The sequence below is a fragment of the Herpetosiphonaceae bacterium genome (genome assembly GCA_036374795.1).
Lineage (GTDB): Bacteria > Chloroflexota > Chloroflexia > Chloroflexales > Kallotenuaceae > LB3-1.
This window is the reverse complement of sequence record DASUTC010000347.1, coordinates 1-115,343: the sequence shown is the minus strand read 5'-3', so window position 1 is coordinate 115,343 and position 115,343 is coordinate 1. Positions and strand designations below refer to the sequence as shown.

The window sequence follows — 115,343 nt, the reverse complement described above, 5'->3', positions numbered from 1 at the left end:
ACGAGTCGTCAGCCGCCGCGTGCGCCAACCGGTCGCCGAGATCGTCCCCGCCGAGGCCCCGCGCGCGCAATTCCTCGACCTGGCCCAGCAGCCGCTCGTCGCCGAGTTTCTCGCGGACCATCTGCCGCGTCAGCCGCTGCTGATTGCGCCAGCGTGTGAGCGGATTGGCGGTGCGCTGCCCCCAGGCCGTCTGCGCGTGATCCGCCGCCTGCCAGCGTTCCAGGCCCAGTTCCCGGCCTTCCCGATAGGTGCTGACCGCGTCCTTCGCACCGAGCAGCGCCCCACCCGCGCCGAGTGCCGCCCCGGCCAGCATCCCGGCCGGTCCGAGCATCCCTTTGAGCGCGCCGCCGATCGCCGACGGCGCATGGCTCATCACCCCACTCACGCCCTGCGCCGCGGTCAGAAAGCTCTGCGCCGCGGTTTTCGTCTGCCATCCCGCCACCCCGCAGGCCAGCACGCCCAGGCCCCCGACGATCACCCCGCTGCCGCTCAGCGCCGCCAGATACAGCACGCCCAGCACCAGCGCCATCCAGAACGAGCCCAGCCACGCGGTCTTCCAGGTCGTGATGATCCCCTGGAGATGCGCCTTGAACATCCCCTCGGTCGCCACAAACAGGGCAAACAGCAGCCCGATCAGCAAGCCGATCCAGGTCGAGGCCAGCGCCAGCGCAAACAGCAGGTGCATGATCTGCTCGATCAGGCCGGCGGTCGCCAGCGGCAGCCCCCAGCCCAGGCGCGAGACCCCGTCCCAGGCCAGCTTCATCTTGCGCTGGCGTACTTCCGGCTCCTCGTCGTCGATCTGCATCGGCGGCGGCGCATAGCGGTTGCCGAACTCCACGGGGACATCGGCCCGGCCCTCCGCCTGATCCGGGCAGTGAATGTCCTTCGCGTCGGCCCACAGGTAATTCGCCGCCAGATCGTTGAGATACAGCCCGGGCGTCGACCGCTGGGTCGAGAGGCCGGGACACACATCGCCGCCGTAGATCGTGTGCGGCGCATCCATCGAGCTGTCATCGGCCGCGTAGAAATCGAGATCCTCGGTCACCTGGTTGATGCTCGTCCCGGCAATCTGGGCAAAGCCGCGTCCGGCCGAGACCCGGATCTGCTCCGTGGCGCTGACCGCCTGGCTGCCGACCTGAAACAGGAACAGCGCCAGGCCGCCATACTGGATCAGCCGCTTCAAACTGACCCACTGCAGCCCGTCGACCAGCGCCTGCAGGAAGTAGCCGACGACAAACACCAGCCAGGCGATCGCCGCGGCGATCCAGAACGGAAACTGAATCCCGGCGATGATCGCGTCGAAGGCCGTGCCGAGGACCTCGGCGATGAGCCACTCGCGCAGCGCCTCGACATTGCGCGCGACCAGCAGCAGCGTCTGATTGATGTCCCACAGCAAGGCCATCAACATCAGCTCGCCCTGGTAGAGCGCGTTATCCATGCACGCGCCGGGATCGGTCGCGCCACAGCCGGCCCAGGCCCGCGGCGGGAAGAGCAGCCACCACACGAGGACGAGGCCCGCCAGGCGCAGCACCCAGTGGCGGGGCGTAGCGCGGAGCGAGCGGCTGGCCCGGTGAAGGCTGGCCCGGATCTGCCCCATCATGCTGCCCTCCGGGCGCGCAGAATCCCGACCGCCTGCCAGAGGAGCGCCACCACGGCGATGAGGATCACGACGAGGAGGACGAGGGAGCGAACCCAGGCGTAGCTGCTGCGCGCGGCCCGGTCGGCAGGCGCGGGACCGGAGGGATCGGCGTCGCGCGGATCAGTTGCAGCCGTGGTCGCGCTGGGTGTCGTGATCGCCGGGAGCGGACTCGGCGGCGTTTCCGGCTCGGCAACCGGCTCGACAAAGAGCAGCCCATCGCTCAGGCGGAGATCCAGATCCTGGATCACCCCAGGCTGCAGCGGGATGCGCAGGCCGCCCGCCGGGTCGTTCTCGTCCATCAGCAGCGGCTGACCGTCGGGCGCGGTGGCCCCCAGGATGCGCGCGAAGCCGCCGGGCAGGGGGGTGATCAGGGCCACCCCCTGCGCGTCCGTCCGCGCGTCGTGGCGCTGCTCGGCGGCGTCCACGATCTGGAGCCGCACGTCCGCGACGCCGCGATCGTCAAGGTCGCGCACCCACACGCGCAGGCCACCCTCGGTTGCCTGCTGCGGAACGAGCGTCGTCAGAACGAGGAGCAGGAGGGTCCACAGCGGCATCAGGCACCTCCCCGCGGCGGGCGGGTAATGATCGCCAGCCGCTGCAGATAGTAGCGATTGCCCAGGATGTTCTTGGCGATCACCACGCCGGTCGGGTAGCTGGCCGCGTGGATCATATCGCCCGTGCCGTCGCCGTCGAGGTCACCGGCGTACAGGCCCACATGGGTAATCCGCGCGCCGCGCCCGACCTGATTAATCCCGCCAAAGAGCAGCAGATCGCCGGGTTGAATCTGATCGATGGGGACCGCCGGGTAGTTCTTCTGATTGCTGGTGCCGTGGCCGATGACGATCCCGGCGGCGTTGTACGCGCCCCAGGTGAGGCCACTACAATCCCAGCAGGGATACGACGCGCAGGGCGGCGTGACCTGTCCATCCTGCGGCGTGTAGCCGCTGCAGGGCGACCAGCCTTTGCCGCCCCAGCAGTATTGCCGGCCCAGCTGCTGCCGGGCAAAGGCGATCAGCGTCGCGCTCCCGCCCGGCACGGGTGGCGGCACCGCCTCCCGGCCCTCCTCGTCATACACGGCGGCGACCGTTCCGGCATGCTCACAGTCCGGCTCCTCGGCGGCGGTGAACTGCACGCGGAGACTGCCGGCGCTCGCCTCGGTGGCATCGGGCGGATCGAGCTGCAGATCGAGGACCGCCACGCTTCCCGTCGGCGCCAGGATCGGCACCTGCAGCGTGCTCTCGCCCGTGGGGATCTCCGTATGCAGCGCGGCATCGGTGGGCGTGAGCCAGGCCGCCTCGGCCGCGGCGAGATCCCAGCGCCACGGCCCGGCGAGCAGCCGGCCATCCGGACGCCGGATGCTGCTGATCACCAGCTGCCGGGCCGGGTCGAACGGGAATGGATCGCCCCGATTGTGCCAGGTCGCCCGGACGATGAACAGCTGCACCACCCCGGCATCGCGGATGATCGGCTCACCGCGGGTTTCGACGGTGAGCTGCACATCCAACGCCGGCTGCAGGTTGATGATCTGGCCCAGATAGAAGCTCGTGCCGGTTTTGGTCTGGGGCGTGGGCCGCAGAATCGGCTCGCGTCCGATCTCGTTGTACGGCTCGCGCTCGTAGGGCAGGGTATCGCGATAGTGGGGGACCGGCGTGCCCTCCGGATTCAGGTCGCTGCCGTCCTCCACCTGAATCGGTGGCAGGGCGGTTGGCGTGGGGCAGGCCCAGCGCGGCAGGCCACCGGCCGTCGGGGTCACGTTGGCCGTCCCAATGCACCCCAGCAGGGGCAGCAGGAGGACACTGATCCCCACGGCGGTCCAGATCGTCGTTCGGCGCGGCGGCCGCAAGGATGATGGCAGCATGGATGACTCCTCGTCCCGTGCGCGAGATGGTGCCGGCACCGCTGCGGGCGGCGGATCTGGATGAGCCGTGCGGTCTCACCAGGGGGATCTCCGCGCCCACAACCAGCATGACACGGGCAGCATACCCCAGCCGAGCCGGGTGAGACGGGCGCTTATCTGCCAAGATGAGCCGGTGATGGCCTATCCCAGGAGCGGGACTGTTGGGGGATAGAGCACCCACGGGGCGCATCTGGAGCGCGTGAAGGTGTGGGATGTCGCACGACCTGCGCCTCCTGTCACATGAGCTACGGGTATCGCGCTGTTCCAACATCAGATCCAGTTCACTCATAGCGAGAACCGCTCGGATCGTGCCTGTTGGGCTGCCTCACCGGATGCAGGAATGCGTAGGGACGAGCTTAACCCATCTGGTGTAAGTCGCTCAGTTCGTAGGGGATAGGGCTGGTTTTGAGCAGCGATTGCCGCAATGCGTGTGACATCTCACAAATCCATTGCCAGCGTGGTAATCAGCAGGCAAGATGTATACTGAACGGAAAAGGGTTCGTCCATGCGCGAGGCCGCTTGCGGTTTCGTATCGGGAAGCGTATGTGACAAACAAGCCACCCCTTTTCCAGTGAGTATCGGAGTATCATAGGCGGACAGGTGATCGCCTATGGTATATTGGGGTCGGAAACAGCGGATAGGCACTGGGCTAGATAATGGCTCCATCGACGTATTTAGGAGAGGCAGATCGCCCAGTGCCGTTTAAGAAGCTGGCCGCCTACTGCTCCTATGGTAGGCAACCTGCTTGTGGGAGGTGACCATTATGTCGACACAACCCACTGAAAGTGCCATCACGGCCACGATGCTCGAAGCTTGCTCTCAACAAAGTACATCTATAATCTGCATCACAGAATATGCCGACTCTGCAGCAGCCGTGAGTGCAATCGGAACACAGGAGATGACCCTGTACTATCCGACTGGAGTGTATCACTTTGCATCAGACCTCATTTTCCCGAATAATATAACGTTGTTATTTGCAAAAGGCGCGATGTTTGATGTTATCGAGGGAGTCGAGATTGCGATCAAGGGGTGTATTCTCGCGGGACTTTGGCAGATTTTTTCCGGAAGCGGAGCGGTCAGGGGGACACCCCGTGTGGAATGTTATTATCCACAATGGTTCGGGGCCCAAGGAGATGGGACGACTGATGACAGCGCTGCGATCCGTCGCACTATTAAATCTGCATACTCAAATGCAACCACGCCGACCGTCGTTAAGTTTCCTAAAGGAGTGTATCTAGTCTCGCAGACAATCAATTTGCCTCAAGGTGTGATCATTTATGGCTATGATGCTATTTTAAAGGCTGCGGATGCCAGTCTGAATCCCGTTCTGAGGGTGTTCAACGCGAATCACCCGGAAGCACCAAAGCTCAGGCTATTTCATATCTTTGGTTTGGCAATCGAAGGCGATTGCAATGACTTGAGGAATGTGGAGGTGGGGATAACCATCGACTCTACCTATCAAGGGGGAACCCTCTCTACCCTGAGAGACTGCAGGATCTACTTTTTCAAGGTCGGCGTCGAGTTGAGTCCTGGGAGCAGAATGATCACCTTCGATAACTGCCAGATCACCGCTGGGAAATACGGATTGCACATCAAGGCGTGCAGCAATTTTACTGGCGATTGCTGGATACGATCCTGTCAAATTGAGGTCGAAAGGGGAATTGGCATTTATGTGTCCAGTACCGGAAACGGCGCTACAGTGGCGGGAATTCACGTCTCTGACTGCGTGATTTACGGATTAGGGCTCCACGCGATTTGCGATAATAATCTATCCGTGATAAATGACTTCTTCCTTCATAACGTGGCAGTGGATGGTCCCAACGAAGGATGGTTGATGCATTTTAAAGGATCTCACAATCACGTTGTCGGCTCCGGAGTTATCCAAATATCTAATATATGGCTCAATGCTTGCGATCATGGAATCTATTTTGAGCATGTACACGGTGCCTCGATCACAAACGGAAAGATTTCGAGCGTGAATTATCAAGCAGTTGTCTTCGACAATTCACATCACTGCGCGATGAATTCTGTTACCATGTTCAGCTGCAACAAGACTCGGAATGGAGGCGGGGTCATCAAGTTGACGGGGAAATTGACAGTTAAGACAAAAGTGAGGGGATGTTCGATTTATAATTCGGAGGACGCAAATGACCTCCCAATCGTCATCGAAACAGGAGCGACGAAATGCGTGATTACCGAAAATGTAACTGATACGATCTATCCATATTTCAACCAAGGGACTGGTACCGTGCTACGCGACAATGTCGGTCGTGATTAGGTGCGAGCGAGGAGCAGAAATTCGCATAGGACAAATCATTTTCTGGTTAGTATATAGAAAGGATGAACATGCCCTGGCGGCGGGTCGAGTGGTAATCTCGACCCGCCGCCGCACGCACGGACGTCCCAGTTCATGACCACCACGCTTCGCCGCGTGGAGTTAGCTCCCTGGACTGTACCAGGACACGTGCGGCCTTAAGATTGGCCCGCATCGAGGAGCGCCGACAGACGGAGTGGGCGGACATCCACGCGGTGCTGATCATTGCGCTCATCAACCGTGACGAGCCAGTGCCGCCGGCCACTCGGCATGCCCCACAAGGCTCCGCGCAGGCCCCAGTCGGCCAGCAGCGGCGGCGGCATCTCGGTGGTTCGATCCGGCGTGATCGCGTCCTGCCAGGTCGCATCCGCATCAAGCGGCCGGGATGCCAGAAAGGTCCGCAGATGCGCGCCGTACTGCGCCCCGCGCCGCGCAATGTCTTCTTCGACCCAGCTTGCCACCACCCGATCGGTCGTCGCGTCATAGACCAGCGCCGGCTCGAAGCCGCCCGGCAGCCCGCGCCCATCGTCGTCGAAGAGCCGCCCATCGTCGTAGTGCTGCGCGATGATCTCCTGCCGGCTCCAGGTCGTGCCGCCGTCGGTGCTCAGGACCGCGAACGCCCCACCCCGCGCGTGACCGGGACCGGGCGTCTGGGCCCAGGCCGCCGCAATCAGCCCCGCGCCACGTGGCACCACCAGCAGGCTCGTCGCCACGATCTGCTCGTCGGCGAAGAATCGACCCATCTCCAGCGGCTGGCGCGCCCAGCGCTGCCCATCATCGCTCCACAGGATGCTGAGATGCGTGAAATCATGATCATCTCGCCCATTGAGCAACACGACGCGGCGCAGCGTGCCATCCGGCTGCTCCAGCAGACTCAGCCAGCCGTTGACCTGGCGCATCCCGCCGAGGTACGGCGTGACCTGCCAGTCGTTGTCCAGCGATGGCAGATACGCATACGCCGCGTCGCCGCCGTCGCGCTCGGGCATGACCAGCAGCAGATGCAGGCCGCCGGACTCGTCGCTGGTCAGCGAGCGGACGCTGCCCCGCGTCGGCAGCGCCACCGGCTCGCTCCAGGTCGCGCCCAGATCCGGACTCTGCGCAACGAAGATCTGATCATCGCCTTCCTCGCCGTTGCCGCCACCGCCGTAGATCACGTGGAGCGTCCCATCCGGGGTGAACGCGAGGCCGAGTCCACCATAGAACTTCGCGACGGGTTCACGATTCACGGTCTGCGCGCTGGCCCAGACGCCGCTCGGCTGTTGCACGCGCACCCAGATCTGCCCGTCCAGCGCGTCGGGCGTGCTGCCATAGCTGATCCAGCCGATCGCCGCCGTCGGCTCCTGTGGATGCGCCGCCAGCACGGGATTCCAGATCATCCGGCCCCAGGCGGTCACCAGCCCGCCTACATCGCCAATCTCCTGTGGGCCGCCGATCGCCGCCGGGACCTGGGGCGTGGCCGCGGGAATCGGCGTCGGCGGCAGCGTGGGGACCGGCGTGACCGTCGGCGTGCCGGGAATCGGGAGACACGTCGGATAGATCGCAGCGGTCGGCGTCACGGTGGGCGCGGCGCCTGGCAGGGTCGTCGGGGTGGGAAGGCCGGCCAGCGTCGGCGTGGGCTGGGGCTGCGGCACGCCGTAGGGCCAGCACCCGCTCGCGACGGCGGTGGCGCGGGCCTCGCCTTCCGTGAGTGGGCGTTGACAGCCGGCGAGCAGCCCCGCCAGCAGCAGGAGGAGGGAGATCAAGCGCAGGGACATCGTCAGTACCTCACAGCGTGAACGAAGCGGGGATGGTCAAATCGTCGAGCGGATCGCGGAGGGCGCGGGACTCCGGTGCCCAGGACACCAGGGGGATGGTCAGGTCGTCCGCCGCGGTGGGGGGTGCCACGACCACACCGGACGACCACCCGATCTGGGCGTGCAGCCACCGGCCCGCGAGCAGGCAGGCGACGGCCAGCAGCCACCAGGGGAGCAACCGCCAGGCAAGCGCATCGCCCGGAGCGAAGATCCAGGCGCCCACCACGCCGGCCACAAGCACGCCCAGGTGGAACAGCCAGGGCGTGCTGGGGAACGGATGATCCGGCATCGGGACGCCCCGTTACGCCGTCAGCGCGCGGTCGCGCTCCAGATCGGCCGGCGGCGGCAGCGCGCCCGGCGCCAGCGGCGCGGGCAACGGTGGGCCAAGGTCCGGACCGGGACCAGGCGAACCCTCAGCGCGGAGGGCCAGCACAGTCGGCGCGGGCGCGTCGGTCGCGTGCGGCAGGCCAGCGATCTGGGGGACAATGGTCCGGCGCGGATCACCCCCGCGCCGTCGCCAGACCCATGTGCCGGTGCACGCGAAGACGACGACGGCCAGGAGCGCCCAGGGCGCCACCTGCATCATCCAGGACGGAGCGGCGAGCGGATCGCCGGTTGCCGGCAGCACCGACCGCGGTTCCTGGGGCTGCGTGACCGGCGCGGGCTGGGTCCGCGGCGCTCTGGGCTTGGGTTGCGGCGTCGGCTGCGCCGGGCGCTGCGGCGGCACCTGCGCCGACGCCGGGGGCACAATCTCCGTGCTGACGCTGCTCCGATTATTGCCGCTGTCGCCATCGCCTTCGGAGCTACTCGTCACCAGCGCCACGTTCGTGACCGTGCCGGCGGCCGCCTGCGCGCGGACGCGGGCGGTAATGGTGATCGTAACCGTTTCACCCGGTTCCAGCACCGACGGATAGGCCGTCACGGTCTGCCCGCTGACAACCACCTCGCCCTTGGTGCTGTGGAGATCGATCACCTCCAATGCGTCCGGAACGGTATCGGTCACCATCACATCGCGCGCGACGGCATTCCCGACATTGCGCACCAGCAGCGTATATCGCACCGTCTCGCCGGGCTTCACGCTCGCGCGATCGGCCTGCTTGATGATGGTCACGTCGGCGACGGGCGCCACGGGCGTTGGCGCCGGCGGCACGGGTGTCGGCGCGGGGGGTTCCGGCGTTGGCACGGGCGGCGGATCGCGATCGCGGTCCGCGGGCGGATCGGGGCGGGGCGGCACCGCCGTCGGCACGGGTGGCATGGGTGTCGGCGATGGGTCGGGCGTCGGCGATGGGTCGGGCGTCGGCGTCGGCTCAGGCGTCGGCTCAGGCGTCGGCACCGCCGTCGGCACCGCGGTGGGCGCGGGCGGCGTGGCCGTCGGCGAAATCGACAGCGGCCGGCTTGGCGCTGCTGCCGCGGGTACGCCACTGGTTAATACCGCGAGGACGCCCAGGATCGCAAGCACGCCGCTCACGAGCAGCTGACATGGGACGCCTCGAAACTTCACGATAGACACAATCGGAACTCCTCTGGTCAGGGCAGACGACCCGTGGGGGGTTCACAGCTCGCCCATGGTTGGATGGACCGAACGGGGCACGTTTCCGTACCCCGCCGGCGGGATTGGTTGGGTTAGCGAACGATCGGCAGAAAGACGTGAGTGGTGCCGGCGGTGGCCGGGCCGTAGGGCTGCTCCGCCCCGCTCACTTCCACCTCGACCAGCCAGTAATACAGCAGGCCCACAGCGGGCGCGGTCGTATCCGTCCAGGCATAGTCGCCACCCTGGCTGCCCTGCGCCAGCACCGTGCTGACGACCGTCGCCTGCGTGCGATCGGGGCCGGTGCCGCGCAGAATGCGGAACGCCTGCGTGTCCTGCTCGGCGAGCGTCCCCCAGCGCACCAACACCCCGCCCGCCTGCCGCTCGGCCCGGAAATAGGCGAGCTGCACCGCCGTAGGGCTGCTCACCGTCGTGGTCGCGCTCGATGTGTTATCGCCGGGATCGTCGCCGGGCGTCGTGGTCGAGACGCGAGCGGTATTGGTCACCTGCGTCCCGGTGGGCGTCGCCGGGTCGCTGCGGACGACCAGCGCAATCCGGCCGGAGGCGTTGGCCGGCACATCCCCGATGGCCCAGGTCAGCACCTGGCCCGCTTGACTGGACGGCGCGGGCGTCGCCGAGACGAAGGTCAGGCCGCTTGGCAGTGTATCGCTGACCACCACGCCGGCGGCGTCGACCGCGCTGGTATTGGCATAGTCGAGCGTGTAGCTGAACTGGTCGCCCGCGACCGCCGTCGCCGGACCGGACTTCTGAATCCGCACGTTCACGCGCAGCACCGTCGTGGTCGCGGTCCCGGTGTTATCGCTCGGATCGTCGCCCGATGACGTGGTCGCGATCCGCGCCGTGTTGGTCAGCGTGGCCGGAGCCGTCGCCGCCACCGTCGTCTGCACGGCGATCGTGCCCGACTGCCCCGGCGCCAGCGTGCCGAGATTCCAGCTCAGATTCTGGCCGGTCTGACTGGCTGGGGCCGGCGTCGCCGACACGAAGGTCAGGCCGCTCGGCAGCGTGTCGGTGATGGTGACGCTCTGCGCCAGCCCCGGACCCGTATTGGTGTAGGTCAGCGTGTAGGTCAGCGTCTGGCCGACCACCACGGTTGCCGGCGCGCTCTTCGTCAGTCGCACGTTGACCGGCAGGATCAGGCCCAGGTCGAGCGTCTGGTTGTCGGTGTCGGCGATGACCGTGAAGCTCGCGGTCCGCCAGCTCGTGCCGGCATCCGCGTCGCTGTCCAGATCATCGGGCACGCCGCTCGCATCGCGCGGAGTTGGTTGCGCGCCCGCAGGCGGAACAAACTCGACCACGTAGGTGCCCGGCACGACGTTGGGAAACTGATACACGCCCGAGGCGCTCGTCGTCGTGGTCGCCACCACCGCCCCGGTCGCGGTGTCGATCAGCCGCACCGTGACGCCTTCCACGCCGGGCTCCCCAGTTTCCTGCCGGCCATCGCCGTCGTCGTTCCAGACGTAGTTCCCGACCGTGCCGTTGGCGAACGTCGTCGCCATCAGGCCGACGTCGAAGGTCAGGTTCGATCCGCCCGCCGGCTGGCCCGGCACGCCGATCGAGCGGTTAATCTGATCGGCATCGCTGTCGGTCGCGTCATTACCCCCGCGATTCTGTGGTGACAGGATCAGGTCCGCCAGTGGTCCGCCCGCGGCGAAGTTACCCACAGCCAGGCGCACGGTATAGGTGGTGTTCGGCTGCACGTCGAAGAAATAGAGGCCGCTCGCGTCGGTCGTCGTCGAGCCGACGATCGCGCCACTCGCGGACAGCAGCTCGACGGTCACGCCCGCAATCCCGCTTTCGCCGGCATCCTGGACGCCGTCGCCGTCGGCGTCGCGCCACACCCGGTCGCCGATCAGCGGCACGCTGGTCAGTCCGGCGTCAAAGCTGGTGTTCAGATCGCCGTTCGCGCCGCTCGGAATCGGGATCACCCCCGCGGGCGAGGCATCGCTGTCCAGGCCGTCATTGGCGCCCCGATCCGCGACCGTCAGACGCAGGCCCGCCAGCGGCTGTCCGGGCGCAAACATCTGGGGATCGATCCGCGCCACGTAGCTCTGCCAAGGATCGACGTAGATCCGCCAGTTGCCGGACATCCCTGCGACGCTGCCGGTCGTAATCGTCGCCAGCGGCGTCGCGAACGCTGTGTCGCTCGCGGCGAAGAGCTGGACGCGCACGCCCTGAATGTCCGCCTCGCCCGCGTCCTGGATGCCGTTGGCGTTCGTATCCAGCCAGACCCGGTCGCCCACCGCCCGCCAGGGGCAGAGCAGCTCGACATCGCCGAGGCCCGCCGTTTTCGCAAACGAGGCGTCGTTGGTGGCGTTGTACAGCTCCTCGCGCGCGGTCGGCGCACCCCCCGCGGCGTCATACCAGGCCGCGCCCGCCGCATTGAGTTGATACGGGGTGAGGAAGGTGGTGATTACCTCGCCGCCGTAGCTGCCGTCATGCCGACCCGGCACATAGGCCAGGCCGCCCCAGGTCCGCTCGTTATGGGTCGCCGGATCGTCGTCGGCATACACCTCGGCGCCGGTGGTCGGCGCGCTCCACTGCCCGAAGCCGCTCGGCTCCGCCCGCAGCAGATCGCCAAAGCCGCGCCCTTGCTGGCTCGGAATCAGATACGAGGTCCCGTTATCGCCGTAGCGGTCGCGGAGGCCGATGAGCATGGCGCCGCTTTCGTCGAAGACCAGGTCGGTGAGCAGCGGCAGCGGGTGGACGCTCGCGAACTGCGTGTCCCAGGGCAGCCACGCCAGCGGGAGGCCCGCGAAGCTGCCACGCTGCGCGTCATAGTCGCGCAGGTTGAACGCGACCGCCGGTGCGCCACTCCAGGACCCGGTCGTGAGGTCATACCGCCACACGCCGGCGGACAGGTGGCTGCGATCGCCGCTGCTCTCCGCCGAGCAGGTGTAGCCGAGATAGAGCGAGATCCGGGTCAGGTGCAGCGCGAATGGGCGGAAATCCCCCGCCCCGCTCGCGCAGATCGCCGGGTTCGGGACCTGCGGCAGCACGCTCATGCTGCTTTGCGGACTGGCGCTCCAGGTGTCGAAGCGATAGATCCGCCGGGTGTTGAGGTTGACCGCATACAGAAACCGCTCGTCGGCGTCGATCTCGACATCGCCGAGGCTGGTCTTGCTGGTGTAGGGCAGCACCACCTGATCCTCGAACTGGGTGTGCAGCCCGCCGTTCTGGGGCGTGTAGGCCAGCCCGTTCGGAAAGGTCGCCGCGCTGCCGTCGCCGGGATCGCCCGGCAGCCCATTGGGACCCGGCACCACATCCGGCACCACCACAAACGGCGTGGTCGCGCCACTCGCCCGGTTGACCACAGAGATGCCGCCCGGACCGGATGGGCCGAAGCGCGTGATCCGCTTGGTAAACGCGCCGACAAACAGCCGCGCCTGCCGCGCGGCGCCCGCGGGCGCGGCGGGATTGGTGCCGCTGCTCGACGCAATCCCATAGACCGCGCCGGCCTCGCCGAGCGTGGAGAGCGTGAGATGACCGGGCTCGCCCGGCGCATCCGGTTTCCCGTCGCCGAACTCCAGGATCGCCGGGTCGCCGGGGATCGCGTCGCCCTGGTTCGAGACGCTCGGATCGGTATAGCCGCCGGGCGACCAGCGGGAGCCAAAGCAGGTGGTGGCAAAGCGCGGCGAGGCGTGGGACGCCAGCCCGCGGTCGGCGCCAGCACGGATGCAGTCCACCGTGGACGCATAGGCCAGGGCCGGCTGGTTCGGGTCGAGCTGCGCCTGGACGGCCGTGAGCGGGTAGCCGCTCAGCCCAAGCAGGACCGTTCCCAGGAGCCCCAGCAGGAGCAGCGTGCGGGTGGGGGAACGACGAAGGCGAAAACGTGGCACAAGAGTCTCCTTTTAGGGGGTAACGTCGGCGGTCAGCGGCGCCACCTGGCGGCGCATGACGGCGTGGGCAAACGGGAGCAACAGGACGACCTCGCCGATGTTCCACCAGAAGTGGACACTAATCCGCGGCGCGGTCACGAGCGGCGGCGCGAGCCGGCACAGAAACGCCGTTGGGGCGTATTGCCAGCCGCTGGTCTCCAGCCAGCCGTGGCGTCCCAGGATGCCGGGCAGGCCCTGCGCAAACGCCAGCGACACGTCCTGGGACCATAAGACCAGCACCGCATCCAGATACTTAATGAACAGATAGGTATGCTCCAGCGAGTGGGTCAGCGACCAGGCGGCCAGCAGATAGCCCCACGGATGGCGCAGGCCCTGCTTGAGAATCCACAGCACCGTGAGGCAGACTGCCCAGTTCCACAGGAAGTGAACGGTCTCGACGTTCGCCGCGGCCAGCAAGCCACCGGCGGCTTTGCCGGGCCACTTCAGGTAATGAAACTGCACGTACTGCGCGATATGCTCGAAGGTATGGAAGCCCTGCAGCGCCAGCAAGACCGACAGCGCGGTGAGCGGCGCGCCCCAGCGGGCGAAGTCATCCCGCCACTTCTGGAGCGCGGGGTAGGCCAAGAGCCCCAGCGTGAGCATCGTCGCGCCGGAGAGGGGCATGCCGGCGGTGATCATCAGCACGCCGCCGAGGACGAAGCCCCCCATCAGGGCCAGCAGCAGCGGACGGGTCCGCCGCCGGGGGTGGATCAGCGTGAACAGCGAGGCACGCCGGGCGTGCCCATTCAGCGGGGTCGGGAGCATTGAACGCCTCCAGGATCGGCTACGGGGTATCGTCGGGCACCGCGACGCGGACCCGCCAGCAATGGGGCCGTAGCTCAAGGGTGAGCGCGCCGCCGATCGCGGCCAGCTCCTCGCGGACGCGGGCGACGGTCTCGGCGTGGGCGGGATGGGTCAGGCCGGCCACATCGGCGTCGACAATCAGCTCCAGCGTGGCAGCCGGCTCGCGGGGCAGCGTGACCACGACCTGGAACGCGCCGTCGTTGACGGCGGTCAGCACGACCACCAGCAGCGCCTGGAGCAGCGTCACGGCCGGGCGGTGCGGCAGCCAGCACTGCCGCTGCAGTTGCTTGGCAATCGTGACCACGCCGGCTTCGGGCGGCGCCATCGACTGGAAGGTGGTGGTCAGCGCGTCGAGCAGCCGCGTCGCCTGCTCGGTGAGCGCCACCCGCTGGTCCGGCCCGCGCTCGGCGATGACCCCGGTCAGGATCGTCTCCAGCACCAGCACACTGGCCTCGGCATTGGCGTACAGCTGGGGCCGCAGCCCGTCGGCCTCGTCGACGTCCAGGCTGAGCGCGGTGCGACGAAACTGGGCGGCGCGGCAAAACAGCGCATAGGCGAGAGCGGCGGCGAGCGGCCAGGGTCGCTCGGACGACGGCGGAACCGCGGGGGGATGGGTCATACAGAAACTCCTTGCCAATGCCACCGCTGGACCGGTGCGCTGACGTCGGGCAAAATCAGCGTGCCGGCCGTCATGCGCTGCACCATCGTGAGCAGATCCCCAGCATGCCGCAGGGCCTGCACCGGATCGACAATGGCCGCGAGCCGCGGCACGTGGGGACACAGCGTTTGGGCGGCGGTGATATGGGGGGTGATGAGCACGACCGGCGCAGCCACGTGGCCGAGCCAGAAACCATGCGGCGCGGGCGGGTGCCCAAGATCCAGGACGACCACCAGGGCCGCCAGCGGCACCGCGCGCGGCGGCACCTGCTCCAGGTCCAACGGATAGGGCCGCCAGCCGGCGCCCGCGATCAGCGCAAGCCACTCCGGTTGGACCCTCGGATCGGTCACGGCGATCCCAACATACGACGCGTGCACGTTCGCCCCCTTCGATAGCGCTCTCCTGTCAGGATAGCGAACAAATCGCGGCGTGCGGTGCCGGTTATCTGCCAAGATGAGCCGATGATGGCCTATCCGCTGAGCGGGACTGTTGGGGGATAGGCGCGCGCTGGTGAGGAGCAGCGCGGCGTGACCGCGTGCCGAGGATGCGTCCCAGGCAGGCCGAACGGGAGGGCGCCGGATCACCGGTCGGGGGTGGCACCGATGCCGGGGATCGGGTCCGTTCTGGGACCTACCCGTGCGCCGCTGGCGCTGCCAGGGCGTCCAACAGGGACTGCAGCAGCGCGGACGCCCGGCCCCGATACATCCGGGCCGGCACGTTTACGGTCATCCGCAACTGGCGCAGTTTCCGATAGAACGTGCGCCCCGGCAGCGGTGAGCTCGCGGCCGCCAGCTCAATGCTCGGGGCCTGCGCCAGGGCAACCAGGATCGCCAGGAACCTGGGATCGACCACCGTAAACGACGGGGCGGCCACGCCCACATATGCAGGCCGGACGTGCGGCGCACGGGCGGGACCAACGATGCCACAGTGCTGCAGCCACAGCCCCAACTCTCCCGGACTGACGTGGTCCGATGCCACGGCATAGACTGCCGGACAGCTCGCCGCCAGGCGGTGCAGCAACCAATCGGTTGGCCGGGTCAGGATCAACGTGGGCACGTGCGGATACCGCGTAGTCAGCTCATGGAGCACCGTGATTTGCATGACCGGACGCAAGCCCCGGGTATCCAGGAGCAGCGGCCCCTGGATCGGTGGCAGCACGCGCGTCCCGGGCGGTGGTGGCGCGTCCTCGTGATCGCACTGGAGCAGGAGGACATGGCAGCCAATGCCGCCCTCCGCCAGGCGGCAGATCAGCGAACGACGACAGTCCGTCGTCGAGATCAGCGACACGGAGACGCTGGGTCGGTACTCACGCACCGGCATCTGGTCGCATGCATACAGGGTCATGAGCGCCCCACCAGCGGCACCCAGGCGGTCGAGGTCGGCACAAACGGCAGCGCCACGTCCGGATCGCCCAGAATGCCAAAACTAAACGCCAACTCAACGTGCGTCCCGCTGGCCACCACGCGGCGCAGTCCGGCGAGATGCGCCGCGCCCAGCGTCCGATCGCCATGGGTGGCGAAGAGCGTCGGAAGCACGCCGCGGGCGAGATCGGTATGCGCCGTATTCACCCCTTCGCCGGTGGCCGACAGGCTGGCGATGGCGCCACCCTGCGTGTGCAGAACCATCCGTTCATCCGTGGTCATCAGGGTCGGGTTGGCCCAGTCGCCGCTGAGACAGGTCAGGCTGAGCAGGATCGGCAGACGCGCCCCGTTCGTCCGTGCGTCGGCGTCATAGAGGTACCACAGATAGGGCGTCGGCGAGGTGGGCGTTGTCGCCGCCCACTGCCAGGGTGAGCCGTGCCCGACATAGATCCAGAGCGCCGCGCCGGGCTCGGTGCCAACGGCGAGCGGCGGGCAGGCACGGTCATGCGGCGAACCGCCATCCAGGGCCCGGAACAGGCGGCAGCGCAGCTCCGCGGCCTCCTGGTAGAAGCCCTGCCCAGTTGGGCGATCCGGCGCAAAGTAGAACCGCTCGCCGTGTATCCCGCGCGGCAGCACGGACATCATCGTCTCCGCCGTTGCCACAAAGCTCCCGGCGGGATCGACCCGGCCATCCGGCTCGCGATCGTTGTCGGTCAGCAGCAGCGCGCGGGTCTGCCACGCGCCGCTGGGCGGGGCGGTGAGCGCGGTGACGGTTTTCCGCACCAGGGTCTGGGCTTCGGCGAGCGTGCGCGCCGGAAACCGGCCAATCGGCAGATTGGGCAGCAGATCCTGGAGTGGATCAGCCGCGTCCAGGCGGGTGTAACAGGTATCGCAGGCGATCTCGCCGCGGATCGGGTCGGCCGCAACCAGATACGGGGGGATCAGGGTGGGGTCAGTGGCACCGGGCTCCACCCGCATCCGGACCGTGCCCGCACCAACCAGCAAGATCGCGCGGGGAGCCGGCTGCCACTGCGTGACGGCGGTCCGAATCAGGCTCCGAATCGCCTCAGGAGTGCGATCGCCCCAGGACCAGGCATCATAGGCCGTCTGCACGTCGACCACGCCGACCGTGTCGCCGCGCTGCCGGTGTGCCGCAATCAGCGGATCGAGGGCCGGGCGCAGCGACGCGTGCGTAATGATGAGAAAGGTCGCGCCAGGCTGACCGGGCGCGGGTCCGAAGGTCGGATCGAACCCGGGACCACGCTCGACGCGCGGCGTGGTGGGTGTCGCGGGATAGGCCGGGCGCACGTCCGGCAGCGCCACCCAGTCCAGCAGCACCCGATCTGCCTGGCTACCTGCTAGCGTGACGTCAAGCTGGAGGACACCCGGCAGGACCGTGAACGGGAGGAGTACGCTGCCAAGATACGGCGCGGTGCCGCTCCAACGCAGCGGGTCGAGCGCGCGACCATTTGCGGCCAGGGTCAGCGTATGGGGCTGCGGCGTCGTGCCGACGACGGCCAGCTGCAGGCGCGTGCCAGCCGGCGCGGAGACGGGGAGGGACAGGTCGATCCTGGTCCGATCCCGTTCCGGGACGCTGACCAACTCCCGCCCATACCAGCGGTCGCCGTTCAGCGATGGCCAGCGCGTCTGGTACAGCGCATCCTCTTCCCAGCGGATGGGATCGCCCGGCGCAAGCTGTGGGGTGCCGCGCAGCCCATCTACCGTGTCCGAGGCCAGCCAATACGTGGCGACGGTGCTCCAGCGGCTGGTTGTGCGTGGGCTGACAAACCGGATCGTATCCGACGGATCGAGCCGCCCATCGGCGACTCCGTTCAGATCGATCGGCACCTCCTGGCCCGTCCGCCACAGCTGAATCGTGCGAGGATTAACCGTGCTGAGATCCCATCCAGCCGCCTGCAGCTGCGCGCCATTAAGCTGCTGGAGGCCCGACTGCAGCACCTGGATACGCAGGGCACCGGCACGGTCGATCAGCGGATTCGACGCGAATCCTGCGTCTGCGATCGCCGATGGCGCGAGGCCGGATGTGGCGAGGATGATGAAAAGAAGAATCCAGAAACTCTGCCGCATCTGCACGCTCCTGCTACCGTCCTGACAGCGCGGCACTGGGGATACCCGTGCCGGCGAGATCACGTCCTGCGAGCAGGCGCCGCCGCTCTTCGACACGCCGGCGCACTTCCTGGACTTGGTCTTCGATCGCGAGCAGCTGCTCGTCGAGCGCGGCGAGCGCGGCGTCATCGGTCAAGAGGACGGCGGGCAGCTGGTACCCTGGGTACCGATCCAAGAAGGTTTGGACGGGCCCTGCCAAGTCCGCGACCGCCGTGGTAAGAATCGGTTCGTTACGATCAAGATCATCAATTGGTTGGAGCAGGGCGCGCACCCGGGCGGCGACCGCGTCGACGTCTCCGCTCTCCAGCTGCGTATTCATTTGCCGTAACAGATCCACGATCGCGCTCCCACCACGCGATGCGTGGTCCAACGCGCGCGCAACGAGATCATCGCCGCTTGTGGTGGCGCGTTGTGCCGCCTCGCTATAGACCACCTGATCGGCGTGCGTTAATGGGAGGGCATGATGGGGGGCGGGTAACGTACCGTTCTGATTGGGTGTGCCGCTTAACGTACTCATGGCGTATCCTGGGTTGTGAACTCGATCTGGTTGGACCGAGCCGTGGCATAGGGTCAATAAAACAAGCTTATCTACCCGCTGCGAGGGTAGCGGAAATAGCGTCCTGCAGTGTTCCGTGGGTGGTAATCCCCCGGAACGACACCCCTAGTGTGACCAGCGTTTCCGCGATATTGGGTCGGATGCCGGTGAGTCTGACCTGGGAACCCAACAGCTGTACCGCTTGCGCGGCCTGCACGAGGGCGTTGGCGACTTGCGTGTCAACGATTGCGACGCCGGTGATGTCAAGGATCACGACGCGTGGCCGCCGCTGACTCACGCCTTCGAGGAGCGTTTCGAGGATCTGCTGAGCGCGATTCGTATCAACTGCGCCGATGAGTGGCATCACGAGAACATCATCGGAAATGGGAATAAGCGGCGTTGACAGCTCCGCCAATGCCGCTTGTTGCTGCTGAATAATTTGCGCTTGTTGCTGCCGAAGCCGTTCTGCTGCCTGCTTTTGATGGGTCACATCATAAAAAAACCAGACCCGGTACGGGTCGCCCCGCCCGTCCCTGCTTGGCTGGGAACACCGGGCGATCACGCGACCATCGTTCAGGACAACTTCATCACGAACGATGGTCGTTGGATCGCTGCTGACTGCGTGCAACTGGTGCTCGAACTGATCGGGATCGACCAGCTGGTCGACGATATGCCGCAGCATGGACGGGCAGTTCCCTGCGAGCGCCGGAGGGATGTTCCAGATCTCTAAAAACCGTTTGTTGCACACCGCCTGGCTGCTTGGATCGACAATCAGGAATCCCCCTTCCATCGCGGCAAGAAACGCCTGAAGGAGACCCGGTCTCCACGGTGTTTCCTCGAAGAGGGAGACGGCTGCGTCTGCAGGAAATAGGGTGGTCATGGTCGGCTCCGTCTGATTGAAACTGGTTGCTCGCGCAGCCCATCACCGCGAAAGCAGGCTAATAGCAAAGCTAGAACGATGTCGTATGAGGACCTGCTGCTGCAGGTCGCGCTCGAATACGCTGCTGGTCGTCTGTGTCCAAGGTGCGCTCAGTGGCAGGATCACACCCGCTCAGCCATGCCTCTTAAGAGGGCCAGGCAGGCGCGGGACTGCTTCAATGCTCCTCGTGGAAGCGTGTCAATGCCGAGATTGGCGCAGGCCGTCGTCAGCGAGCACCACTGGGTTCGCTGGGCATAGCGAGCATACAGATCGGCAATCGACAGCCAGTGGCTGTCCCGATAGGGAACTGCGAGTTGGTCTGCACACCGTCGCAGGTCGCGCTGCGACACCACAATCTGGTAGCCGGCGACCGGACGGTCGGTGAGCACGGTCGTAATGGAGGTCCAGACCTGCGCGAGATGGGGCGCATCCTCCACGTCCGCATCCGTCAGACCATGAAGAGCGGTCGCACGCGCTGAGATCGACGACTGAGGCCGGATCAGTGTGTGAAACAGGATGGAACCGTCACTGGCCAGCGCAGCAAACTCAATCAATTCTCCCCGCGGTCCTGACGTCGTGGTGGCAATCACCACGACGTCCTTCAGATCCAAGATTTGTCGAGCGAGGTCCATTGCCGCTCGGGCAGGATCGCGCTCCCGATCGGCGATGATTTCCGCTTGGTCCAGGAGGCTATCGACGGGGAGGGTTAGCATAATGGCACCCCTGAATCAATCACGATGGTGATGTCGGTACAGGTTGGAATGACCGCTGCTGCACACGCGGTCAGGGTCTGCAGCAACTGGGGCGTGCTAAGTAGACCGTCCCGTGCCAACACATGTGGCACGGCAATCACCAGCACCTCATCGCTCATATCGACAAGGTGCGTCGATTGAATCCAGGTTGCATAGTCGCTCGGAGATACCGCGTCCCGAACGCGCATGAGTACATCCCCCCAGAGCCGTGCCCATTCAGACTCGGGCTGAGCATCAGGGATCTGTGCCAGATCGTGCGCAGGTGGGATGCTCACGGGCTGTCCGGGCCGGGGTGGAAGTTGCGGATGCTCATGCGGCCAATAGCCAGAGAGAATACCCCACCGTAGCCAACCAGGTCGCGTTTTGATACCCGACGCTCGATGATCAGCCTCCATGATCCAGGCTCGGATGTACTCCTCCGTGATGTCGTCCGACAGCGCGACACCAGCCAGCCCTTCGGCAGTGAGTAACGCATACCGTGGATCAACCACAACTGGATGCCGCAACTCCTGACTTGATCCAGGTGATAGGATCTGTTCGGCCGCCGCGCGCTGGTTATTGGCGATAGCTCTCCGCAGATATTGGGGCGTAAGTTTCGCTGGCGACTGGGCATGTTGGCAGCGACTCAAGACCTCCCAGCATTCGTCCGGGTTGCGTTCATAGAGGGAACGCAGAACCATATAGTCGGCGTGCCCAACGTCTCGAAGCCGATCAGTGAGGCCAACCGTTCGGTAGGTCCAGAGAAACGATTCCCACGTTGGCGCAACGTGTGGTCGTGCCGGTAGCAAGAGCAATCCTTGCTGAACAGCGCGTTGGAATGTATCGAGCTTGAGGGCCTCCCCGAAGGTACGAGGACGAAGCTCGACCGGGAGCGTCATAACCAGGCGGAGGGCGGCCAGCGCGACACCTGATGGAATGTTGCGCTGCGAAAATTGCCTCTCTGCGGCTTTTTTCTCTCCAGCCGAATGCGGGTAGCGACCCAAGGTACCGTTGAGAATTTGATTAACAGTCGCCCAAAACACCGTATCGAGCTTTGTCGTATGGAGTTCCTCTTGGCGGATGTGGGGCTGAATGTTGAGCGTGCTGTCGCCAGGTGATGTCGCTCCAGAAAAGGAGTCTCTGGAGTCTCTCTTGTTAACAGACAGACTCGTTAACGTTAATTGATCGCGCGCCAGCGACTCCGAGTCGCTATGATCTGATAGCGGATTGATCGTATTGCTATGCGATCCGCGAAGAAGAGTCGCTGAAGCTATGGAAGTGACTTCAACAGCTTCGCGACAATCTAGCGACTCGTCAGCGACACAAGCTATGGAAGTCACTTGATGAGCTTGTGTCGCTGGAATCTGATACGGAACTGATACACGGGACGTGTCAACTGCTGGGCGGGTGGGATGAGCGCCGTGGGGTCCGCGTCGCTGCGCAGCTTGCAGCATGTCGGCCATCGCCTGGTTCTCGTGGGCTAACCGCGCCGCTTTCTGCAGCGCGTACTCCACCCAGCGCCGTGCTTGCTCACGATAGGGACGAATAGCACCAGCTGTGTGCAGTGAGCTGTAGATCGCTTCCCAACGGGGATCGTTGATTAAGGCAGGCAGGAGATGCGGCCAGGCACCAAGTTCCCAGAAGAGATCCCCAGGTTCTCCTTCCTGGAGAAAACCTCCTTGCTTCAGCGCCTGGATTGCCGACTGAGCCTTCTGATCATCAGCGTGACCGGACGATGAATCAAGGCCAATCACCAACGCATCGAGAACGTGACTGAGCATGGCCCAATTAAGGACAGGTTGATCGAGACGACCAATCGTGTAGTAGGCGACTCGCGTTCTCTGGGGATGCGCTGGATCGGAGCTTTGGCCGTAGTCCACGACAACATCTGCCAATCCCGTGACGCGCAGGAGATATTCCGGCCCTTGGATCGCCCACGCTGAGCGTTTCCCCAGCTTTCGCTGCATCTGTTGCTTTGTCGGCCCCTCCGGCTTCACCAGTAACGGGAACATGGCCCGCTGCTGCTCATAGGTATCGCGGAGGTAGGCATACATCGCCACGCCTAGCGGCGTTAATACGAACGGCCAGTCATAGCTGATCGCTCGCCATTCGGCAGAAACCCCGATGTCCCCAGAACGGTACAAGCCAGGAGAAGGAGGCATTACCGCGACTCCTTCCGTGATTGGTTCCTGGGCTGCTGATCATGCTCCGCCCGGCAAGAGAGTACATACAAATACGACATGGAGGATCTCCTCTTGCATTCCCTCCATTGACAGCCCTGGATCGGATTGTTATCATCATGTTGCAGCAACATGATAAGGCCATCATTGGGGGGCAACGGCTCTGTTCTCGCACAGAGCCATTGCTCTATTTTTTACTTGTTAGGCATCCCTGATATTGGGCGAGCTACCAGGGACTTGAAACGCAGCAATAACAGTCTCTATTAAGTCAGGATACGGTCCTTTCACCTCCCCCTCAAAGTTCCAGCGAAAACCCCAATGGTCTGAGCCAGACGGAACGAGGAAGAGTCCAAGACGATTAAGCGCACAAACCAAGTCGTTCAAGCGGGCAGCCGTTTGGGCAAAGGCTTCTTCCAGAACACGTGCTAGCTCCACCTCCATTCGACCCAGGTGGATTGTGGTGTTCAGCTCATCGACGATGCGGAGAACCCTAGCGCAATCATCAAGAGCAGGAGCCGTGACGTTCGCCACATTGCTGCGAAGGCGCGCAACGGCCATTGCATCAGCGACCCGAGTATTAAAAACGTCGTCGTCAGGACCAGCTCGATCCTCAAGCACAACGACCCGGGTCGTTGAATCGGTAGGGTCGTCAACCCTGAGACGCGCGAGTGAGTCAACAATCTGGGCTCCCATGTACTCCCCGTTTCTATATCCTGGCGCGAAGTGCCTGTATGCTGAACAATTCGTGTTGCAATTGTTCATAATTGCCAAGCATGTGGGCGGTTTCTAACACCCACCATACCGGAACAGAATCAGGGGGGAACATCGAGGACGATGTTGCATCTTCCTACAATGCGACTAGGTTAAATCGAAAGGGAGTATCAATGATGGCGCAGATCAAAGAGGAAGAAGATGACATCGCATCTTCAGTAGCTCGGCATCAGTGTAGCAATCAGCACGTCTAGCGAGTATGTCCCGTGTGCTAAGAATAGGAAACGTCTCTATCTACCTTGATACGGCATATCAAAGTAGATAAAAGTCAATATCGTTATGCTACAATGAATCCGCCACCTCTGTTGATTCTTATGCCAGCGGGGGGTGGTGGTGCGCGATTCGCTCCCTAAAACAAATCACGCACCACTGAGCGCCTGCGTTGGTTAAGATCCTATTTATGCGGTAGGAACCATCGCAGGCGCTCGTCTTATATCTGTCAACGGTGGATCAGGCCACTTCTTGTGGCCTGACAGCTCCGGCCAGTGTTCCACCGCCAACTCAAGCATAAACACAATTTGTTTCGTTGGAGATCGACGATCTTGCCGGGCAAGGCGCTCGATCTGTTGGAACTCCTCTTGGCTAAAGTTTAGGCGAACCGGCACTGACTCGATGGCGACTGGAGCAGGTAGCGGCGTTATGACGGCCTGAACCGCCAACTTCCTCCACTGTGCAGCCGCCTTCGACAGCATGGCAACCATCTGTTCGGGAACAGAGCTACGATGGTCATCCCGGCCAATAGCAGCTACGCGATCGTAGAGTTGCCGATCAACCGTCAATTGAAACTCTCTCCGCATACTGTCTGCCCTCGTTAACTGTCTAATCTGTAATCCAGGGCAATCGTGCTGTATTTTACAGTAAGTTCGCTGTAAAATACAGCACATTATATACCAGTGGCGCATGCCACAGTAGTCTAACAGTGCATTCGCCTGATACAGTCTATAAAAGTCCCCTTTTTGTCCCCTATTTAGCTGGAGGATTGTTGCAGGGGACAGGTATAGCGTATCGTGGAGCGTAAGCTCCGTTCAGTCCGAACGGTGCTACGTGCTTACATCTGAGCGGCGATCCATTTACTAATCAATTCTGGCAAGTGCTCGTTGACGCGGTAGAGGTAGCTCTTGGCGTATCCTCGATCAATCAGGATGTGGATCACTCGATTAGTTGGATAGCCCTCCAAATACAGCGCGATCATTCGGCCAGCAGGAGTTTCTCGTGCCATCAGCGCGTATCTTTCGAGTAATTCCCTAGCAAGCTGGGAACCTCCCATCGATCGCACAAGCACGGCTTGCTTGTGCGGATCTAGAGCAAATGCCGCCGTCCGGGGCGGGGAGTACGAGGTCACGGCACATAGGATCTGGAAAATAGCCTCGGCTGTCCAAACCGTTGGAGGGCGATTTTCCCGCAAGCTGCTTAGGACTTTTTCCATAAAGCCGCGTAGGAGTTGGATGCCGTGCGCACGAACTGGATCAACGGTTGGAGTCGTATAGTGCATCGTAAGATCGTAAATCTGGGATGCCTGATCAATACGGAGCGGTTTTGAAAGCACGAGGGTACACCCAGCACTTAACGCCTCGTTGCGTCGTTCATCCGTCATGTCACTCGTAATCGCAATGATTGGTGCTGGACGAATCAATCCGTCCAGCATCCGACCGGCAAGAACAGCCGCAAGTGCAGATCCTTCGATCCGCGAAAGTATCAGGTCGCGGAGCTTAAGATCTGTGACGATGCCGACAGGTTGCGTGTTCGTTGTGGCAAGCATCGCCATTGCCAGGTCCTCGCCTTCCACAACCGACGAGGCGAGGGAGACTCGACAGCCAACTGACCGAAGAATTAGCGTTTGAACTGTAGCGTCCATCGGATCGTCTTCAATCAGCAAAAGATCTAGAGTTCCGTCTATCATGCGGTAGGCTCCCTATGCTTAGACTATAGTATAGTGGGCCGGGACAAAGCGAGGAACTAAGTGAACGCTCGTATTCAGCATCCTGTGGATATGCGGGAACGTTTGTGGTTACTACGCACGGCGGCCTTGATGCTCGGCATCGCATCAATAATCGCGCTGCCAATCGTGTTATTAAATCCACTCATGACTCGTCTTAACCTGGTGAATTGCTGCATCCTCATGATTTTTTCGATCGTTGCCTTTACCGCTCGCAATCAAAAGTCGCTCCTGATAGGAGGGTATGGTCTTGCAGGGGCTTTAATTTATTGCATCTCGACACTCCCAGGCCCCGATCTGATGGATTCCCCGCTCGGCACCACGTATATCATCGCCATTGCAATTGGCGGTATTACGGGCGGCGCGCGAGGTATCTGGATTTTGTTAGGTACTGCGGTCGTGCTGTTTGTGTCACTTGGGATCGCCTATAGTATGTGGACAATCAACTCGTCCACGGCGCTGTTCACCATAGTGATGACGGGGCTGATCGTCGGTATCATTATGCATTCTCTGGAACGTGCCTTGAAAGACGCAAACCGGCTTGTTGATACCGAGCAACAACTACAAATAGAGCGCAATTTTCGTATGCTGATCCGGAGCCTTCAACATGAACTGCAGGCTCAGGCGAACGGGGTCCGTGGCTTGGTCGCCCTCGCTCGGGGTGTCGCCGACGGCTCCGTGAATTTAACGGAATCCTGGGATGGCGTCGTCCTTGGAGGACTCGAAGGCCGAGCGCAACGTCTGGATACGATGATGCAGCATCTGCTAGTTATTGCGCAAGGTAAGTTGCCTGAAGAATTCCAACTTGTTTCACTGCGTGGATTGATTTCTGATCTTGTGAAGGAAAGCAGCGTTTGGCAATATCAAATACCCGTTACGATTCGTGACGAAATCGCTGAAGACGCAGTCATTCGCTGCATACCTGCATATTTGCTCATGGCACTCGACACCGTTGTACGTAATGCGATAGAAGCCGGCAGTCGTAGTGGCAAAGCAAGGGTCGATATATCAATCTCGACCTCCGTAGACGGTCATTCTGTGCTGCTCTGCATCCAGGACGACGGCCCCGGATTTCCGCCCGCCGTTATTCGTCAAATTAATAGTGCTGAACGTGGGGATCTCAGCATGCTTGTGCCAAGTGCCAAAGGGATAGGTGGGCTGGGTCTGAACCTGCTTCGAGCAATCGTACTTTGGCATCATGGCTCGGTTAAAATTGGTAATAATGGGGGTAGTAATAAAGGGGGCGCATGGGTTAATATATTCTTACCATTACCATAGGAAGTACCTGATGTAATGGCGAGATAAACCCATGCTATAAAGCGAGGCCGATCGTGGACACCCCCCTTGTACGGCTGTTATCTGCTCTTACGCAGCTTGGACAGGATGGGGCTATAACCCCATCCATCTATGACACTGCCCAGTGTATTCGTTTTGCCACCTGGCACAATGTCAAGCCCGCAATCTCCTGGCTCCTTGATCAACAGTATGCCGATGGTGGATGGGGAGACCCGCATGAACCGCTCCATCGAATCATCCCGACGCTCTCTGCTATCTTAGCCCTCCAGATAATCAATCCGCACACCCCCGAAATCGCCGCTGCGCTCAAGCTCCTTCAAGAGATCGATCAGCTCTGGCCACGGGAGCTTCCGCCTGATCTTTCGGTTGCAGCCGAGATCATCATTCCGAATCTGGTCGCCGAAGCGCGGGTAGCCCACCTGGACGTTCCCCCGTTTGCCGATCAGGCATTAATGGAGTTTAGTCGGCGGCGAATGGAGAGGCTCAAACAGCAAGCGATCGCCGCAGGTTCGCCTGCGTTGCACTCCTGGGAAATATGGGGTGCAGATGCCGATGAGAACCTGCTGGATGGAGCAGGCAGCATTGGTCACAGTCCCTCAGCGACCGCTTTGTGGCTGCACCGAGCGCAGCATCCCTCATTTGAGCGAGCACGAACCCGAGCCTTGAGATATATACACCAGTCGGCAGCAGCGACTGGTGTGCATATTTATGGGGTTGTCCCAACCGTATGGCCTATCTCTCGGTTTGAACAAACGTTTAGCCTCTACGGTCTCGCGACGCTCGGCTTGCTTCAGCAGCCGGAAATACAGTTGTTCATCGCACCGATTGTCGACGACCTCCTGCAACGACTCCGTACTGCGGGGGGTACTGGTATGAGTGATGCCTTTCAGACCGACGGCGATACGACCGCGGCCGCGGTAGCAATTGTGCGAGCGGCCGGTCGGCAAGGTCCACAAGCCATAGAGATATTTCAGCCGTTTATGTCGAGTGGGTTCACTGCTTATCCAGGGGAGATGCATGGCTCCATTTCGGTGCAAGGTCGTATGCTGCAGCAATTAGCGATTGATGGCTATAACATAGATGTTGAGGTTGGACGGTTGTGTACCCGTCAGCTTCCAGATGGCACCTGGCCGCGCGATAAGTGGAATGTCAGCTGGCTGTATAGTGCCTGGCATGCGATGTTACCCCTGTCCCTCGCACCTCCATCGGAAGCGGTAGAGCAGGCACTCGACTCGACGATGCATGCGCTGCGGAGGCAGCAACACCCCGATGGCGGGTGGGGACCAACATCATCTCAACTACCAGATACCACTTTTGCCATGCTGGCATTATTAGTGCTTCAACCGCGGTTCGATGCTGTGATCCAACCAATGCTTGCCCCAGCTCATCACTGGTTGGATCAACACATTGATGATCCGGTGCCTGATACATGGATCGGAAAACAATTGTATTCGCCCATTTTGGTTGATCGTATCCTGTCCTTAACCGCACTGGTAGCCAGTCGTGCTGTCCTGGGAGCCGAATGACAGATCCACCTGACCTAAAAACCTTTCTGGCCGCCGATCAGGCGACGGTAGCTGCAATCGCACCGCGTACCGTCATTTATATGCCAGGCGGCACACGTCGGGCAGCGGCGCTAGCAGGAATAAGACCCGAAAGCGACGACTATGTTCAGTGGAGTCGCCGCCAATTAATTCAGGCAGTTGAGCAGCTATTCCAGCATGGCATCCAACATGTCTTCACAGCGGCGATTGTCCCAACCAATTGGGCAGAGAATCGCGCGCACCAAGAGATGTTGGCAACATATGCCCACTCCGTGATTGCTGGCGAATCAGCAATGGCCGACTACCGCCAGCTCGGCTGGCGGGTCCGGTTATTGGGCGGTGCTGAGCTTCCTTCCTTGGTCGATACAAATCATTTTCTTCGGGACCGTACAACACAGGACACCCACCATACGCTGTGGTGGATGGTCATGCTTGACGAGGACGCACCCTTTCGCTGGATGTTTGATGCGGTTCTCCGGAGTCAACGTCAAACGCGAGAGGCTGTCATCCAGGAACTCTATGGCGAATCTGTACCGTTAGCGAATCTGTATATTGCTTCGGGCAAGCCTGCGATAACTCCAGCACTGGTCCCACCATTACTGATAGGGGATCTGCAGTGTTACTGGATTCAACGACCTGGCTATTATCTGCCACCGCATCTTCTTCGACGCATTCTCTACGATGCCGCTTATACGCGGAAGACATGGCGTAAAGATAAACAAGGACGTGCCGAAACGGCGATTATGCACCGGGATACGTGGATGCAGGATGTCGTAATAGGCTTAGGCCGTCGCCTGGGCGAGCATTGGTATCCAGCAAGCCATGAGGAAAACGAATAATGACCACACAGTTACCGGGTCCGACTGGATTACCGGGCATTGGCAGCCTCCTTGCGTTTCAACGTCATCCAATCTCGTTCCTCGTCGATCTCGAACATCGCTTTGGCTCACCATGCCAGTTTCGCCTTGGATCGACGCCCGTGGTGTTTGCTGGTGATACTGCCAGCATTCGGACCATTTTGGTGGATCAAGCCAGAATATTCCGACAAGTCTATGGCCCATTAAAACAAGTGATCGGGACAAGCCTGATCACGGTGGACGGCGAAGCACATGGTCAGCAGCGGCGACTGTTACAACCCTTCTTTAGCCGACGGCAGGTGGCGAAATATACGGAGTTGATGCAGCGTGCAACCCACGAAATGATGCAGGACTGGCACAGTGGCCAGCAAATAGAGATCAGTCGAGCGACACATCACCTTGCTCTATACATTATCGGACGCGTTCTGTTTGGCGACATTGATCTGCGTGATCGGCAGCTAGCGCTGAGTCAAGGGCTTGATGGCATTTTCAGCTACATCGCTAATCTAATCGGGGTCCATGCGATCAAGAACCTACCACTCAGGGTGCCGGGTACTCCATACCACCGGCTACAACAAGCTATTCCAACGATTCATCGTGCTGTCGATGAACGGATCGAGTTTCAGCAACGGGCAACGCCAAGCGGCATAGATATGCTGACCCAACTCACACAGGTACTTGATGATCAGAATCAGTCCTTAAGCACGCGTGCTATTCGCGATCAGCTTCTCGGACTCTTGTTAGCCGGCCACGAGACAATTGCTACGGTCCTGACATGGACGCTCTTCCTATTGGCCCGCCATCCGTCGATTCAAGAGGCGCTGCGGAACCAGATCCAGGATGTTGCGGGAACGCAACCGCCCGATCACGATGTCCTCGACCGAATTCCGCTGCTGCAGCATGTTATTAAGGAGTCGCTGCGCCTCTACCCACCAGCGTGGCACATTGCGAAAAGGACATCTGAGACCTTCAGGATCGGAGACTATTTGCTGAATGTTGCTCAGACGAAGATTCTCGTTATGTTGAGCCCATACGTAACACATCGCCTGCCAACCTACTGGACCGAACCTACACGGTTTGATCCCGAACGGTTTTCGCGCGGTGAGCCGTCTCAACCCCTCGCATACTTTCCGTTCGGAGCGGGTGAGCGAATGTGTATCGGAATGACGTTTGCGCTCCTCGAAGTGAGACTGGTTTTAGCGATGCTGCTGCAAAAGTTCCGTTTTCAACTCGTATCGAACCCGTCGTTGGCAATAGCCTACTCGCCGACTCTACACCTTCGACAATTGAAGCTTGTGTTAGAGGCGTAAATCCCGTCGCACATGTATGTCGTCCTTATATTCTGGATTTTCAGGGTCAGGCCACCACACAGGGTTGCTGCCAAAAGCGTTACAAGCCGATCGAGTATGACTTCGGCACGTAGCGGCAAATTACAACCGTACCGGTAGTTCACGCCCTAGCCGAGTACCGCATATCGGCTTGACGGCGTGCCGCTCCATTGCGAAAATACCCCTATGAGCGAACACCCACAACCAACTACCCGCCAGCTCGTCGCGCAGATCGCCGAGGTGCTGGGCGAGACCGCACCACAGGCTGTGGGCCAGATCTGGCGCATCATCCGAATCCTGGGCGCGGACGTCACTCAGGAGTTGCTGCGCGAGACGCAGGCGATTGAAGCCGCAGGCGGGCTGTTCCTGGAACGGGAGAACCGGCGGCGCACGACCGGCGGCGTCTTCTTCCACCTGGCCCGCAACCGGATGACCAAGCAGCAGCGCGGCAAGGTCTTTGGCGGTCCGCAGCAGAGTAAGCAGGCAGCCCCGCCGCCGTTCCAGGCCGAGGAGCTGCCGGACGTCTTGCAATCCCTCTCGCAGCAGTACGGAAAGGCAGCAACCGTGAAAGTGACCGTGATCGGCCGTCCCTCGCAGGTCGTCGAGCGGGGCGACGTGGTAATCTTCGGCCTGCTCAATGACAAACAGCCTGCACTCCCGAAAGGACTGCCCGCGCCGCCGAAGGAGACCAACTATCTCGTGCTGGTGGCAAAGAAGCAGTGGAACAAAGTCGCCGGGGTGGTGAAGGATGCCGAGGACGTGCTGATCATCGAGGGCTACCCCGCCTACGAGCCGCGCCATGCTGGAATCACCGTATACGCTTTGAACGTGACCACAAAGAAGCAGCAGCAGGCCAAGCGCGAAGCACAGCGTACCGAGGCGGCAGGATAATTCTTTAATCATGTACGTTTAGGGTGCCTGGGAATAAGCAATGGAGCTTGCATTAAGGCTCGCAACCTTTATTGCTTGCCATACTCCTGTAGAGCTTGCACTAAAGCTAGCAAGCTTTAGTGCTTATCATACTCCTGTAGAGCTTGCATTAAGACTAGCAAGCTTTAGTGCTTATCATACTCCTATAAAGCTTGCTAGCAAACGTGTCACTATGCTTGCATTCATTCAGACTTGCATATAGACTAGCTGGTATGCCTATCATCGCATTCGCTAATCAAAAAGGCGGCGTTGGCAAAACCACGTCCGTCTTGAACGCTGGCTGGTCGCTGGCGCAACAGCACCGCCGGGTGCTGCTCGTCGATCTCGATCCCCAAGCGAGTCTCACGTCCATGCTGGGCCTCGATGCGTTCGAGGCGAACCTGGCGCATGTCCTCGGAATTACCGAGCGGGGGACGACAGAGATTGCCGCCATCATTCGCCCCATCGGGCAGCGTCTCGATCTGGTGCCGGGCGACATCCTGTTAAGCCGGACGGAGTTGGGTCTGGTCGTCCGCGCATCGCGTGAACACCAGCTCGCCCGTGTGCTGGCACCCCTTCGGGATCGGTATGACCTCATCCTGATTGATGCCCCGCCGTCGCTGGGCATGCTGACGATCAATGCGCTGGTGGCTGCGCAGTGGGTGCTTGTTCCAACGCTGCTCGATGCGCTGGCTCTGCGTGGGCTTGGGTTGTTTGTCGAGACCTTGGCGGAGGTGCAAGCGGAGTACACGCAGGCGGCCCAGATGTTAGGGGTCCTGCCGACACTCGCCGACCTTCGGACCGTCCATGCTCGCGATGTTCTCACGGCGCTCCGCAATCGCCCGGATCTCCGCTTGTTTGACACAATCATTCCCCGCTCCATCCGGTTTTCCGAGGCGGCACTTGCTCAGCAGCCCATTGCGCAATACGATCCGACGAATACCGGCGCAGCGGCCTACGCTGCCTTGGCAGAGGAGATCCTTGCTCGTGCGTAAACGTCCTAGTATGTCAGATGTCGCGAATGTGGTCGGTCAAATTGGTCGATCAACCAATGAGGCTCGCTCAACATCTGCACCAGTCCCTCCCGAAGCAACGGAGGAAGGTGCAGTGACTGCGGAACGTGCGGTACTGGAGCAGGGGCCCTATTGGAAGAAGGCAACCGCGACCTATCGAAGTACCCAACTTGACCAGCTCGACACCATGCTCGCTCGCTGGAACGCGGAGAAGCGAGTCAAGATGAGCGCGGCAGAAGTGCTACGTCTGGCCCTCGATACCATGCTCACACGGATGGAGGAAGATCCAGATCAGGTGATCCTCAATCTCTACGAGCAGGAGCAACGCGAGTTAGAACAAGCGGAGACGCGTAAGTTTGGTCGTAGTCAGGGCGCGCAGGCGTACCTTAAGCGTAAAGGTTTGCTATAATGCTTGCAAGCAAGCAGTATGGTATGCTGTAATGCTTGCAAGCAAGCAGTATGGTATGCTGTAATGCTTGCTCCCTTGCTTGCTGTACCGCTCATCGTGGGTTGCGTGAGGGTCTGGGGCAGTTGGAGACGACGCACCTCCTCTGGAAGATTCAGGTTGTCGCGGGGACGGCGGGTGATCGGCAGCCTGTGCTGGTCGAGTAAGTGATCGGGTGCGTGTGAAGATATGCCGTCCTCAGCATGGCTGCTCCGTGGACGCGGGTGGTAGACAGGCTGGAAGAACGGCGTTCGCGACCCTAGCAGCCGTCGGGTTAGCGTCCTGGTGGGGCGCGCAGCAACGCCTCGATCTGCTGCTCGACCCACGCCTGCGCTGCGGTTAGCGTCGGATAGTCAACCACCGACTGATACACCTGATTCGGCGCTTCGACCCGCGCCGTCCACGCCTGGTCGTCGTCGGTTCGTTCGACCACGCCGCGATACGCACCGAGGTTGTAGCTCACGCGGCTCCCCGTCGTCCGTTCCCACGGCATCAGCCTCTCCTCTCGTTTGTTTGCGCGTGCCGCACGCTGCGAAGCAACCACATCGGGGAGTCGGGACTCCCCCTGGGGTGATCCAGGAGATTCAGGTTCACTGTCGGCTCCGCCGTCGCTACAGACCGCCGATCTCAATCTGCACCTGCACCGGGTACCCCCTGACGGTCGCAAGCGCCTGCGCAATCGGCTCCTGATAGCAGCGCGTCAGCTGCTCCCGCGCAAAGATATTCGGCACGCCCACGATCGCCTGCGCGCCGTCCAGGGCCAGCAGTGTTGCATCCGTGAACCAGGTGGCGATCTCACTCGCAGGAAGGTCCTGCCGTAAGCGTCCGAGGACCTGCCGCCAGGTGTGCTGCACGTCCGGATTCGATGCCTCGGCCTGCGGGACTTCGCTTGATTCAGGTGCGGTGGCATCCACCATGAATGGGCGCTGGCCACCCATGATCAGGGGTGCAAGGGCGCCGGAAATATACGTCAGCGGATCACGTGCGCCCGTTCCCGTGGGTGCTGGTCGTCGTTTCCGATCTGATCCTTGGGGCCGTCGCTCGTTCTGGCCTGCGAGCAGCATCGCCCCGAAGCCGCGCACCGCGAGCGCCGCAAACAGTCGTGCCCGGTCGCGGACGTTGGGCTGGTGATCCAGGTAGCGACTGACCGCGCGCAGCTCCTCGGCGGGTGTCTGGTGGAGCTGTGGGGCCAGGTAGAAGGTGGTCACGCCTTCCCGCTCCAGCAGCAGGCGGATCTCCGGCGTACCCCGACCCTGATTCTGCGGAGATCCCCGACCACCACCAGGGTTTAAGTGTGAACGCTTAATGGGATCACGGGGCAGATCTGCGCCGAACGTGGGGGCAGATCTGCGCCAAAGAGAAACGGCCGCGGGGGCCGTGCCCTGATCCGACTGGCTGTCAATTGGTGCGGCCTCAGCGACCTGGGTGGCGCGGATCGCGTCCTGGGTCTCCCGCAGCTCGATCACGGCGGTGGTGGGCGCGGACGCGGCAGGGTCGGCGTCGATCACCACACTGCTGCGGTCGTAGGCGGTGATATACGTCCGTGAACTGGTGGCGAACTGGCGCTGCCGCCGGATCAGGTTCGCCCGGACCAGCTTGGCGATCCAGCGTTTGATCGTCGAGGCATCCACGCGGAAGGTCTCGGCCAGGGTGTCCTCGCCGATCCAGGTGTACTGGTTGGCACCAACACGCTCCACGAGATGCTCATAGAACAGGTAGAGATCGCCGGAGATGCGGCGCTCGCGCACGGCCAGGCGACCCTCGGACAAGGCGTGCTGCCGGCGTGCACAAAACGCCTCAAAGGTTTCGTGGGGATCGTAGCGGATGTCCGGCAAGAAGATTCTAGCGGTCGACATGGTTCCCTCCCCACACGGTGATGGGCGATCGAAGGGGGTGGGCCGGGATGAATTGAAGAGCAAGCGTGCCGCTCCAGAAGCAGGCTCGCCGCCTAGCGCCTGGCGCTGGAGACGGGTGGACCCCCGGGTGCTTGTCGTCCTGTCGGATGGGGTGAGCGAACATCAGGGTGCGCGGATGCAGATTCCGGACTGTTTTCCAGGTACAACCCAACGGCCGCTGCATCTGCCAGGATGCACGGTGCTTTTTGCGCACAACAACCTCCTACCCCGTTGCCTGGGCTGCGAACGTATTGACATGCCATCCGCACACTTGCTATACTGAGGGTGAGCGTACCCGTACACACGTGTGTCGGATGTCGTCAGCCTCGATCCAGGCTGGCGGCATTTCGTTTAATCTCTATTCAGATGGGATCAATCTCACGTATTAGGTCATCAGCTTCATCCTGCGTTCCCGTGGCGTAGAAGCTCAACTTAATGCGTCAGTGCATCAGAGAGCATCTAGGATGACGACCTTAAGCTTCTGCCCGTATCTCCCTTTCAGCATAAATAATTTACGAAGGTCGATCAATAGGGTATTACGCGAGAATCATGCGAGATTCTGCGTATTGCGCAGCGAAACGGCGAATCTCGCAGGAAATTTCTGAATCACGCACCGAAATTCGAGAATCGCGCGAAAAACCGCCAATTTCGTCGCTCGATTCTGGTGTATCGAGTCCTCAGGGCCAACCACCTCCCTAGCCGCTCAAGGAAGTCACGCAAAACGACAGAATCGCGCTGCGCGATTGTGCTATGGCGTTGCGTAATACCAAAATTCGGCCCCCAAACAGAGAATCGCGCAATGATTTCCAATACGTGAGACCCTCAAGCGCGCCATGCGCTTGAGGGTCTGATCGTGAGAGCACTCATGAGACCGATGCGTGATCTACGACGCACTGTGCCGAAACTCAGGTTGCAGCGTATAGGTGGTTGCGCGCGCCCGCCCCTGCTGAACGACGACCCCCTCCTCGACGAGGAGTTGCAGATCGCTCTGGACGGTGCGCATGCTCTTTGCGTTCGCTGCATCAAGCCTCGCCAGTTCCTCGGTGATTTGGGCCGCTTTCAGCGGCTCCCGTTCCCGTAAGAGGGATACGATTTGTTGCTGGGTCGCTGTGAGCGTAGGCGTAAAATCGTGCCCCTCAAGCGAGATGATAAAGCTATTCGTCGTTTCGCGCATGGCTGGCGCCGGCAGCCCTTGCTCGGAGCATTCCTCGAAGACCGTATTGAGTCCTTGGCCCATTTTCTCAACGTAGTTCCGCTGAAACAGCAACCGCAACAAGCTGCTATTCCGGGCGAACTGGTGGTCGAGGATCGTCTCGATCGTCACGGTGGGGGGCAACAGACCGGGACTACTCCATTCAATGCTGTTGCGCAGCATCGTGACGCGAATCGAGGACTCGGAAATACTGTAGTCACGGTGCGCAATGGCATTCACCGTCAGCTCGCGCAGCGCCAACACCGGATACTGCGTCTTTTCGATCTGTTGGGCGCTTGTTTCTGCGCGCATAATCCGATGGCGCATATGGTCGATCATGTACTCGACGACGTTATCGATCTGCTTGGGGAGGTTCCCGCTATACTCGCGGAGATGTTGGACATCTCCTGAATTGATGCGGTTCCCCCGGTAATGGGCGAGTGAAATCGTCGCGTGCGGCAGAAAGCGTTGCGCGCGCCGCCCAAACATCAGGAGCCCCGCCACGGTTGGGATGGGGCGGGTATCCACCAGCACGACCGAACGGTGTTCCAGCAGAAACTCAATGGGATCATGCGCATCCCCAGTGTATCGCGTGACACGAACCGCATGATCAATATGACTCTCGACCTCATCAAGATCGAGATCATCCAGCGATGCGCCGATCACGGGTGTTTCTTCAAAGCGTAAAGCGCGGAAATCGTGCATACGAGACGGGCACATGCCATCCGGTTAGGAAGACGCCCGGTTCTCCTTTCGTAGCTCGCAGGTGCGTTGTTCCTTGTGCATTGCCAACCCAAGCTGAAGTGCAAGTTTACCAAATTTCTTCCAGGTGACTGGAAGAACGTCCACCGTTAGCATTATACAGCCTAGTTACAATTGCTTGCAAATTGCTTCTCTTTGTAATCATTCTCAGTGATTTTGGTGTGTTTTTCTGCTTGTCAGAAAACAGTTCATCGAATATACTTACAAATCGTATCACTTTGCAAGTATCTGTAAGCAATGGGGGCTTCGGTGGAGACTATCCTACAGCACCTACTCACAGACCAACCGTTTAGGACGGATCGCGGCGTGTTGACAAGTACGATCCATATTGACACGGAGCCAGTTGTCTGTATTGCCGCCGACAACGGCAATACGTTTTTCAAAGGTGCTATCCTCGACTCGCGTGGGCAGCTCAAAACGGTGATCATCCCTACAGCCTACTGTCCGCACATCGACGACAAAGCTGGAACGACCATTGTGCGCTATCGTGTTAAGAGTGGCGATACTGCTGGCGATACGTTTGCGATTGGTCATCCGGCCATTGCTCGTGGCGGTGCGGCACTGATGGTCGGATCAACGGCTGAACGCCTGCCCGATCTACGACAGCGCGAATTTTTGCTCGCGTCGATCATCGAACTGCTGCTGGCCGGTGGTTATACGGCTGGAGCGCATACCCTCCTCTTAGGGTTTGCCATTCCCAACATTGAGGTCGAGCGTGTGTCAGGGCGTGGGATGGGCGCGCGTGAAGACACGCGGACTGCCTTGAAGCACTACCTCAACAAGGCAACGTTTGAGGTAGAACGGATCGATGCCCGTGATGCTCGGTCCACGTGGACCCTTACCATCCAGAGTATTTTGCCACAGGCACAGACACTCGGAACATTTATTGCCTGGAGCCACACGCCGACGGGGAGGCTGGTCACTGATGTCGAGGCCGTGGATGTGCTGGATGGTGGTGGAGGGGATCTGCAACGAGCGCAGATCTTCGTCGATCGTACCGGGCGCACGCCGAGTTTTGCGATGTCGAGTGAGCGACTTGGTGATGGCTCGGTCGTCCTGGCCCAGGCGCTGCGCCGGAAACTCCACGAGCGACATCGCGATATGACGGACATTGCCGCTCATATTGGACTGATGACGGGCAAGGCGACGATCCATGGGAAACCGACGGATATTCGTGCGGAGGTCGCCGATGTCCAGGCGATTCAAGGGCGGGAGCTGCAGGCGAAAATGCTGCCAGTCCTGCGCCAAACCGGGCGGTATGTCGTCGTGAGCGGTGGCCTGGCCGTCCTGCTCCGCGGACCAATCCTCGCAGCTCTGGATGCCTTATCAAAGCGTGAGCCGGACGATGCGTTGGTGATTAACCACGGCCTGGCTCCGATAACCAATGTCGTCGGAACGTTATTTGCGGTGCTCTTTGCCGCTGCGGCACGTCGGCGGTAGGAGGCGACATGCCAGAATCAACGGCGAAGACGGCGGCAAAGACGATCCGGCTGGGCGATGATCTCTTGGAACATATCCAGGCACTGATCGGGCTGTCGCCAGATTTGACCAAAGAAACGGATGTCCTCGTGCGGAGTGTGGAGATCGGACATCTCATTCTGGCAGCCCAGGCTGCCCGACCCTCCATGACACCATATGGCGGGTACGATCCCAAGGATCTCGCGGTATTATTGCGGAACTATCTCCTCCCTGCGTTTGAGTTTCTCGCCCAGCAACAGGCGCTACCGACACTTCTTGTGGGGCATGCTGGGAGCGCGCCGCCCGGACCTTTCCTAGCGAACGATCCGCATCCTTCTCCTACTCCAGCAGACACGAGTGCTGTGCGTGAGTTGAGCAATGTTATCGAACCAGGTGCTGCGACATCCATTGAGGAGAGTACCGGAGGATTTTTAGACTAGGGTTCTGGATTCGGACCTCCCCGGAGAATAAAGGAGATGGCTGAATGCTCTGGGGTCGTCGCTGGAACAAGCGTTATATACGCAGCGAAACCAACAGGGAGGTGCGTTTTCTTTCCTGTTTTGAGGCGTTTTCTCTCCCCAATGAAAACATGCAAAGAAAAAGGGCTAACACACCGTGTTAGCCCTTTCTGATGCCTTAGAAACGATCGAAGGTGTGTTGAAAACACGCCTCGCTTAGGCAGCCAGTTGCACGGAAGTAGTCCCTTCCCCTGGGCCTGTTTCTGTTTCGGAAACACCGTCTCGGGTTGGCAACGGAAGGTCATATGTCGCAAGGATCGGCTTAACAACCTGGGTCCATCGGGTGCTTGTCCACCCGTCATTGCTCCCAGCAACACGCTCGAATACCGCATCCGTGATTTTATGACCGCTTAACTCTTGGAAGCCCAGCCTGGTCTTCAGGTCGTTATAGACCCTGAGAACGGTCTTCACGACGATGGGATGGCTGACGCATTGCTTCAGTGATATTTTATGCGGGCTATCGTCGGCGATTAGATCATAGGGTCGGAGCTGTGGCACCGGCTCTGTGGTATCCTCTGGCCTCGACGTTCCCGCTGGGAGTGCCTGAATGCTCAACAGCCATTGCTGGACTGCTGCGCCGGCGGGCGAGGTCGGATCATTGAGTGCTTGCACGAAATCAGCAGCGGTCATCTTGGTCAGATCAATGGGCGCGGCGCCTTCGACCACCTGTGACGAAGCAGCTAGGACTGGTGCTGGTTGTTCAGTATGCAGCCCAACCTCTGGCGTGGGTCGAGGAAACCGCTCTATTAGGCGCTGGGTCAAGGTGTGTTGGAGATCGTCCGTTATCTCTGGGACGCGACCGAAATGCTCCTGACCATCGAACCGAAGGACGGCGGTTCCTGGCAGGGTATCTGGAATGGCAGATGGATCGTAGAGGCTGTCGCCACCTTGCGCCAGCCCCAGGGCGGCTTCTACGAAATGTCGCCCGCCCTCCACCTTAAAGGCGAGATACGTTGAGTAATTCCCCCTGATGTTGGTGGGGATCACGTTGGCTGGGTGCTGGGTCGTGACGAACACAACTATGCCTGCCGAGAGAGACCGCGACACCAGCGCATGGAGTCGCTCCATCAGGTCTCGCGGCAGATCATGGGCCTCGTCCACCACCACAACCATCGACGGGAGCCGTTGGTCTGGGAACTTCTCATTATATTGCCAGATATTCCGCACGCCTGTCTCGATGAACAGCCGGTTTCGCCGAGCCATCTCTTTGAGTGCAGTGGACAGTCCGTCGGCGAGGTCGCCATCCCCAATGCACGCACCGTCGGTATCTCGTGGCGTGTATAACCTGGCATGGGCCAGCTTCAAAGCAAATCCGAAATCCGCACCCCCTTTGAGGTCGATAATGATGGCTTGAACCTGCTCAGGCGGCAGCATCAGCACGCTTAAGAGTGCGTAGCGGATGAAGTTGCCCTTGCCACGCTGGGACTTGCCCGCGATACTCCAGTGACCGCTGTGAAGGAGGGAGCGGCTGATCCAGGTGAGCTGTGATTCCTGAATTGCCAGGAGGATTGGGAGTGTTCCCTGCGGAAGCATCGCCGTTTGTTGGACTCCAGGAAACGGTACCTGACGCGGGATCGCGGGAATGAGTTGGGTTGTTCGCTCAACGCGCGTGATGTTGGCAGGCGGGCTGGCCGCCCGCTCAGGCTCGCCGATACGTGTTTGAGTTGACGTAATCTCTATCACTCCTGGGTGCCACAGGCCAACAATGCAGAGCGGCTGCGTTCCATCGCCAGACAACACCGCCGGTTGCGGTGAGGCAATCTGCCTGATCCGCTCAAGTGGGAGCGCTACGTTGGGGAACACAACGACCGAGCGGTCAGGAGCGATAATGGCTTCCGTTGCCCGAAACCGCGCCTGGAGTTCCAGAATCCGCCGATCGGGGTCTGGGAGACGCTGGTCGGGTGTTGGTGTCTGGCCGAGCGCCCGCAGCGCCGCTAATGTTTCAGGAGCGGCAAGGAACCGCCAGGGTTGGTGAACAACAGTGCTGGCTGACGGCAGTGCTGGAAGCGCCGGACGAGTTACTTGCGGTGCTGCGGCAGGAGCCTGGTACGGTCGTGGTGTTGGAGCAGGGGATCGGCGATCCTCGACCTCGATCTCAATACCCTCCGGGGTGACGAGCCGTGGGCGACGATGCCGCCATAGGAATATGGCGATGACGCCGACCCCGATACAGAACACGGTGACAGCCAGGAGGATGATCAAGAGCACGATGATTGGGATGCTCGCCCAGGGCGATGGCGGCGCGACCGCCGGCTGTGCAGCCGACAAACTGTCTCCTCCATCCCCGGTACGAGCGATCTGCGATGTTACGCCGACGGCAGGCTCCGCGACCGCGGCAGCATGGCTGGCAGCCGGTTCAATAACCGCGGCTGCCGTGCTGGCGGTCGGCTCGGCGATCGCGACGCTGGTTGGTCCAGGCGCTGGGACAGGATCAGACCTGTTCCAGCCGGGTATCGGGCCGCCGATAAAGACCCAGACACAACCCAGGAAGATGAACCAGCCGATAATTTCTGTTACAACAGGTCGACGCATGGCACTCTGCCTATTGCTCGTTGACGAGTTGGGCTAATAACTCGTCGGTTGATTGCCCTGGTGCAGGATGATCAGCGGTATCCGGTCCTGCCGCCAAGATGTGCTGCTGATAGTTCTGCAACTCCCGTCGCTGGTGCTGGCGCGCGATGCTATTTTCAAGCGCTACATGTTGTTCCTCGTCGCGCCATGCCTCCAAGCGGAGTTTGTTCATCTGCTGCTCATGTGCCACCTGGTGTTGCCAGGCTTCTTCCTGGAGCCTGCGCTGTACGTTGAGTCGCCGCTGGGCAGCACGCGCGTCCACATAGGTATTGCCGATCGTGATCACGGCAACAATGCTCGGCCAAAGGAAACTCAGTGACAGAACTCCAAAGAGCCAAACTGCCATAACGGGAGCGATGGCGGTTACGATCCCCAGAACGACGATTTCTGGCTGTTTCACGATCAGTGGCCCGAGCTGCCGAATGTGGAGTGTTGTCGGTACGAGAGCTGCCGGTGTGTCGTGTGGCGCGGCGGCGGCCTGCGCGGTAGCTCTGTGCGTTGCTGGCTCGGTGGCAGGAGTCGGAACGTATAAATTGGCGTGCAGCACCACATAGGTGGTTAAGATTACTCCAGCCCAGATCCGTCCGTGCCACACGCGATTGAGGAGTGACCCCAGGAGCAAGGCCAGGAGCGGCAGCGCGATGACGGATTCTGGGAGGTCGGAGGGCCAGATCGTCAGCCAGCTCCGACGCCATAACGGCCAGATATAGCTCCTGAATAAGACGAATGAGAGGACCAGGCCGATCGTACTGGTTGCCCAAATGGTCAGCGTCATGCCGACATGACCGTCGACATACTTGTAAATGTCACGAGCGATGCGGATCGGCCAGAGTGGCGGATGGGATGTCGCGCCTGTAGCGGCATCGCCGGTGGGGGGTGCTGGATGGTTGGATGAGCGAGTACCCGCTTGGGTCATACAGCCTCCTGATGTGAGGAGGCGAGAACGGTGCAGTGCGCGGCGGTGTATGTTACAATCGCGATGCACTGGCGCTTGCTCGCCTGTGCCGCCCCCACCTGTGTTTGGTTCCCAAGCCGAACAGGTGGGTTCAGCGTTAATGGTCGTGCGATGTGACCGTTTCACATGTCGGGTTGATGCACGCACGATGACACATACTCCGGCTCGTGCAATGACTCGCGTGCGGTTGTCCTTCCCCTAGCGCTGTTTTATGATCCATTTAAGGACAGTATAGCCTGTGCTGTCAAGATTGCAAGTTGATCAACGTATACGACCGCGCTGGGTGCGGCTGCACCTAAAATCTGTGTCGATAATCTCCAGCTTATTCCCGATCCCAGCGCGTATCTCTTTCTCTGAATTTTGACCGACCTTCTGCTTCGTCTCTCGAATTTAAGATTCGTGCCTCGTTCATCGTTGTTAAGTCCTCGGCGAGCTGTTCGCGTTCAACGACGGCGAGTAGCATAACCCGGCCTCGATGTCTGGATCGGAGCGGCGGGATGTGCTCAGTGCAGCGGCACACGCCGTCACAAATTGACGGCTGGCGGGTGATTGGACGGCCCTGCGTTGCCGTGTGTAGGCCGTGTCATGCACGGCATGGCACGGCCGTGCGGGGAAGGGAGGAAACGCGAGGTCTGATCCTGAGGGGTGGTCGCTCAGGCTGGCTCCCTGGTCCTGGATTGAGGTGACCTACCCTTTGGATCGGCAGGTTGCTAGCGGCCAACGCTGCCAAGCGGCTGCGTTCCATTGCCGGACAAGACCGCCGGTGCCCCTTCGTCACCTGCGGGAGGGGTACGCCACGATCGCGCAGCGCTATACCCACATCCTCTGGGCAAACGCTTGATCGGGACGCATTGATGGCAGCGGTGATGGCATCCTTGCGCAGTGCCGGGAGCGCCGCACGGGGCGGGTAGACCCCACCGGACGCCAGGCACCACGCACGTGCCGGACGGCGCTCCCGGTGGTGGTGCGCTCAGCGATTGCCCACGATCCCCGTCGCCAGCCGCACGCGCCGGTTGCGGCCAGCGCGGCCAGGCCGGTGGACCTCCCCATGCTGCTGACGCTCGTCGATCGCTCCTGCCCGCCGCACCGATCACCGGCAATAGCTCGCTACCAACGTCAGGAGTTCGGGCAAGACAATCGGCTTGGCGAGGGAGCACCCGATCTGCAGGGTGGCGGTCGCTTCGGGCGCGAGACTCCGGGCGGTCAGGACGACGACCGGAATCTGCGCCAAGCGCGGCTCTTGCTGCTGGGCAGTCCGAAAGGCATAGCCGTTCATCACGGGCATCAACAGATCCAGCAGGATCAGGCAGGGGTGGACGGGCGCGGCGTGGAGATAGGCGAGCGCCTCCTGCCCGTGGGCCGTCGCCGCGACCCGATAGCCTTCATCTTCCAGGATCTCGCACAGCACCTGGCGAATCGCAGCATCATCTTCCACAATCAAGATCTCCGCGGTCATCGCGCTCCTCCTGCTCTCGATGGGGCGGTTGGACGCTCCGGCGGTTGGCAGTGATCCGGGGGTCCCAGGTGGCGCATGCCCCCACCGGTTGGCTCCCCACGGCTCCCGGCCAGCGCAGTGGTCCTCGGACCGGGCGGTTCCTGATGGCGCCGTCGGGTCGTCATCGGCCAGACCACGCCCTGGGTGCGCCTGATGGACCATGCGTGCAGGAGCGCCCACGCTGGCCTCCATGCCGCGCCTGGTCCAGACATCCCCGTCTGATGCGGCGCGACCGGCAGCGCATCCCGGCTGGGACTGTCCGCGCAGCCACGCAGGCCAGGTCAGGGTGCTGGTCGAATAAGCTCCGCATTAAAGAATCCTGCCAGAAGGTCGTCTTCCGCGGGATCAGGGCAGATGGTGCGCAATCGTCGTGAGGAGGCGATCCAGCGAAAACGGCTTCTGCAGAAAGGCGCTGTGGGGGACGTCGTGGACCAGCGTGGCCCGTCCGGCGCTCATCAGGATAATCGGGATCGTCCGATAGACCGGATGGGCGTGCATCGCCTGGCACAGCGCCCGTCCATCGAGCTTTGGCATCATGACATCGGACAGGACCAGATCCGGGGGCGAGCGTTCCAACACGGCCAGCGCGTCCAGCCCATTGGCGGCCAGCAGCACCTCGTAGCCCTCGTCCACACACACCTCGCGCACGAGTTCGGCGATCGGCACTTCATCTTCCACCACTAAAATCATTGGCATACCGCGATCCCACGTCTGGCGCATCCGTCCCGTCACTGCTTGTGGGGGAGCTATGCAGGGGGAGCAAGTTTGATGCCCTGCGCCGGGATGACGCAGGGGCGGACCGGTGCGTCCTCCGCGCGGCCCCGGACGGTGACTACCTCTCGCACCCTGCTGCCCGGGTCGGGATCGCCCGAAACCCTGGATCTAATGGGGGTACGAACGGCGCCGAGACGCGGTTCGATCGGATGCCGGTTCCGAGCCGCCTCAGGCACCTGGCGGCGAATCGCCGGACGGGGCCGTCAAGCCACTCGCGTCCGCTGCGTCCGCTAACACCCCGGTGGTTGACTGCGCGGGGGTGAGCACCCGCACGCCCTGGTCGTCAATCACCAGCTCTCGGAGCGTTGCATCGTAGCCACTGTAGCGCATTTTGAGGACCGCCAGCACCCGGCGCAGCACCCCGTCGGCCACCACCTGTTGCACCATCACAATATTGTCGGCCAGGATGGATAATGGCGTGTCCGCCACATCAAAGTCCAGCCCGGCAAACGCTTTGATTTCCACCAGCAGCAGCGTCGTCACCCCCGCCGCATACAGGTGGTTCCCGAGCGCCGTGAGGTAGTCGGCGGTGCGTCCACCGAGGACCTGCACCAGCACCCCGGCATTATCAATCACCACCCGCTGGGTTGTGGGCGTCAGCGCTGCCAGCAGGCGCTCGGCCACCGCGTCGGGATTGAGCAGGACCGGGTTGATCTGGAGAAAGGTGAACGTCTCCGCCGCCAGCGCGGCCGCCAGCGGCAGCCCCAGGAAGTCGGCCTTCACCTGGAGGTCCGGGAGCCGTTCCGCAAAGCTGAGCATGATGCTCGTGCCGGGCGGCTCCGCCGCCAGCGCCCAGGTCAGGCCCAGCGTGGTCTTGCCGACCCCCGGCGCGCCGACCACCAACGTCGTCGTCCCCGCCGTCAGCCCGCCCCCCAGCACGTGGTCCAACTCCGCCACCTGAAACGTCAGCCGACCCGTCGGGCGCGGCTGCATGTCCTGCGGTGCTCGAACCTCTAGTTGCGGGGTAATCGTGACCCCCGTATGCGTGATCGTGTAGGTGTGGGCGCCGGGGAGATGCGCCTGGCCCCGCTGCTTGACCACCTCGATCCGCCGCGTGTGCCGCACCCCGTCCAGGCCATAGTGCAAGCCGAGGACCACATCCGCTGAGGTCAGGCCCATGGTGATCGGTTCCTCCCGCGCCGTGCCGGTCAGGGTCAGCAGCAGCGTCACGTCGAGGTAGGACAGCTGGGTCACCAGTGCGGCCAGGAGCCGCCGCAGCGCCGTCACGTCGTGGAGCTGGTCGGCAATGCCCTGAAAGCCGTCAATCAGGACCATCTGCGCCCCAGATTCCCGAATCGTCTTCATGAGGGCCGCGGTCGCGGTGTCGATGGTCAGGCCGAGCAGGGATGGGAGGGACAGGAGCGTGAGGGTCTCGCCGACCGCTGGCTCGCGAAAGAACGCGAAGGGCCGCAGGTGGCCCAGCAAGCTGGTGTGGTCTTCGGCATACAGGGTTAAGAGCAGGCCGCGCCGATTCTGCTGGACGGCCTGAAACAGGATCTGGCTGGCCAGCACGGTTTTGCCCGCGCCGGGCGGGCCAACGATCACGACGAGGGCGTGGCGATGCAGGCCGCCCGCGAGCAGGAGATCCAGGCCCGTGACGCCGGTTGCCCACGGCTCTCTTGGTGTGGTCATCGATAGGTTCCTCCTTGATCGTGCCGGCGCGTGACGCGCAGCGGCGCGTGGTGGACCTCCGAACGCTGCCCGTCAGCCGACACCAGCGGGAGGGGACGGCGGCAGGCGCAGGGGGCGGTCCGCAGTGTCGGGCATCGCAGCCCAGCGTGCAAGGGACATGCCATGCGGTCCAGCGTATGGGATGGCGCCACGCCACGCCCGGATGAGGTGGACGCTGGCGGCGGAGCGCCAATCGCTCACCGGGCTTGTAGCCACGTCCCCGAATCTCGATTCCGGCGGCGATCGGAGCGACGCTTAACCGAAGCGGCCCGGTGATCTCCTGACCCAGCTGAAGCAACAGCGGATTCGCTTGATCCTCGCCATCGTCACAAACCAGGGTCAGTGTCGTCACGGGCGCGGCGCGGAGAACGAGGAATCGGCAGGCGGCTCGCCTCGCCTGGAGCGAGCGATCCCAGCGCCAGCCTGATCGTGCCCTACTGATCGTCGCGCGATCGCACCCAATCGCCGTCGCGCTGGTCGCGCTCCCACGCATCCAATTCCCGTCGTTTTCCCACGCTCTTCCTGGGTGGTCCGGCAGCCGCAGCGAGCGGAGTGGTTCGTGGACGAGCTGTTAAAGAGGAACCTCCCCGTACGGCGATCGGCACGCTGCTGCTCGATGGCGTGCCGTCGGTGGGTGCGGATCTGGTGCTGGACATGCTGCGGCTGGAACTGATCCTGCTAGAGACGAATGCCTCATCTGTCGGTCAGGACGCCACGTTGGGAGGACGGCTTTCCTCCGCTCCCGAAAGGAAGCGGTTTCCAGCCGTGTTTTCTATGAACAACAACGGACCTCATTCGCCGATGCCGCTCGCTGACGAACTGCCAAAACCGCGCTTGCGCGGGTGGTTCCACGCGCTGGCAGCGGTGGCCTCTGTCATCGCCGTGAGCCGCATGCTCATCCAGACCCGCGACGATCTGCCGCGCATGCTGTCCGTGCTGGTCTTTGGCGTCAGCATGCTGATGTTGTATGCTGGCAGTGCCGTGTATCATCTGGGGTCGTGGCGCGGGCGCACCCGCAGCGTGCTGCGGGCCATCGATCACGCCAATATCTTCGTGTTGATTGCCGGAACGTATACGCCGATCTACATGAACGTCCTGGCTGGTCGACTCCGCATTGTCCTCTTGAGCCTCATCTGGGTGCTGGCGATCGCCGGTGTCCTTGGCACCGTCCTCACATTCCGGTTGCCGCGCGGCATCGCGGTGTCCTTATACATCGGGATGGGCTGGCTCGCACTCATCAGTCTCCCGCAGTTGATGGAGCAGCTGCCCTGGCAAGCCATCGCGACGCTTGTCCTGGGCGGCGTGCTGTACTCGATTGGGGGACTGGTGTACGCACGGCGACGACCCAACCCGTTTCCCCGGATGTTCGGCTTTCATGAGGTGTTCCACCTGTTGACGGTTGCGGCGGGGGCGGCTTTTCTGGTGCTGATCTGGGTCTGGGTGCTGCCCTTTCCACGTGGTTCGTCGTGAGCGGTGGAACGCAGGGCAGCGCCGTGTCGAGCAGGGGAGATGCAGGTGGGGCGGGACGGGGCGTGCAACAGAGAGCGGCAAGATACCGATAATCTCAACCTTCTCCCATCCTGGGTGTATCTCTTCTCTGAATTTTTGACCGACCTGCTTCTTCGTCTCTCGATTTCAAGGTGATTGAACGTGTTTCATCGTTATGAACGACCTGATTCATCCCATCGGTTTCTAGACCTGCAGTGATCCTCCCTGTGTCCCCCCAGATCCTGGTTTACCCGGTTGCTTGAGCCTGCCCTGGGCAGAGGGACCAGCAGGCTCCAACCCGAGCTTCGACGATCTTGACTGGGCCCGGTGGTGGTTCTACGCGAACGCGCCGGGGGTAATGGCGTCGGCGCGGTGGTCACGGTCAACGACGGGGATCGGCTCCGTCTCGGCTGCGCGGTCGTGCGCGCTGTCGGGATGGGCGCAGCACGGCGGCACACGCGGTCCTGGTTGATTGCTGCTGGGTGCTAGGTTGCTCTGCAGAGCAGTGCGTGGGCGGTGTTAGGCACGGCACGGCACGGCAGCGCAGTGCAGAGCAGGGTTGGGAAGGGAGGAAAAGCGGGATGGGATTAGGAGGGGTGAATATTGTGGTAGATTATCGGTATTGCCCGGTTAGTTCCCTCCCCCTGCCCGATCGGCGGGCTCGCCATCGCGGTCCGGCGCGGCGTCCGCGCGGTCCCGCCGCGGCTGCCCAGGGCGACGGGACCGTGGCTCCGGGCGGGGCGCAGCTGGCGCCGGCGCTTCAGCCCGCGGCGCGCCGGCGCCCACGACCCACAGGTAGCCAGCGGGGATCTGGGCGCGCACCCGCACCGGGACACCCGCGATCTGCGCCGGGTACGGCGGCTCGACCGCCGCGGGGCTCAGGCCCACGACCGTCGGCGGACGTCCAAACTGCCGCTGAAACAGCGTCGCGGCCCGGGCCACCTGCTGCGGCACGCCCAAGCGGCGATCGCCGAAGAGCACCAGATCGATCTGCCGCGCCTCCGGTGCTCCCGGAGGCGCTGGTGAGGGGTGGGGATCATCTGCGTGTACGGTCATTCGTCGATTCCTGGTGCTGTGTCCGCTGCGGCTGGACCAGCACGCGTGCATGCTGACCCGCTGCACCAGGATACCGCGAAACGGGCCGTGGGAATCCCGCGTTATCTGCCAATCCGTGCCGGTTGAGGACTAGACCACGAGCGGGACTGTTGGGGGATCGGGTCGGTTCAGCGGCCTCCTCAGATGGAGGTTCCTTGCTGGTGTTGATATGCTTGCTCCACCGTGATGGCAGCGTGCGTCAGCCAGTCCGCCGGTGCAATCTCGTCCAGATAGTGCCGCAGCGACGCGGGCACATCGTCAGGGCCGATCTCGGGGTGGATCGTCCGATCCGCGATGGCGTGTAACAAGCTGCGCCGAATCCCTAAGCCGACCGCCAGGGAATCGCGGGTCAAGGTGGTGGCAAACCGCTGCTGGAGGAAGCGCAGCACGGCGATGTCGGTCGCCGTCACCGTGCCGGGCGCCGGTATCTGCTCGACCAAGCTCCGCCAGTGCTGCACGGTCTCCTCCCACCGCTCCAGCCACACCGGGCGCGGCTCCCTGATCCGAATCGCCTCGGCGAGTTTGGTGGCCTGCGGGTCGGCGGCCTGGAGATCACACTGGACCTCGACCAGCTGGCTCACGCGGTCGAGGTCGAGCACCGCGAGCAAGGTTTCCAGCGTCTGCCGCTCCACGCTCGCCCGTCCCCCCTCCATCAGTTGCAGGACGGCTTCGCGATACCAGGTGGTCTGCGCCCGCACCCGGGAATAGTGCAGTTCGACCTGGCCGGGAATGAAGTTGAGGACCCGAATCGCACCCGTCCCGGCCGGCGGCAGCTGCGCTGGGATCGTGGTGCGACCGATCACAACCGGCGGGAGCACGCCCGGCTCGCGTTCCACCGCCAGCACGGAATCCACCGAACACCCAAAAAACCAGCAGATCCGCGCCAGCGTATCGAACCAAAACTTGCGGCCCGTATCGTCAAGGTAATCCTTGATCGTCGTCTGATGCGCCCCAATGCCTTTCTGGACCTGCAGCGCGGTTAAGACCCGCCGGGTCGGGAGCGGGCCCCAGTGGTCTTGGGCCGCCTGAATCAGCGCTGGCAGGCGCGAGCGTACACGAAGCTGCTGGTCAGCCATGATCTGCTCCTTCACGAGGTACGGTGCATGTCTGCGGACATCCACCGGTCGTCGATGCATCAAGCCGAGACCTGACGCTGCTCGGGTTACCGATCCCACCAGCCGATAGCGGCGACCCAGTAGCCCGGTTCAATAAACGATGCCCCAATTTCATAAACGCCGCCGGCAAAGGGGCACCAGCGCAATAGCCGCGCATCGGCGGACGACAGCAGCCAGGTGTGGTAGGCATCCTGCGGGGTGGCGGCCTGGGCAACAATGACCTCGACCGGTCCCTGGCGCCCATTGGTGCTATCGTACCCAAACTGGCGGTAATAGCCCATCGGCGAGTGGGCAACGACGCCGGATTCGGCCATCTGTTGATTCCAGGTGGTGGCACCCGCCACCAGCATGGGGTGCTCGATCGCCGCGGCGCAGCCCTGCTCAACGCGATAGGTGTTGATCAGGCGGATGAGCTCCGCCTGGGAGGCCCGTCGATCCACCGGCGTCGCCGTCGGCGTTGGTGGTGTCGGTGTGGTCGTTGTGGGGGTCGCAGTCGCTGTGGGGGTGAGCGTCGGTGTCACGGTGGGTGTCGGTGTCGCGGTCGGGGTCAGCGTCGGTGTCGCGGTCGGGGTCGCGGACGGAGACGGTGTTGGCGTGGCGGTGGCGGTTGGCGTCGCCGTTGGTGTTCCCGCCGGCGCGTCCCACCACCCGATGGCCGCCACCCAATACCCGGGTTCAATATAGGACACGCCCATCTCGTAGATGCCACCCGTAAACGGGCACCAGCGGAGCAAGCGCTCGTGGGGCGCATGGTCAATCCATGCCTGCACCGCCGCCGCCGGCGTAGCACTCCCCACCTGGATCACTTCGACCGGTCCCAGGCGCTGGTTGGTGCTGTCATAGCCAAACTGGCGGTAATACCCCATCGGCGAGTGCTCGATGACCGTGGTCTCGACCATGTGCCGATTCCAGGTCCGTGTGCCGTCCATCAGCATCGGCTGTTCGATCGCCGCGGCGCAGCCCTGCTCGACGCGATAGGTGTTGATCACGCGGATGAGCTCCGTCTGGTAGGCATCCACATCAACCGGTGTTGGGGTCGCAAGCACCGGCGCGGTCGGCATCGGGTCCGTCGGCGAGGGGGTCGGGGCGTTGATCCCAGATCCGGCGACGATCAGCGGGAAGTAGATCGTTTCCGCTGCGCCCGAATCGGCGACCGCACGGGCTGCGACGCATGTTCCGATACACGCGAGGAGGACACCGAGAACGACGATGCGGACGGGCCATGGGGTGTGGTGCAATGCTGACATAGGCGTTTCTTTACTGACGGGTAGCTCTGCTGATATATATATCATCCTAGATTACAGTTGTCAATATGCCAAACCTTCTGGATGTGCTGTTCTGGGACCAACGTTCTCCCTTGAACGTTCCGTCTCGCCATGGGTGTGACGAGCGGATGTAACCCGTCAACGCTCGGCGCTGCATCATGCGATCGCTCCGTCCTCCGCAGACGACGGCTCAGCCAGTGCGTTCATCGCCCATTGTCGATTCAGGTCAGACGTGATCGTTTCAGCCAATGCCCGTGCGGAAGCACGATGATCCGCATCGAGATACGGCGCAACATCTTGGAGCGTACTACTGCGATCCAGATCATCCCGAAGGGTTGGTACCACAGTAAGGATCGTCCTGATCGCTGCCGCACGCTCGGGCTGTTCCAGGTAGGGAAGCAGCTCAATCAGTGCGGACGGCTGCATCAGCATACCATAGGAGCCAACGACTGGCAGTGCGTAGGCACTGCGGAGTGCTTCAGCTCGGACGCGCTCACGATCCGGACTATCGAGCAGCGGAAGGAGAGCGGTATATCCCGCGACCCGGGCAGACGCATAGCGCGAGTCATTCCGTACATCCTCAGGATTCGCAATGAACGAATCGAGAATCGTGAGTGCTCGCCGGCGCTGGGCAGGTGACATTGCGCCGGCGGCAACGGAGAGCGCTTTTTGACGGGTGTAATGATGCCCGCGTTTTTCCACAAGTGCCAATACCTCTTCAACGACACCGTCGCGTTCGCTTCCCGTGAGGCGTGGGACCAGCGCAGCCAGGGCCTCTGCACGAGAAGACCAGTCACGATCGGGGCGACCAATGGTGCGCGCAGCTTTAAGCAGGTCTGGAATGGCAGTGTCGGGCAGATGTTTGGCACAGACCGTAAAGGCTTCGGCCTGTCGAGCCGGATGCTCGAACGTTGCGAGAATCTTGAGCGCCTGCTCACCATCTTGAACGGTATACACGAGCGTTTGTATCATGTTCAAGCGGGACAGGTCGCCGTCATAGTCTGAGCGTGCTCGATCCAAGCATTCATCAATGTACGGTCCGCGATCGGGAGCCGGCAGCTTGCATACCAGTCGCGTTAACCCATCATTCAGGCGATAGGTCCGTTGGATGGACCGAACCAGAAAGAGTGCATTCGGCACGTCCCCGACCTCGACCAGATCGTCTGCCATGTTGCACAACTCACGAATACATTTCCAATCATCAACCCCATCTGCATCCGCAGCCCCAAGGTGGAAGAGCATCTCGCACAGCAACGGCTGCCGGTTTTCAGAAGGCGCAACATAGGCCAGATCACCAACGTCCTTCGCTCGCTGAACGCGATCCTCGATCTGACGAATGGCATCGAGTTTGCGATACACGTCTGCCGCATAGATCCCAGGAGGGACCGGTCCGATGATTGGCCCGGAGAGAGGCCGAGGAGGTGGTGCCTCGACGACACGAAACCCAGGATCGAAGCACCATCCAATATAGCCAACCGGGGTCTGGCGGTGCTCGCAGCCCGTGCCACCGCCTTTTTTCAGCATCATAAAGTACGGATAGTCTGGTGACTTTTCTGGTGGTGGCACGCGCAGAGAACGACAGCCACACGCTTCGTGGACCATGGACCAGATCGGCACATCTGTTGCCGTGACGACGGGAGCGTCTTCCGGAACCGGCAGGCTAAACGCTCCACGGCGCGCCAGCTCGTCGAAGAGATACGCATAGGCTCGATGTGTCCGTGTCCGCGGCAATCCACTGGAACTATGCACCGGTCGTGGCAGACCATACCGGTCGCACAGCTGCATCATGGCCATGGTCTTCAGCAGCTGCTCACGCGGCCGATCTTTTTCCGTGAGCGGGCCGCAGGCGGCCTTATATCCACGCTCCAGTTCACCCACGGCTTCCGGAGTCGCGCGGGCTCCTAACAGGTGCTTCACGAGCTTTTTTCGCCGCGAATCACACGACATGCGATCGCTCCTTGGTCGATGGAGATACGGGGCCGCCATCCCGAACGTGCCCTGCTGCTACTATCGTCCCCACCAGCGCGCCTGCGCAAGCTCCGACAGTCCTCATGTTCCCCACCTCTTCTGCGCTAGCGCGCAAACAGCCCAAGCTGCTGCGCGCCGGGAAGCGCAGCATACCGACGATCGGCCTGCGCGGCGTCGTAGGTTCCCAGCCGGTCGCGGAGCTTCTTCCAGGCCGCGGCCGCTGCTTCGACCTCCGCATGCAAGCGCGCGATCCGATCCCAGGCGTCGTCCGTCGGACAGACCGTGTAGTGGCCTTGATCGCGCAGGCCGAGGTCATAGGTGGTACCGCTCGTGACCTCGATCATTTTCGCCGTATGCCGCGCGACCGTGTGTCGGGTGCAGCGCGGCAGGGCGTGCTGATCGTGCGTGATCAGCCAGTTTCCGGCAGGCGCATCCGGATCGGGACAATGAATCACGGTCGGGCAGAGCAGGTCGGGATGCTGCTTGTGTCCGCCGGCTGCTTGCAGCGTGACCGCATAGCGGCCGAGGTCACGCAGGCCATCCGCCAGGGCGGTGAGCGCCGTTTGGAAGGCCGCATGACATGACTGAACCTCGGTCCATGCCTGATCATCGGGCAGGCACCAGCAGTGCGCCTGCCGGATATTTGCGGTCCGACCTGCCACGCGCACCGTTTCTGCGGTGGCATAGCGCACCGCAAGGCGCTCGATGGCACCAAGCGTGTACGCATGTCGGCGTTCGCCGATGACCAGGACATGTGGAACGACGGGCTGGAGGTGCGTGCTCCTCGGTGTTGCCATAGGGGTAGCTCCTGTTCGTGTTATGACGCGCCCGCTGGCCAGGCGCTGGCCGCGAGTCGATGGTAGTAGTGCGGAAGCGTGGCCAGCTGGGGATCTGCCTGGCTGCCGCCGCGTTGCTCGCGTGCATCATGACCCCGGTCGGCCAGGCGGAGCGGCGCCTGCCAGAGCTGTGGATGCGCGGGTAGCCGACCATCCACGAGAGCCGCTGGCAACGGCGGCGCAGCGCCAGGACCAACACGCCGGAGGGAGGTCTGCGGCGAGACACAGCAATAGCGAACCACGCCGAGTTCCGGATGGCCAACCCCATGGTGCCGGGCGGCGTGCGCGGCATCGAGCAGCACGTGGAGCGCGCGGGTCGGCGCAAAGACCCCAAGCTCGGTCACACAGAGGTACCTGACATCACGCAGATCGGACGCGCTCACGCGCTGACCGCGGTGGTGTCGCAGTACCGCCTGGTCGGGACGCATGCGGCGCTTGGTAAAGCGCAGCGCGGTATGCACGACCAGCAGCGAACCGCGACCGCTACATGTCACCTCGTAGGTGGCCTGCACCTGGGGAGCATAGCCGGTAAACATCGCGAAGATTGGTTGGGCAATGGCAGGAAGGGTGTGCATCGGTGTCCTCGTGCGTCGACATGCAAGTTCGTTTCAAGGAGCCAGACTGGGTACCATCACCGGGCGAATCCGTACTGGGACAAACTGGCGACCGGCCGTCGTTTCATCCTCGTCGATGGCAAGCGGGAGCTCCGCCTGCAGGCGTGGCGGCAGCACCGGAGCGGCCGTCCGGTGCAGATCGGCGCCGAACCACCAGGCGCTTTGTCGGCGCAGCCCCGCGCGGAGCTCGTGCGCTGCGGGCTCCCAGAGCGCGACCCGTCCGGCCCGCTCCAGACGCCGCCACGTTACATGGTCCGTCCACTGCTTCGCGGCGACGCGGCGCTGCGGGGGGAGCGCCGCCCAGGCGCGCCGCCACTCCCGTTTCCGCCAGCGCTCGCTGGTGAGGCGCAGCGCCCCGTTCTCGACGATCACCTGCGGCGGGACGATCGTCAGCCAGATCGGCGCCGGCGGCAGGTCTACCCAGCGCCAGCCGACGGGTGTCGTCTTCAACGTGAGCGTGATTTTCCCCTGGCGCGGGCTCCGCACGCTGCCATCCCCATCGAGCAACGCGCGCCGCCGACCCGAGTAGCCAACATGAAAAAAGGAACTCACCGCGTAGACCTTACCGACCATGCCGATCATGGTCCGCGTGTCGCGGGCGCAGGGCTCGGCGTAGGCGGCAATCGCGCACGTGACGCCGAGCTGGTTGGTGGTATCGCGCGCGGCCGCCCGGAGGAGCAGACTTTCGTAGACGGGCACATCGTCTCGGCAATACAAGCGCTTCACGACGCGGACTGGGACATCCGGACCGACCAGGGAGCGCGATTGCGCCTCCGAGGTCGTGGCCCCGATCAGGACGGCGCCGACGACCTCGCCGGAGCGATGGACCGCCGCGTACATCCGACCGGCCCCACCATCGGCGCTGGTGTAGTGGTTTTTCAGCAACGTACAGGCGCGTTTGCGCAGCGCTCCGGTCACGTGCTGAATCGAAATATCGGGCGTCGCCTGGATCTGGAGCGGCGGGACGGTGAGCGAGGGTCCGTCCTGCGCGCGCAACGCCAGCTGCACGGTGGTTCGATGTTTTCGCGTTGGCATGCTCGATTCCTATTGGCGCAGGCTGATACTCGCCTGCAGAATCCCGGCCAGATCCTCCGCATTGTGCGTGAGCCGCAGCACCTGGATGGCTGGATCACCGATCCGGTCGACCGTGAGGCCGACCCAGCCGAGGAAGGTCATCACGGTCAACAACGCCTGGTCGCGTGGCCACTCGAAGCGGATGGCGAAGAGCGTTGTTTCCGGATGCACGCTGGACACATCGAGCACGATCTGTCCTAACGAATGATCCCAAAGCCATTGCGTCGAGTACCGGCCGTGCTGCGCCACGAATGCCGCGACACGTTCGGCGATCGCCTGGTCCGTGCCGGTGTCCAGCACCACGACGGGCATGCCGCCAAGCAGGACCGCCTGTCGCAGCGGGAGGGCAGCAGCGATTTCCTTGGTAATGTTTGTCTGGTCACGCTGCTCCAAGAAGACCTGGGCCAGGTTCGGATCGTGGTGCATGACGGTCTCCGTTACTCGCGAATACGCCAGCCGTGGGCGGCACAATAGGCTCGGGCGCGATCCAACGCGCTTGGTTCCGATGGTCCGTAGATTCTGACCAGATGCGCGTCATCCAACGAGCCCATCTCGATGTCGTCAGGTGCCTCATAGCGAACGCGCGCAGCATCTGCGATTCGGACCCCATAGGAAATCCCCTGTGCGTTGCACAGACCACAGTCATGGCCAACGCCATGCGAGTCACGATCATCGAGCAGCAGCACGACATCGCGCCACGGCGGTGGTGCCAGGCCGACACCGAACTCGCCTGCATGATTGAACCAGGTGATCGTCCGTGGCTTTGCCGCTCGCGCATAGATGCCACCGCGATGCTTGACCACCGTATAGGTCCATGTCTCAAGCAACCCGAAGATCTCCGGCCGCTCGGCGCCGATCGCCGGGTCGTAGGCCGCGCCCGCCGGAATCGGCCGGCTGGAGTAGCCAGCGTTCCGAAACGCGAGAAAGGGACACACCGCGAGCGCAAATCGCGCGCATGCCGCATGCATTGCGGCATCGAAGAACAGCCGGTTGGCGATGGACAGCGGTCCGCCGACGAAGGCAATCCAATAGTCGAGCGGTCGACCACAGATCCCGCAGCGCCGCCGCGCGTAGCATTCCAGCACCCGCGCAGGATTGCTCACCCGAAAATCTGGCTTGTCATCCATCCACAGAACCGTGAACGGTACGGGCAGATCACCGCTACGCGGCAAGTCGGTCATCTGCGGTGGAATCGGTGGCAGGGACATCCTGGGTCTCCTTCGTGCGAGATTGATGGTCGGCAAGGACGATCACCGGGGCAGGCGCTGGAATCACGGGCAGCGCCTGCCCCACTGCGCTAAACTGGGCCTCCATCATGGTCAGGAGCGCCTGGGCCCGTTCGCGCTCAGACGGTGTACCGCGGCCTAAGCGCTCGATGGTGCGTCTGACCCCAGCGAGCCACGTCAGATCAACGGTGGCTGGATCGGTCGCCGGGAGGGGTTGGACGGCGCGCTGCGCCACCCGCCGCTCACGCCACGGCGCTTCGGGCGCGACCGGCTCCATCAGCGCGTCCGCCTGGGCGTCGAGGGTCCTGGCCTGGCGCGGATGCTGACCACGCACCTTGTTCGCCTTGGCCCTGAGTGCGTAGTATTTTTTCTTCAGGGCTGGATTGGTTGGCGGTCGCTTCTGTACGCCGCGTCCGAAACCCGTGTCTGCGGTCGGTTCACCTGGTGCTGCGCGCTCCGCTCCAACATCGCCCCCCGGATCAGAGTCGCCCGCGGCATCGAGATCGAACAAGGTGGTCGGCGCGGTCGTTCGGTCCGGCAGCGCGTGGCTTGTCGCGGGCTGGGCCATGCCTGACTCAGCCGGCCTGCTCGGAGCCATAAACCGCCGGTACAGGCCGCTCGTGATCAAATAATCTTTTGGCAGCATGTCGTGGGGCCACGGGCGCCGAGCCGCCGCCCGCACCGGATCGAGGATCGACGCGGTCGGATCAAACCAGGCTCCGTCCGGCTCGCTCACTGTATCCCGCTCGGGTTCGTGTACGTGCTTCATGAATGTCCCCCTGCGACAGGAACGCTGGCGCTCAGGCTCGCGAGCGAGCGACCATGCCGAAAGGTACAGCCGGTGGTTGCCTCAAGCTGCAGATAGGCGCTGGCGAGTTCAGGATGATACCGGACGCCATTGCGCAGGTCATTCTGGTCGGCGAGCAGGCAGATTGCGCAGCTCGCACGGTGGTTGCCCATGACATAGACCCGATGCGCTGGCCAGCCATCAACGGCCCGGTGATGATCGCCAGCACGCCACAGTTCGCGGCGGTGGGACAGTTCATCCAGGCTTGTTCCGCAGGCGTGCCAGACATCTGCTTCCGTCCAGTCGTGGATCGGCAGCCACGTTAATGCCACCCGCTGCGTCCCGCTGCGCTGGGCGAGCGCCTCGTCGATCGACCCGGATTGGAGCGCTTTGGCCGTAATCTGCGTGCGCAGCGCGAGTGGCTGTTTGTTCGCGCGGTCCCGACTCTCTTCCGCGCGCATCCCTTCGGCAGAAATGATGAGCGGGTAGCGCCGGAAATGCTTGTCGCAGGCTGCCCGCTTCAAGCTTGTACACCACCGGTGCCGCTTGCTTGGCCAGAACGGGGTACCGGTGCCAGCCACCGCCGCGGCTTTCCGCTCCAGATAATCGAGCAGATCGCCGTTGGGTGGGCGAACTTCGACCAGCGGGATACCCTGCGCGGCACTGGTGCGGCGGCACTGCGGGAGCGAGTAGACCCACTCAGCACGGCCCAGATCGCAGTGGATGCTAAACGCGCGATGGAGCAGTCCCTGCGACGCGAGCCAGGCGCAGAGCACCGCTTCCATTGCCTGGGAGTCTTTGCCGCCGCTGTGATTGATCGCGATAGAGGCGCCTTGGCGCAGCGCCTGCTCGATCGCAGCAGGAATCCGAAGCTCCCGAAATAACGGCGTGCGCAGCTGAGACATGGACGATCCTTACAGCGACAGCTCAAGAAAACCACGAGTACGGAACAGCTGGACGAACGAACACCAGTGTTCGACATAACTATATCACTATAGATTACAATTGTCAAGCTATGATATAGTTATCACCACACGAAAAACAAACCAGCAGCTCATGCTGGTTTAAGCGCGCGTGTCAGTGCATGAAAACACGGGGTTCAGCGGCTGCCACCGGACGGATACCGTTCGCGCAGGGAGCGCTGGCAGCCGCGTTGATTCGACGTTTACTCGTCGTGGAAATCCTGGGTGGACGGTTCAATCGATCCGAAACAGAACTGGCGCGCCCACAGCAGCACCTGCGGCCAATCCCGAACGACGAGATCCAGGATCTGATCATTCAACTTCACGGTCGCGAGGTACGCGGGAGTCACGGCTTGTTTGAGCAGGGCCTGCCGTTTCGAGATCTCGTCCTCGTGCAGCAGCTTCCCGGCCGCCAGCAGGAGGTCCACCTGCGGATGGTCGGCGACGAACGGACAGACGGTGGATTGACCGCCCTGCCCGCCCTGCCACTCCTCCTCAGGCCCCACCCGCAGCGGCAACCGCAGCTCATAGCAGCCGACCGGGTCGTCTGGTGGCCGGTTCCAGTGCAGATCGGCCGCTTCCGCGACCAGCGCATGCAGGCGCAGCGCCGCCATCAGTTTGTCGGTCATCCGCCCCGTCGTCGTGAGCTGGACGACCTGGGGAAAGACGCGCAACTCGTCCTGGACGCGGAGGACCAGATAGCCCCGCACGGCCAATTTGCTCTTCGCCGGCTTGATGGAGCGGGGGTGTCCTGGCTGCGTGCGAGGGCTATCTGGCCACACGAGGCCGATCCCGGCCTCCGCCGTCTGCGCGAGGAGGTGCGGTGTCGCTTTGCTCGCCGATACCGTCGGCGCAACCGGTCCCCGCGTCAACGGGATGAAGCTGATCGTCTCGCCAAGATCCCAATGCGGCTTGATCTCAGACCCACCCTGCCGCTCATGCTTCACCTCCAGCGTCGGGAGGGCATATTTGCGCGCAAAGCGATCGAAGGCCGGATTCCGCCCGCCGGCTTCGCAGTGAAAGCCCACCGGGCCTTTCGTAAAGCGGGCATCGCCCGGTCGTTTGATCAGCGTGTTGCCGTTGCTGTACTGCAGCGGATATGCGGCGGGGGGCTGGGGAACGATCTGGGCGCGGCCGGGCAGTCCTGGAGGACGAGATCGTGGTGACATGGCGGCTGTTCCTTACGGAGCGTGGTGAGCCAATTGAATCGGTGAACGCCGGATCACAGGGCAACGGGATGCGTTAGAACTGCATCCCGTTGGTATCGACCAATTGTACCGGATTGTCGACGGAGCCGTCCTTGATGCGCTTGAGGTAGTCGATCAGCTTGCTGGCCTGGCGCTTGGTCAAGGTTTCCGGCGTCTGGCCGTGCTCGTCGAGATAGGCGACGAGGTCCGCTTCCTGCCAGCCCACCTGGGGCAGCAGCCGGTAGATGAACCCGCGCTGTTCCGGTGAAGCTGGCTCGCCAGCGGCGTCTTTGAGCGCCGCAACAATGGCGTTGACGCCCGGCGCCTGGGCCGCGTGGATCGCGTCGCGGGTTGCGACGGCCTGGTCGATCTGTTCCGGTGTCGCGTCCGGCGGTAAGGTGATCGCCGATTCGAGCGTATAAAAGTCCTCACCGACCTTGACCGCTACGCGATAGATGGTCGTGACTCCGTTCGGATGCGAGATGGCTGTGCTGGGGAGAGATTGGGTCATGCAAGCATGTACATTTCAACCAACGGATGTTGCTGAAATGCACCTCCACGATGCTGTACGGTAACGTTATCCGAATTTTATCACCATATATTACAGTTGTCAACAGACATCAATGGTGATCGACTGGGAAACGAGCGGGACGTACCGAGCCCAGGTGCCGAGCCAGTGTGCGCGTTGTTCCGCAACGATGATGCCGCATACACCCCGCTCCACGACCAGCACGCCGAGCAGGACCAGCAGGATGATGGTGGACCGCGGCTGCTTCCTGCTTCACTGGTCGCACAACTTACGGCGACGACGGTGGATTGCTGGCGGGAAACGGAATTCCCCGCGCATCCAGATAGGACGTGATGGCGGCGGTGGCCACATGGCCCACGCCGATGTCGCTGGCCTGCTCCACAGATTGTTGCCGCGCTTCGGCGGCAAGCTCCGCCCGCAGCGCCGCGCTGATGCGGACGCCGGGCGAGCCGGAGCGAATCGCGACCCGTTCCGCCGTCAGCGGCTGCCCGGCGGCGCGGGCCTGCTGGGCCTGCTCCAGATACGTGGCGATCGCCGTCTCAACCAAATCCCGGCGCGTGATCGGCTGGTCCTCGGTGCGGGACAGCTGCAGTGCCCCCAGGAGCGCCCGATCATACACTGCTTTGGGCATCGTCACCCGCGGATTCTGACTTTCATAATCGGTTGCTGGGTTGGTCATGGACGTCTCCCTGCTGGGTGGTTCAGGTCCGCTTCGCGCTGCTCGATCGCGGGCAGCAGCAAAAAGTTCACCAGATGGAGCATCGGCACGGTATACCGCTGCGCGCGGGGCAGTTCATTGGTCCGCTGCTGGCACTCCCGCTGCAGGCGCTGCTGGAGCGCGCGCGGCACCAGGACCGTCATCGTCCGCTCCGTGGCGACCGGCTGGACCGCGGGCGGGATCTGCCCCTGGGCGCGCTGCGCCTCGGCCTCCGCTACGGCGGCGGTGAGCAGATCGACGACCAACTCCGTGCGGGTCGGTGCCGGTGGACCGCCGGTCAGCAACTGCTGCTCCTTGAGACTCGCCACCAGGCGATTGATCCGCTCATTTAGCGATTTGGCAAGATTAATGTTGACCAGATCCTCATCACGCTTCACGTGTGTTCGGCGCAGAGATCCACCTCAATGCGTGGAAGCGCCGCCTCCTGATAGACCGAGCGCCATCCTGAGGATGGCGAACCAATACCCGTCGTGCGTACCCCTCGTGTTTCAACCCGCACCCGGTCTTCGGATCGGGTGCAACATACCCAACAGGTGCATGGTGGAGATCGAAGGACCGATTGGTCCCCTGGAATCATGACGACGAGTATAACACGAACTCAATACATACTAAACAACAATTGTACCTATATCTTTTAGTATCTTGACAATAGTAATGTATATAGATATACTTGGATACGGATGCGCGTGGTATCCGCTGCCGATGCCGGCGCGAGCGAAACCGAAGGTGGTACGCAAGAGCCCGACGTGGCGGAGGACTCGTGATCCCCCGCCACGGTTGCCGTTTCACCGATACTTCAGCACCCGATCACCGCCCAGGCAGCATAGCGCTTGAGGCAGAGCATACGTGGCTTCGCCGCGGGGAGATGATATGGCTGTCATTACACGTATTCCCCCTCAAAGAATCTCAACCACGATAGCGCTGGTGGACACACCTCGCGGCGAGGCAAACCCTGAGGTGCCGCGCAACCAATCGGGTACTGGTGCCATGGTTGCGTGTGGCTATCCAGGCTGTTCCGTTCAAAAGCCAGCCGGCCGCGCCATCAAGATGCATCGGATCAAGGCGCATCGCCTGACGGGTGGTCACCTGACGCCGATCGTCGCACCGAGCGCGAGCGGAACGCACGCGGGGCGGGACGTGCCCGACGGTTCCGCCGGAGCAGCCTACGATACCCCCCACCGAACCAGCACGCCCGCGCTGGCACCCGCTGGTGCAGGCGCCGCGATCCCGTCGGAGGACGCGGACGAGCCACCCGCGTTCTACGTGCTGGAGCCGGAAGCGGACGAGATCGAGACTGATGTTGGCGTCGAGGTGGATGACGATCCGCTCCGGCTCTACCTGCGGGAGATTGGGCAGACCGCCTTGCTCACCGCGCAGGAAGAAGTCGAGCTTGCCAAGGCGATGGAGACCGGACGATTGGCCCAGGAGCAGCTTGCCGATCCGGATGCACACCTGGACGCGGACACCACAGCGCTGCTCCGGCAGCTCGTGCAGGCCGGAGCGGACGCCCGCGCGCGCATGATCCAGGCCAATCTGCGCCTCGTGGTCAGTATCGCCAAGAAATACCGTGGTCAGGGTCTCACGTTCCTGGATCTGATTCAAGAAGGCAATATCGGGCTGATGCGGGCCGTCGGCAAGTTCGATCATACCAAGGGGTTCAAGTTCTCGACCTATGCCTCGTGGTGGATTCGCCAGGCCGTGACCCGGGCCTTGGCCGAGCAGGGGCGCACGATTCGCCTGCCCGTACACATGACCGACACGATGACCGCCGTCAACCGGACCCGGGCAGCGCTCGCCACGAGCTTGAATCGCACGCCGAGCCATCAAGACATGGCGGACGCGCTCGGGTGGTCCCTCGACAAGTACACCACCTACCTGACCCGGACCGCGCAGCCGGAATCGCTGGAGAAACCCGTCTATGCCAGCAAGGACGGCGACGAGATCCGGCTCGGTGAGCTGGTCGCCGACCAAACCCATGCCGCAACCTTTGATCAGGTCGCGCAGGCCCAGTTACGGGCAGACCTCGACGAGATTCTGGATCGGCTTCCGGCGCGGGAACGCCGCGTGATTCGCCTGCGGTTTGGCCTGGACGATGGCCAACACCGCACGCTGGAAGAAGTCGGGGAGCTGGTCGAGGGCCTCACCCGCGAGCGTATCCGCCAGATCGAAGCCGAGGCGCTGCGCAAGCTCCGCCATCCCGCGTTCGGCGCCAGGCTGCGCGACTACCTGGCGTGATCATCCATCGGGGTGCTGAAGATGGCTGGCTGGGCGGTTCGCTTCCTCAGGGCGACCGGATCGCCCAGACCCCGGGCCGCGCCATTTGGGCATCTCCGCAACGCGACCGGTGCCAGCCGAACCAAGTCAACAGCGGTGACGGCTCACACCGCATGGCCTGCCATCGTCGCACGGGCTCCACCCGTCAGAGCACGCCAACACCACCGTCTAAACAAAATCATCTATTGACAACTGTAATCTACCATGCTATACTTAGCTAGGGTCAGGACGGAGATGCGATCTCCGTCAGCCGTTCCCCGAGGCAAGAGGGGATCTGGGCTGCCGCTACGAGCGAGGCAGAGCGCACCTGAACAACCCGATCGATGTCTATCTCTTCTGGTGACCGGGCCGTGCGTCCGGCGCAGTTCCGGCTGTATCACCAGCCCGCTCCCGCGAGCGATCTGACCGAGCCGTCAGATCGCTGAACCGTGCGGGGTTATTCCTGAAGCGGGACACAAACCGGGCCGGGGTGGCGGTGATTATCACATGCTGGGGACGCAAGAGAACTCGGCAGATGGTACTGTCATTCGCGTGACATGACCGCGATGATCACCGACGCCACGGACGTTGGATGGCAGGAGCCGCCGCCGCTCCGGGAGCGGTAGTCGTGGTTAGAAGTCAGCTCCAGGACCGGTAGGTAGAGGGACAAAGGGCAAATCCCTTGAAGACAAACCGGGCTGAAATGCGGCGATGGTCGCATCAGAGAATCTGGCCTCGCACAGGCTCGTGTTCGTTGCGTACCGCCTCGTACGGTCCAGCGACCTGTGGTGGAAGGTGGCCGAAACTGCTGACCGACGCGATGCCGATCGCGTCCTGCTCCTCGCCATGCACATGCAGGAGTTCCATCGAGTACAGAGCGACCTTCTCGGGAGGGCGGAATGAGCCAGGTTCCCACCCCCGATGCAGTCACCGGGCCGGACGGCGTGGGAACCGGACGGTACCGGAGCTGGATCGGGGCCTGGCTGCCGCCCTGCCGAGAGCGCCGCTCGACGCTCGACACACATGCTCGCGATGCTGCCGGTGGGCAAGGTCGTCGCCGTTCACAGGAACGGTTACGGCTGCGATCCATTGGCCGTCGCCTCCGCTCGATTGCGCGGCGGGCTCCGTAGACCGGTCCAGAGCCTTCGCCCATCTTGCACCGTTTTCCACGGCGACCGCGCAATCTGGCATCCCCATATCGACCCTCTGGACGGGAACGGGCAGGCTATTGACGCACCTGTCAGGCCGTTCTCGTCCAGAGCGCCGATGCGCGCTCGACCAGTGGCACCGACGATCGATCCCTGACGTGTGAAGCACGCTGGTCTCAGCGATGCACCACCCGTTGCGTTGGACAACGGCAGCGGTCGGCGGTGGCGGCTGTCACCCGCCAAGCCAGGTATCGCCTCGGGTGATTCAACCAGCAGTGGCTGGCGATGCAGGTCGTCGGCATCACCATCGACAGGAACCGCCAATTCGTGTCGATGACCAGCCGCTGCCCGCGCCCGCACCGTAGGAGTGGTCAGACTGAGCACGCACCGATGCGTTCTCCGGAATTGGCCGGCCCAGCGGATCGCCGCTGCCCGGTCTGGCCAGGCGTCGCCAGTCGCGCTGCTCGATCGCCACGAACGGGCAAGACTGGACCCGTGTTCCTGCCGTCGGTCGGCAGGCCGGCATCGCGAGATGCTGCGCAGGCTGTCCGGCGGCGAGGAGCGCGATGAGATTGGCAGGGATAGGGGACGGATGCGTGGGTGTCACCCCACGGATTTGCGCGTGACACCGCAACCGCCGCAGGCCACGGCCGTCCCCGCCAATGCAGTATGCCCCATGAGCCACAGGTCGGTCGGTTTTCGCAGGCCGGCGCCGGCAAGACTCCGCTGGCGTGGGATGAGGGTGCTCCTTCCGCCGACACCCGGCTCATGGGCAACGACCACGCGTCGGCAACGCGCATGCCGAGGCACTGCGCACGACGGCAGAGATGCGTCGCTGTCGTCGGCAGCTTCATCCCATGGATGCGCCATTGATCGAGCCTTGTCGAGGAGGTGCTACCCTTCGACGGGGAGCCGTGGAGGACCAACGGAATCCGGCGTAGCACCCGGAGCCCAAGTAGCCTCGCTGCTCGTCGTCTCAGGCTCCTGGCCAGGCGGGATCAGCGGCGCAGCACCATTGGCTGCCGACGAGAGCGACGCACCACGCTCGACCACAGGGGACGCCGCCTCAGCGGGCGCGTCATGGTCAGGCATGAGATACCGGATGCAGCGGGTTACGGCCGCTGCCTCTAGGGTTTCGTGTGTGGCTTCACACCGAGGCCGTAACCGCTCGGGACCAGTCGCCTCCTTGGGGCGTTGTAGCTCAGTGGACAGAGCACCGCATCGCAGTGCGGAGGTCGCAAGTTTGACTCTTGCCAACGCCACAACACGCGTTCACCTCGACCCTCGTCCACTGCAACAACCTGGATCAGGAGGTGCGCCATGCGCGGTTTGGTATTCGTCGGTGTTCTGCTGATCCTCGGCGGGCTGGTGGTGATGGCCCAGCCGGAGATGCCGTCGTGGGATAAGGTCTCCGCCGCGCGCACGCTCATTTCACGGGCCAGCACCAGCCTGCCGTCGATGGCAAGCCAGCCCACCACCGAATGGGTACGGGCCGACGTCGTCACCGTCGAACCACATCCGGATGGGACGACCGTTACGGTCCGGTTCGATCATCCCGACGGCTTTCGCGAGCGGGCAACCGCAGCGCAGGCGCTGGGGGTCAGGGTCGATACCGTAGTGTGCTTCGAGCTGTCGACCGCGACGCGACGCGACGATCCGGCGGTGCGGACGATCGAGCGGCTCGACCCCAACATCCTGCGGTGCGCCCGATGAGCCCACGGAGCGAGCTTAACCAGGCGCACCAGGGGCTCCAACGCCGGAGGCCGCGCCCGAAATGGCGACGGTCTCCAAAGATTGTTGCCGCGCCGATCCATGGGTCGGCACGGACATACAAACATTGGAGGCCGGAGGAAATCGCGTTTCTCATCAGAACGCACGCGACCCTGCCGCTTGAAGCGCAGGCGCGGGTACTGCAGCGCCCACTTCACGGCGTTCGGGAAAAGCGGAAGGAACTGTACGCCAGCGGGCGCATTCGCACAACAGAACGCTTTGAGCTGCCGGACTGGAGTCCGACGGACGACGAGGAGCTCCAACGGCTCGTTCAGAATGGCTTGCCATTGTTCCAGGTCGCCAAGCAATTAAACCGCTCGTATGCAGCGGTGTGCCAGCGGACGGAGCGGTTTGGCGGCGTTCGCGCCATGCGCGGGCAAACGATCCAGGTGCGGTCGCTGCTCGGCGTTGCCCGGCTGTTTGGCGTTCCGGACAAGCTGCCGGATCTGTGGCGGCGGCATGGGTGGCTCACGGCACGACGGAACGACGATGCCAGACGGCCCAAGGCCAAAAAACGCACGTACTTGGTCACTGACGCGGCCATCCAAGAGTTCCTCGCCGTGCACGACGGGTGGGCCACCTGGGAGCCCCGAACGATTCGCGATCCCATCTGGCGCGCCGAGGCCGAAGCGATTCGGGCGCAGGCGACCGGCACCTGGCTAACGTATCCCGAGATTGCGGCCCGCTACGGCGTCGATGCCCGGCGCGTGGCGGTCTGGGCGAAGCGCGGCGAGATTCAGGCGATCAAGATCGGCCGGACGCACTTCGTGTGGAGCGAAACCCTGGCGGACGTTGTGCCGCCCCACGTCCGGTATCATCGACGCGGGCCGCGTCAGGCGGCCCAACCAGCAAATGAGACCGAGGCAGGCGATGACGACATTACCAGAGCGTGATCCACCGATTCCTGACAGTCCCGAGCCGAACCAGCTGCTGCACCCTCCACGGGCGCTGTTTCTTGGTGCCGGTGGTGTCACCTATCCGGACGCGCTGATCTGCTCGGGACATATTCCGAGCGTGCTTGGCGGCCAGCCATGCCCCTACTCGAAGCATGGGCGTATCCCGGCGCCGCAGCCGCTCGATCCGGCCGACCCAACGTACTCGATCGACAAGGGGCAGCCTGGCGATCTGTGTCCGCCGTGCGCCAAGCAGCAGCTGACCAATCTGGGCCACTGGCAGGGGCATGGCGGCCAGACCTTTCCTGATGCATTGCTGGAGCTGCGGCTCTTCAAATGCCGGCAATGGTTCTGGCTCGTCGTGCCGGGCCTCAAGCACGCCACGCCTCACGAGATTGATGAATCGTAGCAGCCACCATCGACAAGGAGGCTTCGTGGAAACACCACCCGTGACGCCAGCTCCAGCAGATGATCTCCAGGCTCAACTGGACGCGGCACATGAACGGATCGCCGAACTCCAATGTGTACTGAGCGCGTGGGCCACGGCCGCCAGTCGCTGGAACGAGCAGCGCGGCAAGATCGCGCGCGATCACCTCCTCCAGCTCCTCGACGAGTCCGTGCTGCGTGATCGCGCGCGAACGGTAGAAAGCATCCTTCGCGATCGCGATCTGGCGCTCGACCAGGCAACGGTTGCCATGGCAAGTCTGGGCCTCGCCGAGCAGCGCCTGGCTGAATGCCAACTCGCCGCCGGCGATCACCTTGATCCCGTCTTACTTGCTGCGCTGCGGGCCGGCCGCATCCTCAAAGAGGCAGCGGATGACGCGGACTGGATACTGGGGAATGTTGGTTGGCGTCCGGGTCGACTCTGGGCGCGGCAACGGCTTCAGGAAGGTCTCCGGGCTGCCGATCACCCCGACGAGTCCATCCTTGAGCAAGGAACCCGGCGCGCGGCCCTGGAAGCGCTGGCTCGCGCTGCACGCAACCTGCGCGCGGCCATCGCCGATCATGATGGTGATTCCGGCATCACCTGGATGTTCGATGGTCATTCCGCGGCGTGTGAGCGGATTGACCTGCTTGACGAGGCGCTTGATGCGCTGGCACAATCCGAGGAGCAACCAGCCGCCCAGCTGCTCGATACAGCGCATGAGCTCGTGCTGCGCCAGATCTGGGCCGCGATCACCGCCGGCGACGTGGAGCGGGCAACCATCGCCCTCACGGCGCTCATTGGCGAGCCGCTTGGGACACGCGTGGTCCGCGAGCTGTGCCACCTGGTGCAGACACACACGACGCAACGAGCTGCACCATGATGACGATGGCCGCACCACCCCTGGACGGCATGGTCAGCAGTGGGCTGCTCTTGCGCGCGGCTGGCTGGGTTCCACCGTCCACACCTCGATCCGCCGCCCAGCACCCAGGGTCCTCCCGCGTACCACGCCAGGCGATCGCCCAGCGCGACACGATCGCCGACGCTGATGAAACGCAGCATGACGTCATCGTGAGCAACCCACCGTTTGGTGGAGCGTGCTATCTGCCGGATGTCCGTCCCGACGTGAAAGCGTGGGGAACGAAAACCGAGATCCTGTGCACGGCGGCGATCTTAAAGCAGGTGCGCCGCGGTGGCCGGATCGCCGTGATTCTCCCCGACGGCATGCTGTTCGGTTCGACCAAGGTGCTGGTGAAACTCCGCAAAACCCTGGTTGAAGACCACGCGCTGCAGACGATTATTTCCCTGCCTAGCGATGTGTTTTACCCCTATGCCGGCGTGCGTACCAGCATCCTGATGGTGCACGCGGAAGGTCGCACCAGGCAGATCCGGTTCTATGCCGGTCCAGCGACGCCGCAGCGCGCGCGACGCGCACGACGATCGCCGGCTCCCGTGACGATCGATCCGGACGCGATGGAGACCTGGGAGACGCCCGTCGACGCGCTTGGTCCAGCCTACGAGCTTGATGCACGTCGCTACCAGCCGCAACGCGCACCTGCGATCCAGTACGACGATCCGCGGGTCATTATTCAGCGGTTATTGGAGAACCAACGCACGATCCTGCAGACGCTCGACGAATTGCAGGTGTTGCTGAATCAAGGTTGTTGACGCTTCCACGTTGACCGGCATCCACCGCGGCAGAATCGTCTATGGTAGTGGATGATCTTGTAATCCCTGTTCAGCGAAAGCATGGGATTATTTGTGTAACCGGGATTAAAAACTGTAATCTCTAGTGATATACGTTATATAGCGGAATGATGATAAGAAATGGAGCCGTGATACAGGTACGGTCAGGACTCGTACAGCTTAACTTCCCATCCAACGACCTGCCGACTCTTTTCCATCGACAATCAATCCCACAATGAAATATGCAAAAAACCCAATCGCCAGTCCAATTGAATACCAACCAAACAGATCTTCGCTCTGGAAGAGGGACACAACAGCCCCACCACCTATCGCCCCAATGACTGTTGCAATATCGGATAGCGCTGTTACACCCTCTTTACGACGCAGTGTTCGGTAGCAGATCCATCCTACGACGAGACCAAAACATCCGGCACCCCATACTGGGACAGACATCCTATAGCTCCTTTCTAGGAAATCGCATTCATATTACTGATGTCGGCGTTAATAAGCGCAAGACTTTGGTCAACGTATATGCGTGTTTAAGTGCTCAAAAGACAAACCGCTGCTATTCAAAATCGTATCTAGCGGTGAATCTTTAGAAATTACAACGCACGCTCGGTCTGACCGTCACGCTTCACAAGCTTTAGACTTGCAGAACAATAGGCTGTGTAGGCGAGGCCAAGGAGATTACCTTTCTCCAGAAAATGAAGACGCATCTGATGTAACGCTTCACCGACCGTTTCCTGGTTCTGAAAATGCTTGAAGAAGGCTTCTCCCGCCTCACTTGCTACGGCTTGATCCACCGTAATTTCTGTCCCGAGAACACCTGCTGCATAGGCTTTGGAAAACGTATCAACAAACGTAAGCAGTGTCTCCGGCGTAATTTCAACCGTGTGACAGCCATTGATAAAGATTAAGGGTGATGTCGCCTTCCAATGGTGTTTCGGCCATTTTGCACGGCGCCATGTAGTGATGTGGCTCGGTTCAATTGGCTCATCCCGTCCTATTTCAAGCAAAGGAATTTGTTGACTGATTCCAGGAACTGATTTTCCTCGACCATGACAGTAAAAGTATATCACCTCGTGTGGGTCCACCAGAGTCTCAGCAAATTTGGCTCGTGAGTCACACGCAATCAATCGGAACTGTAGTTCCTTTAACTTGTTAATATGGTGGTTTGTTAGCGTGTTATCCAGGGCAAGGCTAAGACCCATGACCATATCCGGTGGCTGATTGGTGATCGAAATCTCAAGAGGGAGATCCCAGCCCCGTGGCATCGAGGGAAGCTGTTCGATACTATGCTTGAAGCCCCAGAAGCCAAAAGGACAGAGGAAGTTCACTGGCTCGTGTTCACTCTCGAAAGGACAACGCCGAAGGGACGTATCGCGAAGCAGACTCTTAGCACTATCCCACTCCTGGAGAAGCGGACAGAGTTCGTAGTCCTCATCTGGGGCAAGTGGAATGTCGTACAATAATGCCCAAGGAAAGACAAATCTGCTGCCGACGACACGGGCAACCTGGATCATGGATGGCTCTAGAAGTGTCTCCCACCAATCTTCCTCGCCCTCTAATAAGAGTAACCACAGTGTCTGCCCGTGTTGTGCTAGCTTCGCAAGATCGGCAACAAAATCTTTCTTGTTTTTAGAATTATTTCTGGGATGGTAAAGATTTTCCCGTTGCTTCTTGCTGCCCAGATGTCCACCAATGACCGTGAAATGCACCTGCCGGAGAGCCTCTCTCGCAAGCTGGACCGTATCGCCCATTTGCCCTTCCGTCAAATTGAAAGCAAGGTCAGATTCTGGGCCGTTGATCATAATCTTATGTGTTCCATCGGCATTGTGATTCGTCAAAATATTGACGGTGCGGGGTGGCAAATAACTTATATCGCCTAATGTAGCCGTCAGTGTATAGTCGATCCAAGCACCGTAACCATTCCCCTCGCGTTCGACCTCAGTAATTTCGGCAGTTAGTAGCTGTGATTGGAGAAGATTTTTCTGATAGTAGAGCGAGATTCGTAAGCGGGCAGTACCACTATTCTGTGGTGAGCGTAATGGAATGAAGAGGCATGAACTGCGAGTATCTATGGTGCATATGTGGTCGCTTCCGGGCGGGCACGCGCATACCCAACTTGGTCCAATCTTGGGGAGGAAAAGATGATGGCGACGGATAGGAATCGTAAAGTCATCACTCACGACAATGGCTTCCAGCCAATGCCCATGCGTGGTTTCCGGGAGACGCTCGCTAGGAAAGGGCTTCTCAGGAGCATTTTGAACGACGCTCTTGGGCGACAAGCGGCCAATGTCAATCCTCAGCTCATAGTCTTTTTTTGCTCCTAAACTGGTTTTTGCATCTACAACAGTGTGATCTCCATAGCTCGTTAAGCAGGTATTGATAAATCGTACGAAAGGTTCGTCAGGCAGTTCTTTTTGCGAGTCTGTCTGTCCGGTAAAGGGATCGGTGGAGTTCGGACTGACAAGCGATTCGGGGGCGGCATCGCTCGAAATGTCAGGCGGTACGCGGATAGTGGCCTGCGAACGGTTCAGCCGTGGGGGCACCGCCCTCCGTGGTGGGGACAACTCGCTCCGTGACGGGTCCCACCGTGGGGGCAACGCCCTCCGTGACCGGTCACGGAGGGCGTTGCTTATCAGCCCAAAGACGATCACAAGTAAGGCAGGGAGGGCGTATTTCGACCACGGACCAAGCCAGTCTTGGAGTTGATTGGCAACTATATTGCCGAGCAGCGCCTGCACTGCAATGAGCACGCTGAGGAGGACGAGGACGCTAATGCTAAGAAATGATCGCTTCATTGGGTAGCCCCTGCCGTCATCCTGCGATGAAAAGACTGCATCCGGACACCTTTCAACGATACTGGCGAAGGGGATCATTGCGTAACCATGATTTTGCCAGCATACCATGTCCCTGTCAATGCAACGTTGGGGCGTCCCAGTCTGGGAACACGGCTACGGCTATACTGTAGCATGGATGAATTCATCAGTTGCTGATTCAACGACCATCGCCCCGGCAATAACTGAGATTACGAGTTGGTCACGCGATCGACGAATCTCATCCACCGCGACCTAAAGTGCTGGATCAGCTTCATGGAGTAGCGTGCGTTCCTCCGATCACTTCCTCAACGATGCCGAGAACGTCCACCGTTGACCATTCCCCCAAGAACGCCCATCTGCCCGTGGGTGCATCACCGCGTGGGTCCACCGCCGACGCAGGGAACAGCAAAAAACCCGTGTCAAGTCAAAACGTTTTGGTGTATTGACAACTGTAATCTATTATGATATAATTATAGCAAGGAAAGAACGGACCCGCGCACGCGACCCATTCGCCATCGTTCAAGGAGCGCAGAGATGCTGGTTGGATATTTTGGGGGGATGGCCCACACCGGAGCGACCTACGAGATCGTCGTTGAGGACCGAGGCGGGACATTCGTGGTCAACGCCTACACCCAGGGCAGTATCGCCCAGGGAACGCTCTACACGGGTTCCAGCCGCGAGGACGCTTTCAAGGCGCTGCTCAAGCAGGCCGATAAGAAGCGCAAGGGCAGCCCGCGCTCGTATGTGACCATGCTGGCGGGGACGATCAGCGCCTACGGCGCGGCGGCCTGGAGCAAGAGCCTGGATGCGAACGGCGATCTGCCGCTGCACGATCAGCTCTGGCAGGTCGGTCGCCCGCTCACACTCCTGCCGTCGGCACGTCGTCAGTATGCCGCCCAGGGGACGAACACGACTCCGGCAACACCCGCGCCCGCTCAGCCAGCACCCGCTCCGGCACCCCAGGCCGCACCGACCGCCCAGGCCACAGCGCACCCCAGCCCGCCGGAACACCCCGCTGCGCCTGTTTCGGCGGCACCCGCTCCGGCACCAGTTGCTGCACCCGCCACGCCGTATCCGGTCGCGGTGATGCTCTGCGAACCAGCGAAGGAATTGGCGATCGCCGACGACGTGGCCCGCATCCGAGCGATGGCGGAACCGTTCCTGAGCAACCCGACCTGGATTGCGACCCGCAAAATGGAAGGTCGGCGCGCGCAGATTCATGTGCTGACCGGGGGCGAGGTGGTGATGACCAATCGCAGCGGCGGCGGCGTTCCGTGTCCGGCGCATATCGAGGCGCTTGCGACGAAGCTGCCTGCCGGAACATCGATCGACGGCGAACTGGTTGGCCTGACCAATGACGGGCAGGAAGCCCTCTACGTCGGCATGGACGCGACACGGCAGTGTTTTGTCGCCTTCGACCTGCTGGCCTGTCCGGCGATGACCAGCAAGCTCGCAACGCGCCAGGATGTGCGCCTGACGCTGCTGAAAGCCGTCATCGGCACGCTGGGCGAGCAAGATGTCATCCTGCTTGTCGAAAGCGCCGCCGACGAGGCGGGCAAGCGGGCGATGTTTGATCGCGGTATGGCTGCGGGGTGGGAAGGGATCGTGTTCCGCGACGCGACCGCGACCTACCAGGATGCCCGCACCCGGGCCTGGACCAAGGTGAAATTCGGGTTCAATACGATCGATGCCGTCGTCATGGGCATTCAGCCAGGGAAGGGCCGCCACACGGGCCGCGTCGGCGCGATCGTCTGTGGCTTGTATGAGGACGACGGCACGCTGGTCGCGATCGGCGAAGTCGGCACCGGGATGACCGACGCGCAGCGCGACGACCTGCAGCGCCGCTGGGATGCAGGCGAGCGCGACATCGTGGTGACGGTGCGCACCGAGCGGATGACGATGAACCGGCAGCTCAATCGTCCGGTCCTGATCGACATTCGCCCCGCGGGCGACAAGCTGCCGACGGACTGCCGCTTCTCGACCGAGGTGCGGCAGGTGGCCCCCACCCCGCAGGCGGGTATGTCCAATCTGATGTGCCAGGTCTGCGGCACGTCTGCCGCGGCGCTGCCGGATGCCCAGCAGGATGGGCAGGATGAGCTGGCAGCGCTCCGCGAACACGCCATCGCCGAGCATGGCTTCACTGCTGCGGATCTTGATCAGAGCGAGGCCCGCGAGTCGGCGAGCGACGAGCCGGGGATCACGATTCTGACCTGGACGTTGCCGGATACCACGATCTGGCTGACCGGCGAGCAGCGGCTGGCGGCCTAAGCCGGAATCTGCGGGCGGGCCTCGGGTCCGCCCGCAGGAGTGAGGAGCGCACTGGCAGCGCGTCCGCTTCAACCGCCGCAGGTTCCAGGTTCGTATGCTGGCGCACGGCCAACCATCGACAGGAGTTTCCGCATGCCGTTTCCGCTGACCACTGAGCAACTACGGGGCTATGCCGACGCCTATACGCGCAAGGCACACTCCTGCACCAGGCCATACACGGCCATGGCGGAGCGACACCACGTCACCGAACACGACCGGGATCTGGAAGCGTCCTATCGCTCGCTTGCCGATCGGATCACGGCGGTAGCCACGCAGGTTGAGGCGGGGATCACCCCACAGATTGGCGTGCTGGTCCTGAACGAAACCGTTGCGCTGTTCGGTGAGTATGTGATCGATACCATCAAGCTGCGGCGGGATGCACAGCGGATTCCCAACTATGCCGGTCATCAGGCGTGCCTCATGGCCAGCGGAATCAGTTCGTGCATCCAGGATGCTGCCAGCACGCCCGCCAGGGAGCGCGATCTCTGGATCAGGATTCGGAGCTGCCTCACCGTGCTTTCCAAGGTCGGCTACGCGCTGCCCGCCCATGTGCTGGCGCCAACGCCACGCGCGCAGCTCCTCGCTGCGCTCCGCACGTTGAAGCACCAGCATGGCTACCTGTGCCACACCCACCTGGACGCTGATGATGCCGCCAGGTGGCAGACTCTGCGCGATCAGGGGCGCTACCTGGTTGTCGCGCCCGGCGACATGGCCGCCTTCGATGGCTGTGAGCGGCAGGTGAAACCCATGCGACTCTGCTGGGCTGGAGATGCAGCGCTAATCTGCTCTGTTCTCACCGATGCCGGTCTTCAGGTCCAGAACGTCCCGACCTCGCCGGATCAACCGATTGTCCTGGTGCCGGTCAATACCGCACCGATCATCTGAGGCCCCTATGACTGCACCAGTCCATCCACAATCCTGGCTGCTGATCTGTCTCTGCTGCGGCCGTTCCGCAGACGAATTACACCTGGACCGATATGGTTCCCTGGTGGGAATCCAGAATCACGCGATTCAGGATCATGGCTTCACCCACGAGGAGTTTGCGCAGCAAACCCGCTTGGACGTGGCGGGCCTGCCGGTCGGCGCGGGCTATGTGTGGCAGCGGGCCAACGGGACGGCCTGGCTGCTGGCGATTGCGGCCGATCAAGGCATCCCGCCGGAAACGATCGCGGAGGTCCGCGGGCGGTATCGCCACGGTCCCCGCTCGACGTCCGGCACGCAGATCGTCGAGCTTGGAGTCGCTCGCGAGCTGGCCGATGGCAGCCGGTTGTGGGCGATCGAGTCGGTCGCCATGCCCGCCGACACACCAGACGACGCCATCGCGGCAGCCGCCGTCGCGCGCTACTGGATGACCCACGCGCCGCACGATTCCCCCGCTACGACGATCCGGCATGTCTGGTTCCACCGCGTCGCGGATCGTGACGCCAGCGCGAGCGAACCAGGGCAGCCGTTCGCTCCGGCGCGCCTCGATCCGGCGCTGCTCGGACCAACGGTGTGGGCAAGCTGCCACACGGACGATTGGATAATCGACCTCGGCTGCGAAACCGGCGATCGCTTCGACGCCACGCCGTTTTTTGCGTCGGCGACCGACGAGGAGCTGCGCAAGCTGATCGCGATCGACTTTGGCGGCGATCTGGCGGCGGACCGGGTTGCCGAACGCGCCGAGACCTATGACTCGCGGGTGCGGGCCATGTTCGCGTATATCCAGCTGCGACGCGGTATGGGTTTTGAGTGCTATGTCGACGCGGTGCAGGCCAGGGCCTGGCTGCAATGCCATCGACCGCACGTGCTGATCGAGCCTGAGGAGCAGGACACGTCAGCGTGACGGATTGCGGACCGGTCCGCACGTCGATCGCACCGGCAACGGCTTCCCGATGTGTTCGTTCCAGGCATTCGTTGCGGAGGTACAGCAGTGACGCACCTCATTACCAAACCCGATCTTTCGACATTCGACGGATTGCAACGCGCGCTGGCGCATGTTGCTCAGGCGTCATCGGCGAACGACGGCGGCTGGTTGGCCGATGCCAGCGTGGCCGACGGCATCCTGACGGTGTGTCTCAAGCGGACCGACGATGCGTTTAATGTCCGCGTCTTCGCCGGCGCGGATAGCCCCGACAGCTATGCGTTGTTGCAGGAAGCGACCGAGGGCTATCCCTGGGGGCCGCACACGCCGCTCGATGCCGCGCTGTTCGAGATCTTCGAGGCGGTGCTGGAAGATGAGAGTCCGACCGCCATTGCCGAGTACGTTGGGCCGTTCCTGACGTCTGCTCGGGGCTTGGCCCGAGACGCTCGCGACGGTGTCGTTGTCGCCGTCATGCAGGAAACCCGGCAGGTGGTGATTGGGGCCTGGCATGGCGACACCGAGCTGGTCGAGCATCTGCGCCTCTCATTGGCCGATCTCCTCCGGCTCGGGGGCTTTACGCTGGACGACTACCGGGCTGCGCTGGAAGAACCGACCCAGTGATCACGCCACCTCCCCCGACATTCGTTGCTGAAGAAGGAATTACCCATGTCCCAGCCTACGTCCCAACGATTGCTCCTGATCGCCTGCTCGAAATCGAAGCGGACTGATCCTGGCCTGCTGCCAGCTCGCGAGCGCTACACGGGTGGGGCCTATCACACGCTGAACAAGGCCGAACGGGAGGGCGTCACGCTGCCGCAGGTGCTGATCCTGAGCGCCGAATTCGGGTTCCTCCGGCCAACCGATCCGATTCCCGCCTACGACCGTACAATGACGGCCCAGCAGGTTCTGGAACTCGAACCGGTGCTGCGCGCGCAATGGGCGCACATCGTGGTTCCGCTGCTTCCAGGCGTCACGTCCACGCTCGTCGTCATGGGATACACCTACCGATCCGCCCTCATCCGGGCGGATGCGCTCCTGGATCTGCCCGGCCTCGTCATCGCCCTGGGTGGGCTCGGCAGGCAGCGCCAGCAGTTGAAAGACTGGCTGCGCGCGACGCCTGGTGGCTGACCCTGGACACCAACCAGCGCCCGTGGTTCCCACGCGTCACCCCTCGCCCCACCAGCGGTCCCCGCGCACGCCGATCACCGACCGAAGACCCGCACGCAACCAGCGGGATCGTTGCTGGGTCGATGCGTCCACCGCCGGGCTGTGGGTGATTTCTGCGCCTGCTGCTGTTCGCCACCGTCGACGGACCACCGAGCCGTCGATTGGTGGGGCTGCTGGTGTCCGGCTCCGTCGCGCCCCACCGGCGGGTGGGTGCCCGCTCCGGCTCCGGACCGGGGACGGTGGCGAACACCACCGTCCCCAGGCGTGCGAGCTACCGCGCGCCGGTCCACAGCGCGGCGTGCCAGTAACCCGCCTCGGTGAGGAGATACCCAACCACCTGTCCGCGGTCATTCACACTCCTGGCGCTGACCAGCGAACCGATCAGCTCAAAACCGCGTTTCTCGCTCCACACGTAGCCCTGCACGAAGCCCTGGTGGGACGTCCAGCCGACGACCTGCCCATGTTTGTTGATGCTGTTGGCACCACTGCCTGCTCTGCCAAAGGTGCCCAGATCCTGCATGCCGTCCTGCGCCGTCCAGCGGAAGCTGTGGGACTCACCATCGATGTCGTGGCCGACCACCTCCCCGTGCTGGTTGATGCTGTATGCTGCGGACCACGTGCCGCCGAACGTGTCCAGATCGACCATGCCGGTCTCGGCGCTCCACACAAAGGCACGTCCCTCACCGGAGGGGGTGGCGCTGGTGCCAACGACCTGGCCCCGATCGTTGATCCCATACGCTTCGCTCACGGAACCCCCTAAGCTGCCCAGATCGACCATGCCGGTCTCGGCGCTCCACACAAAGGCATGCTCCCCGCCATTGGCGCTGGTCGCAGCGCCCACCACCTGCCCCTGGTCATTGAGGTCAGCGGCATAGCTGAACACCGTGTCCGGATGGTCGATGGTGACCATGCCGGTCTCGGCGCTCCAGAGGAAGGCGTGCCCTATGCCATCGGCGCTGGTCGCCCAGCCCACCACCTGCCCCCGGTCATTGATCGCGGTGGCGTAGGAGGATGGCCCCCCCAGCGTGCCGAGATCAACCATGCCGGTCTCGGCGCTCCAGAGGAAGGCGCTCACCCTGCCATCACCCGGATACCTGCTGCCCACCACCTGGCCCCGGTTATTGATGTCCTGCGCAGTACTATTGACGTCCCCCAAGGGACCGAGATCCAGCGTGGTCCCGGATCGCGGTTCCGCGCGCGCCTGGGTTGGCGCGATGAATCCCAAACTGGCGAGCATCCATGCGGCGGCACCGAGCAGGGTCAGGATCGTTCGGATCGTCCGTGCGTTGTTCATGATCGCCTCCTTCTTCGTACCTTCAGGCTAGCACGGCCCGCCGCCGGTTTCCCGTCACATTTGACACCAGAATCGGTCAGATCGGACCCGTTGCGTGCAGGACCCGCGATCGCAGCCACGCCAGCAGGGACGGACACCGGCGTGGCAGCACGCGGGTCCCGGAGATCGCTGGTCGCAATACCGCCGAGCACGGCGATGGGCAGCACGTTCACGCACGGTTCCCACCCACGTATAACAGTATGGTATATTGACAATTGTAATCTATTATGATACAATACAGATAACAGACCCATGCTATCGAAGCACAACCCAACAGCTCGACACGACCCGAATCGTACCCTGCTGCCGTCGCCACGCGCAGCGCCGACACCGAACGAGGCCACTCGCCATGCTGGGACCAACCGCTCAACCCATCACCACGATCGATCTTCCCGTCGCCGAGGCCGTTGTCCGCGGCTTAAAGGCCCAGAGTCCCACCCCCTCTTTCCATAATGCCTTGGACAAGGCCGTGCGCCAGCTGCGCCGCGGCATCGTGTTTGAGCTGACGGGGAACCATCTCCGGGTGCAGTCGAGTCGCAATCCGGACGTCCTGTACGACACCGATCTCGACCTGTGCGATTGCGAAGCCTGCCTGCTCTACCACACCTTCTGCTGGCACCGGGGCCTGCTGATGGTGCTGCTGGCGATTCAACTCATGGGCGCGAGCGTGCGGGCGGTCCTCGCCAGTCCCTGCCCGCCCTCACCGTTCGCGCGCCGGGCACCGCGGCGGGGTGCCGTCCAGCACGACCGGCGTGCTCAGCCAGTCCGCGCGCGTGGCGGGGCAGCCTACCTGAATCCACCTGCCGCCTAACTGATGGACCAGAGAAGGACGCACAGCATGCAGCATTCCACAGCGATCCTGAGTACCGCGCAGCAGACGCAGCTCCGCCAGCTGGTCGCGGCGAACCAGGCTGGGGTTGCCCTGGTGGCCTTCGGGCAGCCGCTCACCATCCCGTTCAGCGGCCCGCTGCTGGTGTCGATCGGCGAGCAGAGCACCCTGAGCCACTGGGGGGTCGTCGGCCTCCAAAGCGGCGTCCTGGCCGACCGCACCACCTGGCAGCACCCGCTCCCGCTCTGGACCGCCCGCATTCCCCGCGATCCGGATGCGATTCCCGCGGCTCGCGAGCGCTTTGTCACGCAGGTGCTCGAAGCGCAGCACCTGGTCGTGCAGCTGCAGACGGACGCGCCTGCGGTCGCCGACGCGCGCACCCTGGCGCTCGCCGAGGTCCTTGCGGCTGGGCGAGCCGTGATCAGCGCCGGATTCTATCCCGACTGTGCCGACGCGGAAGCCATCGCCGTGCCGGCGGTCGATCTCCGCGCCTTGGAAACGGCCCTCGTACTCTTCGAGGCGCTGCCCGCCGCCGATGCGCAGCTGCCCGACGTCGTCGATGTTCCGATCCGGCTCTGGGACAGTGGCGACGCGGATGCCCAGCCGGTCGTCGCGCGGCTGCGGGTCCACCGATAGACCGGCATCTGGCTCATGTTCGAGACGCCAGACGATCGGGAACACGCGGCGGTCCTGATCGCGCGGCATCAGGGTCGGATTGAGCTGAAGGCATGGCCTCAGGGCGCGGTCCAGGAGGACGATGCGCCGATCGATGCGGTCGTGATCGCCGACCTCTCGCCACTGTTCGTACCAGGAGTCACCGATGACCAGTAAGCGTGCCGCTTCCACGCGTCCAGCGCGTCCTGCAAAACAGCGGAAGCCGACCACGTCCTCAGGTGCAGAATCGGCAAGCACCCGGCCAGCAGCGAAACCGGAACCGGGCATCTCGCCAGCCCGATCCGCCGCTCCTGAGGACACCCAGGGCTTTGAAGCCAGGACGGTCAAAACCATCATCCGGCTGCTTGAACGCTGCACCGTCGTTGGCCGGCGACCAGCCGAGGTGTTTACCGATTGGATTGAACTGGTGCATGCCCTGCTGGACATGGAGCCGAAACACGAGCAGGCGCTCGCCGAGACCGGAACCTTTGCGCCAGATCCGCCGGAGGTCGTCGCATTACTCGTCCGACTGCGGCAGACCTATCCCTACCGTGAGGGGGCGAAGGAGCACTATCTCGATTATTTCCTCCAAGCATTTGCCGAGCTGCGGATGAGCACGACCGTCGGCTTTGTCGATATTGTTGGCACCATCTACATGCAATGGGGCTGGCCGAACGCGACCCTTGGTCAATTTTTTACACCGACGTCACTCACCTCGCTGATCACGAGACTGACGATCGGTGATGGGCGGAGCCAGGTGCATGCGCAGCTCCAAGCCGCGATTGCACAGTCTCCAGCCGCCCAGGCAGCGCTGCTGGCAGGCAGCACGCTGGAAGGCGAGGTGGCGCTGGCCTGGTTGATCGCGCGCGTCATTCCGCACGCCATCGAGCACTATGAACCCGTGACGGTGTACGACCCATGTGTCGGGAGCGCGGCCTTCCTGGTTTCCGCCTCAGAACAGTTCGATCCATGGATGAATCAGCTCCTGCACCAGCCGAATCGAGTCTGATCTTCATGCAATCCCACATTATGGCGCATCCCAATCCCCAAAATCGAAGAGTGCTTGCCTAAAATCCTCATACCTTGCAGGGTGCAAATCTGAATCATGATCGATTCGGCTGGTGGCGCGTTGCTCGCGCCGTGGAGCCGCAGCTCCTTCGCGGTTCGTCGAAGGCTGTTCGCTGGTCTCGCCAGCAGCCTCCTCCCCGCGCACACCGGACCTGCATGGCCCTGAATCGCTCTTAAAACGTTGCTTGACATTCTTCGCCGCATTCACGTCTCTGTCGTGTTCGGTGCGACAGACCTGGCAGACCCAGCGGCGCACCTTCAGCGGTTTGTGTGTCTTGTCATCTCCACAGACGCTGCACTGTTGTGACGTGCCGCGTGCAGGCACCTTTTGTATCGAACGATTGGCTGCATCTGCCTTCTCCTGGGTCAATGCAACTAGACGCCCAGGGCTGGCGGTGCTCATCGCCCGGTTCAATCCCCGCTTCCGCCGCCCCTTGCCGCGCCGTCGGAGTGGTTTCCACGAAATATCCTCAAAGACCGTTACGTCTGCCGTATCGACGAGTCGCCGCGCCGTGTATTGCAACGTATGCTCGCGCTGGCGCGCAATCCGCTGGTGCAGTCGGGCGATTTTCTGCCGCCGTCTGGTGGTCCGTTTGCTGTTGGGATCAGCATGTTTCGCTGTACCTCGGACGCGGCGCTTGCTGACCAGCTTTTGCAGGGTGGCTAACCGTTTGGCATTGCGCTTGAGGCCACTCGTGCTACGGTAGATCCGCCCATCATCGACGACGGCGATCCGCTGCCGATCGCCCTCGTGGATGCAGCCGAGGTCCACACCATTCACGTCTTTGTGTGCTGCTGGGAGCGGTGCAGGCGCAGGAATGAGACACGAGAACGAGATATACCACCCATCGGCGGCACGGGTGATGTGGGCCTGCTTGATCTCCGCGCCTTCAGGAATCGGGCGGTGATAGCGGATACGGAGCGTTCCCAGTTTGCCTGCCTTTGCCAGCCGGACAAAGGCATGGCGTCCACCTGTGGGCGTGATGCCCGTGCCCCGGTCCTGCCCGCGAAAATGCAAGCCGATGTGTTCTGGTTTGTCGGCCCACCGGACGGTTGCCCGCCGTCCTGCCTTGCGCTCCTTGAACATGCGCTGATAGGCAGTATCGACCCGTGCGACCATCGCATTCATGGTGTCGGCAGGCACATCGGCGAGATCGGGATAGACTTGGCGAAGCTGCGTGACCTCCGGGCCTTGACTGTAATAGGATGGCTGCGGTTTCATCGGCTTCTGCCCGCTGTAGAGCGTCGTGCGTTTCTTCCAGGCGATCCGGCGCTGGAGAATACAGAGGCGCTGGACCTCATGGCAGGCCCGCTGCCACGCCGAGAGGCGTTCCGCCTGGGTCTGTGTTGGATAGTAGCGATATTTAAAGGACCGCCGGATCATGCGCTGTTCCTATGAAATGGGCGAGGTGGGGGCGACTCGCCGGGCTGGAATAGTTAGAACAGCGCGTCGGCCTGGTCGAGCGTGAGGACCAGCGCGGCATCCGTCCGCGGGCGGAGCAGACTGAGGCGCAACTCGGCGTGCTTGCAGGGTAGCTCATGCAGACCGGCTGGGCAGGAGCAGTCTTTGGACGTGGTGACGTAGAGCCGACCGGGAATGGTCGCGGAGGCGATGATCAGCGTGTCGCCGTCGAGGTAGTAATCGATGGTCAGGGTGTCGGTGGAGGGCTGTGGTAGAATCGCAGGTACGCTCATGGAAGAGAACTCCTTCCGGTGGGCTAAGGGTTCGATACGAGTACTCGTCGTGTCGAACTCTATTTACTTTGGTATATATACTATACTACATATGTCCTCTTTGTCAATATTCTAATCTATAGACTAGACTACATAACATGAGGGTGATATAGTACACCACATAGCAAAGGGGAACCGCATGGCTCGTATTCGGATCAAGGAGATCGCTGAGGCCCAAGGGCTGGACATTGCCAAGCTATCCAGGCGCGCCGATGTGTCCTATAAAACCGTCTGGGAGCTTTGGAATAATCCTGATCGTGATGTATCGATTCGGACCCTTGAAAAACTTGCTGCTGCACTCCATGTCCCTGTCGTGCGATTGATTGAAAATGGAGATGAACTGACTGGGGAACCACTGGGGAACAGCCTGCCGGTACTCATCGCCGTCTAGCAATCGGACGAGTACCGGCCCTTGGCCGTAGGCGTGCGTGCTGGACGATTGCTAGCCGATCAGCACCACGCCCTCCTATTCTAGCAAACATTACCTCTAGGTAATTTACCTCTACCCCGACGCGACAGGAGCAGCGTATGGCGAACGAGGAGCATCTGGCGATTCTGAGGCTGGGTGTATGGCAGTGGAATAAGTGGCGGGAGGAGAATCCTGATGTGAGGCCGGATCTCTCACATGCCGAGCTTCAGAAACCTAATCGCCATATGCCCGACTTCCGTGGAACCATTTTCGCTAGACGTGACTTTGAGAGGATCATCTTCGAAGAAACTAAGCCCCATAGGGCTCACTTTGAGGGAGCAAACTTCCATGGTGTTGATCTCAGTGAAGCCAACCTGTATGCGGCCATCCTCGACGATGCTAACCTCCAAGACGCCATTCTATATGGGGCTAACCTTCGGGGCGTAAGTTTTCGAGATGCTAAGCTCCAAGGCGCTCTCGTCCAAAAGGTAGATCTGACAGAGTCTCACCTTATACGGACCAACTTCTATAGGGCTGATCTGTGTGGAGTCAATCTGTCACCATCTCTTCTTAGCGACGTGCAGATGAAGAGAGCGAAGATCGGTGGTACGATCTTCGCCAATGTCGATCTCCGAGACATCCATGGCCTCGACACCTTGTACCATGTCTCGCCCTCCCACATTGGCATCGAAACGCTCTACAAATCGCGAGGCCAGATCCCCGAAGTCTTTTTGCGGGGCTGTGGGGTCCCCGACTCGATGATCGAGTATGCTCGCTCCCTTGTGGCTGCCGAGCGGCCCATCGACTATTACTCTTGTTTCATCAGCTACAGCAGCCACGACGATGCCCTTGCTGAACGCCTGTATGCAGACCTCCAAGCCAAGGGCGTACGCTGTTGGCTTGCGCCACATGATCTGACGCCCGGTGAAGTTATCGTGCGCGGCATTGACGAGGCAATCCGATTGCATGATAAAGTCGTGCTGCTGCTCTCCGAGGCGGCGGTGCTGAGTCCGTGGGTGAAGTATGAGGTCGATCTCGCTTGTACCTGTGAAGCAGGAGAAGGGCGCACCATGTTGTATCCGCTGCGGCTCGATGATGCCGTACTCACCACTGCGCAGGATTGGGCGGTGATGCTGCGCAAGGGACGGCACATTGGCGACTTCCGCCAGTGGAAAGACCACAACGCCTATCAAGCCATGTTTGCGCGGTTGCTACGTGACTTGAAAGCCGAGCAGCAGTAAAATGACGTATGAGATCACTGGCGGGAACCGTGGTCTCATATCGTGTAACATTTATCAAATTAGCATGAAATGATTGATACAGATGAAGCGTTTCTTCCTACGTCTTGGTACCCGATTTAGTGTATATCAATTTTACTGGCAGCTGCGCTCAACACTACGCCGACTGCGTTTCCGCTTGTCTGCCTCAGGCTTTCGGGCTCAATATTCCACCGTAGATCTCTCTACCGGCGTGCTTATCATCTCCTCCTTGTTTTTCACGGCACTTGGACCAATCGTCCGTGCGGCGCTTTATGTTGGATGCATTCTCGCGATTCCTACATTTGGTAGCCTGCTTACACAATATGTAGCACTACCAAGGCCAATTACTGCTCTCTTTGAGAATGTTGATGCTGCCAGTAATAGTTCCTACGATGGTTTATTGATCGGTGTCATCACCGTTATTGGTATCTTTCTCACCCTTTATTTCACCAGTATCAACACAGTTGCAGGTACTCTCTATGCTAGGGTTTCACAACAAATCCGAGACTTACTCGTGCAAGAACGAGTTGGCAACGTCTATTCTCGATTTCTGATCTCCTTAACAATTATTTGTCTCATGTTATTAGCAGCTGGTGTCGTCTGGGAACTGCGCCCAAAGAGCAGTATTCTGGTAATCGCATTGTTCAGCTGTTTTGCAGTGGTTTCATTTGCAAAGCTTGCACGGCGGGTCTTCCTGTTCTTCGATCCCACCTTGTTAGCAGATGTAGTGTTTGGCGATTTGAATCGGTGGAGTCGCCAAGCAACCATTAGTGGATATGCCTGGGATGATTACTCATTCCAGCAGTATTATCACCAGCGCGCAGACACCGAACTCAAAGGTATCGAGTCGCTTGTGGCTATGGCCCATGAGGAGCCTTCGCTACAACGCGAAGCGCTCGCTACATTGCTGGCCAAAACCGCAACCTTCCTTCCCAACTATCTGACACGTAAACATTATATCCCCTCGAAAAGTCGATGGTGGGGGTATGTTCCTCACCATAAAGATTGGTATTTAGCCTCACCTATTGAGGTTGGTATGGCTGCGCAGACACGGACAAGCCTTCAACCAGAACTCATTCCAGACATGGATTGGATAGAAAAGCGGCTCTGCGACCTACAACTTGATGCTATTCGCCGTTGCATCGCAGATGGACGAACGAGTGTAATGCTTCGTGTTCTGGCCAATCAGGACGCGGTCTTTGCCGCTCTCGGCTACGGATGGAATGTGGCGTATGGAGAGCAGTTCTTGACTCGCCTTACAACAACAGTTGGGGCGTTTCTTGAGCAAGTGCCAACAACCATGGACATGAACACAATCGTAGAAGGTCGCGTAGCCGAGCAAATGCAAGTAGTAGATTATCTTGGCTTGTTCCCAATAAGACTGCTACTTAATTTGTGCAAACATGCTGAGCAAATCAATACAGGAAAACTAACAGAGGCTATTGAAGGTTTGAGATGGCAACGAACGGATGCTGTGTACCGACTCAGCCTACCGATACAAGTAGTGACTCGTATTGAGGAAGTTCGACGTGGAGTATCTTTCGAGCAAATTGCGGAAGGCAAAGTGGTGAGCGCCAACTGGTATTTACGAATGCAAATATTCCAGTCATTAGCTGAGGTACTTGCCGAACAAGTACAATTGGTGCTAACCATAGGTTCATCCTACTACCTCAACACTGCAACCTACTGGCTAGATAATAAGAAATCTTTACTCGCAGCGGAATTGGTTTCTCGTGGCTTGGAATTCTACAACAAACTTATCCACCACTTGTCCATCATAAAGAAACTTGTAGAAGATTTAGAAACTGCAAACATACATACCATGTTACCTTGGCCAACATGGGACTGGGAGAAGATAGCCGAAGATATTAACACGGCACAAAAGGCTCTCGCAATATCTTTAGCTCGTTGCATTCCTTCACTTGCTACTACCCATGAAAGCCAAGAGTTACCAGATTACTTAGGTCACGCAGTCCATCTAGCCGGTGACGAATCCTTTGCCACATTAGTTTCTAATGATCCTGATACCTTTGCTAATATCTTCCCCCTCTACTTCAATGGCACACTCATTATGCATGATCGTCTGCGAAAAAAGACGAAAGATTGGCCAGCAAGAAATCAGCTATCTGCTTCGTCTGCCCCACTTGTTGACCTAGCGGAGTTGAGTGGCTATGCGAAGTTTTACAGTGAACTTCATCAGAACCCAACACTCTGGACAACTTGTCAGACAGTTTGGGATTCCTACTTCCAACGTGAAGACAGCGAAGCATTACTAGAGACGTGGGTGTTCATTCTTGATGGTTTTCGTAATATGTCTCTGATTCCCCATCGTGCCCTCTTACGGCAGAAGTGGGAGATGCAGGTAAATGCTATGTTACGGTCACTTCCCCGAAAACCGTTTCACATAAATAGCTATCGCCTGATAGAGCAGTATGTGGAGATCATTGACCATCCAAGCCAGTTAGTTCGGGTGATGGGTAGTGTGTACCGAGATATGATTCCTTCCATCTATAATGGCCTGGACATTTTCGTGACCCTGTATCTACAACAACGTCCGGAGGCCGACAAAGTTGAGTTTGAAAATCGGCCTGATTTGGCAGAAGCCCTTGAACGGCAGCAAGAACTGGATAGCACGCAACAAAGTGATCAGGCTGGGAAGACAAATAACGAACTGCCGGATGTAGGGACAGATGAAGAAACGGGCGAAGGGTAACGATAATGCATACTGCTTGGCAACATGATGATGGGTTTCAGCGAAAAACGATCTCCTACTTTCCATCGGAACAACAGCAACATCGTCAAGAGCTTGAGTCGTTTGCTCATGTATGGATGTTTATTGATGATGTTCGTCAGTCTATTATGCCAATCGGTGGACGTGCACAGCCTGGGCGAGCCTTTACTATCGAGGTCACGCCGAATGAATCAGCTTTTCGCACTATTATCTCTGAGGCTTTTGTCAGCCACCAGCATAGGAACCACTATAGTTTCACCCAAGGACTTTCCGAATTTATTACAGATATAGCCCATCAACTTGCTTATCGTGGATGTGTTCATTATGAGGTAGTGCCTTGGGGTGAACCTGAAGGGGCAAATCCAACAGATGTGCAGATACTAGAGCCGTTGCTTGGCTCACGTCGTTTTCAGGTTGTGCTTATTCCTGGGCGCATCATTAACATCGCAGGGCATACCTTCCAGTTAATTCCTCGTGTAGAGCAAGCACAGCAGAGGAAGCGTTTTATTCATCTAACGAACAGTCAGGTGTGGTCGGTGTCTTTGCCCGAAGAACTAGGTACTCCCCGCAGTCATCGGGCTATGCTGCGGGCAATGGCGCGGGCCAGCACAACCCTACCTACATTTGCAATGACACAGCTGGATAAGCCTCCACAAGCTACCGACTTCACATTTCGTGACTTCCATGAACAGCAAGAGTTGGCAATGGCTCATGAAACGGCCTTATGGGGATGGCCAGGACGTTCTATGTGGCGGGAACAGACACTAGAGTATTTCATGGTCTATCGAGAATTGAGATTCGCCCACTCAATGGCGATCTTGCGTGAACATATTCTATTTATGATGAATGAACTATTGCAGCGACGCCAACTTCCAACGAGGTTAGCAATTAAAGGATTACCAACTACAAAAGAGGTACAAGCGTATATTGAGCAATTGCATAGCGGCGAACTGTCGTTTAAAGAAGCACTTCAGTTAGTGGATATTTGAAGCGATTTGGCTAAGCAATGTGGATATTGCTGCTAAGGAAATGTACTGATGTTCTGGATACGAACGCAAAGCAGGATGCTCGTGGCAAACTTATGAGGCTATCTTGGCGGCGTCGAGCGCATGAATAATGACTGCACATGGTCGGCGCGCGTTGAAGCACCAAATCAGACGTATCATTTCGTCTTTGACTACCCGAACATGACCAAGCCGTAGGCGTGGGTGGAGCGGAAGATCAAGACCTTACTGGAAACTCCTCTCTCTACCCCATGATCGTTATCGCCTTCTCACCACCACCCGCACCCCGCCGTGAGCATGAACGTGGTCCGGGTGATAGCCTGGCTATGAAATGAGTCGCTTGGTGCGTGTAAACGGGCAGCAGGACCGTTTGCGCTCCTTGCACCACAACCGTTGTTCCGCCAAACGCTGATATGTTAAAGAACAGTTGACCCCACCGAGTCTGTTGGGCTTAGTCTTTCTCGTCGTAAGCTGACTCGGTCTATTGTCGAAAAATTTCAATCGCATCAATGTAGATCGGCATAGTGTTAACTGTAGTATCTCGGTTTGCCCTTAATCCTCCTTGAATAAGGAGTGTTTTTACTGTCGTTTTATCCAAACCGAGATCCTCTAATGGTAAAGTGAATGTATTCCATCGCCCTTGACGGGGCGGAGCAACTCGGACACATTTCTGCGGCTCCTCGCCACAAATCTCAAAGAATGTAAACTCAACTCCTGGTGCCTCTGAAAAAAAGATTCGCACAACAACGTTGTCTACGTCTATCAAAGGATGATCCCAGTGGTAGTAAAACGTTTCTTCTTGATTTACCTGAACAGCAGGAGTGAACTTCACTGAGTATTCGCCATGAAGAGCTTGTTCTTTTGAAAGCTCTCCCTCGCGTATGAGTTGTACTTCGCGCCACTCCTTCAATTCAGCGTCTCTCTCAAAGCTATGAAGTTCTGCGTTACCATCTGGTATAAAGACTGGTTGTGATGTAGGCTGTGTACTCAGCACTGTTGTTTGTACTGTGGCCTGCACTTCTGTAGCTGTCGCAGGGACGGCAGCGGTATTGCTTGGTAACAAGGTTTCGGTAGATGTGGGAGAGGATGAAGGACTTGCACTTGGTATGTTTGACAAACTAGGCTCAGGTGTTGGCGTGAGATCTGGTATGGTAGCACTAACTGGATCAAGCTTTATGGTAAAGGTTCCGCTAGTGGTGACATCGATTGTTATTGTCCTAGAAAAAAAACCGTCCGCTTCAACATTTATCGTAGCGTTCGTTCCACTAGGAACGTTGCGTAAAGGAAATCTGACATACCCATCATCAGCAGTAAACTTTTCGTCAGGTGGCAAGCCATCGATAGTCATGGTGACTTTCGCTGCTATACTATCATTTGTTGCTTGTGATTTGACGTAGACAGCATATCCACCCTGATCTGGGCTACCACACCCCTCTAAACTCCATGCGAATAACACGACTACAAGAAACGCTGTAAATCGGGTAAATGAACTTTTGTTCACTTGTTCTGCCATAAACGTTTTCCTTATGCAAAGACTACTTAGAGCTAAGGTGCTGGTTGAAGTAAAATAAGCTCAGTGGCTGAATCTTCCATTACAGTTATATCCTTCGTACGTCTTTTGTAATACGGAGCCTTAACAATGAGGGTACCTAATTGACCAAGATATGAAGTGCTGACCTCGAATGTAACAGAGCCATCAGTGCGGGTGTTCTTTAATTGTGGTGGTGCTATACCAATTTCAAGTTGGACTTCTGCGTCTTCTATATCATCACCAGTAATACTATCTTGTATGTGGACTGTATATTCTAAGGATGGCTTATTTTGCCAGTAAGACCAGTCAGATATGTCTACGTTCTCTGGGTACCTGTTTATCATCAAAAACATTATTAATGCGACAAATATCGAAATGAGTAATTTCTTACGGTTTTTGAAGTAAGGTGTTATAAAAGTAGCAATCACATTAGCAAGAAGATTGCTAATCACTTCCACTATGAGGATTAGAATATTCCACATAATCATAAAACCATTGTCCTTTGTCAGCTGTATTGACTCTCAAGGCTGATTGAAGACCTCATTCCCTAACAGCCCAAGAAGAACACCCTGCGTGCCATGATCTTCAAAGCGCACTCGTTGAAACCATTGGGTGTATCGGCTCACACCGTCTGCTCCAGCTTCCGGGACTGCCTCAGTTAGAGGATATCCAAATAGAGCTAAGCTTTCAGCCTCGCTCTTACCACGGCGTCCATCGAACTCAAGACCGTGACTACGCCAGTAGCTCAGGAAAGGCTCACAAAGATTGTGTTGGGTTTCGGCAAAGAAACGACACCCTCTCTGTCGGGAGGCACCAGACTCGTTCTGCCATACCCGACCAAGCTGGAGTAAGCGCTGCTCGCCGAGCAGCCCAAGCTGGATGTCATAAGGGGGTTGATTTTCAGGATATGCCTCCAAGCGAGTCCGCTCGTATATTTGGGCCATTCGTTGACCGTCGGTATAAGGAGGAGTTTTGGCGAAACCAAACACTGGGAGGCCACCGTTTCTTTGCCAATAGGATTGGAAATCTGATCCCACCTCATAGGTTCGTGATGATACGACTGGATGAGATCGCGTCGGTACGCTATCGGAGTTGCCTAGTAATTCAATTGCATCTATGTAGATAGGCATGATCGTGGACCCTGCTCCTGTTGCTGGTTGCAACCGACCTTGGAAAACGAGACCTGGCACTTCCACCTGCGTAAGGGGTTTTGGTGGAGTACCAACGACCTTCTCAGACAAGTTCAACGTATAAGTATTCCATGCCCCACGCTTAACAGGCGGCAGATCGAAACACCCGCGGTCCACGTCCACGCATACTTGTGTCCACGCTATTTCAACTTGACTCGCCACTGGCCAATACACGCGGACGAACACTTTCGCTGCTGTAAAGGTTTGCTGCCAATGTAGAAAGAAATCAGCTTGCCGTGTCTCTTGTACAGGAAGAGCTACTTTTACTGCTGACTCTCCACCAAATACGTAATCTGCGGAACGCTCGACGAGTTCCTGCTCCTGCCATGCCTGCATGTCTGCATCAACTTCAAAATCGTACAATCCTAGGTGAGCATCAGGCGGCGTTTCGACAGGGGTACTACGGAGTTCAATGGCATCAATGTAAATCGGCATCGTGGTCGTCGTTGCATCTACAGCTCCACGCAAGCCTCCTTGAAAGATAAGGCTGTTAACTTCTACTTGCGCAAGAGATTGTGGAGGATTACCAACCGGTTTTTCCGTAAAGTTGAGGGTATAAGTATTCCAGGTGCCACGCTTGATGGGTGGTAAATCAAAGCACACGAGTTGTTCTGCTGCACCACATATTTGAGTCCAGGCAATATTAACCTGGTCTAATCTCGGCCAGTAGAGATGAATCACAACCTGTGCCGCAGTAAATGGGTGATCCCAATGCAGAAAAAAATCTGCTTGCTGTCCCGGTAGAACGGGTAACGTTGCTTTTACAGCAGATTGGCCAGTAAACGCATAGTCGGTCGATCGCTGCACGAGACTCTGCTCACGCCACTCGCGTAACTCGGCATCCGTCTCGAAGTCATACACTTGGGACGGTTCATCAATGAATACAGCATCCACTCGCGCAGGTACTGCTGATAAACCAGCAAGCCCAAGGATAATTACCGTGATGAGTGCAACGTTTTTGCAACTAGCAGAGAACCCCATAGGTAACCTCTATTACGAATATGCCAGTCAGATAAGGAAATTTGGTCTTGCGCCATGCGTATTGGCGCAGGCAACGATCTAGGTTAGATGAATCGTTAGGACCCAAAACGACTAACAGCATGTTTCGTATAGCGATAGATGTTCTCTGATGCAGAAAGATTTGTATGATCCATGAAGCTCCATGCAAATAATCCTGCCGTCGTTACATCAGACAAATAGGCATCAGTTAACATCGCTTGCACATCTTGCTCAAAGGTCGCTTGGGACTCATTATCTGGCTTGTAATGCGCCAGCATGACAGGACCATACGCGCCGAGCATGGCGACCATGTTCCGTACATCGGCGACGTTACTATCTACTTGCATCGCCTGGAAGCTTTGGAAGTCGGACGCATGCAGTAAGACCGCAAAGTATTGAAACATCGATCGACCGCCGCCAATTGCCGGTTCATCCCACCGTGCTTGCCACCCACCCCATCCGAGTGAAACCTTTGCATTAGGTGCATACTGACGAAAGATAGCCATCGTTTCGCGGTACCGATCTTGAAGCGCACGATAGTAAGCATTGACCTCTGGGCTTGGGTTCCAGGCATTGTCTATGCACGCATAGGTTTGAAACTCTGTAAACATGGTCACGTAGAATGGAGGGCCGTTGGCTACGCCTGCAAACGTTTGAGCAAGTTGGCGCATATCATCAGGAAAGCGGGCAGACATCGGATAAGCTCGTCCACAACCTGTGCCATAGGCTGTTGGAAACTGCGTCTCGGGTTCGTTTGTGTACACGATAAGATGTAAGGCAAGTCCTGCTGCGTATGATTCTGGAACGAGGTCGTCTTTCCAGCTTGTCATCCAAGGTAGATCACTTGGCCCGTTGTACCAGCTAGATAGCATTCGTACTGGAGCTTCGGTCACAAGCCGCGACTCTCTGGCTGTGTCGGCCTCTGGACCCATCCCAAAAAGGAGTTTAGGAGCATGTGGTCCTCTTACCAGTGGCAGAAAGGCACGGTGCGGTCCTGCAGGTCGAGATATTTCAATCGCATCAATATAGATAGGCATCGTGGTAGCTGGTGCATCAGCTACTCCACGTAACCCTCCTTGAAAAACAAGCCCAGGAAGCAGTACTTGATCTAGAGGCTGTGGTGGGTTGCCACCTACTCTCTCAGACAAGTTCAGAGTATATGTATTCCATTCACCGCGCTTAATCGCTGGTAGGTCAAAGCATCCACCTTCTATATCCGCACAGATTTGTGCCCAAATAATGGTTACTTCCTCATGTGCAGGCCAATACACTCGTACCAGCACCCTGCTGGCTTGGAATGAATAATCCCAATGGCGAAAGAAATTCGTTTGTCGCTCTGCTTCAACTGGTAGGGTAATTTTCACCGCTGATTGACCACTATAGGCATGTTCTGTGGAACGCTGTACCGTCTCTTGCTCACGCCATTCAAGCAAATCAGCATCAGTCTCGAAGTCATGCAATTCTAAGGATTGTGTCGAAGCGGTCGGAGCGAGACGAGCACCAGACGCAGCTTTAGCCTGCGCACTACTTTCTTCAATAAGCGAAAACGATACAGGCCCAAGCAGCAGGCTTATAAGCAAAGACAACAAACATACACGTAGCCCCTGGCCGTGGATACTCGATCCTCGATCTCCATAATTCACCAGTTCACCACCTAGTAGAAGGTTTTTGAACCAAAGGCTATTAGACTACGATGCTGTTTACTTGAAGTAAGGATAACTAGCCAGACCGCTGCTCGATATATGATGATCGCGAAATTTTGGCTGTAGTGTTCGAAAAATTGGGGAAAGGAGTACAGCGCTACGATAGCGATTAGCACGAGTATATCATTAGTGTCAATAAAAGGATATAACGGGATGAATTCAGGAATGGTAATGGCTGCATAAAATTAAGATTAGGTAGCCCAACAGGACCCGAGTTCAGCAGAACGATGGTTGAAGGTATCCTAACGGATCTATCGCTCAGTGGATGATAAGGAATAACTCGGCTTCACGAGCTTGATAGGTTGGGTGCTGTCTTCCCCTATCTACTATCACCCGCCTCTCTCACCAGCCCAACGCGCCGCCTCCAACGCCGTCCGAAAATCGTCCTCAGTCGGTACTTCCCCACGGGAGCCTGAAACTCGCGACAGCTTGCGCCACGCGCACGGCGAGAACCGCGTGCCGCGTGGCGCATGTCGACGGGAACGTGACCCCGTATGCCGACGGCACGCTCCCCTGAACACCCGTCACTGAGAACGGCGCTGCTTCACGAGCTGATCACCACGCCAACGGCACCAACTGCCGATCCCCGTCCATCCCTGGCGCAGCACCGACCTCCCACAACAGTTGCGTCGTCTCCAGCCGCGTCAGATCCTCGCGCAACCCCGCGGTGAGTAAGAGGTTCAGATCCGGCGGCACGCCCCAATCGTGCAGCGTCCGCATCACAATCGCACGCGCTTCCCGCCCCTGCTCGCGATGTCGCTCCGCGTGGCGCTCGCGCTGCGGATCATCGGCGGGCAGCTCCAGCCGATCGACGAGCATGCGGGCGGCATGAATGATCCCCTCGGTGAGCGCGATCCAGGTGACAACGATCGCGCTTTCCAGCGTGATCCTCCCGTCCCGCTCGGTGTGCTGTTCAAGGAGCTTGACATACGCTTGGATCTCAGGGTGCGTCCGCTGGGCGTGCTGCAGCTCATCCAGCAGGTGATCGAAGTGGTCGTAGAGCAGATAGCAACTCACCGGAGCCTCCAGAAGGAAGTTATACGATTGACTATAGCATAGCAAGGGAGCGGCGCGAAAATTCGTGGAAATTTCCGCATTTTCCTTTCATGCGGAAAGGCCGCGTTCTTTGAAGGCGTTAGGTTTCCCGATCGGTCTCTGCCACGGTTGATAGGTAGGCCCGCAGAATAGCGGCAACCTGCCGTTGTTGGACGCTTGGCAACTGGGCGAGTTCCGCATACACGACGGAGAGTTCGAGGACGGTTGCGGACGGCGGTTGGTCCTGGGGTGGAACGACCAAGGAGTCAACGGATGTTTGGAGGGCGCGTGCCAGCGCAACCAGGACGGAAGCCCGCAGATCGACCTGGATGCCGCGTTCAAGCCGCGAGATCACGGACGGATCGACGCCAGCAGCGCGAGCTAACGTCAGCTGATCCCAGCCGCGTGCCTCACGCAGCGATCGCAGTGCCTGGACATTTAGTACATCGCTCATAGACCTCGCTACGGCAACGAGCATACCAGTCAGGCGTGGTTTGGCATTACTCAAACCATGATTGAGGAATTACAATCAGATGGTATAATGGGGAGGTGCGCTACGCGGTTTTATCAATCACACAAACGTGTCATAAAAATGTGTTAATCTATCAACCATTCTGACGTATAAGGACGAGACGCTCGTGTGCGTCTCTCCTCCTGATCTTCGTGCTAAGGATGTGTGATCGATGACCAGCAATACGACGACCCCTCGGCCCGTCCGCAATAAACCCGTTATTTCCGTCTACGACTGGAGCGTGCTCTGGTTCTCAAACACATTCGTGTGGAAATGTCCAACCAAGCATATCCTTGCGTTCTACAACCAGCATATTTCAGCGAACCATCTCGATGTTGGCGTGGGGACGGGTTATTTCCTCGACCAATGTCAGTTTCCTGCTCCAAACCCCCGCATCATGCTCCTCGACATCAACGAGGTCAATCTGCAACGCGCCGCCGAGCGCATTCGTCGCTACCAACCAGCGACTCACCAGGTCAATGTGTTAGAGCCGCTGCACCTTTCTGCTCCGAAGTTTGACTCGATCGGCATTAATTACGTCTTCCATATCCTGCCGGGCAACTTCATGAGCAAAGCCGTCGTGTTCGAGTCGCTCAAGCAGGTCTTGAATCCCGGCGGTGTTATCTTTGGGACAACGATTCTTGGCAAGAACGTCCCCCAAGGTGCGTTAGCTCGCTCCTTTTTGAAGACCTACAACGAAAAAGGCATCTTCGGCAATGCCGAGGATACGCTGGCAGATCTCGAAGATGTCCTGAAAGAACAGTTCCATACCTATACGTTGCAGACACGAGGCTGTGTTGCCTTCTTCACCGGACAGACGTAATGCACGACTCTTAACACACAGGATGAGCACCGTGACGCTGCTGCCTCGCATACACATTCGTAAGCACACACGCCAGCTTGGTTGGCCTACTCTGGTGCTGTGGCTCCTCTGCGGTATCCCCGTGCTCCAGATGTATCTCATGGTAACGTCTGCCGATGCAGGGGGTCAACTAAGCCCATCGATCCAACTCCTAAGACCGCTTGCGACGATGGGTGCTGCCGGGATGCTGTTTTACACCGCCTACTTGGAACGCGATCACAAACGGTGGACCTGGTTCTGTGATGGAGTGGCTTTGTGTTGTGCGGCAGCATTTAGCTTTCTCAAGATCACGCAAGGTGCCACGATCGCTGCCGTACCCATGCGCCTGCTCTGGGTATTGATCTACCTGTTCTCGTTTGCCGCTACCGCGCTGTATCTCCAGAAGCGCACGTGGTGGGTGGGCAGTACCTGGCGGATTATTGTGGCGGGTTTGACGGTTGGAATTTCTACCCTGGTCTTGATGCAGACGCTGCTTCCGATCATCCAACCCGCCTGGCCGTGGACCGCACGTGCCCAAAGCGTCACGCCGAGTCTGGCGTTCGATATTGGGCTGATCTTTGCCTTCGGGATCGTCGGCGTGCGCTACAAGCACAACAGCCGTCCCATTGTCCCGTACATCTTATTGTGTTTGTTTCCGCTGTTGCTTGCCGACACGTTCTTCTTTACCTTGTCGTGGGCACCGTGGGGCCAGGATCTCCAGGCGGTACCCATGCCCCTGTATGCGCTGCACAGCACGCTGCTTGCCCTTGCAGCCTATCGCGACGCCACCTACAAGCCACGGAAGCCGAGGAGCCAACCCAGCACCATGCCGCTGACCGAGTGGCTGCTCTGGGCCTTATTCCCGTTCGTCATGGTCCTGTTCGCGTTTGCTGCTGCCACCATGGTGGGGAGCGCACCACGCGCATTGGTTGGTGTATTGATCGTCGCTGCGGTTGTCCATGAAGTCATGGCGGTCTTTGACTATCGGCGCGTGACCCTGGCTCTGTACCAGGCGCGGATCGAAGCGGAGGATCTCGCGCGAGCAGCCGAGCGCAACCGGGTGGCGGGCGAACTGCATGACGATCTGGGGCGTTACCTGACCATTGCCAACCTGCAACTGAGCGGGGCGCACACCCTCTTCACCCATCATCCAGAGCAAGCGCGGGTTTCCGTTGCCCGTGCTCAACACCTGACCGCCGAAGCCCTGACCGCAGTCCAGCGGTCGGTCGCCGCGCTCCGCAATTCGTCGATCGACGATCGCCCGCTCCCAGAGGTTATCCAGGAGCTTGTGTACGAAACGCAGCTCGCAGGTCTTCAAGCCGAGTTGATTGTGATTGGCGAGCCACACCCGCTCCCCCTGGAAACGAAAGCGGTGTTGTTTCGTGCCGCCCAAGAAGCATTAACCAACATTCTCAAACATGCCGACGCGACGCATGCAAACCTCATTCTCGACTATAGTGATGCAGCGCAGATCCGCCTGGTGATCGAAGATAATGGACAAGGGGGTAGTCCGACCAGTGGCGGTATGGGTCTCGCGATTATGCGCGAACGTGTCGCGCGCATTGGCGGCACGGTCCATACCCATACTGTGTCCGAGGAAGGATTTACGGTCGCGATCGAGGTGCCACGATGAGCCGCATTCGCGTCCTGTTGGTTGATGATGAGCCGCTCATTTGTGAAGGCGTCCGCAATATCCTCTTAGACGCCGCCGACATTCAGGTGGTTGGAGAAGCCTATAGCAGCGAGCAGGCCGTTGCGCTGGCGTTGCAACTCCGGCCTGATGTGGTCCTGCTCGACATCAAAATGCACAAGCAAGATGGGCTGGTTGCGGCCTGGCGGCTGCAATCCGACCTCCCCCAGTGCCGAGTGATTTTGCTGACAACCTTCTTGAATGATCAGTATATCTTTGAAGGATTACGCGCCGGGATTGCTGGCTATCTGTTGAAGAATGTTCCCGCGCAGAGGATTAGTGAGGCGATCCGCGAAGCGATGCAGGGTGGGGTGGTCCTCGACTCCTCAGTGGCCGCGCAAGTCGCAGCGACGTTCCGTTTCGGGCCGGTCCAGGCGCATCACGATGTCAATCTCTCGCCGCGTGAACAGCAAGTTTTACATCTGGTAGCACGCGGGTTCTCGAATCGGACCATCGCGGATATGCTCACACTGAGTGAAGGGACCGTGAAAAACCACCTCACCAAAATCCTCGGCAAGCTTGGCGTGCGTGATCGGGTCCAGGCCGTCCAACACGCCCGATCAATCGGCTTACTCTAACCATCTTCCCCGTTTCCTCACGAAGATGCCCGACCAAAGCAGGGTCGGGCATTTAGATGCCAACGCATCTAGGACCCCATTATGACTCAACCATGACCTCCTGCATGACTTAATCATGACCTCGCAGTATGACCAAGCATGACGACACCGACAACCCGGCACGATACAGTTCTCCAGCGATAACGATGTTTTTGGAGAACCGGCATGGTCGGAAACCACCCTATATGCTCACCCCAACACGACTCTGCTACCCCCCGCGTCCTCGCGACGCTGGCCCAGCTCGGCTGCGCGACCCTCGCGCAGCTCCACGCCTTGTGCTTTCCCGAAGCATTTGCCTCCACCGTGCGCCTTGCGCTGATGGCGCTGATGGAAGCCGGGCTGATCACCCATAGCCACTGGCGACTGCGCCACGGCGAACGGTGCCACGTCTGGGCAATCACCACCAAAGGACTCGCCCAGCTTCGCCAAGAACGGCCCTCGGCACCCCAGCGCCACCCGCCGGATCTCAACCGGCCCAGCACACCCCGCGAGACCGAGGAGTGGCGCGTGCGAATCGACGTGCGGACACTGGTGGTGCAGTTCATTCTCGAAACCCGCCAGCGACCTGTCTGCGCCAGCGCCAATCTCAGCGCATCACTGCTCTATCCCACGCCATTGCCCGTTGATCAGCCACCGCAGCCAGATGCCGTGCTGTCGATTGTTTGGGAGCCAGGTGCGACACAAGCCGCCGATTGGCTGCCTTGGCTATCCGCTGCACCCGATGAGACAGAGACCACCAGGTACCTGCTCTATGTTGAGCGCCAAGGCCAGCACCAGGTGTTTGAACGCTGGATCAGGCATGGAGCGCAGGACGGGCAGGATAGCATTCCGCTGCTGATACTGGCGACACCCGAACGCTGCGCCGAGGTGACACGCCTGCTGTCCGAACACGTCACAGCTCATCCAACCGTTTGCTGTTCGCGTGATGACGTGGGGCGGGGTGTACTTCACGCGCCCTGGCGCGACCTCACTGGCGAACCGTGGTCTTTTCAGCCTGAGCGCACGAGAGCATTGACATAACATCGAAACTTCACGCCGACCCACGCACCCGTACAGAGCTGCCACCGAAAGGATACCCCATCGCCGCCATGCATCCCAGCCCTGTCCACCCAACCCACCCCACGTCGCCATCGCAGCGGATGATTGCTCGTGCACTGGGGATGACGGCACCCTCGCTCGCCCACCATGCCCTGCATGGGCTGGAGCGTCAGGGCCTGCTCACGATCACCCCCACCCTGCCGGGCTGGCCCGCCGATCTCCAGCTCACGGCCGCCGGTCGCGAGCGCCTCCAGCAGTGGCGGGCGCAGCGGGCCACGCCGCCAGAGACCGGAGGTGATTCATGATCCTCCCGCACCACCCCGGCTGTGACCCTATCACCCCTCAGTCCAGCCGCGCCCCCCATGCCGAGAACCCCCCCACCGGAGCGCCTCGCATGCCCAGATTCGCCCGTCCGAAACGCATCACTATCGGCGCGCACCGCTGGCCGCTGGCGAACGCGCCCGTCCACCACGCCCAGACGTTGCTCGACGGCTACACGCTCGCGCAGCGCCTGCTCGACCGAAAAACCACCCCGGCCCCCGCGCTGATCCTGCTCGATCTCCACGCCCACGAGCCGGGCTTCCCCGAGCTGGCCGCGCCGCAGCTCGCCGCCGTCCTCGCGCAGCAGATGCACGCAGGCACGCTCCATCCGGCCTGGCTGATCGGCCTGGTCACGCCCCCGGCCCCCGATCTCGACGCCGAAGCGTATCTCGCCGGGTGTCATGTGATCCTCCACCGCCCGCTCCGCACCCGCGTGACGGCGCTCCTGGATCAGCTGGCCCGCTGCCCGGCTTCGCTCCCGCCGAGTGACCCAGCGACCCGTGCCTACCAGCAGGCCGCCGCGCGCGTCCTCCCCGCCGTCCGCGTCGCGCAGATCCCGCTCTGGACCGCGACCGAGGCGCGGCTGCTGCTCGGCTGGCTCACGCGCTACCCGCTCACCGACGCCCTGCGCGCGCGGGCCACCAGCGCGGAGATGAAGCGCATCCTGCGGACACTTGGGGGAGCGAAAGCCGCGCGCCGCCGACTCCAATCGCTGGTGGACGCCTGGGACGAACGTTTCCCGCTGGAGGCCGACGTCCTCCAGTTCTTTCTGGACGGCTGGGAGCGGAAGGAGATCGTGCGCTTCTTTGTCGATCAGCAGCTGTATGAAGACAGCCGGGTGTATGCCGTGATCAATCGTCTGCCGGAGCGGATCGCCCAGGAATTTCGCCTCGCGCAGTCTCGTGGAGCCTGGGAGGAGACCTAAATGCCCACTACGCCACTCTGCCTCGACTGGACGCCGCTCGTCAGCCCGACCGGCGTGCTGCTCGTTCAGTATCTCGCCGCGGAAGCAGTGCACCAGCGGGCGAAGCGTCCGTTGCTCCTGCCACCCGCCGCGCCGAACCCGGCCATGCTGCAAGCCCGGCTTGGGCTCCACGAGCCGTGGCAGATCGCCGGACCGCTCTACCTGCTGACCGTGACCGGATTGCTCCTGCGCCCGCCGTGGGTGCCGCCTGCGGGCCCGGACGACGCCCGTGGGGTGGTCCCCGCCGAGCCGCCGCCCCTCGACTGGACCGTGCTGGATCGGGTGTTCACCGCGCTACTGCCCGCGCTCGATCCGACCCAGGCTGAGCACCCGCTGGCGCTGGCGGCGGTGCAAGCACTCCGGCAGGCTGGGCTGCTCCAGGCGGCTGATCCTGCGGCGCTCTTCTACGAGGATGGGGTGTGGCCGGACCTGCTGCCCCACCTGATCCGGGATGCGCGCTGGGTGCGGCTCTTCTCCGAACTCCACGGCGCGACGGCGCTCTTGACCTACCGTCGCCAAGCGCGGGCCTGGATCGCGCAGGCGGCGCGGGTACGAGCACGACGCGACCAAGCGCAGGCAGAGCTCAGCGCGTATCTCGTGACGGCCCAGCAGCGCGACGACGGCGGTGGCGGGAGCGATCCGACGACAGGGAGTGGGATGGACAGCGGCGGCGCAGGCTGGTTCGGCGGGGACGCCATGCCGCTTGCGCCAGCCGATGCCCCAATGCCGACGCCGGATGCGCCTGCCGAGGAGACGGTCGTGCCGGGCGAGGATGATGCGACCACCCAGGATGCGGCAGCGCAGGCGTATGTCGCTGGTGATCACGATTATGGATTGCCACCGTCCGCGCGGTCGCTGCCGGACTATCCGTGTGTCGCTGGTGATTCCGATCCGCCAGCGACTCTTGAACCGATGTCGCTGGCGGATCATGGTGATGTCGCTGGCGATCCCGCACCGCGAGCGACACACCGCCGACAGCCGCTCCAGGAGCCGTCCGTTCCGGTGTCGCCGCCGATCGCGTCGTTGTCGCTGGCGGATCGTTCGTTAACGGAGAATCTTAAAGCGACTCAGGAGTCTACCAACGACACGATCCCCACAGCGACTCACGATTCACCCAGCGACACGATCTCCGAAACCGTCGGCGACATGGGGCTCGACGTCGAGCGATACCTGGACGCCGCCGAGCTGGCCAGCACGCGGCAGGACGCCGCCTTCTGGCAGGCCGTCAACCGCATCCTGACCGGGAGCGACACCCGCTATCCCCACACGCCGGGCGAGAAAAAAGCCGCCGAGCGGCAGTTCAAACGGTGGCAGATCCCGATCGGCATCATCCTGGCAGCCTTGCGGGCGGTCGTGTCGCTGCCGGATCGACCGCGCACGTTCAGCGACGCGATCACCAGCGACACCTTCCAGGCGTGCGTCGAGCAGGCACTGACCCTGCTCCCGGCGCACCTGCCCCAGCTGACCGAGGGCCGAGATTGGTTTGCGTTTCTGCACGTCTATCGCCAGATCGGACGCGCTGACCACCTGCGGGATGTGCGACCGGCGGACTACCACGCGCTCCAGGAGTTGTTCACGGCGCAGGAGGACGCCTGCTGGCGGGTCGTCGAACGCTGGACGGAGACGCCACCGCCCCGGGTCTCGCCTGCCGCGCTCCGCCGGGCGCTGCAGCACGGGGCGCTGCGCCACCGTCGGTTCCAGCCGCCGCTGCCCTTGCGCGACGTGCCCGCCCGTGCCGCCGACGATCCGCGCCACACGCTGCTCCGAGCGGCAGGCGTCAGCACCAGTCTGCTGACCCCCGCCATGACCGAGGACTATCTGCGTGCCTGGATCGCCGAGGCCGACGCGCGGGCTGAGGACCTCAAGAACCGCGCCGCCTGGCTGACCTGGGGCATCGGCTCCGGGCACTTGCCCCAGGACCATCCGCAGCTGCCGCCACGCCGACCGGCAGCCCGGCCTGCCCCGCCCGTGGCAGCACCACCGCCGCCACCGCCGATCTCCGCCGAGCAGCGGGCCTGGCAGGAGGTGTGGAGCGGCGTGCAGCGACAGTTGTTGGAGCATGTCCCGACGCAGGATTATGCGACCTGGCTGGAGCAGACCGCGCTGGTCGAGTTGACGCCGGGCGAGGCGATCGTGGCCACGCCCAACATCTTCGCCCGCGATCAGGTGACCGCCGCGTATGTGCCACTCATTGCCCACGCCTTACAGCAGCAGACCCGGCAGGTGGTGCAGGTCCAGGTGGTGCTGGAGCCGAGCCAGGCCGTCTATCGGAGCTACGCATGAGCGCGACCCTTGCCTGCTCGTCTGCGCCCTCCGCCATCGTCCGTTCCCTGCTCGACGACGATCGCCTCGTGGTCCTCGCCACCGAGGTGATTGGACACCGCGATCAGGCCGCGCTCGGCGCGGTCGCGCTGCTCGACCGGCACGGCCGCGTGCTGCTGCATACGCACATCCGTCCGCTCGGCCCGACCCCGCTCTGGTCCGACCTGCCACCGATCGAGGTGGTCTGGCCCCGGCTCGCCGCGCTGCTGACCAATCGGTTCGTGGCCAGCTACCACGTGGCATCCGACCGTAGCCTGCTCCGGCACACGGCCCGCCGTCTGGGCGTAACCCTCATGTACGCCGAGTGGCGTGGGGTCGGCGAACTGTACTGCCGCGCCAAACGGCGCTCCCGGCCCTGTTCCTTTGCGACCGCCTGTCGCGAACAGCAGATCCCGATTCACCCCACGCCGCACGCGCTCGCCGATGCCCGCGCCACGCTGCAGATTCTGCGCGTGCTGGCGAGACCAACGCCGGTTATCCCGTCTCATGAAATCTTTTGGAGGTATCTGCGATGACTCAAGCCGATCCCGCGCCGCCGGTGGCGCTGCCGCTCTTGACCGCGATTGAACGTGCCGCGCTCCACCAGGGCCTGGCTGACCGCGACTTGCCCGATCTGCCGCTGCTGGAAGCCGCGCTTGAGCAGGGCGAGCAGATCCTGCCGTTTTTGAGCCAGCTCGCCGAACTCCTCCGGGCCAAACAGCCGGGCGCGGCACTAACCGCTCTCGACGCCGCGCTTGAGCCTGTGGTCGCGTTGGACACGAATGCGTCGCACCTGGCGAGCACCCTCCGCGAGCTGACGACGGCCTGGGACACGCTGCTGACCCGGTGTCCCGGCGGGGCGTTACCCGTATCGGTGCTGACCGATGCGGCGACGATGCGGATGGTGGCCGAGACCGCCGAACGCGTAAGTGAGCAGGCCCAGGAGCTGGCGCTCCGAGCGGCGGACCGGGCCAGGCTGCTCGACCAGCGGGCGCAGGGCTAGGGGAGACGACCAAGATGCGTTGCTGCTTCATCCTGATCCTGGTGTTCGCACCCCTGCTCGTTCCGGCCCAGAGCCGTGCGACCGTGCTTCTCCTGACCAACCCGCTCGTCTCCCGCCCGGACGCGCTCCGCGTGCGTGTGACCGAAGCCGGGCTGCAACAGATCGCTGCCGACGCGTTGACAGCAGCGGGCTGGGATCTCGCGGCGATCGATCCTCGACACGTCCACCTGTGGCATCAGGGCCAGCCACAACCACTTGACGTAACCGATGGTCATGATGGTCGGCTCGATCCCCAGGACACGCTGCAGTTCATCGGACGGCTGAATGGAAGCCGCTTTAGCCGCGAGTCGGTATACTGGCTCTCGGTGGAGGCGACGCCGGGCCTGCGCGGCACCCCCCAGTTCGCGCCAGGCGATCCGCTGCGCTGGGAAGACGATGCCCTGTACCAGACGCGCTGGCCGTCGCTGCACGGCGACCGCTGGTATGGGAGGGAACTGGTCAACGTGCCGGAGCGGGATCACGCCAGCATCCGCCTCGCATTGCCCGTCTCCGCGCCAGCAGGCACGCGACTCCAGCTTGCTGTCGTCGGCACCACCGTCCAAACGCATACACTGGCGCTCACCGCCAATGGTCACATGCTCGATCCGATCACCTGGAGCGGGAGAGAGGCGTACCTGGGCAGCGTGCGTCTTCCGTTTACCGTGCTGCCGGGCGTGCTTCAGCTTGACGTAACGATTGCAGACAGTCACGGGGATCGGGTGCTGCTGGACTGGGTGGCGCTGCCCGATATACGCCCGGCCTATCCCGCGACACCCCGCACGCCACTCGTCGAGCGCGGGCCAGTGTTTGATCCGCGCCAGGGACCAGCGCCGAACCAGTCCAGCGCGACGTACCTCATCATCACCCATCACACGCTCCGCCCGGCGCTCGATCCGCTGATTGCCGCCCATCGGCAGCGCGGCGAGGCCGTGGGCGTGGTCGATGTGCAAACGGCGTATGACGCCTGGTCCTGGGGCGAGCGCGACCCGGAGGCAATCCGCAGCCTGATTCGCACCGCTGTCGCCCAGTGGCAGCCCGCCCCGCGTGCCGTGCTGCTCGTGGGAGCCGGAAACGCCCGCATGCGCGTGGAGCCAGGCACACCTGATCCCACCTTCATCCCGCCCTACTTCGTGGACGCCGATCCCAGTCGGGGCGAGATCGCCTGTGACACCTGCTACACGCGCATAGACACGAGCGATCCGCTCGACGACCCGCTGCCCGATCTTCCGATCGGACGCCTCCCAGCGCGGACGCTCGCCGATGCGCAGACAATCGTGCGCAAAACAGCGCGCTTGCTCACAGCCCCGCCTGCTGGTTCCTGGCGCACGCAGGCGCTGCTCGTGACCGACAACGACCGCGAGGCAGATGGGCGCGTCGATCCGGCGGGCAGCTTTGTGGCAACCGCCGAGCGGGCGGCGGCGCTGTTGCCACTGGGGATGCACACCCAGCAGTTCTCTTACGCGCCGGATCGTCCGACCGGGCAGGGGTATTACCGCGATGTTGCCGAACTCCGCTGCCGCCTGTTCCGCGCGCTGGATGGTGGATCGCCGCATGATCGGGCCTGCCCGCTGCTCCCATCCAGCACCGAGCCGGGCGCGGCGCTGTGGATCTACGTTGGGCATGGCTCGCCCTGGCAGTGGGCCGAGACGACGCCAAACGCACCAACCCCCTACCTCTGGTATCTCTACGACGCCGATGCGCGAACGAACGGGGAGCGGCTGCCGATCCTGCTCAGCCTGACCTGCCTGAGCGGCGACTGGGCGAATCCGACGTTGATGACCACCGACGAGCGCCTGGTGCTGCATGGGGGCGGCGGCGTGGTCGCAAGCCTGTCGGCGACGGGGCAAGGCGTCAATACTGGGCACGCGCGGTTCTTGGACGGGCTGCTGCCGACGCTCTTTGCCCCAAGCGGTGAGCGGACGCTAGGATCTGCACATCTCGCCGGGCTGCGGGCGGTGCTGGCGAGCGGGGAGGACACCGACCTGGCCTACAGCTTCGGCATCCTCGGCGATCCGCTCGTGACGCTGCCATTCGTGCCGACCGTGCGGGCCTGGGTGCCGCTGGTGGGGCGATGATGGCGCTGTACACGCATGATCAGGTGCCGGTGCGGGAGCACCGACCCAGCGTGTCCGTGTCGCTGCTCTCGACCGTGGCGCGCCGGCGCGCGCTGATCCCCCGCCTCCATGCGGCGGGCATTGCCGGTCATGTCCTGCTGCTCCAGAGCGATCGCGAGGACGTGCCGCCACCGCCAGGGACGCGCGTGCTGCCGCCCGTGCGCGGGCCGCTGCTCCTGGATACCCGGGGTATGAGTGCTGTCATGCAAGCCCGGGTGCTGGACGAGTTGGTCACACACCATCCCACCGTGCCAACCCTGCTGCTCACGCTGCCGACCGACCGGCGGCTCCACCGGCTCGCGCCGAGCTGTTCCGCCGTGTATGCCGTGGTATCGGACGACGTGGCGGCGACCGATCTGGCGCTCTGGCTGCGTCATCCTGGGGTGGTGGGTCGCGCGCGGCACCCCCAGGTGCTGCCTGCGTATGTCGGGATTCCCGCGCCGCCACGGCCCCTGGTCGATCCGCGCCTCCTCTCCCTGCTGGTCGCGTTGGCCCAGGCCCCGACGATCGACCGGGCTGCCAAGCTGGGCGTGCTGCCCGAGCGCAGCTTCTACCGCAAGCTGGCCGAGCTGCGGACGGCGCTGCGCCTGCCGTCTCGGCTGTATCGGGGGCGCGCGTCGGTGCTGCTCCAGACGATTCTGGACGCGCTGGCGGTGGTACCGGAGCGGGAGGTGGGGTAGGCTCCAGAACGCAGGCTGACGGTGTTCTGGCTGCAGCCAGCAAGAAACCCGCCTCACCGCCGTGGGGTGCCAGACCCAGAGGGTACCTCAGCTAAACGGCGCGGCGTGTGGTGGGTTCTGTTCTGCCACGCGATGCGCCGAACGATCCTGCGCGCCGAGGCGGTGCTGCGCCAGCATGGCATCGGCGTCGAACCGGAGCCGACGATCATGCCTTTTCCGGCACCGCAGCCCGCCCGATCGGATCAGCAAGCGGCCGCCTAGCGGCACGAGGAACATCGGTATGCCGTCGTCGACGCCAACACACCGACTCTGGATACAGCACGCGATCGCCTTTGATGCGGCGCAGCGCGCGGCGGCGGTGCAGCAGCTGCGCCTCTGCCATATCATCCCCGATCCTTCCACCTGGAACGTGCACGGCGCTGGGGGCATCACGGTGGAGCATCTCGCCGTCGCGGGCGAGCGCCAGGATGTCGCCCGCGCGGCCCAGATCCTCCAGGCGCTTCAACAGTTCGTCTATCTGTCCGCGCCGCCGATCTCGATTGGCGCGCCGGCGGACGGCTTTCCGCTGCCGGCGGTGTCCAGCTATCCGTTTGGGATGGTTCCCGGGTGGGTTCAGGCAGCGGCAACGGGCGAGTCGCGCATGTACCTGATCGGGCGCTCCGCGCAGGACCTGGTCGTCGGCTGCTACCCCGAAGCGGATCTGCCGATCGGTGGCCTGATCTGGCACGGCCAGGCCCATTCCCCACCGGCAGCTGTTGCTACCTGGGTGCGGTCGAACCTTGGCCAACGACCACGCGTCGTGTTGACAGAACCATGTGCGCCGTACCTGTGGCGCGTTGCCTATCAGTTCTAGCCTGAACGGGAAGCCTTCGCGGCGGAGAGCATCGTCCAGCTCCGCACGATCAGTCAACGATGAAGGTAGGCGTATGACATCCATGCAGAACACCGGCAGCACTGCGACGACCAGGCCCCAGGAAGACACCGTGTCGGCTGACCGAGTCTTCCAGGTCGAGATTACGGCGACCGCCACCGTCCGACAACGGCGCCAGATCCACGCGCCGACCCCAGAGGCTGCCATCGCACTGGTGGTGGCCACCGCCGGCGATGAGGTTTGGGAGTATCTGGGGGTCGATGATGATTCGATCGACGGCACCGCTCTGAGCACGGATGGAGCAGATCCCACGTGCTCTCCGGCAATGTGAGGGTAGATCGTGGGAAAACGCAGAACACCACGCCGCGCTCGTGCGCTGCGCTCACCGAGCGCCACCGACATCCTCGACCTCCTGGACCGCTGTTCCGCCCGCTGCGGTCCCAGCCTCGGGCAGGTCTTCACCGACTGGCTCGACCTGGTGGAGGCGGTGCTTGACGATCTGCACGCACCGTGGCGCAACCTCATGTCGGGTGCTCCAGCACCCCTGCCTTCCCCGGCAACGGCCGATGCTGTCTGGGCGACGCTGGCGCCTCGGTACCAGCATCCGGACGCGTGTTCGTTGTTGAGCCAGGCGTGCGGGGCATTACTGGCGGGAGCAGCCAATCAGGTGTCTGACGACATCGGCGCGGTCTCTATGCACGCGTGCCTGGGGGATGATCAGCGCGGACAGTTCTTCACGCCGTGGAACGTGTGCCTGGCGATGGCGCAGATGGCGATCCTCGACGGCGCGGCCGCGGTCGAGGCGCGGATCGCCGCGGCCATCGCGAAATCACCGGACGCGCAGGCGGCACACGCGGACGGATCGCACCTCGCCGGTGATCAGGCATTGGCCTGGCGCATCGCTCGCGTCCTCCCGCACGCAGCCCCGCATATCGAGCGGATAACGGTCATCGACCCGGCGTGTGGCAGCGGCCGCATGCTCCTTGCTGCGTCGACGCAGTATCCGGCGTGGGCGAATGCATTGGGCCTGGTGTCGTATGTTGGCATTGACGCTGATTCCCTCTGCACCCGAATGGCTCGCCTAAACGTTAAGCTCTTTGGCCTCGACGGGTTGCAGGCCGCGCTGGTGTTGCTGCACGCGGAACAGACCCTGAAACGTGCTGCCCGTGTCTCCGCGCTGCGATCGATCATGACCGATGCTGGGGCATCCGTGGTTGAAGCGATCGCCGACCTGCAAGGTGACGTTGAGGCTGCGACCGGTGGTTCGATTGCGGTGCCCTGGGACGTACACCGATCATAGGCCGCCTTGTAAGCAGGCTGCTCCGGCGGATTGATATTCAGCTTGAGCAGCCATGTCCGTTTTGAACCAGGAAGCTGGCATGCTCCAAGATTCTTCAATTCCATCAAATACAGATCTTTGGTCAGGTCCTGACGCTCACACCTGGCTCACACCGCCCCAGCGGGACGTCCTTGACTGTGGTTTACTCACGTCTGGCTTTAATTGCGTGCTGCAGATGCCGACGGGAAGCGGCAAGACGTGGCTGGCCGAGCACGCGATCGCGCAGACGTTGAGCGCAGGGCTTCGAGCAATCTACCTTACGCCGCTCCGTGCGCTGGCCACCGAGCTAGCGCATCGCTGGGGGGAGCGTTTCGGGAATACAGCGGTGGGCGTCTTTACGGGGGACTATGGTATCCCGGGAAGACCGTATCCCGTCCCGTTCGAGAAAGCACGGCTGCTCGTGATGACACCCGAGCGGCTCGACGCCTGTACCCGCTTCTGGCGTGAGCATTGGGCCTGGCTCCCAGAAGTCGATCTGGTCATCGTCGACGAACTTCATTTACTGGGCGACGTCGGCCGGGGAGCGCGGTTAGAGGGAGCGATCTCCCGGCTTCGCCGGCTCAACCCCTTTGCGCGCATCATCGGCCTCTCAGCGACGCTCGGCAATCGGCAAGAGCTCGCTGCGTGGTTAGACGGCATCGAGTATGTTTCGGACTGGCGTCCCATCCCGCTCCACTGGAAGATCGTCCGCTTCAAGCGCGCTGATCAGAAACCTCAACTCCTCACGGATCTCGTTACTTCAACACTGAAGGCTGGCGGTCGCAGCCTGGTGTTCGTGCAGAGTCGGCGGCGGAGTGAGCAGCTCGCGAGAGAACTGTGCAATGCTGGACTGCGAGCGGCGCACCATCATGCTGGTCTGGACCAGACGGCGCGTCGCGCCGTCGAGGGTCGGCTCCGAGCAGGCGACGTGGATGTCGTTGTCGCCACCGGCACCCTGGAGATGGGGCTCAATCTGCCGGTGCGCCAGGTGGTGCTGTACGATGTTCAGCAGTTTGACGGGAGTGACTATGTTCCGCTGCGGACAAACACCGTTTGGCAGCGCGTGGGCCGAGCTGGACGGCCAGGCTTCGACACCCTCGGCGAGGCGGTATTGATTGCCCCGACCTGGGATCGCGAGGTGCAGCACTACGAGCGCGGTCGGTTTGAGCCGGTGCGTTCTGGACTCATCGATGAACGAGCCGTTGCCGAGCAGGTCTTGATTGAGGTGACGAGCGGTCTTGCTCGGACGACCTCGCACCTTGAAGCTGTTCTCCGTCTCTCGCTGGCCGCCAAACAGCGGATTCTTCCCGATGTGCGTCGCGTGCTCGACACCATGGTCGCGGCGGGCATGGTGATCATGCAGGGCGAAGATCCGAAGCACCCCTCCCAGCGGCTGCTCCCAACGAAGATCGGGCGTGCGGCAGTGCGCTCCATGCTCGCGCCGTCCACGATGCTTCACTTCCGGCGTGTCCTGGGCACAAATGACGATCTGACCTTCTTTGACCTGCTGGTCGTTGCAGCGACCAGCGATGACTGTGAACCGGTCATCCGCGTCGATTTCGAGGAGTTGGACGATCTTACTGAACGCCTGCGTCGCGAATCATCAACGCTCCTCAGACGAACGCGGCCTGAGCTGCAGGAACTGCTTGGCGTGGGGGGACGGCGGCTGCTCTTCGCATGCAAAACTGCCCTGGTCGCGCGGGATTGGACCCGGACCGGGAATGCCGCGGCGGTCGCGGAGATCCACGGCTGCTATGCCTTTGAGGTCGATCGACTTCATGAGTCCCTGAGCCGACTGATCCCGGCGATGGAAGCTGTTGTGGAGCCGCCATCGACTCAGCTCCAGGCGCTGATGGAGCTCGACGAGGCGTATGTGCCCCTGGTCGAGCGTGTGCGGGCGCTCACGCGGATGATGACCGCTGGCATGGACGAGGCGGCGGCCACATTAACCCTCATTCCTGGCGTTGGACCAGCGCTGGCCAGTCGCCTTCGTGCGGCAGGGTTGGCCCATCTGGAGGACGTCGCGATCGCTGATCCTGCCGAGGTAGCGAATGTCCCTGGCATCAGCCCTGCTCGCGCCAAGCGTCTTGTCGAAGCTGCGAGTGGCCTCGTTCGTTCGCGTTCAGCACTCCGGTACGAGGAGCGGGGAGGCATGGCGATCCTCAAACCTTCAGGCTGGCCAGCAGATCTTGACCCGTATCGGCTGCGGCGTGCGCTGGACCTCACCGTGAGCGATCGAGGAGAGGAACTGTACGAGGTGCGGGGTGGAAGTGAACCCCGGCAAGTGCGGATGGTCGCCGGAGCACCACGGTGCGCGTGTCCGGATGCAGAGCGAGGGCACCGGTGCAAGCATTCCCTGGCCGTGCTGCTCGCCCGCGGTGATTCGGAGATTGAATCATGGTCTCGCCGCATGGAAGAGGTGGTTGATCAGAACCTCCTGAATCTCTTTGATCTGTGGTTTGATCGATCAGGAAACGTCACGAGGAGGATACCACGTTGACTACTGGTCCACGCGTGCTGCAAACCCGGCGGGGAATCATCCGATTCCCCGCCTATATTCCGGTCACAACGTTCGGGAACACGTACCCGCTCGACCGGTTGATTCGTCCCTATCTGCCGCGTCTCGCGCCAGCGGTGATGGTCAGTTATCACTATGCCAAGCAGATGACAGAGCCGCCCGCCATCCCGGTACTGGTCGACTCCGGCGGCTTCGCGGCGCTACTTGCGGGATCGCAGGTGCGTGAGGAGCAGGGGCTGGGAACCATTGTGATCGCGCGTGATGGCACTGAGCAGGAAACGGTCCGTCCATTTGATGTGTTGGAGCTGCAGGAGCGCGTCGCAGAGGTCGCCTTTACGCTGGATCTGCCTATTCCACCTGGCGTCCCTGATGACGAGGCCCGTCGGCGCCAGCAGCTGACGATGGCAAACGCCCTTTGGGCCTTGCACAATCGCCGGCGCCGCGACCTTCCTCTGTACGCGGTGGTCCAGGCGTGGGATGCAGAGAGCGCGCGGAGCTGTGTCAGGGAATACGTGGGGAAGGGTTTCGACGGCGTGGCGATCGGCGGCCTCGTGCCGCGCGTGCGCAATGTGGACCTCATCCGCTCGATCATTGCGGCCGTGCGCGAAGAGATCGGTCGCCTTCCTGTGCACGTCTTTGGTCTCGGAAACCCTGATCTGGTGGAAACCCTCTTCCAGGCCGGCGTTGACTCGGTGGACTCCAGCGCATACGCTCAACTCGCGGCGGAAGGACGGCTCTGGGGACAGCCGCGGGCCGTGATCGCTGATCCCACACCGACGGATCGCCTGCACCTCGCGCTGTGCAATCTTGCCGCAGCCACGGGACGCGCGTTGCCACTCGCTGCGGCCCGACTCACCTTTGAAACTGTGAGCATCCGGCAGTCGGAGGCGTCTCACCATCCTGACGGGGGATCTGACGATTCCTCGCGAGACGCGGCAGCGGCGTGATCGCGCGCGGCACGATACCGGATCGCGCGTCCTCGTGGACAGCCAGGGACGTGGTCCGTCGTTTCGGCTCCGCACGTACAGGGGATTTCCCCGAGGGGTTTTCGTGGACGTCCCCCCAGACGTCCGTTTGCGCGGGCGGCGGCGGCTCTGCTGGCAATGTTAAGGCTATAGAGCCTTTGCTTGAACAAGGACTTAAGCTATCATTGGCGCAATCAAGCACAAATAAGGCTGAATTCTTGTGAGAAGTTCTGGGGTAGTAGCGGGGTTGCCAAGCCAAAGTTCTAGCTTCGACGGCTGAGTAAGGTGAATATCTTCATGGAAGAGAACAGTACATTCAATCAAGTATTTTCGCTGACAGAATGGAATTTCTATAAATTTATAAGACCTGCAGCCGGTATATTAGGATTTAACCCAAAAAGCGTTGTTGAATTTTCCATAATATTACCCTTCTATTTACCCTTTCCTCAAGAAGCAACGCTTTCAATTCATGTAGAAAAAAAAGCAATTTGCACTTACAAGTTCTTTGAAATCGTTCGAGAAGAGAGTCTCATACCTGGTCAGGAAGATGCACCAACAGTAGATATAAAGAACTCTAGAGTTGAGATGATTTATACCACTTCTGAGGAAATTGACATTTTCGGCGAAAACTTGGACCTAACAGCATACTTCGATACTCTTATGGAGAAACTGAATTTCTATATCATCGCTTATCTTATAAAGACAAAGAATATAAATACGTACAGAGTTTCCAAGGAAATGCTCCATTTCACATGCTTCTTTCGTTGTATAGCGCTAAGTAATTGGCATAATATGCGAGAAGGACTCTTTTATTTAAACGAGAACCTTCCACAAAAATTAGAAACTTTGTCAGAGGATATACTTAATGATGTTGTTGTTTATGTACATATTATTAACCAAAAAATTAATCCATTTATTTTACATGAAGAACTACTTATGAAGGCTAGGAGGCAATTTAAAGACGGATTTTATCAAGATGCAGTTCTCTATGCTCAGATGTCGATTGAAGAATTTCTCAACACTTTGTACATCAATATACTTTTGCATGAAGGTAAAAGTGATGTGGAAGCAGAATTATTGCGGGAACAAATACCTTTCATGACAATGGTAAAAAAAGAATTCCACCTAAGACTTGGAGGTAAATGGGACATAAATAACCCTACAACAGAACTGGGACGATGGTACAAAGATGTGTATTTACTAAGAAATGTTATTGCTCATAAAGGATATTTTCCGAGTTTCTCGGAAGTTGACAAAGCTCTTGCTGCGACTCATGATTTCCGCCTATACGTTGTATCTTTAATCAGAAAGAAGAAAAAAGTGTATCAAAAGCTTTCTGAATACTTCATCGTTGGTGTATGATGATTTGGAGTCATGATCGCTCGCCGCGAGTCAGAAGCCAAAACAACCTAAGTTGTTTTGGCTTCGCTGGAGAGCATGAGTACCAACTCTATCGCCCATGTCAAGGACGTTGCTCCGCTCGCAAGCGCCTACGGCGTCCTTGACATGGGCTCTTCGTGCTAGTCCTCCAAATGCTCTCTGTTTTCTTGCAGTTCACATGGTGTTGGGCCGGCTGGTGTCGGTACATCTGTGAGCTGCTCAATGAGCTTTTCGGTTGCCTCCAGATCTCCTTCAACAGCTGCCAGTTCCAAATCTGTCAGCGGAATATCTTGCTTCATATGCAGCAAATGTCGTTTTTTCTCTTCAAGAAGCACAAGAAATGCAAACAAGTAATGAACCAATTCATTTGTTTTAGGATCAAGTAAAGGGGCTGCGAAGGTCGTACTTGCTCCCAAGCAGCAACTGCATGAGCGACCCGTATATCAACTGGTTTGGTATAGGAGCGTCCAGTTTTATTGACGGGAACACCTCCATGCCTTCACGTTGACTGTATGCTTGGTCCCTTTGTCTAGACCACGAATCGCCGAAAATAGATAAACCCATCATCATGCATCATGCACCTCAGCAGGCGTGCGATACCCCAGGCTTTGGTGTGGCCGCTGGGTGTTGTAGAACTGAAAGTAGGCGTCCAGGCCCGCCGCGACGGCTGGCACGCTCTCATGGTCATATACATACAGGTACTCGTATTTGACGGTCCGCCAGAGCCGCTCGACAAAGATGTTGTCAAACACGCGTCCTCGTCCGTCCATACTGATCTGGACCCCCGCCAGTTCGAGCAGCGCGGTAAAGCCCTGCGCTGTGAACTGGCTACCCTGATCGGTATTGAAGATCCTCGGCGTTCCCCGGCTGAGCGCCTGCTGCAGCGCGGTGCGACAGAAACTCCCTTCCATGCTATTCGAGAGTGCCCACGCGATGACATAGCGGCTGAACCAATCCATAATCGCCACCAGATACACAAAGCCGCGCGGCATCGGCACATAGGTAATATCAGCAGACCACACCTGATTTGGCCGCTCAATCGCGGCACCGCGCAGCAGATATGGATAGATCCGATGCCCGGGGGTACTCGTCGCTGGGCGTTTCCGCACCGTAATGGCCTGCAAGCCCATCAGGCGCATCAAGCGGCGCACCCGTTTGCCATTGACCTGATAGCCCTGCCGCCGCAGGGCTGCGGTCATTTTCGGCCAGCCATAGAAGGGTGTTTCCAGGTACTGCGCATCGATGCGCCGCATCACTTCCAGGTTCACGGGATCTTCCGGCACGGCCTCATAATAATAGGATGCCCGGCTCAAGCCGACCAAGTCACATTGCCGCCGAATACTCAGCGTGGGATGCTGCGGCTCAATCAGCGCCCGTTTGTCCTCAACCGAACCGATCAGCTTTTTTTTTCAGCCATTCCAGTTCCATCTTGAGGCGCCCAATCTGCTCAAAGAGTTCGGCCTCGCGCGCCGTCTGCTCGCGTTCCTCGCGCAGGTGCTGCTGCCCAAAGAGGCGGCTGCCACCGTCGAGCAACTGTTTCTTCCATTGGGTAATCTGGGTCGGGTGGACCTCAAACTCGCTGGCGAGCTGGCTGAGGGTTTTCTATGGTTGGTCCCTTTGTCAAGACCACGAATCGCCGAAAATAAGTAAACCCATCATCATGCATCATGCATCATGCACTTCGGCTGGAGTACGATACCCCAGGCTTTGGTGGGGCCTCCGGGTGTTGTAGAACTGAAAGTAG

General features: G+C 61.0%; 101 protein-coding genes and 1 tRNA gene (1 of these 102 running past the window's edge). 49 read left to right on the top strand and 53 right to left on the bottom strand.

Annotated elements, in window-relative coordinates; translation table 11 throughout:
* The 3 genes in view from VFZ66_27800 to VFZ66_27790 are tightly spaced (each overlapping or abutting the next) and all read right to left on the bottom strand, a layout consistent with a single transcriptional unit that may run on beyond the window.
* Positions 1 to 1,600 carry the 5' portion of a hypothetical protein gene (locus VFZ66_27800; GenBank protein ID HEX6293019.1) on the bottom strand. The gene continues 1,412 nt to the left of window position 1, outside the view, so 1,600 of the gene's 3,012 nt are visible here — the first part of the coding sequence; its start codon is at positions 1,598 to 1,600; the stop codon falls past the left edge of the window.
* Positions 1,597 to 2,193, bottom strand: a complete 597-nt coding sequence (locus VFZ66_27795) for a hypothetical protein (GenBank protein HEX6293018.1) — start codon at positions 2,191 to 2,193, stop codon at positions 1,597 to 1,599. The genes VFZ66_27800 and VFZ66_27795 overlap by 4 nt, the downstream gene beginning before the upstream one ends.
* Positions 2,193 to 3,497: an NlpC/P60 family protein gene (locus VFZ66_27790; GenBank protein HEX6293017.1), complete on the bottom strand. Its 1,305-nt coding sequence runs from the start codon at positions 3,495 to 3,497 to the stop codon at positions 2,193 to 2,195. The genes VFZ66_27795 and VFZ66_27790 overlap by 1 nt, the downstream gene beginning before the upstream one ends.
* Positions 3,498 to 4,299: 802 nt before the next feature.
* Between VFZ66_27790 and VFZ66_27785 the strand changes: the two genes are divergently transcribed.
* Positions 4,300 to 5,814, top strand: a complete 1,515-nt coding sequence (locus VFZ66_27785) for a glycosyl hydrolase family 28-related protein (protein ID HEX6293016.1) — start codon at positions 4,300 to 4,302, stop codon at positions 5,812 to 5,814.
* A gap of 194 nt (positions 5,815 to 6,008) precedes the next feature.
* Here VFZ66_27785 and VFZ66_27780 read toward each other — a convergent pair whose 3' ends face one another.
* From VFZ66_27780 to VFZ66_27715, 14 genes are all read right to left on the bottom strand, one after another.
* Entirely contained in the window at positions 6,009 to 7,604 is a 1,596-nt protein-coding gene (locus tag VFZ66_27780) for a sialidase family protein (GenBank protein HEX6293015.1), read from the bottom strand.
* Positions 7,605 to 7,614: 10 nt separating this feature from the next.
* Complete coding sequence (locus VFZ66_27775) at positions 7,615 to 7,932, bottom strand: hypothetical protein (GenBank protein HEX6293014.1); 318 nt, start codon at positions 7,930 to 7,932, stop codon at positions 7,615 to 7,617.
* 12 nt (positions 7,933 to 7,944) lie between these two features.
* The gene (locus tag VFZ66_27770) at positions 7,945 to 9,153 is read right to left on the bottom strand and encodes a hypothetical protein (GenBank protein ID HEX6293013.1); all 1,209 of its coding nucleotides are present in this window, start codon (positions 9,151 to 9,153) and stop codon (positions 7,945 to 7,947) included.
* A gap of 113 nt (positions 9,154 to 9,266) precedes the next feature.
* Positions 9,267 to 13,028: an SdrD B-like domain-containing protein gene (locus VFZ66_27765; GenBank protein ID HEX6293012.1), complete on the bottom strand. Its 3,762-nt coding sequence runs from the start codon at positions 13,026 to 13,028 to the stop codon at positions 9,267 to 9,269.
* Positions 13,029 to 13,040: 12 nt separating this feature from the next.
* Complete coding sequence (locus tag VFZ66_27760) at positions 13,041 to 13,832, bottom strand: hypothetical protein (protein HEX6293011.1); 792 nt, start codon at positions 13,830 to 13,832, stop codon at positions 13,041 to 13,043.
* 19 nt (positions 13,833 to 13,851) lie between these two features.
* Positions 13,852 to 14,490: a hypothetical protein gene (locus VFZ66_27755; GenBank protein HEX6293010.1), complete on the bottom strand. Its 639-nt coding sequence runs from the start codon at positions 14,488 to 14,490 to the stop codon at positions 13,852 to 13,854.
* Positions 14,487 to 14,906, bottom strand: coding sequence for a hypothetical protein (locus tag VFZ66_27750; protein ID HEX6293009.1), 420 nt, complete (start codon positions 14,904 to 14,906; stop codon positions 14,487 to 14,489). The genes VFZ66_27755 and VFZ66_27750 overlap by 4 nt, the downstream gene beginning before the upstream one ends.
* Positions 14,907 to 15,159: 253 nt before the next feature.
* Positions 15,160 to 15,873 (bottom strand): hypothetical protein, encoded by a 714-nt coding sequence (locus tag VFZ66_27745; GenBank protein ID HEX6293008.1) that lies wholly within the window; start codon positions 15,871 to 15,873, stop codon positions 15,160 to 15,162.
* Positions 15,870 to 17,978 carry a C25 family cysteine peptidase gene (locus VFZ66_27740; GenBank protein HEX6293007.1) on the bottom strand — a complete coding sequence of 703 codons (2,109 nt, stop codon included), beginning with the start codon at positions 17,976 to 17,978 and terminating at the stop codon, positions 15,870 to 15,872. The genes VFZ66_27745 and VFZ66_27740 overlap by 4 nt, the downstream gene beginning before the upstream one ends.
* 13 nt (positions 17,979 to 17,991) lie before the next feature.
* The gene (locus tag VFZ66_27735) at positions 17,992 to 18,534 is read right to left on the bottom strand and encodes a hypothetical protein (GenBank protein HEX6293006.1); all 543 of its coding nucleotides are present in this window, start codon (positions 18,532 to 18,534) and stop codon (positions 17,992 to 17,994) included.
* Positions 18,535 to 18,601: 67 nt separating this feature from the next.
* Positions 18,602 to 19,432 (bottom strand): STAS domain-containing protein, encoded by an 831-nt coding sequence (locus tag VFZ66_27730; protein HEX6293005.1) that lies wholly within the window; start codon positions 19,430 to 19,432, stop codon positions 18,602 to 18,604.
* 161 nt (positions 19,433 to 19,593) lie between these two features.
* Complete coding sequence (locus tag VFZ66_27725; protein ID HEX6293004.1) at positions 19,594 to 20,184, bottom strand: exonuclease domain-containing protein; 591 nt, start codon at positions 20,182 to 20,184, stop codon at positions 19,594 to 19,596.
* Positions 20,178 to 22,256 (bottom strand): DnaA N-terminal domain-containing protein, encoded by a 2,079-nt coding sequence (locus tag VFZ66_27720; protein ID HEX6293003.1) that lies wholly within the window; start codon positions 22,254 to 22,256, stop codon positions 20,178 to 20,180. The genes VFZ66_27725 and VFZ66_27720 overlap by 7 nt, the downstream gene beginning before the upstream one ends.
* A 1,945-nt stretch (positions 22,257 to 24,201) precedes the next feature.
* Positions 24,202 to 25,053, bottom strand: coding sequence for a hypothetical protein (locus tag VFZ66_27715; protein ID HEX6293002.1), 852 nt, complete (start codon positions 25,051 to 25,053; stop codon positions 24,202 to 24,204).
* A gap of 60 nt (positions 25,054 to 25,113) precedes the next feature.
* On the opposite strand from VFZ66_27715, the gene VFZ66_27710 reads away from it, so the two are divergent.
* The 7 genes from VFZ66_27710 (at position 25,114) to VFZ66_27680 (ending at position 32,445) form a co-directional block, all read left to right on the top strand.
* Complete coding sequence (locus tag VFZ66_27710; GenBank protein ID HEX6293001.1) at positions 25,114 to 26,367, top strand: HAMP domain-containing sensor histidine kinase; 1,254 nt, start codon at positions 25,114 to 25,116, stop codon at positions 26,365 to 26,367.
* A 53-nt stretch (positions 26,368 to 26,420) separates the two neighbouring features.
* Entirely contained in the window at positions 26,421 to 27,911 is a 1,491-nt protein-coding gene (locus tag VFZ66_27705) for a prenyltransferase/squalene oxidase repeat-containing protein (GenBank protein HEX6293000.1), read from the top strand.
* On the top strand, positions 27,908 to 28,768 hold the full coding sequence (locus tag VFZ66_27700; protein HEX6292999.1) for a hypothetical protein: 861 nt from the start codon (positions 27,908 to 27,910) through the stop codon (positions 28,766 to 28,768). The genes VFZ66_27705 and VFZ66_27700 overlap by 4 nt, the downstream gene beginning before the upstream one ends.
* Entirely contained in the window at positions 28,768 to 30,096 is a 1,329-nt protein-coding gene (locus VFZ66_27695) for a cytochrome P450 (protein HEX6292998.1), read from the top strand. The genes VFZ66_27700 and VFZ66_27695 overlap by 1 nt, the downstream gene beginning before the upstream one ends.
* Positions 30,097 to 30,300: 204 nt before the next feature.
* A complete protein-coding gene (locus VFZ66_27690) occupies positions 30,301 to 31,005 on the top strand; it encodes a phosphorylated adapter RNA export RNA-binding domain-containing protein (protein ID HEX6292997.1) in 705 nt (234 codons plus the stop codon).
* 251 nt (positions 31,006 to 31,256) lie between these two features.
* Positions 31,257 to 32,018, top strand: coding sequence for a ParA family protein (locus tag VFZ66_27685; protein ID HEX6292996.1), 762 nt, complete (start codon positions 31,257 to 31,259; stop codon positions 32,016 to 32,018).
* A 112-nt stretch (positions 32,019 to 32,130) separates the two neighbouring features.
* Entirely contained in the window at positions 32,131 to 32,445 is a 315-nt protein-coding gene (locus VFZ66_27680; protein HEX6292995.1) for a hypothetical protein, read from the top strand.
* A gap of 310 nt (positions 32,446 to 32,755) precedes the next feature.
* Here VFZ66_27680 and VFZ66_27675 read toward each other — a convergent pair whose 3' ends face one another.
* From VFZ66_27675 to VFZ66_27665, 3 genes are all read right to left on the bottom strand, one after another.
* Positions 32,756 to 32,974: a hypothetical protein gene (locus VFZ66_27675; protein ID HEX6292994.1), complete on the bottom strand. Its 219-nt coding sequence runs from the start codon at positions 32,972 to 32,974 to the stop codon at positions 32,756 to 32,758.
* A 118-nt stretch (positions 32,975 to 33,092) separates the two neighbouring features.
* On the bottom strand, positions 33,093 to 34,337 hold the full coding sequence (locus VFZ66_27670) for a DnaA N-terminal domain-containing protein (GenBank protein ID HEX6292993.1): 1,245 nt from the start codon (positions 34,335 to 34,337) through the stop codon (positions 33,093 to 33,095).
* Between the two features lie 922 nt (positions 34,338 to 35,259).
* Positions 35,260 to 36,273, bottom strand: a complete 1,014-nt coding sequence (locus VFZ66_27665) for an ATP-binding protein (GenBank protein HEX6292992.1) — start codon at positions 36,271 to 36,273, stop codon at positions 35,260 to 35,262.
* Positions 36,274 to 36,636: 363 nt separating this feature from the next.
* Between VFZ66_27665 and VFZ66_27660 the strand changes: the two genes are divergently transcribed.
* On the top strand, positions 36,637 to 37,770 hold the full coding sequence (locus VFZ66_27660) for a hypothetical protein (protein HEX6292991.1): 1,134 nt from the start codon (positions 36,637 to 36,639) through the stop codon (positions 37,768 to 37,770).
* A gap of 8 nt (positions 37,771 to 37,778) precedes the next feature.
* Complete coding sequence (locus tag VFZ66_27655) at positions 37,779 to 38,228, top strand: hypothetical protein (GenBank protein HEX6292990.1); 450 nt, start codon at positions 37,779 to 37,781, stop codon at positions 38,226 to 38,228.
* 234 nt (positions 38,229 to 38,462) lie between these two features.
* Here VFZ66_27655 and VFZ66_27650 read toward each other — a convergent pair whose 3' ends face one another.
* The 5 genes from VFZ66_27650 to VFZ66_27630 form a co-directional block, all read right to left on the bottom strand.
* Positions 38,463 to 40,838 (bottom strand): FtsK/SpoIIIE domain-containing protein, encoded by a 2,376-nt coding sequence (locus VFZ66_27650; GenBank protein ID HEX6292989.1) that lies wholly within the window; start codon positions 40,836 to 40,838, stop codon positions 38,463 to 38,465.
* 10 nt (positions 40,839 to 40,848) lie between these two features.
* Entirely contained in the window at positions 40,849 to 41,793 is a 945-nt protein-coding gene (locus VFZ66_27645) for a hypothetical protein (protein HEX6292988.1), read from the bottom strand.
* 1,129 nt (positions 41,794 to 42,922) lie between these two features.
* On the bottom strand, positions 42,923 to 43,288 hold the full coding sequence (locus tag VFZ66_27640; GenBank protein HEX6292987.1) for a response regulator: 366 nt from the start codon (positions 43,286 to 43,288) through the stop codon (positions 42,923 to 42,925).
* Between the two features lie 384 nt (positions 43,289 to 43,672).
* A complete protein-coding gene (locus VFZ66_27635; protein HEX6292986.1) occupies positions 43,673 to 44,023 on the bottom strand; it encodes a response regulator in 351 nt (116 codons plus the stop codon).
* Positions 44,024 to 44,269: 246 nt separating this feature from the next.
* Positions 44,270 to 45,733, bottom strand: coding sequence for an ATPase domain-containing protein (locus VFZ66_27630; GenBank protein HEX6292985.1), 1,464 nt, complete (start codon positions 45,731 to 45,733; stop codon positions 44,270 to 44,272).
* 591 nt (positions 45,734 to 46,324) lie between these two features.
* Between VFZ66_27630 and VFZ66_27625 the strand changes: the two genes are divergently transcribed.
* Positions 46,325 to 47,242, top strand: a complete 918-nt coding sequence (locus VFZ66_27625) for a hemolysin III family protein (protein ID HEX6292984.1) — start codon at positions 46,325 to 46,327, stop codon at positions 47,240 to 47,242.
* Positions 47,243 to 48,495: 1,253 nt separating this feature from the next.
* On the opposite strand, the gene VFZ66_27620 is transcribed toward VFZ66_27625, so the two are convergent.
* From VFZ66_27620 to VFZ66_27555, 14 genes are all read right to left on the bottom strand, one after another.
* On the bottom strand, positions 48,496 to 49,431 hold the full coding sequence (locus VFZ66_27620; GenBank protein ID HEX6292983.1) for a helix-turn-helix transcriptional regulator: 936 nt from the start codon (positions 49,429 to 49,431) through the stop codon (positions 48,496 to 48,498).
* An 86-nt stretch (positions 49,432 to 49,517) separates the two neighbouring features.
* Positions 49,518 to 50,717 carry a hypothetical protein gene (locus VFZ66_27615; GenBank protein ID HEX6292982.1) on the bottom strand — a complete coding sequence of 400 codons (1,200 nt, stop codon included), beginning with the start codon at positions 50,715 to 50,717 and terminating at the stop codon, positions 49,518 to 49,520.
* Between the two features lie 174 nt (positions 50,718 to 50,891).
* Positions 50,892 to 52,682 (bottom strand): hypothetical protein, encoded by a 1,791-nt coding sequence (locus tag VFZ66_27610; protein ID HEX6292981.1) that lies wholly within the window; start codon positions 52,680 to 52,682, stop codon positions 50,892 to 50,894.
* 125 nt (positions 52,683 to 52,807) lie between these two features.
* Positions 52,808 to 53,500: a hypothetical protein gene (locus VFZ66_27605; GenBank protein HEX6292980.1), complete on the bottom strand. Its 693-nt coding sequence runs from the start codon at positions 53,498 to 53,500 to the stop codon at positions 52,808 to 52,810.
* Positions 53,501 to 53,520: 20 nt separating this feature from the next.
* Positions 53,521 to 54,114, bottom strand: coding sequence for a hypothetical protein (locus VFZ66_27600; GenBank protein HEX6292979.1), 594 nt, complete (start codon positions 54,112 to 54,114; stop codon positions 53,521 to 53,523).
* Between the two features lie 33 nt (positions 54,115 to 54,147).
* The gene (locus VFZ66_27595) at positions 54,148 to 55,188 is read right to left on the bottom strand and encodes a hypothetical protein (protein HEX6292978.1); all 1,041 of its coding nucleotides are present in this window, start codon (positions 55,186 to 55,188) and stop codon (positions 54,148 to 54,150) included.
* Between the two features lie 9 nt (positions 55,189 to 55,197).
* Positions 55,198 to 55,653 (bottom strand): hypothetical protein, encoded by a 456-nt coding sequence (locus VFZ66_27590; GenBank protein HEX6292977.1) that lies wholly within the window; start codon positions 55,651 to 55,653, stop codon positions 55,198 to 55,200.
* An 11-nt stretch (positions 55,654 to 55,664) separates the two neighbouring features.
* A complete protein-coding gene (locus VFZ66_27585) occupies positions 55,665 to 56,435 on the bottom strand; it encodes a hypothetical protein (protein HEX6292976.1) in 771 nt (256 codons plus the stop codon).
* On the bottom strand, positions 56,389 to 57,189 hold the full coding sequence (locus tag VFZ66_27580) for a hypothetical protein (GenBank protein ID HEX6292975.1): 801 nt from the start codon (positions 57,187 to 57,189) through the stop codon (positions 56,389 to 56,391). The genes VFZ66_27585 and VFZ66_27580 overlap by 47 nt, the downstream gene beginning before the upstream one ends.
* A gap of 29 nt (positions 57,190 to 57,218) precedes the next feature.
* Positions 57,219 to 58,145 (bottom strand): phosphoadenosine phosphosulfate reductase family protein, encoded by a 927-nt coding sequence (locus VFZ66_27575; protein ID HEX6292974.1) that lies wholly within the window; start codon positions 58,143 to 58,145, stop codon positions 57,219 to 57,221.
* A 260-nt stretch (positions 58,146 to 58,405) separates the two neighbouring features.
* On the bottom strand, positions 58,406 to 59,371 hold the full coding sequence (locus VFZ66_27570) for a hypothetical protein (protein ID HEX6292973.1): 966 nt from the start codon (positions 59,369 to 59,371) through the stop codon (positions 58,406 to 58,408).
* 73 nt (positions 59,372 to 59,444) lie between these two features.
* Positions 59,445 to 59,900: a hypothetical protein gene (locus VFZ66_27565; GenBank protein HEX6292972.1), complete on the bottom strand. Its 456-nt coding sequence runs from the start codon at positions 59,898 to 59,900 to the stop codon at positions 59,445 to 59,447.
* Positions 59,901 to 60,186: 286 nt separating this feature from the next.
* Positions 60,187 to 60,597: a hypothetical protein gene (locus VFZ66_27560; GenBank protein ID HEX6292971.1), complete on the bottom strand. Its 411-nt coding sequence runs from the start codon at positions 60,595 to 60,597 to the stop codon at positions 60,187 to 60,189.
* Positions 60,594 to 61,013: a hypothetical protein gene (locus VFZ66_27555; GenBank protein ID HEX6292970.1), complete on the bottom strand. Its 420-nt coding sequence runs from the start codon at positions 61,011 to 61,013 to the stop codon at positions 60,594 to 60,596. The genes VFZ66_27560 and VFZ66_27555 overlap by 4 nt, the downstream gene beginning before the upstream one ends.
* Before the next feature lie 493 nt (positions 61,014 to 61,506).
* On the opposite strand from VFZ66_27555, the gene VFZ66_27550 reads away from it, so the two are divergent.
* From VFZ66_27550 to VFZ66_27520, 7 genes are all read left to right on the top strand, one after another.
* Complete coding sequence (locus VFZ66_27550; protein ID HEX6292969.1) at positions 61,507 to 62,871, top strand: sigma-70 family RNA polymerase sigma factor; 1,365 nt, start codon at positions 61,507 to 61,509, stop codon at positions 62,869 to 62,871.
* A gap of 2,356 nt (positions 62,872 to 65,227) precedes the next feature.
* Positions 65,228 to 65,299: transfer RNA gene (locus tag VFZ66_27545), tRNA-OTHER, on the top strand.
* Between the two features lie 58 nt (positions 65,300 to 65,357).
* A complete protein-coding gene (locus tag VFZ66_27540) occupies positions 65,358 to 65,750 on the top strand; it encodes a hypothetical protein (protein HEX6292968.1) in 393 nt (130 codons plus the stop codon).
* On the top strand, positions 65,747 to 66,700 hold the full coding sequence (locus tag VFZ66_27535; protein ID HEX6292967.1) for a hypothetical protein: 954 nt from the start codon (positions 65,747 to 65,749) through the stop codon (positions 66,698 to 66,700). The genes VFZ66_27540 and VFZ66_27535 overlap by 4 nt, the downstream gene beginning before the upstream one ends.
* A complete protein-coding gene (locus tag VFZ66_27530; protein HEX6292966.1) occupies positions 66,678 to 67,109 on the top strand; it encodes a hypothetical protein in 432 nt (143 codons plus the stop codon). Before VFZ66_27535 ends, VFZ66_27530 begins: the two co-directional genes overlap by 23 nt.
* Before the next feature lie 25 nt (positions 67,110 to 67,134).
* On the top strand, positions 67,135 to 68,007 hold the full coding sequence (locus VFZ66_27525; protein HEX6292965.1) for a hypothetical protein: 873 nt from the start codon (positions 67,135 to 67,137) through the stop codon (positions 68,005 to 68,007).
* The gene (locus tag VFZ66_27520) at positions 68,004 to 68,792 is read left to right on the top strand and encodes an N-6 DNA methylase (GenBank protein ID HEX6292964.1); all 789 of its coding nucleotides are present in this window, start codon (positions 68,004 to 68,006) and stop codon (positions 68,790 to 68,792) included. Before VFZ66_27525 ends, VFZ66_27520 begins: the two co-directional genes overlap by 4 nt.
* A 198-nt stretch (positions 68,793 to 68,990) precedes the next feature.
* Here the strand turns inward: VFZ66_27520 and VFZ66_27515 are convergent, their stop codons facing one another.
* On the bottom strand, positions 68,991 to 69,263 hold the full coding sequence (locus VFZ66_27515; GenBank protein ID HEX6292963.1) for a hypothetical protein: 273 nt from the start codon (positions 69,261 to 69,263) through the stop codon (positions 68,991 to 68,993).
* A 149-nt stretch (positions 69,264 to 69,412) separates the two neighbouring features.
* Positions 69,413 to 71,362, bottom strand: coding sequence for a hypothetical protein (locus VFZ66_27510; protein HEX6292962.1), 1,950 nt, complete (start codon positions 71,360 to 71,362; stop codon positions 69,413 to 69,415).
* A gap of 804 nt (positions 71,363 to 72,166) precedes the next feature.
* On the opposite strand from VFZ66_27510, the gene VFZ66_27505 reads away from it, so the two are divergent.
* From VFZ66_27505 to VFZ66_27485, 5 genes are all read left to right on the top strand, one after another.
* Positions 72,167 to 73,900 (top strand): RNA ligase family protein, encoded by a 1,734-nt coding sequence (locus VFZ66_27505; GenBank protein HEX6292961.1) that lies wholly within the window; start codon positions 72,167 to 72,169, stop codon positions 73,898 to 73,900.
* 132 nt (positions 73,901 to 74,032) lie between these two features.
* Positions 74,033 to 74,824: a hypothetical protein gene (locus VFZ66_27500; protein HEX6292960.1), complete on the top strand. Its 792-nt coding sequence runs from the start codon at positions 74,033 to 74,035 to the stop codon at positions 74,822 to 74,824.
* Positions 74,825 to 74,927: 103 nt separating this feature from the next.
* On the top strand, positions 74,928 to 75,764 hold the full coding sequence (locus VFZ66_27495) for a hypothetical protein (protein HEX6292959.1): 837 nt from the start codon (positions 74,928 to 74,930) through the stop codon (positions 75,762 to 75,764).
* An 87-nt stretch (positions 75,765 to 75,851) separates the two neighbouring features.
* Entirely contained in the window at positions 75,852 to 76,403 is a 552-nt protein-coding gene (locus VFZ66_27490; GenBank protein HEX6292958.1) for a hypothetical protein, read from the top strand.
* A gap of 45 nt (positions 76,404 to 76,448) precedes the next feature.
* Positions 76,449 to 76,910, top strand: a complete 462-nt coding sequence (locus tag VFZ66_27485) for a hypothetical protein (protein ID HEX6292957.1) — start codon at positions 76,449 to 76,451, stop codon at positions 76,908 to 76,910.
* 310 nt (positions 76,911 to 77,220) lie between these two features.
* Here VFZ66_27485 and VFZ66_27480 read toward each other — a convergent pair whose 3' ends face one another.
* Positions 77,221 to 78,243, bottom strand: a complete 1,023-nt coding sequence (locus tag VFZ66_27480) for a hypothetical protein (GenBank protein HEX6292956.1) — start codon at positions 78,241 to 78,243, stop codon at positions 77,221 to 77,223.
* Between the two features lie 388 nt (positions 78,244 to 78,631).
* On the opposite strand from VFZ66_27480, the gene VFZ66_27475 reads away from it, so the two are divergent.
* From VFZ66_27475 to VFZ66_27460, 4 genes are read left to right on the top strand one after another with little or no spacing between them, the layout of a single operon-like run.
* A complete protein-coding gene (locus tag VFZ66_27475) occupies positions 78,632 to 79,093 on the top strand; it encodes a hypothetical protein (protein HEX6292955.1) in 462 nt (153 codons plus the stop codon).
* A 27-nt stretch (positions 79,094 to 79,120) separates the two neighbouring features.
* Positions 79,121 to 79,747 carry a hypothetical protein gene (locus VFZ66_27470; protein HEX6292954.1) on the top strand — a complete coding sequence of 209 codons (627 nt, stop codon included), beginning with the start codon at positions 79,121 to 79,123 and terminating at the stop codon, positions 79,745 to 79,747.
* A 15-nt stretch (positions 79,748 to 79,762) separates the two neighbouring features.
* A complete protein-coding gene (locus VFZ66_27465; GenBank protein HEX6292953.1) occupies positions 79,763 to 79,942 on the top strand; it encodes a hypothetical protein in 180 nt (59 codons plus the stop codon).
* Complete coding sequence (locus tag VFZ66_27460; GenBank protein HEX6292952.1) at positions 79,932 to 80,774, top strand: hypothetical protein; 843 nt, start codon at positions 79,932 to 79,934, stop codon at positions 80,772 to 80,774. The genes VFZ66_27465 and VFZ66_27460 overlap by 11 nt, the downstream gene beginning before the upstream one ends.
* Before the next feature lie 18 nt (positions 80,775 to 80,792).
* Here VFZ66_27460 and VFZ66_27455 read toward each other — a convergent pair whose 3' ends face one another.
* Together VFZ66_27455 and VFZ66_27450 are read right to left on the bottom strand one after the other, a co-directional pair.
* Complete coding sequence (locus tag VFZ66_27455) at positions 80,793 to 82,217, bottom strand: transposase (protein HEX6292951.1); 1,425 nt, start codon at positions 82,215 to 82,217, stop codon at positions 80,793 to 80,795.
* Positions 82,218 to 82,270: 53 nt separating this feature from the next.
* Positions 82,271 to 82,528, bottom strand: coding sequence for an SWIM zinc finger family protein (locus VFZ66_27450; GenBank protein ID HEX6292950.1), 258 nt, complete (start codon positions 82,526 to 82,528; stop codon positions 82,271 to 82,273).
* A 178-nt stretch (positions 82,529 to 82,706) separates the two neighbouring features.
* Between VFZ66_27450 and VFZ66_27445 the strand changes: the two genes are divergently transcribed.
* The 4 genes from VFZ66_27445 to VFZ66_27430 all read left to right on the top strand — a co-directional run bounded on the left by VFZ66_27445 (position 82,707) and on the right by VFZ66_27430 (position 87,955).
* Positions 82,707 to 82,958, top strand: coding sequence for a helix-turn-helix transcriptional regulator (locus VFZ66_27445; GenBank protein HEX6292949.1), 252 nt, complete (start codon positions 82,707 to 82,709; stop codon positions 82,956 to 82,958).
* A gap of 137 nt (positions 82,959 to 83,095) precedes the next feature.
* On the top strand, positions 83,096 to 84,217 hold the full coding sequence (locus VFZ66_27440) for a toll/interleukin-1 receptor domain-containing protein (GenBank protein HEX6292948.1): 1,122 nt from the start codon (positions 83,096 to 83,098) through the stop codon (positions 84,215 to 84,217).
* A gap of 82 nt (positions 84,218 to 84,299) precedes the next feature.
* The gene (locus tag VFZ66_27435; protein HEX6292947.1) at positions 84,300 to 86,948 is read left to right on the top strand and encodes a hypothetical protein; all 2,649 of its coding nucleotides are present in this window, start codon (positions 84,300 to 84,302) and stop codon (positions 86,946 to 86,948) included.
* Between the two features lie 5 nt (positions 86,949 to 86,953).
* A complete protein-coding gene (locus VFZ66_27430) occupies positions 86,954 to 87,955 on the top strand; it encodes a hypothetical protein (GenBank protein HEX6292946.1) in 1,002 nt (333 codons plus the stop codon).
* Between the two features lie 496 nt (positions 87,956 to 88,451).
* Here the strand turns inward: VFZ66_27430 and VFZ66_27425 are convergent, their stop codons facing one another.
* The 6 genes from VFZ66_27425 to VFZ66_27400 all read right to left on the bottom strand — a co-directional run bounded on the left by VFZ66_27425 (position 88,452) and on the right by VFZ66_27400 (position 94,882).
* Positions 88,452 to 89,483 (bottom strand): hypothetical protein, encoded by a 1,032-nt coding sequence (locus VFZ66_27425; GenBank protein HEX6292945.1) that lies wholly within the window; start codon positions 89,481 to 89,483, stop codon positions 88,452 to 88,454.
* Positions 89,484 to 89,515: 32 nt separating this feature from the next.
* Entirely contained in the window at positions 89,516 to 89,989 is a 474-nt protein-coding gene (locus VFZ66_27420; GenBank protein HEX6292944.1) for a hypothetical protein, read from the bottom strand.
* Between the two features lie 33 nt (positions 89,990 to 90,022).
* Positions 90,023 to 91,672: a hypothetical protein gene (locus VFZ66_27415; protein ID HEX6292943.1), complete on the bottom strand. Its 1,650-nt coding sequence runs from the start codon at positions 91,670 to 91,672 to the stop codon at positions 90,023 to 90,025.
* 95 nt (positions 91,673 to 91,767) lie between these two features.
* Positions 91,768 to 93,333 (bottom strand): hypothetical protein, encoded by a 1,566-nt coding sequence (locus VFZ66_27410; GenBank protein HEX6292942.1) that lies wholly within the window; start codon positions 93,331 to 93,333, stop codon positions 91,768 to 91,770.
* Between the two features lie 615 nt (positions 93,334 to 93,948).
* Positions 93,949 to 94,410: a hypothetical protein gene (locus VFZ66_27405; GenBank protein ID HEX6292941.1), complete on the bottom strand. Its 462-nt coding sequence runs from the start codon at positions 94,408 to 94,410 to the stop codon at positions 93,949 to 93,951.
* A 118-nt stretch (positions 94,411 to 94,528) separates the two neighbouring features.
* The gene (locus VFZ66_27400) at positions 94,529 to 94,882 is read right to left on the bottom strand and encodes a helix-turn-helix transcriptional regulator (protein ID HEX6292940.1); all 354 of its coding nucleotides are present in this window, start codon (positions 94,880 to 94,882) and stop codon (positions 94,529 to 94,531) included.
* Positions 94,883 to 95,111: 229 nt separating this feature from the next.
* On the opposite strand from VFZ66_27400, the gene VFZ66_27395 reads away from it, so the two are divergent.
* The 18 genes from VFZ66_27395 to VFZ66_27310 all read left to right on the top strand — a co-directional run bounded on the left by VFZ66_27395 (position 95,112) and on the right by VFZ66_27310 (position 113,581).
* Positions 95,112 to 95,762 (top strand): class I SAM-dependent methyltransferase, encoded by a 651-nt coding sequence (locus tag VFZ66_27395; GenBank protein ID HEX6292939.1) that lies wholly within the window; start codon positions 95,112 to 95,114, stop codon positions 95,760 to 95,762.
* Positions 95,763 to 95,985: 223 nt separating this feature from the next.
* Positions 95,986 to 97,413 carry a sensor histidine kinase gene (locus tag VFZ66_27390; protein HEX6292938.1) on the top strand — a complete coding sequence of 476 codons (1,428 nt, stop codon included), beginning with the start codon at positions 95,986 to 95,988 and terminating at the stop codon, positions 97,411 to 97,413.
* Positions 97,410 to 98,048 carry a response regulator transcription factor gene (locus VFZ66_27385; GenBank protein ID HEX6292937.1) on the top strand — a complete coding sequence of 213 codons (639 nt, stop codon included), beginning with the start codon at positions 97,410 to 97,412 and terminating at the stop codon, positions 98,046 to 98,048. Before VFZ66_27390 ends, VFZ66_27385 begins: the two co-directional genes overlap by 4 nt.
* A 204-nt stretch (positions 98,049 to 98,252) precedes the next feature.
* Positions 98,253 to 99,107 carry a replication-relaxation family protein gene (locus tag VFZ66_27380; protein HEX6292936.1) on the top strand — a complete coding sequence of 285 codons (855 nt, stop codon included), beginning with the start codon at positions 98,253 to 98,255 and terminating at the stop codon, positions 99,105 to 99,107.
* Positions 99,108 to 99,175: 68 nt separating this feature from the next.
* Positions 99,176 to 99,430: a hypothetical protein gene (locus VFZ66_27375; protein HEX6292935.1), complete on the top strand. Its 255-nt coding sequence runs from the start codon at positions 99,176 to 99,178 to the stop codon at positions 99,428 to 99,430.
* 89 nt (positions 99,431 to 99,519) lie between these two features.
* Entirely contained in the window at positions 99,520 to 100,371 is an 852-nt protein-coding gene (locus VFZ66_27370; GenBank protein HEX6292934.1) for a hypothetical protein, read from the top strand.
* A complete protein-coding gene (locus VFZ66_27365) occupies positions 100,372 to 102,693 on the top strand; it encodes a DnaA N-terminal domain-containing protein (protein ID HEX6292933.1) in 2,322 nt (773 codons plus the stop codon). It abuts the gene before it with no gap.
* Entirely contained in the window at positions 102,690 to 103,247 is a 558-nt protein-coding gene (locus VFZ66_27360; GenBank protein HEX6292932.1) for a hypothetical protein, read from the top strand. Before VFZ66_27365 ends, VFZ66_27360 begins: the two co-directional genes overlap by 4 nt.
* Complete coding sequence (locus VFZ66_27355; GenBank protein ID HEX6292931.1) at positions 103,244 to 103,714, top strand: hypothetical protein; 471 nt, start codon at positions 103,244 to 103,246, stop codon at positions 103,712 to 103,714. Before VFZ66_27360 ends, VFZ66_27355 begins: the two co-directional genes overlap by 4 nt.
* 14 nt (positions 103,715 to 103,728) lie before the next feature.
* A complete protein-coding gene (locus VFZ66_27350; GenBank protein ID HEX6292930.1) occupies positions 103,729 to 105,828 on the top strand; it encodes a C25 family cysteine peptidase in 2,100 nt (699 codons plus the stop codon).
* Positions 105,825 to 106,547, top strand: a complete 723-nt coding sequence (locus tag VFZ66_27345) for a hypothetical protein (protein HEX6292929.1) — start codon at positions 105,825 to 105,827, stop codon at positions 106,545 to 106,547. Before VFZ66_27350 ends, VFZ66_27345 begins: the two co-directional genes overlap by 4 nt.
* Positions 106,548 to 106,679: 132 nt before the next feature.
* Positions 106,680 to 106,808 carry a hypothetical protein gene (locus tag VFZ66_27340; protein HEX6292928.1) on the top strand — a complete coding sequence of 43 codons (129 nt, stop codon included), beginning with the start codon at positions 106,680 to 106,682 and terminating at the stop codon, positions 106,806 to 106,808.
* A gap of 19 nt (positions 106,809 to 106,827) precedes the next feature.
* The gene (locus VFZ66_27335; protein ID HEX6292927.1) at positions 106,828 to 107,400 is read left to right on the top strand and encodes a hypothetical protein; all 573 of its coding nucleotides are present in this window, start codon (positions 106,828 to 106,830) and stop codon (positions 107,398 to 107,400) included.
* A 73-nt stretch (positions 107,401 to 107,473) separates the two neighbouring features.
* Complete coding sequence (locus VFZ66_27330; GenBank protein HEX6292926.1) at positions 107,474 to 107,749, top strand: hypothetical protein; 276 nt, start codon at positions 107,474 to 107,476, stop codon at positions 107,747 to 107,749.
* A gap of 9 nt (positions 107,750 to 107,758) precedes the next feature.
* Positions 107,759 to 108,718, top strand: coding sequence for an N-6 DNA methylase (locus VFZ66_27325; protein HEX6292925.1), 960 nt, complete (start codon positions 107,759 to 107,761; stop codon positions 108,716 to 108,718).
* A gap of 52 nt (positions 108,719 to 108,770) precedes the next feature.
* A complete protein-coding gene (locus VFZ66_27320) occupies positions 108,771 to 111,236 on the top strand; it encodes a DEAD/DEAH box helicase (GenBank protein HEX6292924.1) in 2,466 nt (821 codons plus the stop codon).
* Entirely contained in the window at positions 111,233 to 112,201 is a 969-nt protein-coding gene (locus tag VFZ66_27315; GenBank protein ID HEX6292923.1) for a tRNA-guanine transglycosylase, read from the top strand. Before VFZ66_27320 ends, VFZ66_27315 begins: the two co-directional genes overlap by 4 nt.
* Before the next feature lie 315 nt (positions 112,202 to 112,516).
* Entirely contained in the window at positions 112,517 to 113,581 is a 1,065-nt protein-coding gene (locus tag VFZ66_27310) for a hypothetical protein (protein HEX6292922.1), read from the top strand.
* Between the two features lie 158 nt (positions 113,582 to 113,739).
* Here VFZ66_27310 and VFZ66_27305 read toward each other — a convergent pair whose 3' ends face one another.
* The 3 genes from VFZ66_27305 to VFZ66_27295 form a co-directional block, all read right to left on the bottom strand.
* Positions 113,740 to 114,015 (bottom strand): hypothetical protein, encoded by a 276-nt coding sequence (locus tag VFZ66_27305; protein HEX6292921.1) that lies wholly within the window; start codon positions 114,013 to 114,015, stop codon positions 113,740 to 113,742.
* Positions 114,016 to 114,165: 150 nt separating this feature from the next.
* Positions 114,166 to 114,939 (bottom strand): IS3 family transposase, encoded by a 774-nt coding sequence (locus VFZ66_27300; GenBank protein HEX6292920.1) that lies wholly within the window; start codon positions 114,937 to 114,939, stop codon positions 114,166 to 114,168.
* A 43-nt stretch (positions 114,940 to 114,982) separates the two neighbouring features.
* Complete coding sequence (locus tag VFZ66_27295; protein ID HEX6292919.1) at positions 114,983 to 115,132, bottom strand: hypothetical protein; 150 nt, start codon at positions 115,130 to 115,132, stop codon at positions 114,983 to 114,985.
* Between the last annotated feature and the right edge of the window lie 211 nt (positions 115,133 to 115,343).

What these genes read in the sequence shown, in the direction of transcription:
- VFZ66_27795 (HEX6293018.1), bottom strand. Translation starts at nt 2,193, where the DNA reads ATGCCGCTGTGGACCCTCCTGCTCCTCGTTCTGACGACGCTCGTTCCG.
- VFZ66_27790 (HEX6293017.1), bottom strand. Translation starts at nt 3,497, where the DNA reads ATGCTGCCATCATCCTTGCGGCCGCCGCGCCGAACGACGATCTGGACC.
- VFZ66_27785 (HEX6293016.1), top strand. Translation starts at nt 4,300, where the DNA reads ATGTCGACACAACCCACTGAAAGTGCCATCACGGCCACGATGCTCGAA.
- VFZ66_27780 (HEX6293015.1), bottom strand. Translation starts at nt 7,604, where the DNA reads ATGTCCCTGCGCTTGATCTCCCTCCTCCTGCTGCTGGCGGGGCTGCTC.
- VFZ66_27775 (HEX6293014.1), bottom strand. Translation starts at nt 7,932, where the DNA reads ATGCCGGATCATCCGTTCCCCAGCACGCCCTGGCTGTTCCACCTGGGC.
- VFZ66_27760 (HEX6293011.1), bottom strand. Translation starts at nt 13,832, where the DNA reads ATGCTCCCGACCCCGCTGAATGGGCACGCCCGGCGTGCCTCGCTGTTC.
- VFZ66_27755 (HEX6293010.1), bottom strand. Translation starts at nt 14,490, where the DNA reads ATGACCCATCCCCCCGCGGTTCCGCCGTCGTCCGAGCGACCCTGGCCG.
- VFZ66_27745 (HEX6293008.1), bottom strand. Translation starts at nt 15,873, where the DNA reads ATGACCCTGTATGCATGCGACCAGATGCCGGTGCGTGAGTACCGACCC.
- VFZ66_27740 (HEX6293007.1), bottom strand. Translation starts at nt 17,978, where the DNA reads ATGCGGCAGAGTTTCTGGATTCTTCTTTTCATCATCCTCGCCACATCC.
- VFZ66_27735 (HEX6293006.1), bottom strand. Translation starts at nt 18,534, where the DNA reads ATGAGTACGTTAAGCGGCACACCCAATCAGAACGGTACGTTACCCGCC.
- VFZ66_27730 (HEX6293005.1), bottom strand. Translation starts at nt 19,432, where the DNA reads ATGACCACCCTATTTCCTGCAGACGCAGCCGTCTCCCTCTTCGAGGAA.
- VFZ66_27725 (HEX6293004.1), bottom strand. Translation starts at nt 20,184, where the DNA reads ATGCTAACCCTCCCCGTCGATAGCCTCCTGGACCAAGCGGAAATCATC.
- VFZ66_27720 (HEX6293003.1), bottom strand. Translation starts at nt 22,256, where the DNA reads ATGTATGCCTACCTCCGCGATACCTATGAGCAGCAGCGGGCCATGTTC.
- VFZ66_27715 (HEX6293002.1), bottom strand. Translation starts at nt 25,053, where the DNA reads ATGATAGACGGAACTCTAGATCTTTTGCTGATTGAAGACGATCCGATG.
- VFZ66_27700 (HEX6292999.1), top strand. Translation starts at nt 27,908, where the DNA reads ATGACAGATCCACCTGACCTAAAAACCTTTCTGGCCGCCGATCAGGCG.
- VFZ66_27695 (HEX6292998.1), top strand. Translation starts at nt 28,768, where the DNA reads ATGACCACACAGTTACCGGGTCCGACTGGATTACCGGGCATTGGCAGC.
- VFZ66_27690 (HEX6292997.1), top strand. Translation starts at nt 30,301, where the DNA reads ATGAGCGAACACCCACAACCAACTACCCGCCAGCTCGTCGCGCAGATC.
- VFZ66_27685 (HEX6292996.1), top strand. Translation starts at nt 31,257, where the DNA reads ATGCCTATCATCGCATTCGCTAATCAAAAAGGCGGCGTTGGCAAAACC.
- VFZ66_27675 (HEX6292994.1), bottom strand. Translation starts at nt 32,974, where the DNA reads ATGCCGTGGGAACGGACGACGGGGAGCCGCGTGAGCTACAACCTCGGT.
- VFZ66_27670 (HEX6292993.1), bottom strand. Translation starts at nt 34,337, where the DNA reads ATGTCGACCGCTAGAATCTTCTTGCCGGACATCCGCTACGATCCCCAC.
- VFZ66_27665 (HEX6292992.1), bottom strand. Translation starts at nt 36,273, where the DNA reads ATGCACGATTTCCGCGCTTTACGCTTTGAAGAAACACCCGTGATCGGC.
- VFZ66_27655 (HEX6292990.1), top strand. Translation starts at nt 37,779, where the DNA reads ATGCCAGAATCAACGGCGAAGACGGCGGCAAAGACGATCCGGCTGGGC.
- VFZ66_27650 (HEX6292989.1), bottom strand. Translation starts at nt 40,838, where the DNA reads ATGCGTCGACCTGTTGTAACAGAAATTATCGGCTGGTTCATCTTCCTG.
- VFZ66_27645 (HEX6292988.1), bottom strand. Translation starts at nt 41,793, where the DNA reads ATGACCCAAGCGGGTACTCGCTCATCCAACCATCCAGCACCCCCCACC.
- VFZ66_27640 (HEX6292987.1), bottom strand. Translation starts at nt 43,288, where the DNA reads ATGACCGCGGAGATCTTGATTGTGGAAGATGATGCTGCGATTCGCCAG.
- VFZ66_27635 (HEX6292986.1), bottom strand. Translation starts at nt 44,023, where the DNA reads ATGCCAATGATTTTAGTGGTGGAAGATGAAGTGCCGATCGCCGAACTC.
- VFZ66_27630 (HEX6292985.1), bottom strand. Translation starts at nt 45,733, where the DNA reads ATGACCACACCAAGAGAGCCGTGGGCAACCGGCGTCACGGGCCTGGAT.
- VFZ66_27620 (HEX6292983.1), bottom strand. Translation starts at nt 49,431, where the DNA reads ATGGCTGACCAGCAGCTTCGTGTACGCTCGCGCCTGCCAGCGCTGATT.
- VFZ66_27615 (HEX6292982.1), bottom strand. Translation starts at nt 50,717, where the DNA reads ATGTCAGCATTGCACCACACCCCATGGCCCGTCCGCATCGTCGTTCTC.
- VFZ66_27610 (HEX6292981.1), bottom strand. Translation starts at nt 52,682, where the DNA reads ATGTCGTGTGATTCGCGGCGAAAAAAGCTCGTGAAGCACCTGTTAGGA.
- VFZ66_27605 (HEX6292980.1), bottom strand. Translation starts at nt 53,500, where the DNA reads ATGGCAACACCGAGGAGCACGCACCTCCAGCCCGTCGTTCCACATGTC.
- VFZ66_27600 (HEX6292979.1), bottom strand. Translation starts at nt 54,114, where the DNA reads ATGCACACCCTTCCTGCCATTGCCCAACCAATCTTCGCGATGTTTACC.
- VFZ66_27595 (HEX6292978.1), bottom strand. Translation starts at nt 55,188, where the DNA reads ATGCCAACGCGAAAACATCGAACCACCGTGCAGCTGGCGTTGCGCGCG.
- VFZ66_27590 (HEX6292977.1), bottom strand. Translation starts at nt 55,653, where the DNA reads ATGCACCACGATCCGAACCTGGCCCAGGTCTTCTTGGAGCAGCGTGAC.
- VFZ66_27585 (HEX6292976.1), bottom strand. Translation starts at nt 56,435, where the DNA reads ATGTCCCTGCCACCGATTCCACCGCAGATGACCGACTTGCCGCGTAGC.
- VFZ66_27575 (HEX6292974.1), bottom strand. Translation starts at nt 58,145, where the DNA reads ATGTCTCAGCTGCGCACGCCGTTATTTCGGGAGCTTCGGATTCCTGCT.
- VFZ66_27570 (HEX6292973.1), bottom strand. Translation starts at nt 59,371, where the DNA reads ATGTCACCACGATCTCGTCCTCCAGGACTGCCCGGCCGCGCCCAGATC.
- VFZ66_27565 (HEX6292972.1), bottom strand. Translation starts at nt 59,900, where the DNA reads ATGACCCAATCTCTCCCCAGCACAGCCATCTCGCATCCGAACGGAGTC.
- VFZ66_27560 (HEX6292971.1), bottom strand. Translation starts at nt 60,597, where the DNA reads ATGACCAACCCAGCAACCGATTATGAAAGTCAGAATCCGCGGGTGACG.
- VFZ66_27550 (HEX6292969.1), top strand. Translation starts at nt 61,507, where the DNA reads ATGGCTGTCATTACACGTATTCCCCCTCAAAGAATCTCAACCACGATA.
- VFZ66_27540 (HEX6292968.1), top strand. Translation starts at nt 65,358, where the DNA reads ATGCGCGGTTTGGTATTCGTCGGTGTTCTGCTGATCCTCGGCGGGCTG.
- VFZ66_27535 (HEX6292967.1), top strand. Translation starts at nt 65,747, where the DNA reads ATGAGCCCACGGAGCGAGCTTAACCAGGCGCACCAGGGGCTCCAACGC.
- VFZ66_27530 (HEX6292966.1), top strand. Translation starts at nt 66,678, where the DNA reads ATGACGACATTACCAGAGCGTGATCCACCGATTCCTGACAGTCCCGAG.
- VFZ66_27520 (HEX6292964.1), top strand. Translation starts at nt 68,004, where the DNA reads ATGATGACGATGGCCGCACCACCCCTGGACGGCATGGTCAGCAGTGGG.
- VFZ66_27515 (HEX6292963.1), bottom strand. Translation starts at nt 69,263, where the DNA reads ATGTCTGTCCCAGTATGGGGTGCCGGATGTTTTGGTCTCGTCGTAGGA.
- VFZ66_27505 (HEX6292961.1), top strand. Translation starts at nt 72,167, where the DNA reads ATGCTGGTTGGATATTTTGGGGGGATGGCCCACACCGGAGCGACCTAC.
- VFZ66_27500 (HEX6292960.1), top strand. Translation starts at nt 74,033, where the DNA reads ATGCCGTTTCCGCTGACCACTGAGCAACTACGGGGCTATGCCGACGCC.
- VFZ66_27485 (HEX6292957.1), top strand. Translation starts at nt 76,449, where the DNA reads ATGTCCCAGCCTACGTCCCAACGATTGCTCCTGATCGCCTGCTCGAAA.
- VFZ66_27480 (HEX6292956.1), bottom strand. Translation starts at nt 78,243, where the DNA reads ATGAACAACGCACGGACGATCCGAACGATCCTGACCCTGCTCGGTGCC.
- VFZ66_27475 (HEX6292955.1), top strand. Translation starts at nt 78,632, where the DNA reads ATGCTGGGACCAACCGCTCAACCCATCACCACGATCGATCTTCCCGTC.
- VFZ66_27470 (HEX6292954.1), top strand. Translation starts at nt 79,121, where the DNA reads ATGCAGCATTCCACAGCGATCCTGAGTACCGCGCAGCAGACGCAGCTC.
- VFZ66_27465 (HEX6292953.1), top strand. Translation starts at nt 79,763, where the DNA reads ATGTTCGAGACGCCAGACGATCGGGAACACGCGGCGGTCCTGATCGCG.
- VFZ66_27460 (HEX6292952.1), top strand. Translation starts at nt 79,932, where the DNA reads ATGACCAGTAAGCGTGCCGCTTCCACGCGTCCAGCGCGTCCTGCAAAA.
- VFZ66_27455 (HEX6292951.1), bottom strand. Translation starts at nt 82,217, where the DNA reads ATGATCCGGCGGTCCTTTAAATATCGCTACTATCCAACACAGACCCAG.
- VFZ66_27450 (HEX6292950.1), bottom strand. Translation starts at nt 82,528, where the DNA reads ATGAGCGTACCTGCGATTCTACCACAGCCCTCCACCGACACCCTGACC.
- VFZ66_27445 (HEX6292949.1), top strand. Translation starts at nt 82,707, where the DNA reads ATGGCTCGTATTCGGATCAAGGAGATCGCTGAGGCCCAAGGGCTGGAC.
- VFZ66_27440 (HEX6292948.1), top strand. Translation starts at nt 83,096, where the DNA reads ATGGCGAACGAGGAGCATCTGGCGATTCTGAGGCTGGGTGTATGGCAG.
- VFZ66_27435 (HEX6292947.1), top strand. Translation starts at nt 84,300, where the DNA reads ATGAAGCGTTTCTTCCTACGTCTTGGTACCCGATTTAGTGTATATCAA.
- VFZ66_27430 (HEX6292946.1), top strand. Translation starts at nt 86,954, where the DNA reads ATGCATACTGCTTGGCAACATGATGATGGGTTTCAGCGAAAAACGATC.
- VFZ66_27425 (HEX6292945.1), bottom strand. Translation starts at nt 89,483, where the DNA reads ATGGCAGAACAAGTGAACAAAAGTTCATTTACCCGATTTACAGCGTTT.
- VFZ66_27420 (HEX6292944.1), bottom strand. Translation starts at nt 89,989, where the DNA reads ATGATTATGTGGAATATTCTAATCCTCATAGTGGAAGTGATTAGCAAT.
- VFZ66_27415 (HEX6292943.1), bottom strand. Translation starts at nt 91,672, where the DNA reads ATGGGGTTCTCTGCTAGTTGCAAAAACGTTGCACTCATCACGGTAATT.
- VFZ66_27400 (HEX6292940.1), bottom strand. Translation starts at nt 94,882, where the DNA reads ATGAGCGATGTACTAAATGTCCAGGCACTGCGATCGCTGCGTGAGGCA.
- VFZ66_27395 (HEX6292939.1), top strand. Translation starts at nt 95,112, where the DNA reads ATGACCAGCAATACGACGACCCCTCGGCCCGTCCGCAATAAACCCGTT.
- VFZ66_27390 (HEX6292938.1), top strand. Translation starts at nt 95,986, where the DNA reads ATGCTGTTTTACACCGCCTACTTGGAACGCGATCACAAACGGTGGACC.
- VFZ66_27385 (HEX6292937.1), top strand. Translation starts at nt 97,410, where the DNA reads ATGAGCCGCATTCGCGTCCTGTTGGTTGATGATGAGCCGCTCATTTGT.
- VFZ66_27380 (HEX6292936.1), top strand. Translation starts at nt 98,253, where the DNA reads ATGGTCGGAAACCACCCTATATGCTCACCCCAACACGACTCTGCTACC.
- VFZ66_27375 (HEX6292935.1), top strand. Translation starts at nt 99,176, where the DNA reads ATGCATCCCAGCCCTGTCCACCCAACCCACCCCACGTCGCCATCGCAG.
- VFZ66_27370 (HEX6292934.1), top strand. Translation starts at nt 99,520, where the DNA reads ATGCCCAGATTCGCCCGTCCGAAACGCATCACTATCGGCGCGCACCGC.
- VFZ66_27365 (HEX6292933.1), top strand. Translation starts at nt 100,372, where the DNA reads ATGCCCACTACGCCACTCTGCCTCGACTGGACGCCGCTCGTCAGCCCG.
- VFZ66_27360 (HEX6292932.1), top strand. Translation starts at nt 102,690, where the DNA reads ATGAGCGCGACCCTTGCCTGCTCGTCTGCGCCCTCCGCCATCGTCCGT.
- VFZ66_27355 (HEX6292931.1), top strand. Translation starts at nt 103,244, where the DNA reads ATGACTCAAGCCGATCCCGCGCCGCCGGTGGCGCTGCCGCTCTTGACC.
- VFZ66_27350 (HEX6292930.1), top strand. Translation starts at nt 103,729, where the DNA reads ATGCGTTGCTGCTTCATCCTGATCCTGGTGTTCGCACCCCTGCTCGTT.
- VFZ66_27345 (HEX6292929.1), top strand. Translation starts at nt 105,825, where the DNA reads ATGATGGCGCTGTACACGCATGATCAGGTGCCGGTGCGGGAGCACCGA.
- VFZ66_27340 (HEX6292928.1), top strand. Translation starts at nt 106,680, where the DNA reads ATGCGCCGAACGATCCTGCGCGCCGAGGCGGTGCTGCGCCAGCATGGC.
- VFZ66_27335 (HEX6292927.1), top strand. Translation starts at nt 106,828, where the DNA reads ATGCCGTCGTCGACGCCAACACACCGACTCTGGATACAGCACGCGATC.
- VFZ66_27330 (HEX6292926.1), top strand. Translation starts at nt 107,474, where the DNA reads ATGACATCCATGCAGAACACCGGCAGCACTGCGACGACCAGGCCCCAG.
- VFZ66_27320 (HEX6292924.1), top strand. Translation starts at nt 108,771, where the DNA reads ATGTCCGTTTTGAACCAGGAAGCTGGCATGCTCCAAGATTCTTCAATT.
- VFZ66_27310 (HEX6292922.1), top strand. Translation starts at nt 112,517, where the DNA reads ATGGAAGAGAACAGTACATTCAATCAAGTATTTTCGCTGACAGAATGG.